The organism is Agrobacterium sp. ST15.13.013, from assembly GCF_027956525.1.
GTDB lineage: Bacteria > Pseudomonadota > Alphaproteobacteria > Rhizobiales > Rhizobiaceae > Agrobacterium > Agrobacterium salinitolerans.
Map to the genome: position 1 here is coordinate 57,672 of NZ_JAQKGP010000006.1, position 115,343 is coordinate 173,014.

Annotated in this window: 101 protein-coding genes (2 of these 101 cut by a window edge); 35 read left to right on the forward strand and 66 right to left on the reverse strand. The window is 59.7% G+C overall.

What is annotated here, in order from left to right:
* The 3 genes in view from PL597_RS08240 to cysG are tightly spaced (at most 8 nt apart) and all read right to left on the reverse strand, a layout consistent with a single transcriptional unit that may run on beyond the window.
* A protein-coding gene (locus PL597_RS08240; protein WP_271364941.1) for a nitrite/sulfite reductase crosses the window boundary here: on the reverse strand, positions 1-1,441 show its 5' portion. 230 nt of this gene lie to the left of the window's left edge; the window shows 1,441 of its 1,671 coding nt (coding positions 1-1,441); the start codon lies at positions 1,439-1,441; the stop codon falls past the left edge of the window.
* Positions 1,442-1,449: 8 nt separating this feature from the next.
* Positions 1,450-1,764 (reverse strand): DUF2849 domain-containing protein, encoded by a 315-nt coding sequence (locus tag PL597_RS08245; RefSeq protein ID WP_077982333.1) that lies wholly within the window; start codon positions 1,762-1,764, stop codon positions 1,450-1,452.
* Positions 1,757-3,220 (reverse strand): siroheme synthase CysG, encoded by a 1,464-nt coding sequence (gene cysG / locus PL597_RS08250; protein ID WP_269823966.1) that lies wholly within the window; start codon positions 3,218-3,220, stop codon positions 1,757-1,759. The genes PL597_RS08245 and cysG overlap by 8 nt, the downstream gene beginning before the upstream one ends.
* Before the next feature lie 218 nt (positions 3,221-3,438).
* Between cysG and PL597_RS08255 the strand changes: the two genes are divergently transcribed.
* Together PL597_RS08255 and mazG are read left to right on the forward strand one after the other, a co-directional pair.
* Positions 3,439-4,071 carry a deaminase gene (locus tag PL597_RS08255; RefSeq protein ID WP_373692757.1) on the forward strand — a complete coding sequence of 211 codons (633 nt, stop codon included), beginning with the start codon at positions 3,439-3,441 and terminating at the stop codon, positions 4,069-4,071.
* Between the two features lie 77 nt (positions 4,072-4,148).
* On the forward strand, positions 4,149-4,994 hold the full coding sequence (gene mazG, locus PL597_RS08260) for a nucleoside triphosphate pyrophosphohydrolase (RefSeq protein ID WP_271364942.1): 846 nt from the start codon (positions 4,149-4,151) through the stop codon (positions 4,992-4,994).
* Between the two features lie 229 nt (positions 4,995-5,223).
* Here mazG and hflX read toward each other — a convergent pair whose 3' ends face one another.
* From hflX to dusB, 8 genes are all read right to left on the reverse strand, one after another.
* Positions 5,224-6,660 carry a GTPase HflX gene (gene hflX / locus PL597_RS08265; RefSeq protein ID WP_271364943.1) on the reverse strand — a complete coding sequence of 479 codons (1,437 nt, stop codon included), beginning with the start codon at positions 6,658-6,660 and terminating at the stop codon, positions 5,224-5,226.
* 92 nt (positions 6,661-6,752) lie between these two features.
* Entirely contained in the window at positions 6,753-6,995 is a 243-nt protein-coding gene (hfq, locus tag PL597_RS08270) for an RNA chaperone Hfq (protein ID WP_003496145.1), read from the reverse strand.
* 184 nt (positions 6,996-7,179) lie between these two features.
* Positions 7,180-8,556 carry a Trk system potassium transporter TrkA gene (gene trkA / locus PL597_RS08275; RefSeq protein ID WP_077982336.1) on the reverse strand — a complete coding sequence of 459 codons (1,377 nt, stop codon included), beginning with the start codon at positions 8,554-8,556 and terminating at the stop codon, positions 7,180-7,182.
* Between the two features lie 48 nt (positions 8,557-8,604).
* Entirely contained in the window at positions 8,605-9,969 is a 1,365-nt protein-coding gene (gene ntrX / locus PL597_RS08280; protein WP_003521348.1) for a nitrogen assimilation response regulator NtrX, read from the reverse strand.
* Positions 9,959-12,220 carry a sensor histidine kinase NtrY-like gene (locus PL597_RS08285; RefSeq protein WP_271364944.1) on the reverse strand — a complete coding sequence of 754 codons (2,262 nt, stop codon included), beginning with the start codon at positions 12,218-12,220 and terminating at the stop codon, positions 9,959-9,961. The genes ntrX and PL597_RS08285 overlap by 11 nt, the downstream gene beginning before the upstream one ends.
* Before the next feature lie 150 nt (positions 12,221-12,370).
* On the reverse strand, positions 12,371-13,822 hold the full coding sequence (gene ntrC, locus PL597_RS08290; protein ID WP_077982338.1) for a nitrogen regulation protein NR(I): 1,452 nt from the start codon (positions 13,820-13,822) through the stop codon (positions 12,371-12,373).
* Positions 13,819-14,967: a two-component system sensor histidine kinase NtrB gene (locus tag PL597_RS08295; RefSeq protein ID WP_077982339.1), complete on the reverse strand. Its 1,149-nt coding sequence runs from the start codon at positions 14,965-14,967 to the stop codon at positions 13,819-13,821. The genes ntrC and PL597_RS08295 overlap by 4 nt, the downstream gene beginning before the upstream one ends.
* Positions 14,964-15,980, reverse strand: coding sequence for a tRNA dihydrouridine synthase DusB (gene dusB, locus PL597_RS08300; protein ID WP_271364945.1), 1,017 nt, complete (start codon positions 15,978-15,980; stop codon positions 14,964-14,966). The genes PL597_RS08295 and dusB overlap by 4 nt, the downstream gene beginning before the upstream one ends.
* Positions 15,981-16,256: 276 nt before the next feature.
* On the opposite strand from dusB, the gene PL597_RS08305 reads away from it, so the two are divergent.
* The gene (locus tag PL597_RS08305; protein ID WP_077982341.1) at positions 16,257-17,444 is read left to right on the forward strand and encodes a bifunctional 2-C-methyl-D-erythritol 4-phosphate cytidylyltransferase/2-C-methyl-D-erythritol 2,4-cyclodiphosphate synthase; all 1,188 of its coding nucleotides are present in this window, start codon (positions 16,257-16,259) and stop codon (positions 17,442-17,444) included.
* The gene (locus PL597_RS08310) at positions 17,441-17,950 is read left to right on the forward strand and encodes a CinA family protein (protein WP_137410266.1); all 510 of its coding nucleotides are present in this window, start codon (positions 17,441-17,443) and stop codon (positions 17,948-17,950) included. Before PL597_RS08305 ends, PL597_RS08310 begins: the two co-directional genes overlap by 4 nt.
* Here PL597_RS08310 and PL597_RS08315 read toward each other — a convergent pair.
* Both PL597_RS08315 and PL597_RS08320 read right to left on the reverse strand, forming a co-directional pair.
* Positions 17,932-18,387, reverse strand: coding sequence for a type II toxin-antitoxin system RatA family toxin (locus PL597_RS08315; RefSeq protein ID WP_137410265.1), 456 nt, complete (start codon positions 18,385-18,387; stop codon positions 17,932-17,934). The two genes, PL597_RS08310 and PL597_RS08315, sit on opposite strands and share 19 nt — an antisense overlap.
* A gap of 9 nt (positions 18,388-18,396) precedes the next feature.
* Positions 18,397-18,966 carry an AAA family ATPase gene (locus tag PL597_RS08320; RefSeq protein ID WP_137410264.1) on the reverse strand — a complete coding sequence of 190 codons (570 nt, stop codon included), beginning with the start codon at positions 18,964-18,966 and terminating at the stop codon, positions 18,397-18,399.
* 240 nt (positions 18,967-19,206) lie between these two features.
* On the opposite strand from PL597_RS08320, the gene PL597_RS08325 reads away from it, so the two are divergent.
* The 3 genes from PL597_RS08325 (at position 19,207) to PL597_RS08335 (ending at position 21,268) form a co-directional block, all read left to right on the forward strand.
* Positions 19,207-19,383 (forward strand): hypothetical protein, encoded by a 177-nt coding sequence (locus tag PL597_RS08325; RefSeq protein ID WP_003496171.1) that lies wholly within the window; start codon positions 19,207-19,209, stop codon positions 19,381-19,383.
* 126 nt (positions 19,384-19,509) lie between these two features.
* Positions 19,510-20,244: a helix-turn-helix transcriptional regulator gene (locus tag PL597_RS08330; protein WP_269825701.1), complete on the forward strand. Its 735-nt coding sequence runs from the start codon at positions 19,510-19,512 to the stop codon at positions 20,242-20,244.
* A gap of 94 nt (positions 20,245-20,338) precedes the next feature.
* The gene (locus PL597_RS08335; RefSeq protein WP_271364946.1) at positions 20,339-21,268 is read left to right on the forward strand and encodes a DMT family transporter; all 930 of its coding nucleotides are present in this window, start codon (positions 20,339-20,341) and stop codon (positions 21,266-21,268) included.
* Between the two features lie 201 nt (positions 21,269-21,469).
* Here PL597_RS08335 and lipA read toward each other — a convergent pair whose 3' ends face one another.
* The 11 genes from lipA to PL597_RS08390 all read right to left on the reverse strand — a co-directional run bounded on the left by lipA (position 21,470) and on the right by PL597_RS08390 (position 32,849).
* The gene (lipA, locus tag PL597_RS08340) at positions 21,470-22,441 is read right to left on the reverse strand and encodes a lipoyl synthase (RefSeq protein ID WP_077982345.1); all 972 of its coding nucleotides are present in this window, start codon (positions 22,439-22,441) and stop codon (positions 21,470-21,472) included.
* 102 nt (positions 22,442-22,543) lie between these two features.
* On the reverse strand, positions 22,544-22,792 hold the full coding sequence (locus PL597_RS08345; protein ID WP_063949028.1) for a GlsB/YeaQ/YmgE family stress response membrane protein: 249 nt from the start codon (positions 22,790-22,792) through the stop codon (positions 22,544-22,546).
* A gap of 95 nt (positions 22,793-22,887) precedes the next feature.
* Positions 22,888-24,333, reverse strand: a complete 1,446-nt coding sequence (lpdA, locus tag PL597_RS08350; RefSeq protein ID WP_271364947.1) for a dihydrolipoyl dehydrogenase — start codon at positions 24,331-24,333, stop codon at positions 22,888-22,890.
* A gap of 57 nt (positions 24,334-24,390) precedes the next feature.
* On the reverse strand, positions 24,391-25,035 hold the full coding sequence (locus tag PL597_RS08355) for an SGNH/GDSL hydrolase family protein (protein WP_271364948.1): 645 nt from the start codon (positions 25,033-25,035) through the stop codon (positions 24,391-24,393).
* Positions 25,036-25,047: 12 nt separating this feature from the next.
* Positions 25,048-26,406 carry a pyruvate dehydrogenase complex dihydrolipoamide acetyltransferase gene (locus PL597_RS08360; RefSeq protein ID WP_271364949.1) on the reverse strand — a complete coding sequence of 453 codons (1,359 nt, stop codon included), beginning with the start codon at positions 26,404-26,406 and terminating at the stop codon, positions 25,048-25,050.
* A gap of 14 nt (positions 26,407-26,420) precedes the next feature.
* Entirely contained in the window at positions 26,421-27,842 is a 1,422-nt protein-coding gene (locus PL597_RS08365; RefSeq protein ID WP_271364950.1) for a pyruvate dehydrogenase complex E1 component subunit beta, read from the reverse strand.
* A 17-nt stretch (positions 27,843-27,859) separates the two neighbouring features.
* On the reverse strand, positions 27,860-28,903 hold the full coding sequence (pdhA, locus tag PL597_RS08370; protein WP_077982350.1) for a pyruvate dehydrogenase (acetyl-transferring) E1 component subunit alpha: 1,044 nt from the start codon (positions 28,901-28,903) through the stop codon (positions 27,860-27,862).
* Between the two features lie 153 nt (positions 28,904-29,056).
* The gene (locus PL597_RS08375; protein ID WP_077982351.1) at positions 29,057-29,374 is read right to left on the reverse strand and encodes an FtsB family cell division protein; all 318 of its coding nucleotides are present in this window, start codon (positions 29,372-29,374) and stop codon (positions 29,057-29,059) included.
* Between the two features lie 313 nt (positions 29,375-29,687).
* Positions 29,688-30,962 carry a phosphopyruvate hydratase gene (gene eno / locus PL597_RS08380; protein WP_077982352.1) on the reverse strand — a complete coding sequence of 425 codons (1,275 nt, stop codon included), beginning with the start codon at positions 30,960-30,962 and terminating at the stop codon, positions 29,688-29,690.
* A 136-nt stretch (positions 30,963-31,098) separates the two neighbouring features.
* Positions 31,099-31,944, reverse strand: coding sequence for a 3-deoxy-8-phosphooctulonate synthase (kdsA, locus tag PL597_RS08385; RefSeq protein WP_077982936.1), 846 nt, complete (start codon positions 31,942-31,944; stop codon positions 31,099-31,101).
* On the reverse strand, positions 31,944-32,849 hold the full coding sequence (locus tag PL597_RS08390) for a VOC family protein (protein ID WP_271364951.1): 906 nt from the start codon (positions 32,847-32,849) through the stop codon (positions 31,944-31,946). The genes kdsA and PL597_RS08390 overlap by 1 nt, the downstream gene beginning before the upstream one ends.
* Before the next feature lie 242 nt (positions 32,850-33,091).
* Here PL597_RS08390 and PL597_RS08395 point away from each other — a divergent pair, with 242 nt between their 5' ends.
* Both PL597_RS08395 and PL597_RS08400 read left to right on the forward strand, forming a co-directional pair.
* Positions 33,092-33,571 (forward strand): MarR family winged helix-turn-helix transcriptional regulator, encoded by a 480-nt coding sequence (locus PL597_RS08395; protein WP_077982353.1) that lies wholly within the window; start codon positions 33,092-33,094, stop codon positions 33,569-33,571.
* Positions 33,561-34,436 (forward strand): amidohydrolase family protein, encoded by an 876-nt coding sequence (locus tag PL597_RS08400; protein WP_077982354.1) that lies wholly within the window; start codon positions 33,561-33,563, stop codon positions 34,434-34,436. The genes PL597_RS08395 and PL597_RS08400 overlap by 11 nt, the downstream gene beginning before the upstream one ends.
* A gap of 282 nt (positions 34,437-34,718) precedes the next feature.
* On the opposite strand, the gene ligM is transcribed toward PL597_RS08400, so the two are convergent.
* Positions 34,719-36,134 (reverse strand): vanillate/3-O-methylgallate O-demethylase, encoded by a 1,416-nt coding sequence (gene ligM / locus PL597_RS08405; RefSeq protein ID WP_173989023.1) that lies wholly within the window; start codon positions 36,132-36,134, stop codon positions 34,719-34,721.
* Between the two features lie 156 nt (positions 36,135-36,290).
* Positions 36,291-37,025 carry a GntR family transcriptional regulator gene (locus PL597_RS08410; RefSeq protein WP_077982356.1) on the reverse strand — a complete coding sequence of 245 codons (735 nt, stop codon included), beginning with the start codon at positions 37,023-37,025 and terminating at the stop codon, positions 36,291-36,293.
* Between the two features lie 284 nt (positions 37,026-37,309).
* On the opposite strand from PL597_RS08410, the gene PL597_RS08415 reads away from it, so the two are divergent.
* Positions 37,310-38,230, forward strand: coding sequence for a methylenetetrahydrofolate reductase (locus PL597_RS08415; protein ID WP_271364952.1), 921 nt, complete (start codon positions 37,310-37,312; stop codon positions 38,228-38,230).
* A gap of 58 nt (positions 38,231-38,288) precedes the next feature.
* Here PL597_RS08415 and PL597_RS08420 read toward each other — a convergent pair whose 3' ends face one another.
* Positions 38,289-39,086, reverse strand: coding sequence for a crotonase/enoyl-CoA hydratase family protein (locus PL597_RS08420; protein WP_077982358.1), 798 nt, complete (start codon positions 39,084-39,086; stop codon positions 38,289-38,291).
* A 143-nt stretch (positions 39,087-39,229) separates the two neighbouring features.
* Here PL597_RS08420 and PL597_RS08425 point away from each other — a divergent pair, with 143 nt between their 5' ends.
* From PL597_RS08425 to PL597_RS08465, 9 genes are all read left to right on the forward strand, one after another.
* Positions 39,230-41,065: a feruloyl-CoA synthase gene (locus PL597_RS08425; RefSeq protein WP_271364953.1), complete on the forward strand. Its 1,836-nt coding sequence runs from the start codon at positions 39,230-39,232 to the stop codon at positions 41,063-41,065.
* Positions 41,062-41,823, forward strand: a complete 762-nt coding sequence (locus PL597_RS08430; RefSeq protein WP_142912176.1) for an SDR family oxidoreductase — start codon at positions 41,062-41,064, stop codon at positions 41,821-41,823. The genes PL597_RS08425 and PL597_RS08430 overlap by 4 nt, the downstream gene beginning before the upstream one ends.
* 4 nt (positions 41,824-41,827) lie before the next feature.
* Positions 41,828-43,420 carry an acyl-CoA dehydrogenase family protein gene (locus tag PL597_RS08435; RefSeq protein ID WP_271364954.1) on the forward strand — a complete coding sequence of 531 codons (1,593 nt, stop codon included), beginning with the start codon at positions 41,828-41,830 and terminating at the stop codon, positions 43,418-43,420.
* A gap of 67 nt (positions 43,421-43,487) precedes the next feature.
* On the forward strand, positions 43,488-44,636 hold the full coding sequence (locus tag PL597_RS08440; protein ID WP_077982360.1) for an ABC transporter substrate-binding protein: 1,149 nt from the start codon (positions 43,488-43,490) through the stop codon (positions 44,634-44,636).
* A gap of 150 nt (positions 44,637-44,786) precedes the next feature.
* Positions 44,787-45,821 carry a branched-chain amino acid ABC transporter permease gene (locus PL597_RS08445; protein WP_137410249.1) on the forward strand — a complete coding sequence of 345 codons (1,035 nt, stop codon included), beginning with the start codon at positions 44,787-44,789 and terminating at the stop codon, positions 45,819-45,821.
* 1 nt (position 45,822) lies between these two features.
* Positions 45,823-47,595, forward strand: a complete 1,773-nt coding sequence (locus PL597_RS08450) for a branched-chain amino acid ABC transporter ATP-binding protein/permease (protein WP_271364955.1) — start codon at positions 45,823-45,825, stop codon at positions 47,593-47,595.
* Positions 47,592-48,314, forward strand: coding sequence for an ABC transporter ATP-binding protein (locus tag PL597_RS08455; RefSeq protein ID WP_271364956.1), 723 nt, complete (start codon positions 47,592-47,594; stop codon positions 48,312-48,314). The genes PL597_RS08450 and PL597_RS08455 overlap by 4 nt, the downstream gene beginning before the upstream one ends.
* Before the next feature lie 298 nt (positions 48,315-48,612).
* A complete protein-coding gene (lexA, locus tag PL597_RS08460; RefSeq protein WP_173989016.1) occupies positions 48,613-49,335 on the forward strand; it encodes a transcriptional repressor LexA in 723 nt (240 codons plus the stop codon).
* Between the two features lie 253 nt (positions 49,336-49,588).
* Positions 49,589-50,266 carry a glutathione S-transferase family protein gene (locus PL597_RS08465; protein WP_271364957.1) on the forward strand — a complete coding sequence of 226 codons (678 nt, stop codon included), beginning with the start codon at positions 49,589-49,591 and terminating at the stop codon, positions 50,264-50,266.
* A 19-nt stretch (positions 50,267-50,285) separates the two neighbouring features.
* On the opposite strand, the gene PL597_RS08470 is transcribed toward PL597_RS08465, so the two are convergent.
* The gene (locus PL597_RS08470) at positions 50,286-52,715 is read right to left on the reverse strand and encodes a ComEC/Rec2 family competence protein (RefSeq protein ID WP_271364991.1); all 2,430 of its coding nucleotides are present in this window, start codon (positions 52,713-52,715) and stop codon (positions 50,286-50,288) included.
* 307 nt (positions 52,716-53,022) lie between these two features.
* Between PL597_RS08470 and gltA the strand changes: the two genes are divergently transcribed.
* Positions 53,023-54,312 carry a citrate synthase gene (gltA, locus tag PL597_RS08475; RefSeq protein ID WP_003502585.1) on the forward strand — a complete coding sequence of 430 codons (1,290 nt, stop codon included), beginning with the start codon at positions 53,023-53,025 and terminating at the stop codon, positions 54,310-54,312.
* A gap of 75 nt (positions 54,313-54,387) precedes the next feature.
* Here the strand turns inward: gltA and PL597_RS08480 are convergent, their stop codons facing one another.
* The 19 genes from PL597_RS08480 to PL597_RS08570 form a co-directional block, all read right to left on the reverse strand.
* The gene (locus tag PL597_RS08480) at positions 54,388-55,122 is read right to left on the reverse strand and encodes an amino acid ABC transporter ATP-binding protein (RefSeq protein WP_142912171.1); all 735 of its coding nucleotides are present in this window, start codon (positions 55,120-55,122) and stop codon (positions 54,388-54,390) included.
* Positions 55,100-55,759 carry an amino acid ABC transporter permease gene (locus PL597_RS08485; protein WP_142912170.1) on the reverse strand — a complete coding sequence of 220 codons (660 nt, stop codon included), beginning with the start codon at positions 55,757-55,759 and terminating at the stop codon, positions 55,100-55,102. The genes PL597_RS08480 and PL597_RS08485 overlap by 23 nt, the downstream gene beginning before the upstream one ends.
* Entirely contained in the window at positions 55,756-56,427 is a 672-nt protein-coding gene (locus PL597_RS08490; RefSeq protein ID WP_077982368.1) for an amino acid ABC transporter permease, read from the reverse strand. Before PL597_RS08490 ends, PL597_RS08485 begins: the two co-directional genes overlap by 4 nt.
* A gap of 80 nt (positions 56,428-56,507) precedes the next feature.
* Positions 56,508-57,293 carry a transporter substrate-binding domain-containing protein gene (locus tag PL597_RS08495; protein WP_271364958.1) on the reverse strand — a complete coding sequence of 262 codons (786 nt, stop codon included), beginning with the start codon at positions 57,291-57,293 and terminating at the stop codon, positions 56,508-56,510.
* 6 nt (positions 57,294-57,299) lie between these two features.
* Entirely contained in the window at positions 57,300-58,010 is a 711-nt protein-coding gene (locus PL597_RS08500; RefSeq protein WP_077982370.1) for a GntR family transcriptional regulator, read from the reverse strand.
* 160 nt (positions 58,011-58,170) lie between these two features.
* The gene (gene lpxB, locus PL597_RS08505; protein ID WP_077982371.1) at positions 58,171-59,355 is read right to left on the reverse strand and encodes a lipid-A-disaccharide synthase; all 1,185 of its coding nucleotides are present in this window, start codon (positions 59,353-59,355) and stop codon (positions 58,171-58,173) included.
* A 4-nt stretch (positions 59,356-59,359) separates the two neighbouring features.
* Positions 59,360-60,232, reverse strand: coding sequence for an LpxI family protein (locus tag PL597_RS08510; RefSeq protein ID WP_271364959.1), 873 nt, complete (start codon positions 60,230-60,232; stop codon positions 59,360-59,362).
* A 3-nt stretch (positions 60,233-60,235) separates the two neighbouring features.
* Positions 60,236-61,051: an acyl-ACP--UDP-N-acetylglucosamine O-acyltransferase gene (lpxA, locus tag PL597_RS08515; protein WP_173989006.1), complete on the reverse strand. Its 816-nt coding sequence runs from the start codon at positions 61,049-61,051 to the stop codon at positions 60,236-60,238.
* Positions 61,048-61,515: a 3-hydroxyacyl-ACP dehydratase FabZ gene (gene fabZ / locus PL597_RS08520; protein ID WP_065653924.1), complete on the reverse strand. Its 468-nt coding sequence runs from the start codon at positions 61,513-61,515 to the stop codon at positions 61,048-61,050. Before fabZ ends, lpxA begins: the two co-directional genes overlap by 4 nt.
* The gene (lpxD, locus tag PL597_RS08525) at positions 61,512-62,576 is read right to left on the reverse strand and encodes a UDP-3-O-(3-hydroxymyristoyl)glucosamine N-acyltransferase (RefSeq protein ID WP_271364960.1); all 1,065 of its coding nucleotides are present in this window, start codon (positions 62,574-62,576) and stop codon (positions 61,512-61,514) included. The genes fabZ and lpxD overlap by 4 nt, the downstream gene beginning before the upstream one ends.
* A 49-nt stretch (positions 62,577-62,625) precedes the next feature.
* Positions 62,626-64,950 carry an outer membrane protein assembly factor BamA gene (gene bamA / locus PL597_RS08530; RefSeq protein WP_269823989.1) on the reverse strand — a complete coding sequence of 775 codons (2,325 nt, stop codon included), beginning with the start codon at positions 64,948-64,950 and terminating at the stop codon, positions 62,626-62,628.
* Between the two features lie 199 nt (positions 64,951-65,149).
* The gene (gene rseP, locus PL597_RS08535) at positions 65,150-66,271 is read right to left on the reverse strand and encodes an RIP metalloprotease RseP (RefSeq protein ID WP_165691200.1); all 1,122 of its coding nucleotides are present in this window, start codon (positions 66,269-66,271) and stop codon (positions 65,150-65,152) included.
* A gap of 49 nt (positions 66,272-66,320) precedes the next feature.
* Complete coding sequence (locus tag PL597_RS08540) at positions 66,321-67,154, reverse strand: phosphatidate cytidylyltransferase (RefSeq protein ID WP_077982376.1); 834 nt, start codon at positions 67,152-67,154, stop codon at positions 66,321-66,323.
* Entirely contained in the window at positions 67,154-67,897 is a 744-nt protein-coding gene (locus tag PL597_RS08545) for an isoprenyl transferase (protein ID WP_142912166.1), read from the reverse strand. Before PL597_RS08545 ends, PL597_RS08540 begins: the two co-directional genes overlap by 1 nt.
* Positions 67,898-67,962: 65 nt before the next feature.
* Positions 67,963-68,520, reverse strand: coding sequence for a ribosome recycling factor (gene frr / locus PL597_RS08550; protein WP_004441558.1), 558 nt, complete (start codon positions 68,518-68,520; stop codon positions 67,963-67,965).
* A 61-nt stretch (positions 68,521-68,581) separates the two neighbouring features.
* Positions 68,582-69,304, reverse strand: a complete 723-nt coding sequence (gene pyrH, locus PL597_RS08555; RefSeq protein ID WP_077982942.1) for a UMP kinase — start codon at positions 69,302-69,304, stop codon at positions 68,582-68,584.
* A gap of 97 nt (positions 69,305-69,401) precedes the next feature.
* The gene (tsf, locus tag PL597_RS08560; protein WP_077982378.1) at positions 69,402-70,328 is read right to left on the reverse strand and encodes a translation elongation factor Ts; all 927 of its coding nucleotides are present in this window, start codon (positions 70,326-70,328) and stop codon (positions 69,402-69,404) included.
* A 358-nt stretch (positions 70,329-70,686) separates the two neighbouring features.
* Positions 70,687-71,454 carry a 30S ribosomal protein S2 gene (rpsB, locus tag PL597_RS08565; protein WP_003496241.1) on the reverse strand — a complete coding sequence of 256 codons (768 nt, stop codon included), beginning with the start codon at positions 71,452-71,454 and terminating at the stop codon, positions 70,687-70,689.
* A gap of 194 nt (positions 71,455-71,648) precedes the next feature.
* Complete coding sequence (locus PL597_RS08570; RefSeq protein ID WP_191217625.1) at positions 71,649-72,491, reverse strand: cell envelope integrity EipB family protein; 843 nt, start codon at positions 72,489-72,491, stop codon at positions 71,649-71,651.
* Positions 72,492-72,607: 116 nt separating this feature from the next.
* Here PL597_RS08570 and PL597_RS08575 point away from each other — a divergent pair, with 116 nt between their 5' ends.
* Genes PL597_RS08575 through PL597_RS08590 form a run of 4 tightly spaced genes read left to right on the forward strand, consistent with a single transcriptional unit; the run spans position 72,608 to position 75,459 of the window.
* Positions 72,608-73,078 (forward strand): RidA family protein, encoded by a 471-nt coding sequence (locus PL597_RS08575; RefSeq protein ID WP_137410241.1) that lies wholly within the window; start codon positions 72,608-72,610, stop codon positions 73,076-73,078.
* Entirely contained in the window at positions 73,075-73,815 is a 741-nt protein-coding gene (locus PL597_RS08580) for a glycerophosphodiester phosphodiesterase (RefSeq protein WP_271364961.1), read from the forward strand. Before PL597_RS08575 ends, PL597_RS08580 begins: the two co-directional genes overlap by 4 nt.
* On the forward strand, positions 73,812-75,005 hold the full coding sequence (locus tag PL597_RS08585) for a GNAT family N-acetyltransferase (RefSeq protein WP_271364962.1): 1,194 nt from the start codon (positions 73,812-73,814) through the stop codon (positions 75,003-75,005). The genes PL597_RS08580 and PL597_RS08585 overlap by 4 nt, the downstream gene beginning before the upstream one ends.
* A gap of 22 nt (positions 75,006-75,027) precedes the next feature.
* A complete protein-coding gene (locus PL597_RS08590) occupies positions 75,028-75,459 on the forward strand; it encodes an HIT family protein (protein ID WP_271364963.1) in 432 nt (143 codons plus the stop codon).
* A 125-nt stretch (positions 75,460-75,584) separates the two neighbouring features.
* Here the strand turns inward: PL597_RS08590 and PL597_RS08595 are convergent, their stop codons facing one another.
* Positions 75,585-76,436 (reverse strand): urea carboxylase-associated family protein, encoded by an 852-nt coding sequence (locus PL597_RS08595; protein WP_271364964.1) that lies wholly within the window; start codon positions 76,434-76,436, stop codon positions 75,585-75,587.
* 110 nt (positions 76,437-76,546) lie between these two features.
* Here PL597_RS08595 and PL597_RS08600 point away from each other — a divergent pair, with 110 nt between their 5' ends.
* Entirely contained in the window at positions 76,547-77,410 is an 864-nt protein-coding gene (locus PL597_RS08600; protein WP_271364965.1) for a LysR substrate-binding domain-containing protein, read from the forward strand.
* A 12-nt stretch (positions 77,411-77,422) separates the two neighbouring features.
* On the opposite strand, the gene PL597_RS08605 is transcribed toward PL597_RS08600, so the two are convergent.
* The 6 genes from PL597_RS08605 to PL597_RS08630 all read right to left on the reverse strand — a co-directional run bounded on the left by PL597_RS08605 (position 77,423) and on the right by PL597_RS08630 (position 84,934).
* A complete protein-coding gene (locus PL597_RS08605; protein ID WP_020810566.1) occupies positions 77,423-77,767 on the reverse strand; it encodes an AzlD domain-containing protein in 345 nt (114 codons plus the stop codon).
* Positions 77,764-78,522 carry an AzlC family ABC transporter permease gene (locus tag PL597_RS08610; RefSeq protein WP_269823995.1) on the reverse strand — a complete coding sequence of 253 codons (759 nt, stop codon included), beginning with the start codon at positions 78,520-78,522 and terminating at the stop codon, positions 77,764-77,766. The genes PL597_RS08605 and PL597_RS08610 overlap by 4 nt, the downstream gene beginning before the upstream one ends.
* A 167-nt stretch (positions 78,523-78,689) precedes the next feature.
* Positions 78,690-81,203 carry an ATP-dependent Clp protease ATP-binding subunit ClpA gene (gene clpA / locus PL597_RS08615; protein ID WP_142912160.1) on the reverse strand — a complete coding sequence of 838 codons (2,514 nt, stop codon included), beginning with the start codon at positions 81,201-81,203 and terminating at the stop codon, positions 78,690-78,692.
* A gap of 10 nt (positions 81,204-81,213) precedes the next feature.
* Positions 81,214-81,570 carry an ATP-dependent Clp protease adapter ClpS gene (gene clpS / locus PL597_RS08620; protein ID WP_003502541.1) on the reverse strand — a complete coding sequence of 119 codons (357 nt, stop codon included), beginning with the start codon at positions 81,568-81,570 and terminating at the stop codon, positions 81,214-81,216.
* 283 nt (positions 81,571-81,853) lie between these two features.
* Entirely contained in the window at positions 81,854-84,442 is a 2,589-nt protein-coding gene (gene cckA, locus PL597_RS08625) for a cell cycle histidine kinase CckA (RefSeq protein WP_271364966.1), read from the reverse strand.
* Positions 84,443-84,616: 174 nt separating this feature from the next.
* Entirely contained in the window at positions 84,617-84,934 is a 318-nt protein-coding gene (locus PL597_RS08630) for a hypothetical protein (RefSeq protein WP_271364967.1), read from the reverse strand.
* A gap of 195 nt (positions 84,935-85,129) precedes the next feature.
* Here PL597_RS08630 and PL597_RS08635 point away from each other — a divergent pair, with 195 nt between their 5' ends.
* Positions 85,130-86,377 carry a flagellar biosynthetic protein FliO gene (locus tag PL597_RS08635; RefSeq protein ID WP_271364968.1) on the forward strand — a complete coding sequence of 416 codons (1,248 nt, stop codon included), beginning with the start codon at positions 85,130-85,132 and terminating at the stop codon, positions 86,375-86,377.
* 111 nt (positions 86,378-86,488) lie between these two features.
* Here PL597_RS08635 and dksA read toward each other — a convergent pair whose 3' ends face one another.
* On the reverse strand, positions 86,489-86,908 hold the full coding sequence (gene dksA, locus PL597_RS08640; RefSeq protein WP_003496274.1) for an RNA polymerase-binding protein DksA: 420 nt from the start codon (positions 86,906-86,908) through the stop codon (positions 86,489-86,491).
* Between the two features lie 302 nt (positions 86,909-87,210).
* On the opposite strand from dksA, the gene PL597_RS08645 reads away from it, so the two are divergent.
* From PL597_RS08645 to PL597_RS08660, 4 genes are all read left to right on the forward strand, one after another.
* Positions 87,211-87,687, forward strand: coding sequence for a SixA phosphatase family protein (locus PL597_RS08645; RefSeq protein WP_244614236.1), 477 nt, complete (start codon positions 87,211-87,213; stop codon positions 87,685-87,687).
* 128 nt (positions 87,688-87,815) lie between these two features.
* Positions 87,816-89,294 carry a YcjX family protein gene (locus tag PL597_RS08650; protein ID WP_271364969.1) on the forward strand — a complete coding sequence of 493 codons (1,479 nt, stop codon included), beginning with the start codon at positions 87,816-87,818 and terminating at the stop codon, positions 89,292-89,294.
* A complete protein-coding gene (locus PL597_RS08655; RefSeq protein WP_271364970.1) occupies positions 89,291-90,361 on the forward strand; it encodes a YcjF family protein in 1,071 nt (356 codons plus the stop codon). Before PL597_RS08650 ends, PL597_RS08655 begins: the two co-directional genes overlap by 4 nt.
* Before the next feature lie 139 nt (positions 90,362-90,500).
* Positions 90,501-91,061, forward strand: a complete 561-nt coding sequence (locus PL597_RS08660; protein WP_271364971.1) for a hypothetical protein — start codon at positions 90,501-90,503, stop codon at positions 91,059-91,061.
* Between the two features lie 14 nt (positions 91,062-91,075).
* On the opposite strand, the gene folK is transcribed toward PL597_RS08660, so the two are convergent.
* From folK to folP, 3 genes are all read right to left on the reverse strand, one after another.
* Positions 91,076-91,591, reverse strand: coding sequence for a 2-amino-4-hydroxy-6-hydroxymethyldihydropteridine diphosphokinase (folK, locus tag PL597_RS08665; RefSeq protein ID WP_271364992.1), 516 nt, complete (start codon positions 91,589-91,591; stop codon positions 91,076-91,078).
* Between the two features lie 4 nt (positions 91,592-91,595).
* The gene (gene folB, locus PL597_RS08670; RefSeq protein ID WP_063951134.1) at positions 91,596-91,961 is read right to left on the reverse strand and encodes a dihydroneopterin aldolase; all 366 of its coding nucleotides are present in this window, start codon (positions 91,959-91,961) and stop codon (positions 91,596-91,598) included.
* A gap of 75 nt (positions 91,962-92,036) precedes the next feature.
* A complete protein-coding gene (gene folP, locus PL597_RS08675; RefSeq protein WP_442866797.1) occupies positions 92,037-92,897 on the reverse strand; it encodes a dihydropteroate synthase in 861 nt (286 codons plus the stop codon).
* Positions 92,898-93,001: 104 nt separating this feature from the next.
* Between folP and PL597_RS08680 the strand changes: the two genes are divergently transcribed.
* On the forward strand, positions 93,002-93,628 hold the full coding sequence (locus PL597_RS08680) for a DUF922 domain-containing Zn-dependent protease (RefSeq protein ID WP_271364972.1): 627 nt from the start codon (positions 93,002-93,004) through the stop codon (positions 93,626-93,628).
* Positions 93,629-93,930: 302 nt separating this feature from the next.
* Here the strand turns inward: PL597_RS08680 and PL597_RS08685 are convergent, their stop codons facing one another.
* Together PL597_RS08685 and PL597_RS08690 are read right to left on the reverse strand one after the other, a co-directional pair.
* Complete coding sequence (locus tag PL597_RS08685; RefSeq protein ID WP_271364973.1) at positions 93,931-94,251, reverse strand: 2Fe-2S iron-sulfur cluster-binding protein; 321 nt, start codon at positions 94,249-94,251, stop codon at positions 93,931-93,933.
* A gap of 130 nt (positions 94,252-94,381) precedes the next feature.
* Positions 94,382-94,750, reverse strand: coding sequence for an Hpt domain-containing protein (locus PL597_RS08690; protein WP_142912154.1), 369 nt, complete (start codon positions 94,748-94,750; stop codon positions 94,382-94,384).
* A gap of 477 nt (positions 94,751-95,227) precedes the next feature.
* On the opposite strand from PL597_RS08690, the gene PL597_RS08695 reads away from it, so the two are divergent.
* Positions 95,228-101,560: a hypothetical protein gene (locus tag PL597_RS08695; RefSeq protein WP_271364974.1), complete on the forward strand. Its 6,333-nt coding sequence runs from the start codon at positions 95,228-95,230 to the stop codon at positions 101,558-101,560.
* 198 nt (positions 101,561-101,758) lie between these two features.
* Here PL597_RS08695 and PL597_RS08700 read toward each other — a convergent pair whose 3' ends face one another.
* Together PL597_RS08700 and PL597_RS08705 are read right to left on the reverse strand one after the other, a co-directional pair.
* The gene (locus tag PL597_RS08700; protein WP_271364975.1) at positions 101,759-103,708 is read right to left on the reverse strand and encodes an elongation factor G; all 1,950 of its coding nucleotides are present in this window, start codon (positions 103,706-103,708) and stop codon (positions 101,759-101,761) included.
* Positions 103,709-103,959: 251 nt separating this feature from the next.
* The gene (locus tag PL597_RS08705) at positions 103,960-104,877 is read right to left on the reverse strand and encodes a PhzF family phenazine biosynthesis protein (protein ID WP_077982947.1); all 918 of its coding nucleotides are present in this window, start codon (positions 104,875-104,877) and stop codon (positions 103,960-103,962) included.
* A gap of 304 nt (positions 104,878-105,181) precedes the next feature.
* On the opposite strand from PL597_RS08705, the gene PL597_RS08710 reads away from it, so the two are divergent.
* Both PL597_RS08710 and PL597_RS08715 read left to right on the forward strand, forming a co-directional pair.
* Positions 105,182-105,955, forward strand: a complete 774-nt coding sequence (locus PL597_RS08710) for an NAD kinase (protein WP_077982398.1) — start codon at positions 105,182-105,184, stop codon at positions 105,953-105,955.
* Between the two features lie 21 nt (positions 105,956-105,976).
* Positions 105,977-106,477 carry a hypothetical protein gene (locus PL597_RS08715; RefSeq protein WP_137410228.1) on the forward strand — a complete coding sequence of 167 codons (501 nt, stop codon included), beginning with the start codon at positions 105,977-105,979 and terminating at the stop codon, positions 106,475-106,477.
* Between the two features lie 27 nt (positions 106,478-106,504).
* Here PL597_RS08715 and PL597_RS08720 read toward each other — a convergent pair whose 3' ends face one another.
* The 4 genes from PL597_RS08720 to PL597_RS08735 all read right to left on the reverse strand — a co-directional run bounded on the left by PL597_RS08720 (position 106,505) and on the right by PL597_RS08735 (position 112,314).
* Positions 106,505-106,975 (reverse strand): cysteine hydrolase family protein, encoded by a 471-nt coding sequence (locus PL597_RS08720; protein ID WP_077982399.1) that lies wholly within the window; start codon positions 106,973-106,975, stop codon positions 106,505-106,507.
* Positions 106,976-107,049: 74 nt separating this feature from the next.
* Positions 107,050-108,181 (reverse strand): peptide chain release factor 2 gene (gene prfB / locus PL597_RS08725; protein ID WP_162520364.1). Its coding sequence is split into 2 segments (ribosomal slippage): positions 107,050-108,111 and positions 108,113-108,181, totalling 1,131 coding nucleotides; the frame shifts between segments, so codons are not numbered across the junction.
* 98 nt (positions 108,182-108,279) lie between these two features.
* Complete coding sequence (locus tag PL597_RS08730; protein ID WP_077982401.1) at positions 108,280-110,727, reverse strand: penicillin-binding protein 1A; 2,448 nt, start codon at positions 110,725-110,727, stop codon at positions 108,280-108,282.
* A 327-nt stretch (positions 110,728-111,054) separates the two neighbouring features.
* Positions 111,055-112,314 carry an N-acetylmuramoyl-L-alanine amidase gene (locus PL597_RS08735; protein ID WP_142912149.1) on the reverse strand — a complete coding sequence of 420 codons (1,260 nt, stop codon included), beginning with the start codon at positions 112,312-112,314 and terminating at the stop codon, positions 111,055-111,057.
* Between the two features lie 645 nt (positions 112,315-112,959).
* Here PL597_RS08735 and PL597_RS08740 point away from each other — a divergent pair.
* Positions 112,960-115,343, forward strand: partial view of an Rne/Rng family ribonuclease gene (locus PL597_RS08740; RefSeq protein WP_269833237.1) — the 5' portion only. The gene runs 496 nt beyond the window's last position; 2,384 of the gene's 2,880 nt are visible here — the first part of the coding sequence; its start codon is at positions 112,960-112,962; the stop codon falls past the right edge of the window.

Here is a 115,343-nt window from a genome sequence, read left to right on the forward strand (position 1 = left end):
CCGCACCCTTCTTCTCAACACCCAGAAGGCCGATATGGCCGACATGGTGGTGACCGCAGGCATTGATGCATCCGGAAATCTTGATCTTCAGCTCACCGATTTCCGCCTGGCGCTCCGGCGAACCGAAACGGGTGGAAATTTCCTGCGCCACCGGAATGGAGCGCGCATTGGCGAGCGCGCAATAATCCAGCCCGGGACAGGCAATGATATCGGTGATGAGCCCGGCATTGGCGGTCGCAAGGCCAGCGCCTACCAGCGCGCGATAAACCGGCTCGAGATCGGCCAGCGCCACATGCGGCAGGATGATGTTCTGCTCATGGCTGATGCGGATTTCGTCGAAGGCATATTCCGCGGCGATATCGGCGACGAGTTCCATCTGCTCGTCGGTCGCATCCCCCGGAATCCCGCCGATCGGCTTCAGTGAGATCGTCACCATGCCGTAATCGGGATGCTTGTGCGGCGCGACGTTCTGCTCGACAAAACGGGCAAAGCCTTCATCTGCCCGCTTCCAGCGCGCCAGGCTCTCCCAGCCTTCCGGCCGGTCCTTCAGTGCCGGCGGCGCGAAATAAGCGGTGATTGCCGCGATATCGGCATCCGGAAGCTTCAACTCGGTGTTCTTGAGTTCGGCGAATTCGAACTCGACCTGGCGGGCCAATTCTTCAGCACCGGTCTCGTGCACGAGGATCTTTATGCGCGCCTTGTATTTGTTGTCGCGACGGCCATGCAGGTTATAAACGCGCATGATCGCCGTGGTGTAGGACAACAGGTCCTCTTCCGGCAGGAAGTCGCGGATTTTCTTGGCGATCATCGGCGTGCGGCCCTGTCCGCCGCCGACATAGACGGCGAACCCGATCTCACCCTTGTCGTTCTTCTTGAGATGCAGGCCGATATCGTGAACCTGAATGGCCGCACGGTCGCGTTCGGCGCCGGTGACAGCGATCTTGAACTTGCGCGGCAGGAAGGAGAATTCCGGGTGCACGGAAGACCACTGACGCAGGATTTCCGCATAGGGGCGCGGATCGGCGACCTCATCGGCAGCCGCGCCAGCGAAATGATCGGCGGTGACGTTGCGAATGCAGTTGCCGGAGGTCTGGAGCGCATGCATCTCCACGCCCGCCAGTTCGGACAAGATGTCCGGCGTATCGGAAAGGCGCGGCCAGTTGTACTGGATGTTCTGACGGGTGGTGAAGTGGCCGTAACCCCGGTCATATTTGCGGGCGATATGGGCCAGCATCCGCATCTGCTTCGAATTCAGCGTGCCGTAGGGAATGGCGACGCGCAGCATATAGGCGTGCAGCTGAAGATAGACGCCGTTCATCAGGCGCAGCGGCTTGAACGCATCTTCGGCCAGTTCGCCGGACAACCGGCGTTCGACCTGGTCGCGAAACTGCGCCACGCGGCCTTCAACAAATGCGTGATCGAACTCGTCGTAACGGTACATATTCTTCCTCAGACTGCGATGAATGCTGCATCGGCCGGCTTGTAACCGGCGGCATAGTGCATGGTCGGGCCGGCGGCGCGGATGCGTTCGCGAAGACGCGTCGGCCAAAGCTTGCCATTCTCCTCGACGACGTCGATGATGGCCACATCAACGACCTTGTTGGCGGAAAAATCCCGCTTGCCGATTTCCTCGAGCGAGGCGACCGCCTCCGCATGGCGGGCAACGATTGCGCCCTGCAGGTTCTCCGTCCACTCCCCGTTGGCATCGAGCCAGACGGCGATGCCATCGCTCAGCCGGTTGGCGGTCAAAACCTTGTCAGCCATTTACATACTCCCGTTTGAAATCCGCCGGCCGCACTGACGATGCAAGCGCCTCGGACCTGTCAAAATTAGCGCCCGCCACCGCATCGCCAATGATGACCATGACCGGGCCGGTCAGTTCATCGTGATATTCGAGTTCGGGCAGATCGTTCAGTGTGCCATGCAGCAGGCGGCGATCCGCGCGGCTGGCGTTTTCGATGACGGCGACGGTGGTTTCCACACCAAGCCCTGCATCGATCAGCCGCTTCGCGACCGAAGCAGCAACGCTGCGGCCCATATAGACGGCGATGGTGGCGCCGGAAACCGCAAGCCGCGCCCAATCGGGCAGAACATCGCCCGCCAGATCGTGGCCGGTTGTGAAAATCAGAGATGAAGCGACACCGCGCAGAGTCAGCGGCAATTCGAAATCCGCAGCCGCGGCAAAGGCCGAGGTGATGCCGGGCACGATCTCATAGGCAATACCGGCCTCGCGCAGCGCCGCCATTTCTTCGCCCGCCCGGCCATAGACCAGCGGATCGCCGGATTTGAGGCGCACGACGCGCTTGCCATCTTTGCCGAGGCGCACCAGCAGGCGGTTGATCTCATCCTGCGATTTGCTGTGGCAGCCCTTGCGCTTGCCAACGGAGAGGCGCTCGGCGTCGCGGCGACCCATATCGACAATCGCCCGCGGCACAAGCGCGTCGTAAACGATCACATCGGCTTCCATCAGTACGCGCTGCGCGCGCAGCGTCAGCAGATCTTCAGCGCCCGGCCCCGCGCCGACGAGCCAGATACGGCCTTCGCTGCGTTCGGGCGATTGCAGCAGGCGGCCGACGGCCTGACGAGCGGAGAACGTGTCGCCAACAGCGACGGCATCCGCCACCTCACCTGAAAAGAACCGTCGCCAAAAATTGCGCCGCAAGGCGCCCTTCGGCACGTTCTCCTCGGCCGCATCACGATACTGCACGGCAAGGCGCGCAAGCTTGCCAAGCGAAGGCGACAGCATCTGGTCAATGCGGGCGCGGATCATCTGGGCGAGAACAGGCCCTGCCCCTTCCGTGCCGATAGCCACGGCGACGGGCGCGCGGGCGACGAGCGCGGGGGTAAAGAAATCGCAGAATTCCGGCTGATCCACCGCATTGGCAGGGATTTTCGCGGCGCGCGCGACGGTGACGATCTCACGGTCCAGCGCCTCGTCGCCGGTAGCGGCGAAGACCAGCGTGGCGCCTTCGACCAATTCGCCGGCGAAAGCCAAAGCCCGATGATCAATGCCGTTTTCGCTGATATAACGGGCAAAATCGGCTTCCGGCTGGTCGGCATAGGCAATGATATGCGCGCTGGTATTGGCGAGAAGCCTTACCTTCGCGAAGGCTTCATCGCCATTTCCGAAAACAGCGACCTGCTGCCCCTCGACCCGGAAGAAAGCGGGGAAGGTTGAAAGGCGGTCGCCAGCAGCGGAAAAATCATGTTCGTTGTGCATTGGATATATATCCCGCATTGCGGTGCAAGATTGAAGAAACAGAAATTCAAGCCTTTCCGGCACCTGGATTTTTATTTCTCGAAGACCCCGGTTTTGGAGGAAAACAAACCGGCGATGCTTTTCCACACCCGCGCTAGCCCTGAGAATCCCCTCGCAATCCCTTGACAAAGCGGGTCCCCACGCCGAACAAGGAGCGACAATCGACTGTCGATTTCCCCATGCGAAGACCGCTTTTTCTTAAAGCGGCACGAAGGAACAGACCCTTGACCAACCCCACCCTCGCCGCCCGCCTTCTCGATGTCATCGAACACGATATTCTGCCCTTGACGTCGAGGGGCGTCAGCCTTGGCAACAAGGTTTTCGGTGCGGCGATCCTGCGAAAATCGGACCTGTCGCTGGTTATCGCCGAGACCAATAACGAGCTGGAAAATCCGCTCTGGCATGGTGAAGTGCACACGCTGAAGCGGTTTTACGAGCTGGGCGAAAAGCCGAACACGAAGGAACTGATTTTTCTCTCCACCCACGAACCCTGCACCATGTGCATGTCCGCCATCACCTGGGCCGGTTTCGACAATTTCTATTCCTTCTTCAGCCACGAAGATTCCCGCGACGCTTTCGCGATCCCGCATGACCTGAAAATCCTCAAGGAGGTCTTCGGACTGGAACCGGGCGGCTATCGCCGCAACAATGCGTTCTGGAATTCGTATTTCATCGCCGATCTGGTGGAGCGTGAAGAGGACCCGCTGAAAACCGCGTTGAAAACGCAGACGGCCCGTATCAAGACCGCCTATGACGATCTTTCCACCAGCTACCAGTCGTCCAAGAGCGGCAACGATATTCCATTGAACTAAAGCATTTCCGGCGGACGTGCGTGGCGGTTTTCTGTCCGGGCGATGCGCGGAAACAAAGAACGAAGGTTTGAGACATTATGGAAGCCTCGAAGGATATTTCCCGCCTGATCGAGATCATGGAAGCGCTGCGTCAGCCGGAAACCGGCTGCCCCTGGGACGTCGTGCAGACCTTCGAGACAATCAAGCCCTATACGATCGAAGAGGCTTATGAAGTTGCCGACGCCATTGAGCGCAAGGATATGGACGATCTTTGCGAGGAGCTGGGCGACCTGCTGTTACAGGTGGTTTTCCATGCCCGTATTGCCGAAGAGCTGGGTGAATTCGCCTTCGGCGATGTGGTGCAGGCCGTCACCGCGAAGATGATCCGCCGTCATCCCCATGTCTTCGCCGTATCCGACGCCGACACGTCGGACGGCGTCAAACTGCAATGGGATCGCATCAAGGCGGAAGAGAAACGCGAGCGTGCAGAGCGACGCGCGCGACGGGGCATCACCGAGGATTTCAAGGCAGGCTTTCTGGGCGGTGTACAGCGTAGCCAGCCGGCGCTGACCGAGGCCCTGAAGCTACAGGAACAGGCAGCGCGTGCCGGTTTCGACTGGTCGAACCCCGCTCCCATTCTCGACAAGATCGAGGAGGAAATCGCGGAACTGCGTGAGGCGCTGGCGGAAGGAAAACCGGAAAAGGTCTCGGACGAGCTCGGCGATCTCATTTTTGCTCTCGTCAATATCGGCCGGCATGTCAAAGCCGATCCGGAAGATGCGCTGCGCGGTACGAATACGAAATTCCGCAGACGTTTCAATCACATCGAAACGTCGCTCACCCAAAATGGCGAAACGCTGGAAGAAGCGAGTCTCGAGAGAATGGAAGATCTCTGGCAGGCGGCGAAACGCATCGAACGTTCGCTTGATACGGTTTCATCCTGATCGCAGGGATATGTGGTGGATCCGGTAAGGCACAGCTTTTCCACTATGACTGCCGAATGCATCTGGCAGCAGCGCAGCATCCGCAACCGCCACCCCGGATTTAGAGCGAGGTCCAGCGCGACCAGGTCTTTGATCGCAAAAGACTCTTCTCACGGCGCAGACGCGATAAGGCTGTATTCCGGTTCAAGGCCGGAACGACGGAGAGAGTTTGGCACAATGCAGGGAGCGCTCAGCGCTCCCAGTCTTCCCGCTCGCGAACCGTCGCTTTTCCAAGCTTCCGTTCCAGTTCGGCCGCTTGCGCTTCCGACAAGCGCACATCGAGCGCGACCGATCCGTCCTCGTGATCTTCACGATTGTCTACGATGGAATTGCTATAGACCCAGGATATCAGCGGCAACTGCTCAACGGAAAGAACCACGGTGGTTTCCGTCAGAACACCGGAAAGACGCTTTGAAATCTCGTCCATCAGGGCATCGACGCCCTCACCCGTGATGGCCGAAACGGCGCGGATATCGGAACGACCTTCGGCGCGCTGCATGATGGCGTCATGCGCTTCCGGCTCCAGACGGTCGACCTTGTTCCAGACCTCGATGATGCGCTTTTCCGCTTCCTTCTCGTCAATGCCGAGGTCACCGAGAATACGCAACACATCCGCAGACTGGGCAGCATTGTCCGGATCGGACATATCGCGCACATGCAGAACGAGATCGGCTTCCAGCACCTCTTCCAGAGTGGCGCGGAAAGCGGCGACCAGATGCGTCGGGAGATCGGAAATGAAACCGACCGTATCGGACAGGATGACGGTGCGGCCATGCGGCAGCTTCATGCGGCGCAAGGTCGGGTCGAGCGTGGCGAACAGCATATCCTCCGCCAGAACGCCAGCGCCGGTGATGCGGTTGAACAGCGTGGATTTGCCGGCATTGGTGTAACCGACCAGCGCGACGATCGGATGCGGCACCTTGCGGCGCTTGGCGCGGTGTAGCTGCCGCGTGCGCACCACCTGCTCCAGCTCGCGCTCCAGCTTGACGATGCGTTCCTGCAAAAGCCGGCGGTCGGCCTCGATCTGGGTTTCACCCGGACCGCCCATGAAGCCCGCACCGCCGCGCTGGCGCTCAAGGTGGGTCCAGCTTCGGACGAGGCGGCCCTTCTGGTAGTTCAGATGCGCAAGATCGACCTGCAGCGTGCCTTCCTTCGTGGAGGCGCGGCGGCCGAAGATTTCAAGGATCAGACCCGTGCGGTCGATGACCTTGCAATTCCAATGCTTTTCGAGATTGCGCTGCTGCACCGGGGTCAGCGGATGATCGACGATCACCAGGCCGGAATCGGTCTCATCGAGAAGATGACCGATTTCTTCGATCTTGCCGGTTCCGAACAGCGTGGCCGGGCGCGGCTGGTTCACCGGAACGATGAGACCCTGCGTCACTTCCAGATCGATGGCGAGCGCCAGTCCCTTTGCTTCCTCAAGCTTGGCTTCGACCGAACGGCCGGGGGTAGCCGGGCCGGCAGCCGCATCGCGGGTTTCGCGCTGCTTGAGGACCGGCACGAGGACGACCGCACGCATGTCGTCACGGCGCTTTTCCTGCTCCGGAATAATCGATTCGTTCGAGGTGTCGCGCGTTGAAATGGGTTCAGCCTTGTCCAGAAAGAGGATTGCGGCCGACCGCATCGGCGCGGGCGGCCATGGGAATTAACCTGACGGCACGGGAAATGTTCCCGGTCCGGGTCAGTCTATGTCGAATATTCGTCGAGGGAGCCCGATCAGGCAGCGCCTTCTTCGCTTTCGAACATCTGCATCGGCTGGCCGGGCATGATGGTGGAGATCGCATGCTTGTAGACAAGCTGCGAATGACCGTCACGGCGCAGAAGCACGCAGAAATTGTCGAAGGAGGTGACAACGCCCGTCAGCTTGACGCCGTTGATCAGGAAAATCGTGAGCGAAATCTTTTGCTTACGAACGGTATTGAGGAAGAGATCCTGAAGGTTTTGAGAACGTTCCGCCATGGCGCCGCTTCTTTCTTTTTTGCCGGCAGGGATACCGGAAAATAATCAATCAATAATAAGCCGGCCGAGTCTTGTCCCCCGCTTGGCCGACCTCAAACTCTGGTATCAAATCGTGTTCCGTTCCGCAACGGTCAAAACAGCCGAATGAGTACGAGTATTGACCCACATTTTCAATTCGGGACAGTCAAAAATATTGTATCGACACACGGAAGAGTTGTTCAACATCGCGCACCGCATCGGCGGATGCAAACAGCACGACGCGGTCCTTCGCCTTGATTTTCGTGCTGCCATCCGGGCGGATCACCACCCCGTCGCGATAGATCGCCCCGATGCGCACACCCTCCGGCATGTCGATGTCGCGGAAGGACTGGCCGACCAGCGGCGACGTTTCCAACGCTTCCGCTTCGATCACCTCTGCCGAGCCGCGCTGGACGGCATAGACTGAGCGGATGCGCCCCTTGCGCACGTGCTGAAGCACGCGGGAGATCGTAACGGCCCGCGGGTTGATATAGGCATCGAGGCCCAGAGAGCGGGAGACATCGTGGAACGACGTACTGTTCAACAGCGCCAGATTCGATTTGCAGCCGAGTTGTTTGGCGATCACCGCAGCCAGAATATTGGTCTGGTCGTTATTGGTGAGCGTCACAATAAGATCGGCATCCTGAATATCGGCCTGCATGAGGATTTTCTGGTCAAGCGCCGAGCCATGCATGACGATGGTGTGGCTTAAGTGTTCAGATGCGGCAACCGCCCTGTCGCGGTCCGCCTCGATGATCTTCACCCGCGTTTTCGGCTGCAGTTCCTCGATCTTGCGCGCGACGAAGTGTCCGATATTGCCGGCGCCCGCAATCACGATTCGCTGCGCCTCCTGCTCCTCATGGCCGAAAAGACTTAAGGTGCGGCGGGCGTGATGGCGCTGGCAAATGACATAGGCAAGGTCGCCCACCCGCAATTGCTCGGAGGAATGCGCAACCTTGAGAACGCCGCCCCGGTAGACGCCCACTACCGTGGCGATGAGGTCGGGAAAGAGGCTGGAAAGCTGGTGCAGCGGCGTGTTGATGACCGGACAATCCTCCATGCACTCGATTGCCAGCATGGAGATCGTATCGTCTGCAAACCGAACCACATCGGTCGCGCCCGGAAAGGCGATGCGCCGCAGCACCATCTTGCCAACTTCGACTTCCGGGGAAATCGTTACATCGATGGACATGTTCTCGCGGCTGAAGAGATCGGCATATTCCGGCTTCAGATAGCTCTGGTCGCGGATGCGGGCGATTTTGGTCGGCACGCTGAACAGGGCATGCGCCACCTCGCAGGCGACGATGTTGATCTCGTCATGCAACGTCACGGCGATGATCATGTCGGCCTGATCGGCGCCGGCCTTGGCCAGCATGTCGGGATGGGCGCCATGACCGACGTAACCGCGCACATCCAGCGTCTCGGTAATGGCGGTGATGAGCGGCGCGGCGGTATCGATCACCGATACTTCGTTGTCCTCTCGAGACAATTGTTCGGCGATGCCGTAGCCCACCTGCCCTGCGCCGCAAATGATAACTTTCATGCTGTCTCTCTGACGGAATAATCGGTTACGCCGAAGCGCCTTCTTCCCTTATACGCCGAGAGATTTCAGTTTGCGATGCAATGCAGACCGTTCCATGCCGACAAATTCCGCCGTTCGCGAAATATTGCCGCCGAAGCGGTTGATCTGCGCCATCAGATAGTCACGCTCGAACATCTCACGGGCCTCGCGCAGCGGCAGGGTCATGATGTGCTGATCGCCCTGCGCCGAAATCTTCGGCAGCATGTCGCCAATATCCGAGGGGAGCATGTCGGCCGAGATCGGCGCTTCGCCGCCTTCGGGACGGGCAAGAATCATCAGCCGTTCGATATTGTTGCGCAACTGCCGGATGTTACCCGGCCAGTCATGTGTCTGGAGAACGGCCATGGCGTCGTCACCGATCTTGCGCGGGCGGATGCCGGCCTGCTCGGAAATCTGGCGCATGAACATGTCCACGAGGAAAGGAATATCCTCGCGTCGTTCGGAGAGCGCCGGGACCTTCACCGGCACGACAGCGAGTCGATGATAAAGGTCTTCGCGGAACTGGCCTTCGGCGATCAGGCTTTCGAGGTGATGGGCGGTTGAGGAAATGATGCGCACATCCACCTTCACCCGCTTGCCGCCGCCGACGCGCTCGAACTGTTGGTCGACCAGCACCCGCAGGATCTTGTTCTGCGTTTCGCGCGGCATCTCGCCGACTTCATCAAGATACAGCACGCCGCGATGGGCTTCTTCCAGAGCGCCGACCTTGCGCGGCTGCCCGGGAAGTCCTTCCGTGCCAAAAAGCGCGATTTCCATGCGGTCCGGCGTGATCGTCGCGGCGTTAAGGGCGACGAAGGGTCCGCTCGCACGCGAGGACTTCTTGTGCACCATGCGCGCCACGAGCTCTTTGCCGGAACCGGAAGGACCGAGGATCATTATGCGGCTGTTGGTGGGAGCAACCCGGTCGATAGTCTGGCGAAGCTGCGACACCGCAAGCGACGCGCCGACGAGTTCAACCGCGTCACCGGTGCGCTTCTTGAGTTCCTGAACCTCACGCTTGAGCTTGGAGTTTTCCAGCGCCCGCTCGGCGATCAGGATGAGGCGGTCGGCCTTGAAGGGCTTTTCGATGAAGTCGAAAGCGCCGCGCTTGATGGCGTTGACAGCGGTTTCGATATTGCCGTGACCGGAAATCATGACGACAGGAATTTCGGGGTGACGGCTCTTGATTTCGTCCAGCAGCGCCAGACCGTCGAGCTTCGAACCCTGCATCCAGATGTCGAGAAATATCAGGCGCGGCACCCGCTCCGAAATGGCGGCCAGCGCGCTGTCGCTGTCAAACGCCATGCGGGTCTCGTGGCCTTCGTCGGAAAGAATGCCTGCTACGATTTCGCGAATGTCCGCCTCGTCATCCACGACCAAAATATCAGACGCCATATGCTGCTTCCTTGTTATTTTCGCCGCCGACCGCCTCGATATAGGGCAGCAGCACTCTGATCATGGCGCCGTGGCCGTGATCGAACTCCGGCGGGGCATCGTGGAGTTCCAGATACCCGCCATGCTCTTCGATGATTTTCTTGACGATGGCCAGACCGAGGCCCGTGCCCTTGTCCCGCATCGTCATATAGGGCTCGAGAATGCGGTGACGGTTCTCGACGGGCAGACCACGGCCATTGTCGATGATATCCGCCACGAAACGCGAATTGGCCTCGTCGAAGGATGCGCGCACCAGGATTTTCCCCGGCCGTTTTTCGCCTTCCACCGCCTCAATCGCCTCCGTCGCATTCTTGATGAGATTGCCGAAGGCCTGACCCAGCATGCGGGCATCAAACATGCCCTCCAGCGGGACATCGCCGAGCTCGGTCGAGAACTTCGTATCGGCCGCGCTGATTTCGCGCAGGAATGCCGCATCCTTCAAAATCGCCCGCAGGTCCGATTTCTCCTTCGTCGGCTTTGGCATGCGCGCAAAGGCCGAGAATTCATCGACCATACGGCCGATATCGCCTACCTGCCTGACTATGGTGTCGGTACACTGATCGAAGATGGCGCGGTCGTTTTCATCGATCTGCTTGCCGAAACGGCGCTTAATCCGCTCTGCAGAAAGCTGGATCGGCGTCAGCGGGTTCTTGATCTCATGCGCGATGCGACGCGCCACATCCGACCATGCGGTCGAACGCTGGGCGATGACGAGATCGGTGATGTCATCAAGTGTGATGACGTAGCTGTCACGGCTGTCGCGAGCATCCTCACGGGTCACCTGCACATTCAGCGTCCGCTCCTTGCCGCGCCGCATGATATTGATCTGCTTGCGGAAGTTGCCGCGAGACCAGGTATTGGCCTCGTTGACGACCTGTTCGATTTCAGGCGCGATCTCCGACAGTTGCGCGCCGATAAGCTGTTCGGAGGTCTGCGCCAGAAACTCTTCGCCCGACGGATTGACGATGGTGATCCTGCGGCTCTCATCGACACCGATAACGGCGGCGGTGACGCCCGACAGCACGGCTTCGATGAAGCGGCGACGGTCGTCGATATCGTCCTTGGCCTCAATGATCTGTTCCTGCTGACTGCGCAGTTCAGAAACCATCTTGTTGAAGGTACGCGACAGACGCCCGACGTCGCCATCGACAGCGCGAACGGGAACCAGCACATGCATGTTGCCGGTAGCGACGCTGTCTGCAGCACTGATGAGGAGGCGGATGGGCCGCACGATACGGTCAGCCACCGCGATCGCCGTCCAGATGGCCGCCAGAAGAACGATCAGCGCAAAACCGAGATAGAGGATCGCAAAAGCGATCTGCAGCGGCGCACGGCCCGCCTCCATAGCCTTGTATTCGGCGCGGTTCTCCTCCATCAGCCGCATGGCGCCCATCACCTTGGGATCGACAGCGCGCACTGTGTAAAGGAAGGTGCCGCTGATACCTTCAAGCTTGATGATTGCGCCAACGAGGTTGGTGATACCGGGCGGGATCAGCGTCGGTTGGCCGGCGGCTGCTTTTTCAAGCGCGTCGTGCGGTATGGCGGGAAGCGGGTTTTTGGTCTTGATGTCGGCCTGGGCGACAGCATCACCGTCCTCCTGCACCAGAAACGCGCCAAGAAGACCGCGCCCCTTGGCCTGACGGGTCATCAGATCGACGAAGCCGGTGCGATCCAGATAAAAAAGCGCACGGTTGCGGTCGAGGTCGGTCGCCATCGACAGGGTCTGCCCCTGAAGATAACCGGCATTCTCCATCATATAGGCTTGGGCGATATTGCTCGATGAATCGACAATCGACTGCGTGCGCAGCGAAAACCAGCGGTCGAGGCCCACATTCAACGTCAAGCTGGCGAAGATGGCGACGAGGACCGCGGGGGTAATCGCCACGATGGAGAAAAGCACGACGATGCGGACGTGCAGGCGCGCCGCCGCCCTGCCCTTTTTGCGCGCTTTCAGCAGCCGGTTGATTTCGCGCCCGATAAGGAACATCAAGCCGATCACGAAGATCGAATTGATGACGACAGAGGCGATGACGACGTTCGATGTCGGTGCGATTGGCGTGACGCCCAGAAGCACGAACAGGGTGATGATGGCGCAAACGAGAGCGACGCCGGCGAGCACCAAACCCGGCAGAGCGAAAGACATCCTGCGATCGGCAACCACCATGCCCGCTGCTTCGTCGGCAACGGCGTTTTCGGCGGCGGGTTTCCGCATGCACTACTCCCAATCGCTGGCCAGCCAGCACCACATTTCTGAAGTCAGGCGAGACGCGCCTCAGAGCGGCGAATCTCTTCCCTTCCTAGTGTTTTTCAAGCAACACAATGTGGCGAAAGTGCAACGATAAAGGCGGCCTTGTCAACATTCTCAGGTAGGACGGGAACTACGATAAACGGAAACGCCAAGCTCGCGGATTTTCTTGCGCAGTGTATTGCGGTTCAAGCCAAGAAGATCGGCGGCCTTGATCTGGTTGCCGCGCGTCGCAGTCAAGGCGGCGAGAATCAACGGATATTCGAGTTCCCGCAGAACGCGGTCATAAAGACCGGGCGGCGGCAGGCCATCGCCGAAACTGGCGAAATAATCCCGCATATTTTCCTCCACCGCCTGTGAAATGGTGAGAGAACCTGTGCGGACCGCCATCTTGTCGAGCGGGCTGTCCGGGACATCCGACTGCAATTCCTGCTCGATGATCTCGCGGGTGATGACTTCCTGCGGATAAAGCGCCATCAGGCGGCGGATCAGGTTTTCCAGCTCGCGCACGTTGCCTGGCCAGGCATAGGCCTTCATGACCTCCAGCGCCTCGCTCTCGAAACGCTTGCCTTCCAGCCCTTCCTTCTCGCCATGCTGGATGAAATGGCGCACCAGATCGGGAATATCCTCGGCGCGGTCACGCAGCGGCGGCAGCCGCAGCGGCACGACGTTCAGGCGGTAATAGAGGTCTTCGCGGAAAAGGCCTTGATTGATCGACTGCTTCAGGTCCTTGTTGGTGGCCGCGACGATGCGGACATCGGTGCGGATCGGCGTGCGACCGCCGACCGTCGTATATTCGCCCTGTTGCAACACGCGTAGCAGCCGCGTCTGGGCGTCCATCGGCATGTCGCCGATTTCGTCGAGGAACAGCGTGCCGCCCTCGGCCTGTTCGAAACGGCCGGTCGAGCGGTTCTGCGCGCCGGTGAAGGCGCCCTTCTCATGGCCGAAGAGTTCGGATTCAATGAGGTCGCGCGGGATGGCCGCCATGTTGATCGCGACGAAGGGTCCGTTGCGACGCTTGCCGTAATCATGCAGCGCGCGAGCCACCAGTTCCTTACCCGTGCCGGATTCGCCGGTGATCATCAGCGTCAGGTCGGTCTGCATCAGGCGCGCAAGAACGCGGTAGATTTCCTGCATCGCCGCCGAGCGGCCAACGAGCGGCATGCCGTCCTGCATGTCGTCATCGAGCTTCGCCGGCTTGCGCTTCGGCTCAGACAAAGCGCGGCCGATGATGGCGATCAGTTCCGTGAGGTCGAAGGGCTTCGGCAGGTAATCGTAAGCGCCTTTTTCAGAGGCCTTGATGGCTGTCATGAAGGTGTTCTGCGCACTCATGACCAGAACGGGCAGGTCCGGGCGGGCCTTCTTGATGCGCGGCAGCAGGTCAAAGGCATTTTCATCCGGCATCACGACATCGGTTACGACAAGATCACCCTCACCCGCCGACACCCAGCGCCAGAGCGTTGCAGCATTGGAGGTGATGCGCACGTCATAACCGGCGCGGCTCAGCGCCTGATTCAAAACGGTGCGGATTGCGGCATCATCATCGGCGACGAGGATCGTAGCTGTCATCTGTCATTTCCTGTCGAGTTCGGCAAAGAGCTGTCGTCGAGCGCCACTTCCGGCGAGACGGGCATCAATACGCGGAAGGTCGTGCGGTGGTTCTGGCTGTCGCATTCGACGATGCCACCATGGGCGCCGATCAACTTCGCGACCAGCGCCAGCCCGAGGCCGGAACCATTCGTCTTGGTGGTGATGAAAGGATCGAAGAGGTGCGGCAGAAGGTCGGCCGGGACGCCGGGGCCATTGTCATGTACGCAGAATTCGAGCGGCAGCGAGATGCGTTCGCGGCTGCCGGCAACCGAAAGACGGATGCCGGGGCGATAGGCGGTCGTCAGCACGATTTCGCCATCCGGCTGATTGCCCACGGCTTCCGCCGCATTCTTCACGAGATTGAGAAAGACCTGCACCAGCTGGTCGCGATTGGCATAAACCGGCGGCAGCGACGGGTCGTAGTTCTCGGAAATCTTGATATTGCGGGCAAAGCCGGCCTTGGCGATGGCCTTCACATGATCCAGCACGGAATGGATGTTAACCGGCACGCGATCCACCGGCCGCTCGTCGGAAAACACCTCCATGCGGTCAACCAGCGAGACGATGCGGTCGGTCTCATCGCAGATCAGCCGCGTCAGCGCCCGGTCCTCATCGGCAACCGAGGTCTCCAGCAACTGGGCAGCGCCGCGAATGCCGGAGAGCGGGTTCTTGATCTCATGCGCGAGCATGGAGGCAAGGCCGGTAACGGAGCGTGCCGCAGCGCGATGCGTCAGTTGCCGGTCGATCTTGTCGGCCATCGACCTTTCCTGGAAGACGACGACCACCGATCCCGGTTCGCTGACAACAGGCGCAACGTAAAGATCGACCAGCTTGTCCTGGCCGAGACGCGGCGAACTCAGATCGACGCGATATTCGTTGACCGGCGCGCGGCGCTCGCGCACCTGATCGATCAGCGCAAGCAGCGGGCTGCCGAAGGGAATGAAGGTGGAAACACGGTAGCGCGCGAGATGGGAGGCGCTTGCCCCGAAAAAGGCTTCGGCTTCCCAATTGGCGAAGGCGATGAAACCTTCGGCATCCACGAGGATGACGGGGTTCTGCACCGCGTTCAAAACCGCCATGGCAAGCGGGTTTCCATCTGCCGGGCTATGTTTGTCAGCGCTCATGCGGCCTTCCTTGCGGCGTTTTCGCCCGCATTTGCGCAAAGGGCGGTGCGCAGCAGATCCGCCACCTCTCCCGTGTCACGCGATGTCATGATTTGAGCCTTGTCGGAGGTGGCGAACTCAGGTGCAAAACGGTCGAGATACCAGCCCAGATGTTTGCGGGCGTGCCTAAGACCGGCTTCCCTTCCGTAGAATTCCAGCATCATCTCGTAATGTTCGATGGCGATGGCGGGAATATCGTCGTGGTGCGGGGCTGAATGTCCGGCGAGCACCGCCGGCAGCCATGGCTGCCCCTGCGCGCCGCGACCGACCATGACGGCATCCGCACCCGAACGGCGCAGGATTTCGCGTGCAGCATCGGCCGTTTCCACATCGCCATTGGCGATCAGCGGTACGGAAATCACCTCGCGCACGGCGCGGATGGCATCCCAGTCTGCCCGTCCCTCGTAAAACTGCATACGGGTGCGGCCGTGAATGGTGATGAGCTGAACGCCAGCGGCTTCGGCACGGCGGGCGATCTCCGGCGCATTGATGGTGTTCTCGTCCCAGCCGAGCCGCATCTTCAGCGTCACAGGCACGTCGACTGCATTGACCGTTGCCTCGATGAGCGAGAGTGCATGATCGGGATCGCGCATCAAAGCTGAGCCGGAATAGCCACCCGTCACCTTCTTGGCAGGACAACCCATATTGATGTCGATGATTCCAGCGCCGTTATCGGCAGCGATCTTCGCCGCCTCAGCCATGAAATGCGCCTCGCGCCCGGCAAGCTGCACCATATGCGGAAACATGCCGGCGTTTTTCAGCCGCGCCCAGGATTCGCCTCTGTTAGCGACAAGCTCACGGCTTGCCACCATTTCCGTCACGACAAGGCCTGCGCCATAACGCCAGGCAAGTTGCCGAAACGGCAGATCCGTCACGCCCGACATGGGCGCCAGCACGGCACGATTACGGATCGTAACTGGGCCGATGCTGAACGGTTCTGACAACTCCGGAAGATGCAATTGATGATCTTTCATGCAGAAGGTTTATTTGCATTATTTTTAGACAGTGTTTGTGCGGTTGCCAAGCACTTTTAGAGGGTTGCACCTTTTATTTGCTGGGCGATTGCCTGCCTGTTTTGCTGTCGGCAGCAATTTGTGCAGGTTTGAACGCGCAATGGCTGCTGATCCTGCGGCATGCAGGGGCGAATGCGCGTCATATCGGGCTGGCCATCCGGGTTTTGAAACGCTAGAGCAGGACTGTCAACCGCTAAGGGTTGCGCGCAAAGCATAAGACCAATGCAGGAAAGTACTATGAAACTCGGCATCGTCATCGTCGCCGCCGGACGCGGAGAAAGAGCGGGCTCTCCCGAGGAAGGGCCGAAACAATATCGCCCGATCGGAGGCCGGGCCGTGATCGAGCATACATTGTCCACCTTCCTCGATTGGGATCATGCCTCCGCCATCGTGATCGTCAGTCATGCAGACGATGCAGCACTGCTGTCGCCAATCCTCCAGCGGCTTGATTCCGGCGGGCGGATCGTCACCGTCACGGGCGGCTCAACACGCCAGCAATCAGTGCTTGCCGGGCTGGAAGCGCTTGCCTCGGAAGAGCTGACGCATGTGATGATCCATGATGCCGTGCGGCCTTTCGTCCCCGTGGACATGCTGGAACGGATCGTCGCCCTGCACCGGGCCGGCGCCAGCAGCGTCCTGCCCGCCCTCCCCGTCACTGACACGCTGAAGCGCGGTGCGGGTAACGTTGTTGCAGAGACTGTTTCACGCCAAGGACTTTATGCTGCGCAGACGCCACAGAGTTTCACCTTCGGCGATATTCTTGGAGCACATCGCGCCGCTTCCGCATCTGGCAAAACCGATTTCACCGATGATGCATCGATTGCCGAGTGGGCAGGACTGACGGTGACGCTGACAGAAGGTTCGGTCGATAATGTAAAACTCACTCTCAAGCGGGATATCGCCATGGCCGATGAAAAGCTCTCCAACGGATTGCCGGACGTGCGCACCGGCAATGGTTACGACGTGCATCAGCTGGAGGCCGGCGATGGCGTGACGCTCTGCGGCATCTTCATCGAGCATGACCAGAGACTGAAAGGCCATTCGGATGCCGATGTGGCGCTGCATGCGCTGACGGACGCCCTGCTCGCCACCTGCGGTGCCGGCGATATCGGCGATCACTTCCCGCCTTCCGATCCTCAATGGAAGGGCGCCGCTTCGCGCATCTTCCTCGAACACGCGGCCAAAGTGGTGCGCGACAATGGCGGCACGATCATGAATGCCGATGTCTCGCTGATTGCGGAAGCACCGCGCATAGGTCCGCACCGCCAGGCGATGCGGGAAGCACTTTCGGACATGCTCGGCATTGCGCTGGAGCGCTGCTCGGTGAAAGCGACGACCAATGAGACGATCGGTTTCGTCGGCCGCCGGGAAGGCATTGCTGCAATCGCCACAGCTACGGTCGTCTACAGGGGCAGACCGTTATGAGCCTTTTTCCCGCGGACATAGAAGAGTTGGCGCGGCGGATCATTGCCGATTTCACCGCGCATGGTTTCATGGTCTCGACCGCGGAAAGCTGCACGGGCGGCCTGATTGCCGGCGCGCTGACGGAGATTGCCGGCTCCTCTGCTGTCGTGGATCGCGGTTTTGTGACCTATACCAATGAAGCCAAGATGGACATGCTGGGGGTCGGCGCCGAGACGCTGGCAACATTTGGCGCGGTTTCCCGGCAGACGGCGCTGCAGATGGCGCAGGGCGCCCTCTTCCGCTCGCGCGCGGATTTCGCCGTGGCGGTGACTGGCATTGCCGGCCCGGGCGGCGGCTCAGCCGAAAAACCGGTGGGGCTTGTGCATCTGGCCGCCAAGGCGCGCAACGGCAACCTCCTGCATCACGAGATGCGCTACGGAGATATCGGCCGAACCGAAATCCGGCTTGCGACCGTCAGGACGGCGCTTGAGATGCTGATCGCCCTCAATCAGGCGGGTTCGGTGTAAATTTTGTCGGCACGCGTTTCGAAGGCTTCCGCAAACATGCGGAAGGCCCGGTCGAACATCGACCCCATGACCGCGCCGAGCAGGCGGTTCTTGAATTCATAATCGATGAAGAAATGAATCGTCGTGCCGCCATTTTCGGCAGCTTCGAAACGCCAGCGATTGTCGAGATACCTGAAGGGGCCGTCGATATATTTCACGTCGATGGCGCGCTCGGCCGGGTTCAACAGCACCTGCGTGGTGAAGGTCTCACGAATGGCCTTGTAACCCACGGTCATATCCGCCACCAGTAGCACCTTGCCATCGCGCTCCTTGCGCGAGCGGACGGTGAGCGCCTCGCAAAGGGGCAGAAACTGCGGATATTTCTCCACATCGGCGACGAGGTCGTACATGCGGTCGGGCGAGTGTTTGACGTGGCGATGCGTTTCGAACTGTGGCATGAGCGGCAGTTAATCCTCGATACGCAGAAGATCAAGAAGGCGGCGAAACTGTTTTCGGCTTTTCAGCTGGAATACCGGCACATCAGGACCATACAACGCGAAATTCCGCTCGAAGATCGGCGTATGGCGCCGCTCGAAATTCCAGATATAGCGCAGGAATTCGACGTCTATTCTTTCAGGGCACCCCTCCGCCATTTCCGGGCGGGCCTTGCCATAACCCTTGATCGCCCGGCTGACGGCGCCCCACAGGCAGAGCCAGCGCGGCATGCGCACCCACAAAACGATATGGGATCGCGGCAGCCGCATATCGAAAGACGACGGATTGCTGCCGTCCATCAGCCAGCGCTCTTCGGTAATGATGGCGGCTATCCTTTCTCGCTGCTCTTCGCGCGGGCGCGCCCGCCAGCCGGGCAGCCAGAAAACATCCCGATCCATGGAGATGTAGCGAAGCCCGAAATTGTGCGCGAGCTTCTGCGAAAGCGTCGATTTGCCGCCGCCGGAACAGCCCACGACCATGATTCGCTGCGCCCCGGCGATGATCGCAGCAGCATCCTCCACCCTGTGAAGATAATTTGGCATTTCTGACACCTCATCTGACTGCCGAATATTTTCTGCCATCTCCTCGCAGCGATATCGTCACCGCGCATGACAGTTACGGAAAATTGACTATTGTAACCCCGTCGCAGGGATTGCTATTTATTTGCGACTAATATTACACCCATTGGATGTAACGACGCTGGAAGCTCCCGATTTCACCCAGCGTATTCATCCTTGGGTTCAGACCCGACATATAACCGCTTTGAGCCACTGAGTGAGCCGATGGACGATTTTTCCAACATCATCAACCTTCTCGAATCCGCCAAGCAACTCGCATCGATGAACGGCATGCCGGTGCTTGCCTATCTGATCGACGTCGCGAAATGCGAAGCGAGAGAGAACAAGCCGGTTCTGCGCAAGCGCAAACGCGGCGAATCGACCGCCAAGGAAGACTGTTAATCGCCGGCGCGCAGAGCCGACCGATAAAGCCGACTGGCCCATTCTTCAAGACGATGTCATAATCAAGTGATGAACTGGCCGCTTTTTCGAGGCGGCCATTTCTTTGCAAATGGAAACGACAGCGTCATGACAGCCGCATCCGCCGACATCAGAATCTACAGGGAAGAAAGACCGAAGGAACGTCATGGCTTCGTTCAGATCGTTCTTCCTGTCTCCGGGCGTCTGCTGATCGATGTGGCCGGACGGCAGGACGAATTGTCGACCGGACGCGGCGTGTTCATCCATCGCGATGCGCCGCATACGCAGGAAGCGACGGCAAGCAACCACTCGCTGGTGGTCGATATCGATGAAGGCGCCCTTCCCGAGCAAACGCTCGAGAAATTCGTCCGCTCGCCGTTTGTCGACATAGCGCAGGATACGCGGCAGTTGATCGCCTATATGCGCGGCGTCATCGGAACAGAGGGGCGACGCGACGATATCGCCGGCCTGTGGACGCCACTTCTGGTCGACAGCCTTGCCAACGAGAAAGTCGACATCCGCCAACGCCTGCACAGGCTCGTTGCACTGGTCAGGGCTGAGCCGTTCTTCCCCTGGACTATCGAGATGCTCGCCTCCTGCGTGACGATCAGCGACAGTCGCCTGCATGCGCTGTTTCTCGAGGAATTCGGCCTCCCTCCTCACCGTTGGCTGGCCGGGCTGCGCATGGACAAGGTCTGTGCATTGCTCACCAATTCCACCCTGCCTATTGCCGAGATCGCTTTGCGGGCCGGCTTTTCCGACCAGACTGCACTGACGCGGGCCATGCGCAACGCAGTGGGTGAAACGCCCGCAGCCTACCGTCGAACCTACGGGGTTCATTAAAACCGCCAGCGCATCACGTCAGGAGTTTTTGTCAAGACAGCCGCAGAGGGCTGTGGCACATCGCAGGAAAATACGAATGCGGATGTGACATGACATGAACAGAACAGGTCTCGGTGTTTTTTACGGCATGCTGGCGGGTGCGCTCTGGGGCGGTATATTCCTCGCGCCGAAACTCGTGCCGGATTTTTCCGCGCTGCAACTCTCGACGGCGCGTTATCTCACCTACGGGCTGATTTCCCTCATCATCATCGGGCCGCGACTGAAAAGGGTATCGGCCCATTTCGGTACGCGGGAATGGATCGCGCTCGGCTGGCTGAGCATGATTGGCAACATCGCCTATTATGTCTTCATATCGACGGCAGTGAAGCTGAGCGGTGTCGCCTTCACGTCGATCATTATCGGCTTCCTGCCGGTCGCCGTCACCATCATCGGCAGCCGTGATCACGGCGCGGTGTCGCTGAAGCGGCTATGGCCATCGCTCGTTTTCGGCGCAATCGGCATTGTCGGCATTTCCTGGCAGTCGCTGACGGAAAACGACGCTGGGCTGGACATGTCACGTATCATCGGCCTTGCCTGTGCGCTGGGTGCGCTGGCGTCGTGGACGGCTTTCGCTGTTGGCAATGCCCGCTGGCTCTCCCGCCTCCATGACGTCAGCGCCGACGACTGGAACATGATGACGGGTGTGGTGACCGGCGCTCTTGCGCTCGTGCTCGCCGTTCCCGCCTTTGGCTTCGGCGGCGAAAGCCATAATTTGGGCGACTGGCTGCATTTTGTGGCTGTTGCAGCCGGGCTGGGTTTCACCGCCTCCATTCTCGGCAATGCCCTATGGAACCGCATGAGCCGCCTTCTGCCGCTCACCATGGTCGGGCAGATGATCCTGTTCGAAACGCTGTTTGCGCTGCTTTACGGTTTTCTCTGGGAAGGGCGTGGCCCGACACTGATTGAGGTTGTGGCAATATGTTCGGTGGTGCTGAGTGTCGTGCTTTGCATGCGGGCGCATCGGCCGGAGAAGGTTGTGGTGTGATCGGTTGAAGGCCGCGAGCAGGCGGCAGAGCCATTTCACAAGCCTCGCCTCCTACTCACGTCATCCTCGGGCCCGTCCCGAGGATCCAATCACGTATCGTACAATCGATAGGTTGCAGATGCTCGGGACAAGCCCGAGCATGACGGTGGAGAGAGTGTATATCGCCCGATGCAGCAACCTATGTTGCCGAACCTTTGTCCCTTACTCCGCAGCAGCCAGCAGCTTTTTCTCGCGGGCCGCACGCAGGCGCTCAAAATCGTCGCCGGCATGGTGGGAAGAGCGTGTCAGCGGGCTGGAAGAGACCATCAGGAAGCCCTTGGTATAGGCCACCGTCTCGTAAGACTTGAATTCCTCCGGCGTAACATATGCCTCGACCTTGTGGTGCTTGCGGGTCGGCTGCAGATATTGACCGATGGTCAGGAAATCCACGTCGGCGCTGCGCAGGTCGTCCATCAGCTGCAGCACTTCGTTACGCTCTTCACCGAGGCCGACCATGATGCCGGACTTGGTGAACATGGTGGGGTCCAGTTCCTTGACCCGCTGCAACAGGCGCACGGAGTGGAAATAACGCGCGCCGGGGCGAACAGTAAGGTAATTGCCCGGAACGGTTTCCATATTGTGGTTGAAGACGTCAGGCTTGGCGGCGACGACACGCTCCAGCGCACCGGGCTTCTTCAGGAAGTCGGGCGTGAGGATTTCGATGGTCGTCGTCGGAGACGCGGCGCGGATCGCCCATATCACCTTTTCGAAATGTTCAGCACCGCCATCGGCGAGATCGTCACGGTCAACAGAAGTGATGACGACGTGGGACAGACCCATCTGCTTGACGGCCTTGGCGACATTTTCCGGCTCATTCATATCGAGCGGATTGGGCTTACCGGTGGCGACGTTGCAGAAGGCGCAGGCACGGGTGCAAATCTCACCCATGATCATGAAGGTTGCGTGTTTCTTGTCCCAGCATTCGCCGATATTCGGACAGCCAGCTTCCTCGCACACGGTTACCAGCTTGTGGCTACGCACCAGCTCGCGCGTCTCGTGATAGCCCTTGGAGGTCGGCGCCTTGACGCGAATCCATTCCGGCTTGCGCATGACCTCGGTATCGGGCTTGTGCGCCTTTTCCGGGTGGCGGATACGCTTTTCGTCGGACGACGTCCTGTCGAGAATAGTGACCATAAAAACCTGCTTCCATCGCCCTTGGCGATCCAGACATCTTTGGTGCGATGCTTTAGAACAATTCCAGAAAAAGCGTAAGCCCCTTCCGGTCACGAAGCTTTGTCAGCGCCGCACGAGCTTTGCCATGAACAGCAACAGGCTTGCGCCAAGGAACGACGTCACGAAATAACCGAGCCTGCTATCCTGCACGAAGACATCAAAGGTTCGCAGCACCGCAACGGCAACCACCGAACCGACAATACCAAGCACGATGTTCATGAAAATGCCGAAACGCATGTCCATGAGCTTGCCCGCAAGCCAGCCGGCGAGGCCGCCGATGATGATTGCTGCAATCCAGCCTACACTTTCCATTCCCACGCTCCCTGAAACAACAGCCCGCCTTAAGGCTGCATCGAGACATATGGGACGCCCGGCAAGGTTAGACAATGCCGGGCATCACGCGGCACTTATGCGTTGAGCACACGCCCATAGGCGTCGAGCACGCTTTCCTTCATCGACTCCGAAATGGTCGGATGCGGGAAGATCGTGTGCATCAAATCTTCTTCTGTCGTCTCCAAATTCATGGCGACGACGAAGCCCTGGATGAGTTCGGTGACTTCAGCGCCCACCATATGCGCGCCGAGCAGCTCGCCGGTCTTCTTGTCGAAAATGGTCTTGACCATGCCCTGATCTTCGCCGAGCGCGACAGCCTTGCCGTTCGCCGCAAAGGAGAAACGGCCGACGCGGACATCGCGGCCCTGTTCCTTCGCCTTGGCTTCGGTGAGACCAACCGAGGCAACCTGCGGGTTGCAATAGGTGCAGCCGGGGATCTTCAGCTTGTCCATCGGGTGTACATTCGGCAGACCGGCGATCTTTTCGACGCAGATGACAGCCTCGTGCTCCGCCTTGTGGGCGAGCAGCGGCGGGCCGGCGACGTCGCCGATGGCGTAGATGCCGGGAACATTGGTCTTGCCGTAACCATCGATGACGATGAAACCGCGATCTGTCTTCACGCCGGCGGCCTCAAGGCCGATGCCTTCGATATTGGCGACGACGCCAACGGCGGAAATCATCCGGTCGGCGGTGATCTTCTCGGAAGAGCCGTCCTTCTTCTCGAGCGTCGCGGTGACAGAGTTCGCGCCCTTCTCGACTTTGGAAACCTTGGTTTCCAGATGAATTTTCATGCCCTGCTTTTCAAGCTGCTTCTTAGCGAAGGTGGAGATTTCCGCATCTTCAACCGGCATGACCTGGCTCATGATTTCAACGACGGTCACGTCGACGCCCATGGTGCGGTAGAAGCTGGCGAACTCGATGCCGATGGCGCCCGAGCCCATGACGAGCAGCGACTTCGGCATTTCTTCCGGCTTCATCGCCTCGAAATAGGTCCAGATCAGCTTGCCATCGGGCTCGATGCCGGGCAGCGCGCGCGGGCGCGCACCTGTCGCGACGATGATGTGCTTGGCAGTGTAAGTGCCCTCGCCCAGCGTGTTCTTCGGCACGGGCCCCTGCGGCTGCACCACCGGCTTGGTGGACTTGCCGACGACGATCTCGCCCGGCTTGGTGATCTTGGCTTCACCCCAGATGATATCGACCTTGTTCTTCTTGAACAGGAAACCGACGCCGTTGTTCATGCGAGCGGCAATGCCGCGCGAGCGTGCGACGATGGCCTTCACGTCCGGCTTGATCGAGCCTTCCAGCGTCAGGCCATAATCCTTGGCATGGGTGGCGGTATGCATGACATCGGCGGTGCGCAGCAACGCCTTGGTGGGAATGCAGCCCCAGTTGGAGCAGATGCCGGCCAGATGCTCGCGCTCCACGACGGCAACCTTCATGCCGAGCTGGGCTGCGCGGATCGCGGCAATGTAACCGCCCGGTCCCGAACCGATGATGATGACGTCATATGATTGAGCCATTGAAAATCCTGCCTTGTCCTATCGGGTCGGGAGCAGCGCCACGACCGGGAATTGTTCCTAAAGTCCGAGCATCATGCGGACGACGGGCTCCAGCCCGCGCCCGATGGCCCGCGTATTTTCAGCATCGAGATGGACGCCATCCACCGGCGTCGTGTGCGCCACGGAACCCGCATCGAAAAAGCCGCAATCGAGCTCGTCGGCGAGATCACGGTAAACGGACGCGAGCATTGCTGATTCATCGATCGCATCGCGAAAGATCGCGCCCATCACGGGGTTGGCCGTCTCGCACAGTTGCGGCGGCGCGACGATCAGCACATCAGGCGCCTCCCAATCGGCCACCTGCCAGACATGGTGCCGCGTGAGCTTCACCAACCGTTCGACACCCTTCATGGCGACAATCGCCGATCCATGGATCGAAGGCTTCATGTCATTGGTGCCGAGCATGATGATGACGAGATCAAGCGGCGCATGGCTGTGCAGCAACGTCGGCAGAAGCCGCGCACCGTTGCGGTCACAATCGGCCGTCAAATCGTCATAGGCGGTGGTACGGCCGCCCAGACCCTCGTGGATCAGATGCACGTCGGAACCGAGCGCCTTCTGCAAGACGCTCGGCCAAAGATCGTCATGGCTGTGCCGGCCACCCGTTTCCGCATTTGATCCCCAGGTGAGGGAATCGCCAAAGCAGAGGACCGATTTCACCATCTTACTCTCCGATCAAACCAGCATACCCATCGGGTTTTCGATGTAGCGCTTGAACGCACCGATCAGCTCGGCTCCGAGCGCGCCATCGACGCAGCGGTGGTCGGTGGAAAGCGTGACCGTCATGACATTGGCGATCTTGATCTCGCCGTTCTTCACGACTGCCCGCTGTTCGCCCGCGCCAACCGCCAGAATGGTGGCATGCGGCGGGTTGATGACGGCGGAGAAGCTTTTCACGCCCATCATGCCCATGTTGGACACGGCGGTCGTGCCGCCCTGATACTCCTCGGGCTTCAGCTTGCGCTCCTTGGCGCGCTTGCCGTAGTCCTTCATCTCGTTGGAGATGGTGGAGAGCGACTTCTCTTCCGCCTTGCGGATGATCGGCGTGATCAGGCCACCCGGAATGGAAACGGCAACGCCGACATCCGAGTGCTTGTGCTTGACCATGGCGCTTTCGGTCCAGGAGACGTTGGCGTCAGGCACGTCACGCAGCGCCAAGGCGAGCGCCTTGATGACCATGTCGTTGACCGACAGCTTGTAGACCGGCTTGCCGTCCTTTTCAGGCGCTGCCGCGTTGAGCTGGGCGCGCAGTGCCAGAAGCGTATCCAGTTCGCAATCGACCGAAACGTAGAAATGCGGAACCGTCTGCTTGGATTCGACCAGACGCTTGGCAATGACCTTGCGCATGCCGTCATGCGGCACGAGCTCGTAGGAGCCCTCTTCGAACAGCTTGAGAACGGCTTCGTCCGACTGGCCCTTGGCGAGCGCCGGAGCCGGTGCACTTGGCGATGCTGCGGCGGCAGGAGCAGCCTTCGCACCGCCGGAAGCGGCAGCCTTTTCCACGTCGGTCTTGACGATGCGGCCATGCGGGCCGGAACCGGAGACGGCCGAAAGGTCCAGACCCGCTTCCTTGGCGAGACGGCGTGCAAGCGGCGACGCGAAGATGCGCTCGCCGGACTTGGAAACCGGGGCCGGGGTGGAAGGTGCCGCTGCCTGATCGGCCGCCGGCTTTTCAGCCTTGGCCGGTGCAGCTTCTTCTTTTGGCGCTTCGGCCTTAGCAGCTTCCTGCTTGGGAGCTTCCGTCTTGGCAGGCGCGGCATCGCCGCCCTTTGCCGCCTCGGCCACATCCTCGCCATCAGCGGCGAGGATTGCAATGAGGGCATTGACCTTGACGGCTTCGGTGCCGGCCGGAACGACCAGCTTGGCAACGGTGCCCTCGTCGACAGCTTCCACTTCCATGGTTGCCTTGTCGGTCTCGATCTCGGCGATCACGTCACCGGGAGCGACCTTGTCGCCTTCCTTGACCAGCCACTTGGCCAGATTGCCCTCTTCCATCGTCGGAGAAAGGGCAGGCATGGTGATGTTTATCGGCATCGAAACGCCTCCCCTTACTTGTAGCAGACGGTTTTGACGGCCTGAACGACTTCATCGACGTTCGGCAGAGCCAGCTTTTCGAGGTTTGCCGCGTAAGGCATCGGAACATCCTTGCCGGCGATCGTCAGGATCGGCGCATCGAGATAATCGAAAGCGGCGCGCATGACCTGGTTGGCGATGAAGTCACCGACCGATGACTGCGGGAAACCTTCCTCGACCGTGACCAGGCGACCGGTCTTCTTGACCGATTCGATGACGGTGGGCAGGTCCATCGGGCGGATGGTGCGCAGGTCGATCAGTTCGACATCGATGCCGAGCTTCTCGAGTTCCGCAACCGCCTTGATGGCATAGGTCATGCCGATGCCGAAGGAAACGATGGTCGCATCCTTGCCCTTGCGGTGAATACGCGCCTTGCCGATCGGCAGCACGAAATCATCGAGCTTCGGCACTTCGAAGCTCTGACCGTAGAGAATTTCATTCTCAAGGAAGATGACCGGGTTCGGATCGCGGATAGCCGCCTTCAGCAGACCCTTGGCGTCGGCTGCCGTGTAGGGCATGACGACCTTGAGACCCGGAATATGGCTGTACCATGCGGCGTAACATTGCGAGTGCTGCGCGCCAACGCGGGCAGCAGCACCGGACGGACCACGGAATACCATCGGCGCGCCCATCTGGCCGCCCGACATATAAAGCGTCTTCGCAGCCGAGTTGACGATCTGGTCGATCGCCTGCATGGCGAAGTTGAAGGTCATGAATTCGACGATGGGGCGCAGCCCTGTCATCGCAGCGCCGACACCGATACCGGCAAAACCGTGCTCGGTGATCGGGGTGTCGATGACGCGGCGCTCGCCGAATTCCTGCAACAGGCCTTGGGTAATCTTGTAGGCACCCTGATATTCGGCGACTTCTTCACCCATGACGAAGACTTTTTCGTCAGCGCGCATTTCTTCGGCCATGGCGTCGCGCAGCGCTTCACGCACCGTCGTCATCACCATTTCCGTACCGGCAGGAATATCCGGATCGGCAGCGACTTCGATCTTCGGGGCTGCCGGAACCTTGGCGGATTCCTTGGCAGCGCTCGGCTCTTCTGCGGCTTCGCGGGTCTTGCCGCCAGCGGCATCAGAACCGGAATTTGCAGCTTCAGCCTTCGGTTCTTCCTTCTTGGTAGAGGAAGAGATGTCGTCGGCGCTCTCGCCTTCCTGGATCAGAACGGCGATCGGCGTATTGACCTTGACGCCTTCGGTGCCGGCGTCGATCAGCAGCTTGCCGATAACGCCTTCATCGACGGCTTCCACTTCCATGGTCGCCTTATCGGTCTCGATTTCGGCAATCACGTCGCCGGAGGTGACCTTGTCGCCTTCCTTTTTAAGCCACTTGGAAAGCGTGCCTTCCTCCATGGTCGGGGAAAGGGCAGGCATAAGAATTTCTACAGGCATGGGTTTCCCTTTCCCGATCAGAGCAGAATGTCGGTGTAGAGCTCGGATACATCCGGCTCGGGGTCGTTCTGGGCGAAGTCGGCGCTGTCGGCAACGATATCACGGACATCCTTGTCGATGGCCTTCAATTCATCTTCGCTTGCCCAGCCCTGCTCCAGAAGCCGTGCCTTGACCTGCTCGATCGGGTCATGTTCGGAGCGCATCTTCTGCACTTCGTCCTTCGAACGATATTTCGCCGGGTCGGACATGGAGTGACCACGGTAACGGTAGGTCAGCATTTCCAGAATGATCGGGCCCTTGCCGGAACGGCAATGTTCCAGCGCCTGATCGGCGGCGGCCTTTACGGCACGCACATCCATGCCATCCACCTGAACGCCGGGAATGCCGAAGGACTGGCCACGCAGCGAATAGTTCGACTGGGCGGTAGCGCGGGCGGTCGAGGTGCCCATGGCGTAACGGTTGTTCTCGACGATATAGATGATCGGCAGTTTCCAGAGGGCAGCCATGTTGAAGCTTTCGTAGACCTGACCCTGGTTGGCCGCACCGTCACCGAAATAGGTCACGGAGACGTTGTCGTTGCCGCGATATTTGTTGGCAAATGCGAGACCGGTTCCAAGCGAAACCTGGGCGCCAACGATGCCATGGCCGCCGTAAAAATGCTTCTCCTTGGAGAACATGTGCATCGAGCCGCCCTTGCCCTTCGACAGGCCGCCGCGACGGCCGGTCAATTCGGCCATGACGCCACGTGCGCTCATGCCCAGAGCCAGCATGTGGCCGTGGTCACGATAAGCGGTGATGACCTGATCGCCTTCCTTCTGCGACATCTGCATGCCGACGACAACGGCTTCCTGGCCGATGTAGAGGTGACAGAAACCACCGATAAAGCCCATGCCGTAGAGCTGGCCAGCCTTTTCCTCGAAGCGGCGGATGAGCAGCATTTCACGGTAGGCGTGAAGTTCGTCTTCCTTGGAGAAGTCGGGGCTGTTCTTGCCGGTGAATTCGGTTGCAGCCTTTGCCGTGGTCTTGCGGCCGGATACGGTCGCTGGTTTTCGCGGCGCCATTCATCCCTCCCTGAGTTGCCATTTGAATGGATAGAGTGGCGCGTACCATATGCAAGAAAATGCCATGCAGCAATGCTTTAAACGCATGGCACATATTCACGCTAAGATGCTGTGAATAAATCACAAATGTTAAATTAACTCGATTTCGGTTAATCAGAAATATGCGTTCATGATGACGATTTCGTCCGTTCGGGACATATTCAGCTGGTAACGCGAAATCTCGTCGATCATATCCCGCTCCAGCGAACCGTCACTCAGCAATTCCACCTGCCGCTCCAGTGCCACACGCGCCTGCGTAAGCTTTTGAAGCTCGGCAGTACGAGTAATACGCTGCCGCTCCAGCCGCTCCGTCGCCTGCAGGCCGAAATCACCGTGGATGGAATGATATCCGAAGTAGGAAAGAAAAGCGATCGTGATGGCCGGAACGATCAAACGGCCGAATCGTCTCTTTTTATGATGTCTGGTCCACATGCCGGAGAGAAGCCTTAAAACGCATAACGTGAGTCTCAAGACTAAAGCGGATTGTTTAACTATCCGTTGACCTTAAATAGCGAACGGCACATCGGCATGAAAAAGCCCGCCGGAAGGCAGGCTTAAGAGGGAGATGAGACCGTCAAACTCTCCTTCGTCATGCTCGGGCCTGTCCCGAGCATCTGCAACGTATCGAATTGACGAGACGTTGGCAGATCCTCGGCACAAGGCCGAGGATGACGCGGAATGTGTTGCTAGGCCTGATACCAATCCCGTCGCGGGCAGTAACCACCTCCCTCAAAATGAGGGCGAATTATCCGCGCAGGATCGAACGACCGGCGTAAGCAGCCTGCGGGCCCAGCATTTCCTCGATGCGGATCAGCTGGTTGTACTTTGCAAGCCGGTCGGAACGGGCAAGCGAGCCGGTCTTGATCTGACCGCAATTGGTGGCGACCGCGAGATCGGCGATGGTGGAATCTTCGGTTTCGCCCGAACGGTGCGACATAACGGCGGTGTAACCGGCTTTGTGTGCGGTTTCGACCGCATCCAGCGTCTCGGAGAGCGAACCGATCTGGTTGACCTTGACGAGGATGGAGTTTGCAACGCCCATCTTGATACCGTCACGAAGACGCGCAGAGTTGGTGACGAAGAGATCGTCGCCGACGAGCTGGCACTTGTTGCCGATGAGATCGGTCAGCGTCTTCCAGCCTTCCCAATCGTCTTCGGCCATGCCGTCTTCAATGGAAATGATCGGATATTTGGCGACGAGTTCCGCCAGATATTCCGCCATAGCGCCCGGCTCTAGAGTGCGGCCCTCACCTTCGAGAACGTATTTTCCGTCCTTGAAGAATTCGGTCGAGGCACAGTCAAGACCGACGAACATGTCGTCGCCCGGACGGTAACCGGCCTTTTCAATCGACTTCATGATGAAATCGAGCGCGGCCGGTGCACTTTCGAGACCCGGTGCGAAACCGCCCTCGTCGCCGACATTGGTGTTGTGACCCTGGGCAGCCAATTCTTTCTTCAGCGTATGAAACACTTCAGAACCCATGCGCACGGCTTCGCGGATGTTTTCCGCGCCAACCGGCAGGATCATGAATTCCTGGAAGTCGATGGGGTTATCGGCATGGGCGCCGCCGTTGATGATGTTCATCATCGGAACCGGCAGCAGATGCGCGTTCGGGCCGCCGACATAACGATAAAGCGGCAGGCCGGAAGCTTCAGCGGCAGCCTTGGCAATGGCGAGCGAAACGCCGAGGATGGCGTTGGCGCCGATGCGCGACTTGTTCGGCGTGCCGTCAAGCGCGATCATCATCTGATCGATCTGGATCTGGTTCTCAGCATCGAAGCCGCCGATGGCGTCGAAGATTTCCGTGTTGACGGCTTCAACAGCCTTTTCCACGCCCTTGCCGAGATAACGCTTGCCGCCATCGCGCAGCTCAACCGCCTCATGCGCGCCGGTGGAGGCGCCGGAAGGAACGGCCGCACGGCCCATGGAGCCGTCTTCGAGGTAAACATCGACTTCGACGGTCGGGTTGCCGCGGCTGTCGAGAATTTCGCGCGCGATGATATCGGTAATGGCAGTCATGGTCTCTCCCTTGGGAATGGAACAGATATTTTCCGTCGCCTGTCTTAGACGATGACGAAGAAATTACAATGACGGCGGGCGGCAGAAACGGAGCGCCCGCCATTAAAATCGATTGGCACAAATCAAACGCACAATCTCAGGCTTTGGTGATGGCGTCGAAGGCGAGGAGCTTTTCAAGCAGTTTCGGCATGTCCTTCAAATGCACCATGTTGGGGCCGTCGGACGGCGCATTGTCCGGATCCTCATGGGTCTCGATGAAGAGGCCGGCTACGCCGACAGCCACCGCCGCCCGCGCCAAAGTCTCGACGAATTCGCGTTGGCCGCCCGTGGAGCCGCCCTGCCCGCCCGGCTGCTGGACCGAATGGGTTGCATCAAAGATGACAGGTGCACCGAGCGAAGCCATGATCGGCAGCGAGCGCATGTCGGAAACCAGCGTGTTGTAACCGAAGGACGCGCCGCGCTCGCACAACATCACATTCGGGTTGCCGCTTTCATTCAGCTTGGCCAGCACGTTCTTCATGTCCCAGGGGGCAAGGAACTGACCTTTCTTGACATTGATGACGCGGCCGGTCTTGGCGGCAGCGACGAGAAGATCGGTCTGGCGGCTGAGGAAGGCCGGGATCTGCAGCACATCAACCACTTCGGAAACGATGGCGCATTGCTCTTCCGTGTGGATGTCGGTCAGAACGGGAAAACCGAACTCCTTCTTGAGATCGGCGAAAACCTGCATCGCGCTATCAAGGCCGATGCCGCGCTTGCCGGAAAGCGAGGTGCGGTTCGCCTTGTCGAAGGAGGACTTGTAGACAAGGCCTATACCCAGCTTATCGCAGAGTTCCTTGAGTACACCGGCGATCATGAAGGCATGGTCGCGGCTTTCCATCTGGCAGGGGCCAGCAATCAGCGAAAAACGTTCGCTGTTGCAGAAGGAAACCTTGCTGGCGCCATCGCCGGCGGTGACTTTGAGATTGTTCGTAACGCTCATCATTTTTCCTCGAAGGCGAAGGCAACGCCCTGACCCGGTGCTACGGGTGCCACCAGACGACCGCCCGCTTCCATGCTGGAAACGCCATTAGCAGCAAGCACCGCCGCTGTCACGGCAAGATCGCGAACGGAAAAGACGATGCCCGCGCCGCGCAATCCGCCTGCGCCTTGGCTGGACGCATCTATGGATGCGTCGCCGAAGGCAGGTTTTTCCGTCAATCTTATTGCGGCATTTGCCGTCGCAAACGTTCTGTCGCCGCTGGGGGACAAGGTGGATGAAAAACCAAACACCGCCTCGGCCAGCGCCCCTGCCCTCGCATCCGCGCCTGGGATCAGGGTGATTTCTGAAAGCCCTGTGACGCCGTTGGCATGGCGCTCCAACGCTGACCGGTCACCCGGCATGGCCTTGATCCGCTGGCAACTGAACATAAAAAAATCCGCAGCAGATCCGCTTGCCGCAAACGCCAATCGAAACGAGGCTTCGCTTTTCGATCCGTCGGGCATCTGCACGGGTCGCGAAAATTCGAAAATATCGCCGGCGGATAAGTTTGCGGAGATAAACCGCTGATGATCGGCAAAGGCGTCTTTCGTTCCAGCGACAAGGGCGGAGAAACCTTCTCCGTGGCTTGCCCTGAAGTCGCGATCCCGGCGGGTGAATACATCGCCATTCCTCACGGAATCACGATACTTAGCCGGATCATGAACAGCAAGCGGTTCAAGATAGGTGCCGTCCGCGAAGAAGACGCACGCATTCATCGTGCCGAACGGATGGATCGCCTGAGGCGCAACTGTGAAACCGAGGTTTGCCAGGCGCGCCGTGGCGACATCAATGTGGGCAACGGGCAGGACAAGATGATCGACGGGATAAGGGTTCAACTGAACGGCCTCCGCAGCTGGGAAATCCATCGCGCCAGAAAAGCACGGCGAGTATGAAGAGGCAAATGGTCGGCTCGGAACAATAGACGTTATCTCGAACTCCTTCCATGTGCGCATCAGGCATAATTGTTGACTTGTAAACAATCTATATATAGATTTTATCGTCGACTTACTGGGTTTGAAGAGGCTTCATGTGGGGGATATGATGCGGGCGGCCGTGCTCCATTTGAGAGAAACGGTTTACCTCTGGCAAAGCATGAAACGGGAATAACATGGATCAACTCCCCCGCAGGGCGACTGACGTCAATATCGACCGGCTGGAGACAGCGCTTGGTTTCCTCATCCGCCTCGCCCAGCTCAAGACCTATGACGATTTCTTCACGGCGCTCGGGGATTCGGGCATGCGGCCGGGGGAATTCTCGGTGCTTTTCGTCATCATGCATAACCCCGGCATTCGTCAGACGGCGCTCGGCCAGCGACTGATGATCAAGCGCGCGCACATGACCAAACTGATCCGTGCTTTCGAAGACAGGGGCCTGGTAACCCGCCGTGTTCCCGATGACGATCGCCGGGCCATCGAACTGACGCTTTCGGCGGAAGGCGTGGCGCATGTGCGCAAGGAGAGCGAGTGGTTCTTTTCGCACGAGGCGACGCTCGGCGCGGGCCTGACCGCGGCCGAGCGCGATCAGTTCATCGCCCTGCTACATAAATTTCTGGGCATGAACTTGGGAGAAACAGGCCGTGAATATTGATGAACTCGTCGCTATAGATGTGCATACCCATGCCGAGGAGCCGTGCTGCGGCCCCCGCGACGACGGTTATGATGAATTTCAGGCGGGTATGGCGAAATATTTCAAGAACCCCGCCGGCCACAAGGGCATGTTGCCGACCGTGCAGGAAACAGCCGCCTATTATCGCGAGCGTAAAATCGGCTGCGTGATTTTTCCGGTCGATGCGGAACGGGAAACCGGTTTTCGCCGATATGAAAATGAAGAGGTGGCGAAGATCGCTGCCGACAACAGCGACATCATGATCCCTTTCGCGTCGATCGACCCCGCCAAGGGAAAGGCCGGAGCGCGCGAAGCGAGGCGTCTGGTGCGTGACTTCGGGGTGAAAGGCTTCAAGTTTCACCCGACGATGCAGGGCTTTTACCCCAACGACCGCATGGCCTACCCGCTTTATGAAGCCATCGCCGAGGAAGGCGCAATCACGCTTTTCCATACCGGGCAGACGGGCGTCGGCGCGGGCTTGCGCGGCGGCATGGCAATGCGGCTGAAGTTTTCAAATCCCATCCATCTCGATGACGTCGCGGTCGATTTCCCCGACATGCCGATCATTCTCGCACACCCCTCCTTCCCCTGGCAGGAAGAAGCGCTCTCCGTCGCCACCCATAAGCCGAATGTCTACATCGACATGTCGGGCTGGTCGCCAAAGTATTTCCCGCCGATCCTGGTGCAATATGCCAATTCGCTGCTGAAACATAAGATGCTGTTCGGATCGGACTGGCCGGCGATGACGCCGGAGCGCTGGCTCAACGATTTCGCCAATATTCCGATAAAAGACGAGGTTCGTCCGCTGATCCTCAAGGAAAACGCAAAAAGGCTGCTGAAGCTCTAGACCTTAAGGACTACTGTCATTTTATGGGCCTCGGTTTTGAACCGGGGCTATCGTTTGCACGAATAAGCGCTCGGAAGGCGTCGGCAATCATCGCCAAAAGACAAAGGCCCACCGTTTCCGGCAGGCCTTCTTCATGAGCTCAAGCGTTTCCAACGAAAAAACTGGAAGCCTCACGGCTCCATCTCTTTGTCCGCGTCCTCGGGCTGCAAAACCCACTGACGCTCGTTTACCGGCCCTTCGCCGGGTCCCGCCGCGTCATCTGCACGGCGCAACCCGAACCTGTCAGGACGCTTTTTTGGTACGCCAGCTGTCCGCGTAATTGTCACGTGCTTCGGCCGCATAAGGCGTCGGCGAGACGCGGACACGGATTTCTTTCTGCTTGTGGCGCTCCGTCGAGGTCTTGCCAGAACCACCGTTCGGCTCTCCCCAGACAAGGGTGAGAACGTCGCCGACCTGAATATCGTTATCGACGATACCAAGCGAGAGCATGCAGCGCTCATTATACGAGTAGCCGGTGAACATCGACATGCCGACCTGCTTGCCCCCCTTCAAGATGATATCTGCTCCGGTCGAAGCGTAATTGGCCTGCGGGAAGTCGATCCATTTGTAATGGTCTTCGCCCGGACGGAACGCGGATGCGATGACATCCACCACATCTTCGGCGTTCCACTCGAAGGTGACCTTCTTGCGCTGCGTCTTACCTTTCATGACCTCCAGCGCCGACTTGCCGATGAAGTCGTCTTTTTTCCAACCAATATAGAAGTCGTAACCCAGCTCGAACGGGTTAACGTAATAATCCTCGATATTATCGGAAACGAAGCTGCCGCCGATCGCACCCGTCGCCTCATAGCTGTCGGCGCCCAGCCAGTCGCGATAGTCCTTCAACATGCCGTCGCCGGTGTAGATGCCCGGCAGTGGCGACGGGATCCAGCCCGATTCAAGCGTGTTGGTGGAATAGGCGCGGCTGCCGCAACGCACGAGATTGACGCCGGCTTCGTTGGCCGCGGCCAGAATGCAGGAGAGGATGTAGCTCTTGTCCTCATAGGGTCCCCAGACCTCGAGGCCTGGCGCGCCAGACATGCCGTGGCGCAACGCCTGCACCTTCTTGGAGCCGATATTGATCCAGTCGACGTGGAAGAACTTGATGTCCGGGATAGGGCCGCGGTTCAATTTCTCGAAAACTTTCGGCGCATCGGGGCCCTGTATCTGATAGCGGTAATGGGTGCGCAGCACGCGCTCGCCTTCCGGCCGCGACGGGGACCGAGGATCGTGTTTGATGCGAACGTTCCACTTGCCATAGGCCGCGCAGAACATCAGCCAGCTGGAGGTCGGCGCACGGCCGACGAGAATGAACTTATCCTGGCGCTCACGGAAAATGATGTGGTCGCCGATGACGTGGCCATCAGGCGTGACCGGCACGAAGTGCTTGGCGCGATTGAGATCGAAATTCGAGAAAGAGTTGATGCCGTGATGGGCGAGAAATTTTTCGGCGTCGGGGCCTTCGACGATCAGCTCATCCATATGATGGGACTGGTCAAACAGGACCGCGCCATCGCGCCAGGCAGCCTGCTCGGAGCGCCAATTGCTGAACTCTCCGGCAACGACAGGGTATACATACATGCCAATTTTTGAGTTTCGAAGCATTTCAACCGGGTTCGGATATTGCTTCAAAACCTCGGTCAGACTGGAATTCGCCATTCTAATCTCCTCCCTGGAAAACGCGTCTATGTATACATAGAAACGCCGGGCATTGATAAATTGCAAGCGGAAAATTTCGTCCTTTACGAGCGCATCGGCAAAAATAAAGGCGGCTCCGCAAGGGGCCGCCCTCATAATTCCCGCGTTCTCCGGGGCTTAGTCGCTGATCAGCGCCAGACCCGGCATCTGCGCGATCAATTCAGGCGCTTCGCGGATCATGTATTCAAGATTGGTGCGCGCTGTGCGGGAATGCTCCCGCGCGATCGCCTCCGCACGTGCGCCCTCCCGCGCAGCAATGGCCGCCACGATTGCCTTGTGCTGCTCCTGCGCACCCCTTAGCGAACGGCGAAACGCGCCGATATTCGCCTTGTCGGGGAGAAAAGCGGAGGGGGAAGCAAAAGGCAGCGAACTTGCCCGTTCCACCTCACGGCGAATCATCTCGCTGCCGCAGAGCGCCGCAAGCTGATGGTGAAACACCTGATTGAGCGCGGAATAGCGATCGAAATCGACGTCATCGACACGGTCGCCGAAGCATAGATCCAGCTCGCGTATCGTGTGGCCAATCTCCTCAAGCGCCCCCCTGGAGGCGCCACGTTCCGCAGCCAGCCGGGCCGCCGTGCCCTCCATAACACCTCGAATTTCAATGGCATCCACGACGTCCGCAAAACCGAACCGACGCACGACAAACCCGCCGCCCGGCAGACGGTTGAGCAACCCTTCCTCCGTCAGGCGTGAAAGCGCTTCGCGTACGGGCGTGCGGGAAATATCCAGAAGTTCGGCGGTCGGCACCTCAAAGAGCCGCATACCTCCTGGAAGCTCGCCACTCAGAATCTTCTCCCTGAGTTCGATCACCGCCCGACCGCCATGTGTTGCCGCATCGCCCTGCTTCATGCCACCCCTCCAACCTGCCGCCATCGCGTCGCAGCACCTGTTCTGCGATGTATACACCGCCTCCCGATCGTTGCGAGACACAATCTTCGCCATGGGTCTCAATCAAACAGGACAGCACAAGGTTTTCATTAAGCGATTGGAATCCCGCTACAGACCCGATCAGTGTATTCATCTACACTAATCAACGAAGCGGAGAAGATCAATATTTTGGGTATTTGGCAAATTTTCGATTGAACCAGCGAACCTCATGTATACATAATCAGACCTCGCCAAGGGAGAAAGCGATGGGATGGTCAAGTTTCTGGGAGAATCAGGCTTCGGTGGAACACACGGTTACGGCCGGCGACATAGTGAGCGGCTGGTCAATCGAGGTCATGCCACGCACGGCTGCAAAGATCGGCAACTTCAGAGATATTTTGCCCGAGGGAACGCGGGTTTATATCGCCCACATAGAGGGCACGCCGATTGCCGACATGATATCGACCGCAAAACGCCTGCACCATGAAGGCTTTCCGGTCATACCGCACATTCCGGCCCGGGGCATCGGGGGGAAAAGCGATCTGGAGGAATGGCTGAAGCGCTATCGGGGCGAGGCCGGCGTGACGCAGGCCCTGCTGCTCGGCGGCGGCCAGAAAGAAGCGATCGGAAGCTTCTCGAGCTCGATCGACATGATCGAAACCGGCCTTTTTGACGAGATGGGCTTCACGCACCTTCATCTGGCCGGTCATCCCGAGGGCAATCGCGACATCGATCCCGACGGCTCATCCCGCGCTGTCGATCAAGCCCTGCTGTGGAAGCAGAATTTTGCCGACCGAACAGGCGCCCGGCTCGCTTTGACGACCCAGTTTGCCTTCGATGCCGATGTCGTCACGGAATGGGCGACGCGGATCCGCGCGATGGGCGTCACGATCCCGATCCATGTCGGCGTTGCCGGCCCGACCAAGCTGCAGACGTTGATCAAATTCGCCGTCGCCTGCGGTGTTGGGCCGTCCCTGAAGGTGCTGCAGAAGCGAGCGCTCGATCTTTCGAGGCTTTTCGTTCCCTATGAGCCGACCGATGTCATCGCGGGGCTCGTTGCCCATAAGGCGGCTCATCCGGACAGCCTGATCGAGCAGGTTCATATCTTCCCGCTGGGTGGCATTACACCTGCCGCTGAGTGGATGAAGAAACATACATCATCAAGGACTTTCGCCCATGTCGCCTGAGAAAACATCTCTTCAGGCGGCATTGCCCTGTTGCAACGTAATCGCCCTTTCGGACAGATCAGGCCGTCGCATCCGGCGCTTTCAGCCTCGTAGCACGCTTTTCAAGAAAGGCGCGCAGGCGCTCCTCGGCTTCGGGGCTGGCTGCCGTGAAAGAGGAAATGAAGGATTCCACGAACAATCCGTCTTCCTTGGCCATATCCTGGATACGGGGAAGCGCATTGATTACCGCATAGTTCGACAGCGGCGCATTGGACGCGGCCGCGGTGGCCAGCTGGTGCGCCCTGACTAATGCCTCACCGCGCGGCACCACATATTGCACGAGGTTCCATCGCTCGGCTTCGACAGGCGAGGCAACGCGGCCCGTCAGCATCATGTCGCTCATGCGGGCAACGCCCATCAGTCGGGCGATGCGCACCGACCCGCCGCCTCCGACGAAAATGCCGCGCTGCCCCTCTGGAAGGGCAAAAAAGGCGCTCTCATCGGCAACGCGCAGATGGGTGGAGGCCGCAAGCTCCAGTCCGCCGCCGACCACGGCGCCGTGCAGCGCCGACACCCAGGGAATGGTGCCATGTTCGATCTGCGAGAAGACGGCATGCCAGCGGCGCGAGCCGCGCACACCTTCAATCGGCGTCTTGGAAATATGCTCGCCAAGATCGAGCCCGGCGCAAAAATGATCGCCATGCCCGAAGATAACGGCAGCGCGCGCTTCATTTTCCGCCCTCGCCGCGGCACCGGCAATGGCTTCAACGAAACGGTCGCTGATGGCGTTGCGTTTTTGCGGCCGGTTCAGCCCCACAAAGGCGATGTCGCCGCGCAATTCATAGGTGACGAATTCGTCTGTCGTTTTTTCGCTCATGGCGACGTCTCCGATAGTCCAGGCAAATGTACAATTAACTTTCCGCATTTTGTTTACAAGGATATTATTTTCTTGTAATCATTTTTTTGACAAAAGATTATTTGCATGGTCGCGTGAATGACGTCTGGGAGGAGGTCGTGACGATGAAGGTGAAGCTTTGGTCGCCCGATGTCGCATGGGAGAAGCGGCCGAACGGCGAGATCATGATCTGGCGGAACGATCCGCTTGGCCCCTACCCGCGCAAACTCAATGAGCGCCTCATTCACTGGGCGATGATAACGCCTGATCGCACCTGGATGGCGGATCGACAGGGGCGTGAGCCGTGGCGCGAGGTCAGCTATGCGCAGGCCCTCGACAAGGTTCGCCGTATCGCCCAGTTCCTGCTCGACAAGGATCTCTCGGTCGAAAAGCCGCTTCTGGTGCTTTCGGAAAACTCCATCGAGCATGCGCTGATGGTGCTTGCGGCCCAGCATGTCGGCATTGCCTCGGCGGCGATCACCCCGGCCTACGCAACCTCGTCCGATCTCGGCAAGCTTCACGATATCCGCAGGCAGATCACACCCGGAATGGTTTTTGCCGAGGATGCGGCACCGTTCCACCGCGCGCTGCAAGAGGTGTTCGATGACGGCACGCCGCTCGTCGGCCTCAGCAATCTGCCGGAAGATCGTCCCAACACATTTCGGTTCGACGCGTTGCTCGAGACCGTACCCACGCAGACGGTGGATCAGGCCTTCGATTCGGTCGGCCCGGATACCGTCGCCAAATTCCTTTTCACATCAGGCACCACCGGTTCGCCCAAAGCCGTCATCCAGACACAGCGGATGCTGTGCTCCAATCAGGAGATGATTGCCGACTGTTATGCCTATTTTCGCGATGAGCCGCCCGTGGTCGTTGACTGGGCGCCGTGGAACCATACGGCGGCCGGCAACAAGGTTTTCAACCTCGTCATCTATAATGGCGGCACCTATTACATCGACCGCGGCAAGCCGAGCCCTGCCCTGATCGGCCAGACCATCGATAATCTGCGCGACGTTTCTCCTACCTGGTATTTCAACGTTCCCGCTGGCCACGAGATGCTGGTTCAGGCGATGCGTAAGGACGAGGCGCTGTGCCGCACCTTCTTTCGTGACCTGAAATTGCTGATGTATGCCGGCGCCGGCATGGCCCAGCACACCTGGGATGCGCTGATCGAGCTTTCGGTTGCGACGGTCGGCCATGCGGTTCCGATGGGTGCCGGCCTCGGCTCGACGGAAACCGCCCCCTTCTCGCTGTTCTGCACCGAACCGCAGGATAAACCCGGCAATATCGGCATCCCGGCGCAGGGCGTGACAATGAAGCTCGTGCCGGTCGATGATCGATATGAGCTGAGGCTGAAAGGCCCCAATATCACGCCGGGTTACTGGCGTAACGCCGAACTGACGGCAGCCGCTTTTGATAAGGAGGGCTTCTACCGCATCGGCGATACCGTGAAGTTCGCAGTTCCTGACGATCCGCGCCGGGGGTTTTATTTCGATGGCCGCATGGCCGAGAATTTCAAGCTACAGACAGGCACCTGGGTTGCGGTCGGGCCTTTGCGTGCTCAATTCGTCAACATGTTTTCGGGCCTCATCCGTGACGCCGTCATAACCGGCGAAAACCGCTCTGAACTGGGGGCGCTCGTCGTTCCCTTCATGCCGGCCTTGCGCGAGCTTGTTCCGGGCTCGCATCAGCTGTCCGATGCAGAGATCATCCAGCATCCCAATGTCAGGGTCCAGATTGCCGCAAGGCTTTCCGCTCACCAGAAACAGGCAAGCGGTTCGGCAAGTCGCATCATGCGCCTTCTGGTCATCGAAGACCCGCTTCGCTTCGAAAAGGGTGAGGTGACCGACAAGGGGTCGATCAACCAGCGCGCCGTGCTTCTGCATCGCAGGGATTTGGTCGACGCACTCTACGGCGATACGCCCCAGGTCATCACGGTCAGCAAAGAGGTGGCAGCATGAACATCGAAGGCGCAGGCGCTCTTGTGACAGGCGCGGCATCGGGCCTTGGCGCGGCAGTGGCCAGAATGCTCGCGGCGCGTGGGGCTGCGGTCACCATCTTTGACCGTAACGGCGAAGCCGGCCAGAAACTGGCGACGGAAATCGGCGCTACGGCCGTTCAGGGCGATGTGGCAAGCGATGCCGATGCGCAGCTCGCGATCAACGCGGCAGCCTCCGCCAAGGGCGGGCTTCGCATTCTCGTCAATTGTGCGGGGGTGGGCACGGCCGGCCGCATTCTCGGGCGCGAAGGCCCTCAGACGCTTGGTGATTTCGAAAAGGTTATCCGCGTCAACCTGATCGGTACGTTCAATATGATGCGGCTTGCCGCCGCCCGTATGGCGCAGACCGAGCCGATGGACGGCGCAGACAACGGCGTGATCGTCAATACCGCCTCGGTTGCCGCCTTCGAAGGTCAGGTGGGACAGGCAGCCTATGCGGCATCGAAAGGCGGCATCGTTTCACTGGCCTTGCCCGCGGCGCGTGAACTTGCCCGCTTCCGCATTCGGGTCAACACCGTCGCGCCGGGCATTTTTATGACGCCCCTGCTTCAGGGTTTGCCACAGGAAGTTCAGGAAAGCCTTGCGAGCCAGATACCCCATCCGTCCCGGCTCGGCGATCCCGCCGAATTCGCCGACGCGGTCCGGTTTCTTATCGAAAACGATTACATGAACGGCGAAGTCATCCGTCTGGATGGCGCGATCCGCATGCAGCCGCGGTGATGCGATGAGTTTTTCAACGCAGGCGACAAGCACATTAGAGCTTCTGAAAGCAACGCCGGGCTGGCGTCGTATCCAGTCGATTCGCGGCGATTGTGACGATGCTCTCGTAGAGGCCGTTCTCGATGAAGCGGCGCGCTTTGCTGAAACCGTTCTTGCGCCGCTGAACACAGCGGCTGATCGTCAGGGCTGTACTGTCGTCGATGGCCGCGTTCTTGTTCCCGACGGTTTCGGTGATGCTTTCAGCCAGCATGCAGGCAATGGCTGGCTCGCCATGGACGTGCCGGAACGCTTCGGTGGCCAGGGCCTGCCGATTTCGATCCAGACCGCCTGTGCACCGCTTTTCGAACGCGGCTGTGTGGCGTTGATGATGGCCTCCGGGTCTACCCGTGCGGCCTGCCATTTGATCGCCGAGGTGGCGGATTATGCCGTTGCGAAGGAATGGGTTCCGTATCTTGCACGCGGCAAATGGGCGGCGACCATCTGCATCTCCGAGCCGGATGCCGGTTCTGATCTCTCGCGGCTGCGCAGCCGCGCTGCCTTGAGAGACGGTGCGTGGCGCATCACCGGTTCGAAAATCTGGATATCTTTCGGCGATCACGACATGTCGACCCGTATCTGCCACTGTCTGCTTGCCCGTACAGGTGAGGAAACCGGGACACGCGGCCTCAGCCTGTTTCTTGTGCCCGATGAAATCGACGGGCAACGTAACGGCATCAGCGTTGACCGCATCGAGGAAAAGATGGGCCTGCACGGCTCGCCCACCTGCGCCCTGCGCTTTGAAGCTGCGCGCGGCATTTTACTCGGCGAGGAGGGACGCGGTCTTGCCCAGCTGTTTGCAATGATCGAGTTGATGCGCCTGCAAACGGGATGTCAGGGGCTGGGGCTCGCCTCCGCCGCCATCGACATTGCGGAAACCTACGCGCAGGAGCGTCACCAGGGTGGCGATCCGGCAAAACCGGCCATCCCGATCGCACACCATCCCGATGTTCGCCGCCAGCTCGAAGAAGCACGGCTGCGCACGGAAACCCTGCGTGCTGCAACGCTCGAACTTGCCACCGTCATGGACCTCGCGTGCCTTGAGCCGGACGAGAATTTGCGCGACGATTTGCAGGCGCTGTCGCGCTGGCTCTTGCCGCTCGTCAAGAATTTCGGCGCGGATGCCGGCTTCACAGTCTCCAATCAGGCCATACAGATCTTGGGCGGGGCGGGTTACACGCGGGAATGGCCACTGGAGCAATATCTGCGCGATGCGCGCGTGATGACCATTTACGAAGGCACCACCGGCATGCAGGCCATCGACCTTCTGACCCGTCGGCTGTGGCGAGAAGGCGGAAAAGGCCTCGACGTTTTTCTGAAACGCGCCCGCGAGGATCTCGCCAATTGTTCGGCTGCAACAGCAAGAGCCGCGGAGGCAACGCTTAACGCGTTCGAGGCCGAGAGCCAGCGCATGGCCGCACTCGTGGATCAGCCTGAGGCGGGCCTCTGGCAGGCCAACGCCTATCTGAACGCCGCATGGGACGCTTTCGCCGCCTGGCTGGCTGTTCGGGTGGAGGCCGTTTCAGCGCTGCAGCAACCGACGGCGGGAGAAGCGGCCTGATCTCGACGATATATTGAAATGCATTTTCCGGGCGTTCGTGAACGTCCGCTCATTGGGAGGAGAGACAATGAAAAAGCGTATAATGACATGGATGGCAACGGCTGTTGCCCTGACGATGACGGCAGGCTCGGCTTTCGCCGATATCACCATTGGTGTGACCATACCCACGACCGGACCGGGCGCTGCGCTGGGTATACCGCTCAAACAGTCGATCGAATTGTGGCCGTCCGAAATCGACGGTGAAAAGCTGAAGGTCATCCTGCTCGACGATGCCGGTGATCCCTCGGTTGCAACCACCAATGCGCGTCGCTTTGCCAGTGACGACAAGGTGGATGTCATCGTCGGTTCTGCCCTCACGCCGGCCGCGATTGCTGTCGCAGGCGTGGCGAATGAGACGGAAGTGCCGCATTTCGCGCTCTCGCCAATTCCGCCAACGGCCGCGAAAAAATGGAACTTCGTCATGCCGCAGTTCTCCACCGTCCTGGTGAAGAGCATGTTCGCCCGCATGCAGAAGGACGGTATCAAACGTGTCGCCTTTATTGGTTTTGCCGATTCCTACGGCCAGCAGTGGGTCGATGCGCTGAAGACCACGGGTAAGGACTATGGTCTCGAACTGGTTGCGGAGGAGCGTTATGCCCGCGCCGACACCTCTGTTTCCGGCCAGGTACTGAAGTCGCTTGCCGCACGTCCGGATGCCGTCTTCATCGGCGCATCGGGCACGGGTGCCGCCCTGCCCCAGATCGGCGTGCGCGAACGCGGCTTCAAGGGCAAGATTTACGTCGTTTCGGGTGCAGTCACCTTCGATTTCCTGCGGATCGCCGGCAAGGCTGTTGAGAACACCGTGTTTTCCTCTGGCCCGGTCATGGTCGCGGAAGATCAACCGGATAGCTCGCCCACCAAGGAACAGGGCCTTGCCTATCTCAAGGCTCTCGAGGCCAAGTTCGGCGCAAACGCCCGAACCCAGTTCGGCTCGCATGTCTGGGATGTGATGGTGATTCTGAAGAAGGCCGTTCCGGTTGCGCTCAAGAAGGCAAAGCCCGGCACGCCCGAATTCCGCATGGCACTGCGCGATGCCATCGAAACAAACGGGCCGTATAACGCCACGCACGGTGTCTACGAATTCACGGCCGACGATCATTATGGCCTCGACCAGCGGGGCGTCGTGCTGCTGACGGCGAAAGACGGAAAGTTCGTACTGCTGCCCGACGATAAATAATCCGCGAGACTGGAAACACCGTCGGGGAGCCTGTCTCCCCGGCCTACCCCACGAGGGAAAACGCCGCGTGCCGTGGCGAAACCGGCCCCGGATCGCCTGCACTTGAACTATTCGTCACGCCTTACCGAGAGCCAAACCAAAGGGTGCATTTTGGACGCGACTATTGCCACATTCCTGATCCAGGACGGCGTCACCAATGGCGCGATCTACGCGCTGCTGGGGCTCGCTATCGTTCTGGTCTTCGCCGTCACCCGGGTGATCTTCATTCCGCAAGGTGAGTTTGTCGCCCATGGCGCGCTGACGCTGGCGCTGCTCGATGCCGGGCGCGTGCCTGGCACGCTGAAGCTGCTGTTGTGCATGGGCGCTGTGGCCCTCGTTCTCGACCTTTGGGGAATGCGGCGGGGCATGCGCCTTTCGCCGCTGCTGCGCGCGATGGCCATCAACGTTGCGCTCCCGGGTCTGATCTATGGGCTGGTCGCCATTCTGGCACCCATGCAGCTGCCATCGTTCCTGCGCGCCCTCATCACCATCGCCATCATCGCCCCGATGGGATATTACGTCTATCGTATCGCCTACCGACCGCTTGCCGACGCCTCCGTGCTTGTGCTTCTCATCGCTTCCGTTGGCGTGCATCTGGCGCTGATGGGCCTCGGGCTTGCCTTTTTCGGCCCGGAGGGGCTGCGTGCAGCGCCATTGAGCGATGCTGGTTTCACGCTTGGACCGATGCTCGTCAGCGCGCAAAGCATCTTCATCTATCTCGCGACGATCCTCGTGATGGTCGGCCTCTACTTCTTCTTCGAAAAGACGTTGCTTGGCAAGGCCCTGAAAGCAACGGCCATCAACCGGCTCGGCGCGCGACTTGTCGGTGTTCGAACGGAACTGACCGGTGTCACCGCCTTTGTGCTTGCCGCCGCAATCGCGGCCATATCAGGCGTGCTGATCGGTCCAATCACCACCATCTTCTACGACACGGGCTTCCTGATCGGCCTCAAGGGCTTCGTTGCTGCCATTCTCGGCGGCATGGCGAGCTTTCCCGTTACTGCCATTGCCGCGATCGGTGTCGGGCTGATTGAGGCCTTCGCGTCCTTCTTCGCCAGCGATTTCAAGGAAATCATCGTGTTCGGTCTCATCGTGCCGGTGCTGATCTGGCTTTCCTTCGGCGCCAGCCACCATGAGGAAGAGTGATATGACCCTCGGCAGACACCTCTATCCCGCCATTGCCGCGCTTCTTCTCGTCGCCGCCTTCCCGCTGCTGCCGGTTCCACCATTCTGGGTGACGCTCGCCAACAATATCGGGCTTGCATCTCTGGTCGCCATCGGGCTCGTGCTGTTGACCGGCGTTGGTGGCATGACCTCCTTCGGTCAGGCGGCCTTTTGCGGTTTCGGCGCCTATACGACGGCGGTTCTGACCACGGCCTACGGCTTTTCACCCTGGCTCACGCTACCGCTGTCTCTCGTTGTCGGCGTCATCGTGGCCCTGCCGCTAGGGCTGATGACAGTCAGGCTTTCCGGACACTACCTGCCGCTCGGCACCATCGCCTGGGGGCTTGCGATCTATTACCTTTTCGGTCGCATCGAGCTCCTCGGCCGGTATGACGGGATCTCCGGCATTCCACCACTCTCGGTCGGCAACGAACCGCTGATGAGCAGCAGCTCGATCTATTACGTGATCTGGATATTCGTCGTTGCCGTGGCGATAGGCGCGCAGAACCTGCTCGACAGCCGTGTCGGGCGCGGCATTCGCGCCCTGCGTGGCGGCTCGCAGGCAGCGGAGGCGTTCGGCGTGAATATCGAGCGGGCCAAACTGACCGTCTTCGTCTTCGCAGCCGTTGTAGCAGCGCTGTCCGGCTGGCTTTACGCCCATATGCAGCGGTCGATAAACCCGACGCCTTTCGGGCTCGACATGGGCATCACCTATATGCTGATGGCCGTCGTCGGTGGTTCGGGCCGGGTTGTGGGCGCCATCTTCGGCGCAGCCGTGGTGCTGGTGTTGAAAGAGGTGCTGCAACGGGTCCTGCCCGGCCTTGTCGGCACCTCGGTGAATGTAGAAATGATCGTGTTCGGCGTGCTGCTCGTCCTGATCCTGCAGCTCTCCCGAGACGGTCTTTGGCCACTTCTGGAAAAATACCTGCCTGCCCGGCCGCCGCGCGCCATCCGCCGCGACGGCGCCAGTCTTGAAACGCGGGACATGCCTGCGCCCGGCAGTCCGCTGGTCGGGGTCGATCGGGTGCGCAAGACATTTGGCGGACTGACGGCGGTCAACGATGTCAGCTTCGATATCAAGGCCGGGCAGATCGTCGGCCTGATCGGCCCGAACGGCGCCGGCAAGAGCACGACTTTCAATCTCATCACCGGCATCCTCGGCCTTTCCGGCGGCAACGTCACCTATCAGGGACAGAAGCTCTCAGGCCTCAATCCCCGGCTGATCGCCAAACGCGGCATCGCCAGAACCTTTCAGCACGCCAAGGTCCTTCCAACCATGTCGGTGCTCGAAAATGTCGCTCTCGGCGCGCATCTGCGTGGCAATGCCGGCGTTTTCCAGAGCTTCTTCCGGCTGGAGCGAAAACAGGAGCAGGCGCTGCTTGCCGAAGCCGCCCATCAGCTCGATCGCGTCGGTCTCGGTGCTCATCGCGACCGTCCCGCCGGCGACCTCGCTCTCGGGCAGATCCGAATTCTGGAAATTGCCCGCGCGCTCTGCCTCAACCCGACGCTTCTGCTGCTCGACGAACCGGCGGCCGGTCTGCGCCACGGCGAAAAGCAGGAGCTCGCCACGTTGCTGAAAAAACTGCGGGCCGAGGGCGTGAGCGTGCTGCTCGTCGAGCATGACATGGGTTTCGTCATGGGGCTGGTCGATCACATCGTCGTCCTCGATTTCGGCACCCTGATCGCCGAAGGCAAGCCGGCTGAAATCAGGCAACATCCAGCCGTGATCGCGGCTTATCTTGGGGGTGCAGCGTGAGCGGACATCTACTCGACATCAAAGACATCCACGTTGCCTATGGCCGGGCGGAGGTGGTGCATGGCATCTCGCTTTCCATGACATCCGGCAGCATCGTCACGGTCATCGGAGCAAACGGGGCAGGCAAGACCACGCTGCTCAACGCCATCATGGGCGTCGTGCCTTCGCGCGGGACCATTCTTTACGACGGCGCGCCAGTGCCCGATACCATCGAGGCCCGGGTTGCCGCTGGCCTTTGCCTTGTGCCGGAAAGGCGCGAATTGTTCGGGTCGATGACGGTCGAGGATAATATCGAGCTCGGCGGATTCCTGCGCTCACGCCAGGAGCGCAACTCAACCCGTGAGGAAATACACGCACTCTTTCCACGCCTTCGCGAGCGCAGCAAGCAGCTTGCCGGAACGCTTTCCGGCGGCGAAAGGCAGATGCTGGCGCTCGCCCGGGCACTAATGAGCCAGCCGAGGCTTTTGCTGCTGGATGAGCCTAGTCTCGGGCTTGCGCCGTTGATCGTCGCCGAAATCCTGCGCATCGTTGCCGAACTGCGTCGTAGCGGTGTCTCCATCCTGCTGGTCGAACAGAACGCCCGCGCCGCGCTTGAAATCGCCGACGAGGCCTACCTCGTCGAACTCGGCGAGGTCCGCCGCTCAGGCCCGGCCGCCGAACTCGCCGTCGATCCGGCACTGATGGCGAGCTATCTCGGACCGGGCGAACACGCCCTCTAAGAAAATCCTCGTAACGGATATGAGCGATTTGCCGTCTTAGACGGACGGATCGTCGTACCGGATGCCTGAAACACAGAGCTGCCTTCAATTGCCCACTTCAGACAGCAGTTCCTCCGATTGTAAAAATAGTCACCAACCCTACCGGCTCTCGGCAGTTCACGCGTTCGAATATCAAATCACGATCTGAGATGCACCCTTCACGAAATTTTAGGGGATTGCGGAACACATATGGAACATATAGTGTTCGTTCTGTATTTGTTTCGCGACTTCAACGACGATTCTCAAGGGTGTTTTCCTCATGCTCACGCGCAAACAGCAGGAATTGCTTCTCTTCATTCATGAAAGAATGAAAGAGTCCGGCGTACCGCCCTCCTTCGATGAAATGAAGGACGCACTCGATCTTGCTTCCAAATCCGGCATCCACCGGCTGATTACCGCACTCGAAGAGCGCGGGTTTATTCGCCGGCTACCCAACAGGGCGCGAGCGCTGGAAGTGATAAAATTACCTGAGGCCTATACGCCGGGCGCAAGGCCGCAGCGTGGTTTCTCACCGAGCGTCATCGAAGGCAGCCTGGGCAAGCCGAAGACGCCGGAGCCGGCCGCGACCCCCAAGGCGCCTGCCAATGATCTCGGCGGTGCCGTCACCGTGCCGGTCATGGGCCGCATCGCCGCCGGTGTGCCGATTTCCGCCATCCAGAACAACACCCATGATGTGGCCGTACCTGTGGACATGCTGGGTTCGGGCGAACATTACGCTCTGGAGGTCAAGGGTGATTCTATGATCGAGGCCGGCATTTTTGATGGCGATACCGTCATCATCCGCAACGGCAATACGGCCAATCCCGGTGATATCATCGTCGCGCTGGTGGATGATGAAGAAGCGACCCTGAAGCGTTTCCGCCGCAAGGGAGCCTCCATCGCGCTGGAAGCTGCAAACCCGGCCTATGAGACCCGAATTTTCGGGCCTGATCGGGTGAAGATACAGGGCAAGCTGGTTGGGTTGATCCGCAGATATCATTGATGCCGCCGCCGGTTTGGATAAGCCGAAACGGTTGAACGGCGGCATATCTGGCCTGCAAGATGAAGGGCGCGTCATTTCGTTGAATTGATGCGCCTTTTCTTTTTTAAATGGCAAACGCGCTCGTCGTTGCGAAAATGCGGTTGTGCACGACGGCCCATCCATCAATTGGCGTTATGGGAGCCATGGATTCTTTGCGATATTCCAAGACCATTCGCAGATATAGAAATGCGCATCCTATCGGGGGAAAAACGCCATGTACGATCTTTATATTGCCAACAAGAACTATTCCTCATGGTCGCTGCGGCCCTGGGTTTTGATGCGCACGCTCGGCATCGCCTTTGATGAAAAACTCGTTCCCTTTGGCGAAGGTGTTGCCTTCTCCAGCTTTTCGCCGACGGGCAAGGTGCCGTGCCTTGTTGATGAGGGCGTGACGGTTTGGGAATCGCTGTCGATTGCCGAATATCTGGCCGAGAGACATCAGGGTGTCTGGGCAAGTGACAAGCAGGCACGGGCCTGGTCACGCTCGGCGGCAAGTGAAATGCATGCGGGCTTCTCTTCGCTGCGCAATCTCTATCCCATGTCGGTCGGTATCCGCGTAAAACCGAAGGGCGGCGATGCCGGGCTTGCGGCCGACATAAAACGCATTGATGCGCTGTGGAGCGAAGGCCTCGCAAAATTCGGCGGACCGTTTCTCGCCGGTCAAAAATTCACGGCGGTCGATGCCTTCTTCTGCCCGGTGGCGTTCCGTTTCCAGACCTATGGCGCCGATCTTTCGCCAGCGGCGAAGGCCTATTGTGACAGGCTGCTTGCCCTGCCCGCCATGCGCGAATGGTATGAAGCCGGACTGAAGGAAATCTGGCGCGATCTGCCGCATGAAGAAGAGATCGGCAGCATTGGCGAATTGACCGCGGATTTGCGCGCCACGGCCTGACAAATCATGCTGGCAGCACTCACTGCGATCCCGTCAGCAACCGGGTGACGGCTTCAGGCACCTCATGGTCAAAGCGCCCGCTCTTCCAGTCGTAGAAGCGATGTTCGCTCCACGGCCTGTCGGTGCTGGCGGTTGCCGCGCGCATCCGCCCCACCACCCCCGCCTGTTCGCTGCCGGCGAAATTTATCTCTACCGAGCCGATGCGTCTTAATGTGTCGCGATTGAGCAGCAGGGCGCCCGAGCGGCATTGCGCAAACGAGGTTCTGCGGGAGACGATGACAATATCGGCAATGTCACAGGCTTTTCCTGCAAACCGGCCGTCTTCCAGAACTATGATAAATTCGCCGCTTCTTGCACGCGCCACACACCAGATGCCTGTTCTGCAGGTGAAGACACCGGGTGCGGCATCTCTCAGCGTCGTTATCATCTCCCGCGCCACGGCCTTCATGTCCTCCGGCGCCAGCTTGGATTTGGTGGTGAGAGCAACGGTTGTTGTCGGAGCCCCCATCTTGAGAAGGACCGGTGGGAGCGGTTTGTCAGGCAACAGCAGCGCCCTCTGCCATTGCTCATAGATGAAGCCCTGCGGCCGCGTTTTTGTGGTGTAGACCCTGCCCTCGTCCAGAAGCGCCACCAGCTTGCCTTCCTCATGGACAAGCAGATCAGGCAGACCGCGTTGGGCGACGGCTCCAGAGAGGCCGAAGGCCAATATCAGAGGTGGCAAACCGAGTAGCGCCAAACGGGTGCGCAGCAATGTCAGCAGCAGAAAACCCACAGAGGCAATGCCGATGAAAGCGCCATGCGGTCTCCCGGTCGCCGCGCTGCCACCCCAGGACGCCACCTCGTCCGCAACCTCGATAACGAGCGCCATGCCGTAACCCATGACCTTCAGGAATGGCGCATCGAACCCGAAGGGCATCAACAGCATGGCGATGAGGCCGAAGGGCATGACGATCAGCGACATCAGCGGCATGGCTGCCAGATTGGCGAAAAGTCCATAGGTGGTGACACGTTGGAAATGCTCGGCGGAATAGATCGCCGTCGAGAGCCCGCCGATCAGCGATGTAGTGACGACACCGCCGATGACGGCGCCTGCCGTTCCCGCCACCGTCATCCACGCCGGTTTGCGCCCGATGAACAGACGCTCCCGGTCGGTGCGCCATCGGCTCCAGGCGGCATAGGCCGCAACGAGCGCGATCGTTGCGGCGAAGGACATCTGGAAGCTCGGCCCCATGATTTCCGAAGGAGACAGCGCGAGGATGACAAGAGCGGACAGCGCAACATTTCTGAGGCTGAGCGACGGCTGATCGAAGAGAACAGCGATCAGCATCACCGACATCATCAGCCAGGCGCGTTCGGCAGAGACGGCAAAACCTGATATCAGGTAATAGGCGAGCGTCATCAGCAGTGCCGCAAAAGCGGATATCTTCTTCACCGGCCAGCGCTGGGCAAAGGCCGGAAACAGGCTGAAGGCGAGCCGCAATCCCACGAAGAATATGCCTGACGCCAGCGCCATGTTGAGCCCGGATATGGCAACGATATGGGCGAGGCCGGAAAGCCGCAGGGCTTCCATTGTTTCCGCCGATATGGCCTGTCTCTCATCGGTGACGATGGAGGCGGCAAAAGCGCCGGCGTCACCGCCGATGGTGGTGCGGATGCGCTCGGCAATGGCGGTGCGCAGGCCGTAAAGCCGCATATCGGCCCGTTCCAGCCAATCATCCTTTGCGTCGATATCAGGGGCAGTGATCGTCTGCGGCGGCTTATAGAAAAAGCCAGTCGCGCCTATGCCCCTGAAATAGGAGGCGAAAGCGAAATCGTTGAGACCGGGCAAAGCCGGACCGGATGGCGGCGAAAGCCGCGCCTTGCCGCGAATGGTCGCACCGAGTGCCACCGGCTTTCCGCCGCCGCGGGCCAGCAGCGAAACCATTCCAGGCAGGCGTGACAACGCCGGCGCTTCTGTCGCAGCCAGCTGCACCACATAACGCCAATCGCCGCGGGCATCGACCTCTCGGCGCATCACCGTGCCGGTAATAGTGGTGGTAACGGGCGTATCCAGCACCACCGTCCCTGCCCTCCGCGTTTCAAATTCGGCGAAAAGCATGCCCAGCAACAGCAGTGCGACGAGGCTGCACGCCGTGGCCACCAGAGTCGCGTGATATCGGGTGGCGAATGCCAGGCCGGCGGCGAGGAAAAATAGAACAACAAGAAGCGGCAATGAGGGTGCTGCATCAAGGGAAAACCAGAGGATCGCCCCACAGCCGATGAAGACCGGCACGAAAAGAAAATCATGGCCGAATGCGCGTTCTTCGGCGAGGCAGTTGGTGATTTTCCGGATAATGGCCGTTTGCGGTTTCGGCCTGCTGACTAGGGCCGGCAGACCATACGTCGCGATCTCGCCGGTCCGGCGCTGCGGAGACAGCATCTCCGTCGTGCGGGGCAATCCGCCCTGCATCGTTTCGGCATATCCGAAATGCTGTTTTTCCCCTTGATCAAGCAATCTGCGCCGCGCCCCTGCCGCACCGGAAACAGGTTTGCAGGTGGACGCGCGGGATTGCAATGCTTTCCTTTAACCCTGCGTTGACCGAGATTGAGTTGCCATGATCGATAAAGCGAAAAGCAACGCAATTGCGTTTGCCGCAATGCACAATTTGACCTTTGGATAGCTTGGCATCTGCGCAAGGATCATATAGCTAATCGGTAGACGCTTAACCGCGGGGTGTGTCTCAACGCCCCCACCCGCATGTTTTCGGAGGATCAGTATGACGGAAAAAAGCGCTACAGTGACACTTGGCGAAAAGCAGGTGGAACTCCCGGTCAGGGAAGGCACGATTGGACCAAGCGTCGTCGATATCGCCACGCTCTACAAGCACACGGGCTCCTTCACCTACGACCCGGGTTTCACGTCGACGGCCTCCTGCGAATCCAAGATCACCTATATCGACGGTGACGAGGGCGTTCTCCTGCATCGTGGTTTCCCCATCGAGCAGCTCGCCGAACAGGGCGACTTCCTGGAAACCTGCTATCTGCTGCTCTACGGTGAGCTGCCAACGGCTGCGCAGAAGAAGGATTTCGACACTCGCGTCACGCGCCACACCATGGTGCATGAGCAGATGAGCCGCTTCTTCACCGGCTATCGTCGCGATGCGCATCCGATGGCCGTCATGTGCGGCACGGTCGGCGCTCTCTCGGCCTTCTACCACGACTCGACCGACATCACCGATCCGCACCAGCGCATGGTCGCTTCGCTGCGCATGATCGCGAAGATGCCGACGATCGCCGCCATGGCCTACAAGTACCATATCGGCCAGCCCTTCGTTTATCCGAAGAACGATCTGGATTACGCCTCCAACTTCCTGCACATGTGCTTTGCCGTGCCTTGCGAGGACTACAAGGTGGATCCGGTTCTGGCCCGCGCCATGGATCGCATCTTCATCCTGCATGCCGATCACGAGCAGAACGCCTCCACCTCCACGGTGCGTCTTGCCGGTTCGTCGGGTGCAAATCCGTTCGCCTGTATCGCGGCTGGTATCGCCTGCCTCTGGGGCCCGGCTCACGGCGGCGCCAACGAAGCGGCGCTCAACATGCTCAACGAAATCGGCACGGTTGACCGTATTCCGGAATATATCGCCCGCGCCAAGGACAAGAACGATCCGTTCCGCCTGATGGGCTTTGGCCACCGCGTCTACAAGAACTACGACCCGCGCGCCAAGATCATGCAGAAGACGATGTACGAAGTGCTGGAAGCCACCGGCAATTCCGACGATCCGATCATGCAGGTCGCGCTGGAACTGGAAAAGATCGCCCTCTCCGACCCGTATTTCGTCGAAAAGAAGCTGTACCCGAATGTCGACTTCTATTCGGGCATCACGCTGAAGGCGCTGGGCTTCCCCACGACCATGTTTACCGTTCTTTTCGCTCTTGCCCGCACCGTCGGCTGGATCGCACAGTGGAACGAGATGATCGAAGATCCGCAGCAGCGCATCGGCCGTCCGCGCCAGCTCTATACGGGCGCCGGCAAGCGCGACTACGTCCCGGTTTCCAAGCGCTAAGCCGCGAAACCCTGTAAGATCAAAGGCCGGCAGGTTTTCACCCGCCGGCCTTTTTGTTGAGCGTCTGAACGATTCTCATTGGCGCGCGGCAACGCCCAGGAACTGCTTGAGTTCGGGTGTCGCGGGATTGGAGAATACCTCTTCCGGCGGGCCGATTTCATGCACCCTGCCCTCATGCATGAAAACGACGCGGGAGCAGACGTCGCGCGCAAACTTCATCTCATGCGTCACCATCAGCAGCGTCATGCCTTCGCCGGCCAGTTCACGCACCACCGCCAGCACCTCCGAGACCAGCTCCGGATCGAGCGCCGAGGTGATCTCGTCGCAAAGAAGCGCAATGGGCTGCATCGCGAGTGCCCGGGCAATGGCTACGCGCTGCTGCTGACCGCCTGATAGTTCATCGGGATAGGCATCGAATTTATGAGCCAGACCCACCCGTTCCAGCATCTTGCGGGCAACGGCTTCCGCTTCCGGTTTGGGTGTCTTCTTCACTACGGTCTGCGACAGCATGACGTTGCCGCCAACGGTCTGGTGCGGAAAGAGATTGAACTGCTGGAAGATCATGCCGACCTTCAGCCGCAGGGCTTTCAGATGCAGATCATCATCGAGAAGCTGCGCGCCGGCGACCGATATGGAACCGGCAGAAATCGTCTCCAGCCCGTTGATGCAGCGAAGCAGCGTCGATTTTCCCGATCCGCTCTTGCCGATGATGGCGATGACCTCACCGGGCTCCACATCGAGATTGATGCCCTTCAGAACCTCGTTGCTGCCATAGCTTTTACGGACTTCAGTGATTTCGATGAGCGACATTGAGCTTCCTTTCGAGGATCTGGCTGCTCTTCGACAGAGGCCAGCACAGCGCGAAATAGATGAGGGCGACGAGGCCATAAACGGTGAAGGGCTGGAAGGTGGCGTTGGTGACGACCGTGCCGGCCTTGGACAGTTCTACGAAGCCGATGATTGAGGTCACCGCCGTTCCCTTGATGACCTGCACGAAGAAACCAACGGTTGGCGGAATGGCGACCCGCATGGCCTGCGGCAGGATGACGTAGCGCATCTGTTGCAGGCGTCCCATGGCAAGGCTTGCCGACGCTTCCCATTGGCCTTTCGCAACGGATTCGACGCATCCACGCCAGATTTCGGTGAGAAAGGCGGCCGCCCAGAGGATCAGCGTCAAGCCCGCCGCCAACCAGGCCGGCACATCGATGCCGACCAGGCCGAGGCCGAAAAAGGCGATGAAAAGCTGCATCAAAAGCGGCGTTCCCTGGAAAAGCTCGACATAATAGCGTGCGAAAGCCCGCATCGATTTTTTGCGGGAAATGCGCATGAACAGCAGAAGCAGCGCCACCAGACCACCGCCGGCAAAGGAGACGAGCGACAGCAGAACGGTCCAGCGCGTGGCGAGCAGCAGGTTTCTGAGAATATCCCAGGTGGAGAATTCAATCATCGGACACTCCTGCGGGGAAAGATGAGGTTGCCGCCCATGACAAGCACCTGCCTCAACAGAATGGCCAGCACGAGATAAATGACGGTGGAGACCATGTAGGCTTCAAAGGCGCGGAAGGTGCGCGACTGAATGAAGTTGGCCGCAAAAGTCAGGTCCTCGGCGGCGATCTGCGACACGACCGACGAGCCGAGCATGACGATTACCACCTGCGAAGATAGCGCTGGCCAGATGCGTTGCAGTGAGGGCACCAGCACCACATGCCGGAAGGTTTCGAAACGGGTCATGGCAAGGCTTGCCCCGGCCTCGAACTGGCCCTTGGGCGTCGCCTGAATGCCGGCACGGATGATCTCGCAGCTATAGGCTCCGAGATTGACCACCATGGCGATATTGGCCGCGCTCAATTCCGACAGTTGCAGGCCAAGCGACGGCAGGCCGAAGAAGATAAAAAACAATTGTATGAGAAATGGCGTATTGCGAATGAGCTCTACATAGGTCGCAACCGGCGGCCTCAGCCATTTGGGGCCAAGCGCGCGTACCCAGGCGCAGAATATGCCGAGCGCGATGCCAAGAACGCCGCCGACGGCGATCAATTCCAGCGTGATGGCAATGCCCTTGGCGATCTGCGGGTAATAATCGAGAAGCCACCCAAAATCGAATGTGTATTTCACCCGATATTTCCTTTCGGGGAGGACAAACCATGCGCCGGGCCGCGATCAGGCACGGCCGGCGCCTGGATTTGCCAGGTTGGTCAGAGATCCTTCGGAAGATCGGTTTTCAGCCATTTCTGCGCGATCGTGTTCAGCGAACCATCGGTCTTTGCAGTCGCAATGATGGCGTTGACCTTTTCCAGAAGCGCCGGCTGTTCCTTGTTCAGGCCGATATAGCAGGGGGAATTCTTGATCAGGAATTTCAGCTCGGGACGCTTCGGCGGGTTCTTCGCCAGAATGGCAGCGGCCACGACATTGCCCGTGGCCACGGCTTCCACCTGGCCGGCAAGGAAGGCGGAAATCGTGCCGTTATTGTCCTCGTAGCGCTTGATGGTGGTGTCGGCCGGAGCAACCTTGGTCAGTTCCAGATCCTCGACCGCGCCACGGGTAACGCCGATGGTCTTGCCGGCTAAATCTTCCGCCTTGGTGACGGCAAGCGAGTCTGGGGCAAAGACGCCATTATAAAAAGGCGCATAGGCGGTCGAGAAGTCGATGACCTTTTCACGGTCCGGGTTCTTGCCGAGGCTCGAGATGACGAGATCGACCTTGTTGGTCTGAAGATAGGGAACGCGGTTGGCACTTGTCACCGGCACGAGTTCAACCTTCACGCCGAGCTTCTCGCCGATCAGATTGGCGACATCAATATCGTAACCCTGCGGCGCCATATCCGTGCCGACGCTGCCGAAGGGCGGGAAATCCTGCGGAACCGCAACGCGGATCGTGCCCCGGGACGTGATATCACCGAGCGCATCGGCAAAGGCTGCCGGCGAAAAACCGAGTGTTGCGGAAATTGCGGCGACGGCAAGCAATGAACGTCTGGAAAACATTGGGAATTACTCCTTGAGGCTTGAGGAAAGGGGCTGCATTGAAAGGGAATTGCGAAGCTCGTAGAGCGGGTCCGGCCTGCGGGTGAGATCGAGACCCGTTTCAACTTCGTCGAGATGGCGGATGGCGAGTTCGGCGGCGCCATGAAAATCGGCCGCCTTGATCGCTTCGAAGATACGGCAATGTCCGTCATGCGATTGCTGCGCATGGAAATCGGACTGGTAGAGCATGGAGATGAGGATGGTTCTGGCGGTCAGGTCGCGCAGCGTTTCGACGATGATATCGTTTCCGGCGATTTCGGCGATACGGATGTGAAAATCACCCATCAGGCAGGTCAGGCGCTGGCGATCGCCTTTGGCAATCGCCGCCTTCTCCTCATCGAGATGATTGGCGAGGATTGCGATGCCTTGCGCGCTGACGCCGGAAAGATTGCGCAACAGTCCGTATTCTATGATTCGCCGCGCCTCATAGACCTTGATGGATTCTTCGGCAGAAGGCTCCACCACGAACCAGCCGCGGCGCGGACTGACGGTGACGATGCCACGCGTTTCCAGCCGCATCATCGCCTCGCGGATGCGCGTGCGTGACACGCCGAAAAGGCTGGCGAGCTGGTTCTCGCTGAGGCGGGTGCCCGGGCGGATGCGCGCGGAAAGAATGCCTGAGATGATGGCGTCTTCTACCGCGCTCTGGGCGCTTTCGGATGTATGGCTATCTTGCATACAAGATTGAAAGCAAGAGGTGTGCCAGATGGAAATTTATGGGCCGGGAGACCTCCGGTGGTCAGCCGTTTGCCGTCCTAACGATCAAATGCAGTAAAATCGCCCCTCTTCTGCCTGCATCGGCGGCAGGACATCAGCCGGTGGAGCGAGAGGGCTATGATTATTGTGAGGGACGAGTTTTGCTTTTCAGGACATCCAGAAGAATGCGCGCGCCGGTTTCCCCCGGCGGCACATCCGTGTGCAAGCGTTGCTGTACAAGTGCATAACCTTCGAGCATCGCCTGCCGCTCGGTGGTGTCGGAAGACAGACGCTCTGCCCAGCGCAGCATCGAACCTGCCCTTACCACCTCGTTGAAATATTCCGGCACGACGGCGTAATCGGCAATCAGGTTCGGCAGCGCGCCTGTCCACGTCTTGACACGCTTGCTCAGCATGGTGAAAATCCAATCGGTCTTGTAGACCGAGATGGTCGGCACGCCCGCGAGCGCGAGTTCCAGAATGACCGTGCCGGAAGCGGCTATGGCCGCATCGGCTTCAGCAAACGCATTCCATTTGAAGGCGGAATCGATACCGATTTCGGGCCTGATATCCTCTGGCCACGACGCTGCCAGTTCGCGAATGCGTTTTTCCTGACGCGGTACAGTGGGCAACAGGAACCGCGTCGGACCGTTGCGCTCGACAAAAGCTCTCGCCGCCGCCTGAAACGGCTCCATCAGCCGCGTCGTTTCAGTGGAACGAGACCCTGGCAGGAGAAGAATGGCCTTCGGTTCGCCATCCGCCGGCAGCGAGCGTTCCGCCCGCTTCTGTCGCACTGACAGCACATCGGGGTCGACGCTCAGTCGATGACCGACAAAACTTGTCGGCGGGCCGCCGAGACGGCGCATGGCTTCCGGCTCGAAGGGCAGAAGAGCCAGCACATGATCGACATAAGAGAGCATCGCGGTGGCGCGATATTCCTTCCAGGCCCAGACACTGGGGCAGACGTAATTGACGACCGGCAGATGCGGCAATTGTTTGCGGACTTTTTTCGCAACGCGATGGGTGAAATCCGGGCTGTCGATGATCAGCAGAATATCGGGCTTTGCGGCAGCGATTGCCTGAGCGGTCTGGTTGATCCGCGCAATGAGCTTCGGCAGTTTTTTCAGAACCTGCGTGAAGCCCATGATGGAGAGCTCGGAATAGTCGAACAGGGAAACCAGTCCCTGCGCTTCCAGCGTTTCGCCGCCCACACCCACCAGCTCGACAGGCCCCGCATATTGGGCCTTGAGCGAGCGAATCAGATCCGCGCCTAAAAGATCGCCGGATACCTCCCCGGCTATGACCGCCACTTTTAATGCCGCCGTCATCCGATCAGGCCTCCCCCATCATATCTCCGCCAAGTGACGTATCGATGCCGCAGACGAATATGCCCGCCTCATCGGCCGCTTTCAACATCGCCTCGCGATCGAGTACCAGCGCCCGCCCGGCTTCGACGGCGATACCTGCCAGCCCGGCCTTTCGCGCATTCTCAATCGTTTCCACACCGATTGTCGGCAGGTCAGCGCGCACATCCTGCTGCGGCTTGCACAGCTTTACGAGCACGCCCTTGCGGCGCGGGGATATCCGTCCCTCCGCACGCAATGCCGCGACGCGCGCCAGCATGGCATCCGTTCCCTCAACGCCTTCCAGCGCGACGATACGGCCACCGACGGCGACCGCGCCCTGCCCCACATCGAGCTTGCCAAGCGCGAGCGCAGCCTCAGCCGCCTTGCGTATATCTCGCAGATCATCCTCGGCAGGTTTTTGCGTACCGAAAGGGCCTATCGCGGCCAGCAGGCCGGGTGCGATTTCGTGGGCACCGATGACTTTTGCGCCAAGCGTGCCGATGATCTTGATAACCATCTGAAGAACGGCGTCGTCGCCGCTCGACAGCAGCGTCCTGACAATCGAAGGCAGTTTGAGCAGGATGCCGACTGTGGGTCGAATCTCCCGCCATTCCGGACGCCGCGCCACGGCGCCGGATAGCACGACACGGTCTACCCGGTTTTCACGCAGCAGACGGCCTAGCCCGGCGACATCGCCGACACTGATCACGGCATTGTCGAAACCGCTCCAGTCCAAACGGGAATCATCGCGCAGGCGCACGATGAAAGGGTTCTCGCCCATCTCACGGGCGGCGGCCGCCACATATAGCGGCAGCTGGCCGCTGCCGGCCACAATGGCGAGACGCCCGCCGCCTGTCACGGCTCACTTGCCCCGGTTGGGTGAGGATATTGCGCGGTCGCTATCCGCACCGATGAAATCGATGACTTCAAGCGCCTGCGGGCAATCCAGATAGTCGTTACGGTCAATGGCTGCGGCATTGCCGCGGATCGTGCCTTCGGCCTCGAAAATCGCCTTGTAGACGCGTCTGACTTTGTGGATATCGGCGCGCTCAATGCCGGCGCGGGTCATGCCGACGACGTTCAGACCGCCAAGGATGCCGGGATTGCCATTCAGCATGCCATAAGGAATGACATCGTAATTGACCGCCGACAGCCCACCGATGAAGGCCTGGCGGCCGATGCGCGTGAACTGGTGCACGGCGCAGCCGCCGCCCAGAATCGCGCGGTCCTCAATGGTGACATGGCCCGCCAGCATCACATTGTTCGACAAGATGATATGGCTGCCGAGGCGGCAATCATGCGCCACATGCGAATTGGCGAGGAAAAGATTATCGTCGCCGATAACGGTCTTGCCGCTGCCATCGGAACTGCCGGCGTTCATCGTCACGCCTTCACGCATGATGCAGCGCTCACCGATCTCGAGCGTCGTTTCCGAACCGTCGTGGCGAACCGCCTGCGGCGCGCCGCCGATGACCGCCATGGGATGGACAACCGAGCCACGGCCGATCACGGTCAGGCCGGAAACAACGGCGTGATTGTGCAGCTGGACATCTTCATGCAGCGTGACTTTTGCACCGACATAGCTCAGCGCACCGATGACGACGTTTTCACCGATCACCGCACCGTCTTCGATCACGGCGCTCGGATGAATTCTGGCCGAGGCGGCAATCGTGCTCATTGCTGATCCTCGGGGATCATCATGGCGCCGACATCAGCCTCCGCCACCAGCGCGCCGTCCACCTTCGCTTCGCAATGGAATTTGAAGACATTGCCGCGCTGGCGCTGCTTGACGACGTGAATTTCCAGACGATCACCGGGGACCACGGGTTTGCGGAAACGCGCATTGTCGATTGTCATGAAATAGACTAGGTGACCGCCCTCACCCTGGCTGCGAGCACAGATCGCACCCGCCGTCTGGGCCATGGCCTCAACGATCAGAACGCCGGGCATGATCGGCCGGTCCGGGAAATGACCGGTGAAATGCGGTTCGTTGACAGTGACGTTCTTGATGCCGATCGCCGAATTGTTACCATCGATCTCAATGATCTTGTCGATCAGCAGGAACGGGTAACGATGCGGCAGAAGCTTCATGACTTCCAGAATGTCAGCCGCGCCGAGCGCCGTCTTCGTTTCTTCAGTCATTTTTTTTTCTCTCCTGTTTTTTTATCACGCCCTTCAGCGCGCGCCAGAATTTCGGCCATGTCGCGCAGGAAATATTTCATCGGACGCGCAGGCGTGCCGCCATAACGGGCGCCTGCCGGCACGTCCGCCACAACACCGCTCATCGCCGCAATCTGTACGCCGTCGCCAATGTTGATATGGCCATTGATTCCGGCCGCACCGCCAATCATCACACCGTCGCCTATGCGGGTGCTGCCCGCGATGCCAACCTTGCTGACGATGCCGCAATGGCGGCCGATGCGCACGTTGTGGCCGATCTGGACCTGATTGTCGATCTTGGTGCCTTCGCCGATGACCGTGTCATCCATGGTGCCGCGATCAATCGTGGTGTTGGCGCCAATCTCGACATTGTCCTGAATGATGACCCGGCCGATCTGCACGATCTTCAGCATGCCGCGCGGACCGGGCGCATAACCGAAACCATCCTGACCGATGCGCGCGCCGTTATGGATAATCACATTATTACCGATGAGGGCCGCAAGAACGCTTGCGCCGCCGGCAATGGTGCAATCGCGCCCGATCTGCACATCCTGCCCGATGATGACCCCAGGACCGATGCGCGTACCCGCGCCAATATGGGCGCCAGCTCCAATCACGGCGAGCGACTCGACGATGACGCCCGCCTCCAGCTTCGCGGATGGATCGACATGCGCAGCATGGGAAATTTCAGCGTCCATACGCGCAATCGGACCAGGACGCATGGCGGAAGGATGCAGCAAGGCACCAACCTGCGCAAACAGCGTGTGCGGGTTTTTCGATATCAGCGCAGGGGTGTGAGACGGAAGCATATCCACAAGTGCGGCGTCACAAATGACGGCGCCAGCGTCGCAGGTCTGCAGCTCGTCGCGGTTCTTGCGCGAAAGAATATAGCAGAGCTGATCGGGTTTTGCCCGGTAGACCGGCGCGACGGAGCGAATGATCCGCTCTCCCGCTACGTCATCAGACAGTTCCGCCCCAAGACGGTCTGCGATATCTTTCAATCGCAGTCCCTCGTGGGGCGGAAAAAAGGCGTTGTATTCCATCAGCCGGAAACTCCAGAACGTTCAAAGTTGCAGTTCTGGACTGCCGATATCAGAAAGTATTGGACATGCCAAACCGGAAACGCTGTTCCTCGTCGTAGTCTTCCTTAGCGAAAGGCACGGCGTAGTCGACACGGATCGGACCGAAAGGCGATGCCCACATCACACCCACACCGGCGGATGCGCGGATGGAGTTGTCGTCCTTCACACCGGCGCTGTTGGCAACCTTGTTGCCATAGAGCGTGCCTGCATCCACGAAGCCAGCAAGGCGCAGGCCGAAATCTTCCGGAACCCCAGGCATCGGAGCCGAGACTTCAGCAGAAGCGGCGAAATAGGTCGTGCCGCCGATGGAGTCGGAACCGATGCGCGGACCGATACCATCGTTCTTGAAGCCCCGAACCTGACGACCGCCGAACTTGAACTGATCGAACACAAGCAGATTGTCGCCTGTCGGCACCACGTGACCGGCCTGGCCGGTCAGAGAGCCGATGACATCGTACTCATCGGAAAGCGTGTAGAAGAAGCGAGCCTTGGCGTAAATCTTGTAATATTCGGAATCGCCGCCGAGACCTGCAAATTCGTTCGTCAAAGCAGCCTGCCAGCCTTCGCGCGGCATGTTGCGGTCGTCGAGCGTATTGTAGTTCAGCGTGTTCGAAATAATGGACTGTGTCCAGTCACCGCCACGGATCAGGTCCTTGTAGGGTTCGGCAAGGTTGCTGCCGGTTTCCCAGTCGCCCTCACCGTCATAATTGATCTGCTTGTAGGTGTACTTGAACGTCGTTGAGAGGTCCTCGGTAATCGGCGCGGTCACGCGCAGCGAGAAGCCCTGCTCGTCGTAGTCATAATAGTCTTCGCTGCGGCTCTGGCTCTTGAACAGGTCAAAACCTGCTGCCAGACGGTAGCCGAGGAAATAAGGCTCCGTGAAGGACAGCGTATAGCTGCGTGCATCGTCTTCACCCGCACCGGCGGCGAGACGGATGTATTGGCCGCGGCCGAGGAAGTTCTTCTCTTCGATGGAGGCTTCGAGCAGCACACCGTCGTTCTGCGAGTAGCCGGCGCCGATACCGAACGAACCCGTCGACTGATCTTCAACGTCAACCACGATCACGACACGGTCAGGCGCGCTGCCGCCGGCGGTCGAAATATTGACCTTCGAGAAATAGCCGAGCGCTTCGAGACGGCGCTTTGCAGCCGTGATGACCGTCTGGTTGAACGCATCGCCTTCGGAAATATCGAATTCGCGACGGATGACATAGTCACGCGTGCGGGTGTTGCCACGGATTTCGATACGTTCGACGTAAGCGCGCTCACCCTGGTCGACGATATAGGTCACACCGATGGTGTTGCCCGCCATGTCGCGGTCACCGCGCGGGGTTACGCGGGCGAAGGGATAACCTTCGCCGGCCACGCGCTTGGAAATCGCCTCCATGCTCTGCTGAACTTCCTTGGCGCTGTAGCTTGCACCCTGGCGGGTTTCAACGAGACCCTGCAATTCCGCACCATCAACACCCGGAACGGTCGATTCGACAACGACGTTGCCGAAATCGTATTTCTTGCCTTCATCGACCGTGATCGAGATGGTGTATTCGTTCTTGGATTCGTCCAGCACCGCGTCAGACGACACAACCCGGAAGTCGGCATAACCGCGGTTATAGTAGAACTGGCGCAGCGCCTCTTCGTCGGCGCGCAGCTTGTCCTCGTTATAAACGTCCTTACGCGTCAGGAACGACAGCATGTTGGACTTCTTGGTATTGATGACGGCGGCCAGACGACCATCGCTATAGGCATTGTTGCCGACGAAATCGATGCGACCGATCTTCGTGCGCTCGCCTTCATTGATGACGAAAGCAATGTTCACCCGGCCCTGACCGACAGAAACGGTCTGCGTGGTGATTTCGACATCGCTGCGACCAATGGCTGCGTAAGCTTCCTTGATACGAGCGATATCCGCCGTCACGATTGCCTGATTGAACGGACCCATCGACTGGGTCTGCACGATGCCGGCGAGCTTGTCGTCCTTGATCTTGCGGTTGCCGTTGAAGACCACCTGATTGACCAGTTGGTTCTCGTCGACCGTCACGACCAGCGTGCTGCCGGAAACGCGCATGGAGACATTCGAGAAATAACCTGTGGCGTAAAGACGCTTCACCGATTCATCGATGTCCGAATTGGAAAAGTTCTTACCCGGCGCAATGGTGATGTTGGAACGCACGGAGTCCGCGCCCGACCTTTCGGCCCCGCGAACATCGATCCTGCTGATGACGGCTGCATGTGCAACGCCAACAGAGGCAAGCACACCAAGGCCCGCAACCGAAGAAACACCGGCAGACAGAGCAACCGCCGACACAGCGTTCAAAAATCTTGAACCAGCCTTCATTTCAATTCTTACCTTTTTACGTTGTCCCTCAGCGGGCGGAACCCGACTCCGGCCATGTGCGTCGTTTTACCTGCTTTTCCCCTACAAGCAAGCGTGAACGTTAAATTCTGTTTACTTCGTGCTTCAGAGTGGCTCATTCGCCACTTCGGCATATAAACACGGTAAACAAGTCACTAACAAAACCGTTAAAACACAATCATCAGCCGATCAAGCTGCTGATATCGTTCCATGTTGCAAAAACCATCAGGCCCAAAATCATCATCATTCCGATACGGAACGCGACTTCCTGCGCGCCCGCACCGAGCGGCCTGCCGCGAATGGCCTCGATGGCGTAGAACACAAGGTGCCCGCCGTCCAGAACCGGCACAGGCATCAGGTTCAAAAGACCGATGGAGACGGAAAGAACGGCGGCAAGCTGGATAACGGCGGAAATACCGAGTGTCGCCATCTGGCCGGACGCCTGCGCCACCCGGACCGGACCACCAAGCTGATCGGCATTCATGCGCCCAGTCACGAGATTGCCGATATAATTGAAGGTGCCGGTGATAACGTGGCCGGTTTCGCGCACACCTTCGGCCAGCGCCTCAGACGGTGAATATTCAATATGGCGAAAGTTACCGCTGGTCTGGTCGGTGACGATGCCGATAATACCCATTTCCAACTTGTTGCCGAACTGGTCCGTTGTCTCCGTGCGGGTCGGAACCATCGGCAGCTTCAGCTCCTCGCCCGCCCTTTCAACCGTTACGGTGATCGGCGTGCCCGGGCGGATGCCGACATAACGGCGGACATCCTCGAAGGTCATCACTTTTTCGCCATCGATCGCCACCAGCCTGTCACCGGGTTGAACGCCGGCTGCGGCAGCAGCACTGTTTTCGCGGACTTCCGCCACGACCGGATCGGCGATCATCCGGCCATAAATGCCAAAGAGCACCGCAAAGATGAGAATCGCGAGAATGAAATTCGCGATCGGGCCTGCGGCAACCGTGGCCGCCCTCTTCCACAGCTTAGCACCGGAAAGCGTCTGCGCCCTCTCCTCCAGCGACATATGCGACAGGCCGGAACTATCCGGCTTGCTCGCCGCATCCTCATCGCCGAAGAACTTGACGTAACCGCCGAGCGGAATCGCCGAAATTTTCCATCGCGTGCCGCGCTTGTCGGTGAAACCGATCAGCTCCGGGCCGAAACCGATGGAAAACGCGGTGGAGCGGATTCCGCACCAGCGACCAACAAGATAGTGGCCCATCTCATGCACAAAAACGAGCAGCGACAGCACCAGGATGAAGGGCACGATATAGCCGGTCAGAAAACCGGTCGCCGCCATTACTGTGTTCATGACAATCTGCCCTTTGTGTCGTGACCTTTCGCGCCGCTCAGAAACCCGGCAACAGACCGCCGCCCGATCCGGGCACGTCGCCGGTTGCCGCCGCATGCACGAAAGCTATGAGGAATACCGCAAAGCAGGCGAAAACAAGACCGTCAACTCGGTCCATGAAGCCGCCATGGCCTGGAATGAGATGGCTGGAATCCTTGACCTGGAAACGCCGTTTCACGAAGGATTCGAAGAGATCGCCTATCTGGCTGAATACCGAAAGAATAAGAGCGAGCACCAGCACCAGAACGCTGATCCTGCCGTGATAGGCCATAGACACCGCGCCGCCGCCGATCACGGCCGCCACCGCCCCGCCGATGGCGCCAGACCAGGTCTTGCCGGGCGAGATCGAAGGTGCGAGCTTCGGCCCGCCAATGGCGCGCCCTACGAAATAGGCAAGAATATCCGTCGACCAGACGACGGCGAAGATGAACAGGATGGACACGAAGCCCGTCAGCTCGTCACCACGGATAGCCGAGAGCGATATGCCGCTCAGGCCCGCATAAAAAATACCACCCACCAGCCACCAATTTTTGCCGCGCAGGATCGGAAACAGCGCAGCGGTCAGCGTGAAGCCGGATAATAGAGGCAGATCGAGCGAGGATTCGCCGAAGATCGTGTTACCGGCGATGACGGCAACCGCGAACCAGCCCCAGGCGTTGCCTGTCGGGTTCGACTCCGACAGCCGGCTAATCGTCGACCATTCATAATAGATGAGGATCGCCAGAAGGCCCGCAACGATGCGGAACAGAATGCCGCCATACCAGGTCGCGGCCAGAATGACCGCCGCCATGACGATTGCGGATACAATCCGCAGTCTGAGTTCACGGCTCATCAGGCGCCTGCCACGGCAACCTGCTCGGTGAGTGCGCCGAAGCGGCGGTCACGCGTTGCATATTGCTCGATTGCGGAGAAGAATCGCTGGCGGTCGAAGTCCGGCCAATATTCGGGAACGAACAGAAACTCGGAATAAGCAGCCTGCCAGAGCAGGAAGTTCGACAGGCGCTCTTCGCCGCTGGTGCGGATAATGAGATCCGGATCGGGCATACCGGACGTGTCTAGTCTGGCCGAAATCATCTCCGGCGTAATGGATTCGGCATTAATCCTGCCTTCGGCGACATCGCGCGCAATCGCCGCTGTCGCACGCGCAATCTCGTCGCGGCTGCCGTAATTGAAAGCGATCACTAGCGTCAGCTTGGTATTGTCCGCCGTCGTCTGCTCCGCCTCTTCGAGGAGCGCACGTATGTCCTGCTTCAGCCCTTGCCGGTCGCCGATGATCCGCACGCGGACATTTTCGCGGTGCAGTTCCGCAAGATCACGCCGGATGAAGGCTTTCAAAAGCCCCATCAGATCGCTCACCTCGGATTCGGGTCTACGCCAGTTTTCCGAGGAGAAGGCAAAGAGCGTGAGATAGTGTATTCCGCAGTCGCCGGCCGCGCGAACGGTCTCGCGCACGGCCTCCACACCGCGGCGATGCCCCATCACGCGCGGAAGACCGCGCTGCTTTGCCCAGCGTCCATTGCCATCCATGATGATGGCAACGTGCTCGGGAATGGAGGAACGTGTCGTCGTCGGCATATCGATCCAGTAACAGGGCAGCGCGGAATTAAAACGAATAAAATACAGGTCTATCGCGAACGATGTCAGACCTGCATGATTTCCTTTTCCTTCTCGGCAAGCAAGCGGTCAATTTCCGAAATCGTGTCATCGGTCATTTTCTGAACCTTTTCCGACTGTCCACGGCTTTCGTCCTGACCGATGTCACCGTCCTTTTCGGCTTTTTTCAGACCATCCATGCCATCACGACGCACATGGCGAATCGCCACCTTGGACTTTTCGGCATAATCATGGGCGACCTTCACGAGCGATTTGCGGCGCTCCTCGTTGAGTTCAGGCAGAGGAATGCGCAGGTTCTGGCCGTCGACGATGGGGTTGAGGCCGAGATTGGATTCGCGGATCGCACGGTCGACGGCGTTGACCATCGACTTGTCCCAGATGTTGACGCCGAGCATGCGCGGTTCCGGAACTGTGATGTTGGCCACCTGGTTGAGCGGCACACGCGAGCCATAGGCGTCGACGGTGACCGGATCGAGAATATTGGCCGAGGCGCGGCCGGTGCGCAGCGACGCGATATCGCTCTTGAACGCATTGATGGCGCCATCCATACGGCGCTTGATATCGTTGAGGTCAACACCACTCATCTTGATACTCCATCTTGTCGGCCAGCGGCCGTAATCGCCCCTTGAGGCGGCATCGTTTTGATTATTTGTCGTGCACGATGGTCTTGCGGCCGCCGCCGGTCAATATCTGCGCAAAACCGCCCTTCTCGTGGATTGAGAAAACAATGATCGGAATGTGGTTTTCGCGGGCCAGCGCAACGGCGGCGACGTCCATAACCGCCAGCCCCTTGCCGAGCACTTCACTGTGGGTCAGTTCGTCGAAACGGGTCGCCGTCGGGTCCTTCTTCGGATCGGCGGAATAGATGCCGTCCACCTGCGTGCCCTTGAAGATCGCTTCGGCGCCCATTTCCGCCGCGCGCAGTGCAGCAGCGGAATCAGTGGTGAAGAACGGGTTGCCCGTACCGCCGGCGAAAATCACCACGCGCCCCTGCGCGAGATGATGGAGCGCCGCACGTTGCGAGAAGCTTTCACAGATTTCAGGCATGGCGATTGCGGAAAGAACGACGGTATCGATGCTGAGCTTGCGTAGCGAGGTTGCGAGCGCCAGCGCGTTGATGACGGTCGCCAGCATGCCCATATGGTCGCCGGTAACGCGGTCGCCGCCCTTGGAGGCCACGGCGACACCGCGGAAAATATTGCCGCCGCCGACGACAACACCGACTTCGACGCCCATCGCCCTCGCCTGCGCGATATCGGAAGCGATGCGGTCAGCCACCGCCACATCGATACCGAAACCCTGATCACCCATAAGGGCTTCACCGGAAGCCTTGAGAAGAACACGTTTGTAGATCGGCTTGGAAGACATCATGACTCCTCGGAAATGTAACCGAAACGCGGATACACGAAGGGCACCGCGTTGTCACGCGATGCCCTCCCGTTTTCCCAAGATTGGGTAAATATAATCAGCCCTTGGCGACGGCTGCGACTTCCGCTGCGAAATCGCTTTCTTCCTTTTCGACGCCTTCGCCGAGCAGCAGGCGAACCATGCCCGTCACTTCGATGGAAGCGCCGGCTTCCTTTTCGGCTGCCTTGACGGCGTCGCCGACGGTCAGGTCAGGGTTGATAACGAAAGCCTGCGACAGAAGGGCGACTTCTTCGAAGAACTTGCGCATGCGGCCATCAACCATCTTTTCGATGATGGCTTCCGGCTTGCCGGATTCGCGGGCCTGTTCGATGAAGACGTTGCGCTCGCGCTCGGCAACAGCGGCGTCAACTTCTTCAGCGCGGATGGCGAGCGGGTTGGTCGCAGCGATGTGCATGGCAACCTGACGGCCGATGGAGTTCAGAACGGCCTTGTCGCCTTCCGACTTCAGGGCAACGAGAACGCCGAGCTTGCCGATGCCGTCGCCGGCAGCGTTGTGAATGTAGGTCGCAACAACGCCGTGCGGCACTTCGAGTGCAGCCGAGCGGCGCAGCGTCATGTTCTCACCGATGGTGGCGATTGCGTCCTTGATGCTGTCGGCAACGGACTTGCCGGTTGCCGGGTAGGTGGCGGCGGAAACGGCGTCAACGGTGCCATCGGTGGTGAGGGCGACCTGGGCGATACCGCGGATGAGGTCCTGAAACGCATCGTTGCGGGCAACGAAGTCGGTTTCGGAGTTCAGCTCAACGACAACAGCCTTGTGACCCATGGTGGCGACACCGACCAGACCTTCGGCAGCCGTGCGGCCGGACTTCTTGTCGGCCTTTGCGATGCCCTTGGCGCGCAGCCAGTCGATTGCCGCTTCCATGTCGCCATTGGTCTCAGCAAGAGCCTTCTTGCAGTCCATCATGCCTGCGCCAGACTTTTCGCGCAGTTCCTTCACCATTGCGGCTGTGATTTCGGTCATTGTGTGCCTCTTATCGGTTCGATCGGTCAGCCGGCTGAATTCGCCGTGCCGAAGTTCTGGGTGATGACTGTACCCGGCCGCACACCCTTTGAAACCCGGAAGTCCGGCAAGGGGCATGCGCATTCCCAAGTGCTGCGGCGTCGCCAAACATCGAAATGATGGGTGCCGCTCTAGTGTGACAGCGTTATGAAGACTGCCTACCGTTCCAACCACATCGGACGCCTGCGGTTTTTAAAAAAACATGGCGGAGCGGTTAGAAACGAACAAGGCCGTCAACCCATTGAAGGTCTTTGACGGCCTTGTCATATCCTGGTCGAGGAGACGGCGATTAAGAAATCGCCGCCAGACAGGGCCTAGATCAGGCGCCAGCCTCGTCTTCGAGAGCGGGCTCGATCGGAGCTTCTTCGGAAGCGCCGATGTCGCGGCCGGAAGCGCCCTGCTGACGTGCGATACCATCGATGGCGGCGCGGGCGATCAGGTCGCAGTAAAGCGAGATGGCGCGCGAAGCATCGTCGTTACCCGGGATCGGGTAGTCGATATGGTCAGGGTCGCAGTTGCTGTCGATGATCGCAACGACCGGAATGCCAAGACGCTTGGCTTCTTCGATTGCGATCTTTTCCTTGTTGGTGTCGATGATGAACATCAGGTCAGGTACGCCGCCCATATCGCGGATACCGCCGAGAGCCTTTTCGAGCTTTTCGCGCTCGCGCTCAAGGTTCAGGCGTTCCTTCTTGGAGTAGCCGGAAGCTTCCGAGTTCAGGATCTCGTCGACCTTGCGCAGGCGCTGGATCGAGTTGGAGATGGTCTTCCAGTTGGTCATCATGCCGCCGAGCCAGCGGGAGTTGACGTAGTACTGGGCCGAACGCTTTGCGCTGTCGGCAATGATTTCGGACGCCTGACGCTTGGTGCCGACGAACAGAACGCGGCCGCCACGAGCGACGGTGTCGGACACGACCTGAAGGGCGCGCGACAGCATCGGAACGGTCTGAGCCAGGTCGATGATGTGGATGTTGTTACGGTCGCCGAAGATGTACGGCTTCATCTTCGGGTTCCAGCGGTGCGTCTGGTGGCCGAAGTGAACACCAGCTTCCAGAAGCTGGCGCATAGAAAAATCGGGCAATGCCATGCCTTGTTACTCCTTTTCCGGTTTAACCCCCGCGAAGCGAACAGCGCCGACTTTTCATCGACACCACCGGGCGGAACGAACCGGATTTCTCCCGGAACATCCCAAGCTTCGCGTGTGGAATGGTGAGCCGCATACAGTCGCCCGCATGAAAATGCAAGCATTTATGCAAAAAAACCGCGAGAACGGCCCGCGTTTCAGCGAACCGGCTTGTTTTCGCAGGTTTCTGGCTTGAGAATATCGAGCTTGGCGAGCTTTCCCGTCAGAACGAAATCGCCGTAATCCATCGTCAGATCACGGGTGATTCCGTTTTCGTAAAGCTTGAACGACATGCGGTAAATCGGCAGGGCGTCGGTGCCGGTCTTGTCGTTATAATAGGCGATGGTCACCGGCCAGAATGCCGCTTTGGCGAATTCGCCAGCCTTGCCGGCATCGGCATCGCCATCCTTCGGCATCTGCGACTTGCCGACCAGGGTGGACGTGATCAGGCTTTCATCGCCATCATCGGAACCGTCGAAAATGCGGGATTCGAAGATGCGTTTTCCCTGCTTTGCATGTTCGATCACCTGAAACATATGCTGCGTCGGGAATTCGCTGGCGACGAGGCTGACCTGGCGGGCATCCGGCCGGGTCAGATCGACCTTCACGCCGTCAGTGCCGTCGATCGCCGCCCCCTGCACTTCCTTGTCCAGCTTGTCGTCGGTGTAGGACTTGGTCTCGAAGGTAAATTTCTTGGCCGCGAGATCTTCGAAGGTGGTGGTCTGCTGGTCGGTCATGCGCACGGCGTCGCCAGTGTTGATCTGCGTCACGAAACGGAAATCCGTCTTGTAACCCTGACAGGCAGAGCCGGTGAATTCATAGACCATGCGGCCGGTCATGCCCTCGATGCCGGAACGGTCAGACGCATCCTTGAGTTCGAGATCGTAGACGGCGCGGTGCGATACGAGATCAGGAACCGCGACGGGCAAGGCATTGGCAGCGTTTGACAGGCCGGTCATAAGCCCTGTTGCGGCAACGAAACCCAGCGTCCTGACAAACATGCAATATCTCCTGTTGGACTCGCTGCTCATATTGTACAAGCAACCACCCGGCTTTTGGATCAACATCTTCTGAATGCCGGATTCTTGAAGGATTTACAACAAAACCGGAGACGAAAATGTCTGACGTCATCGAAGGCCGCCTCAAGGAACTCGGCTTTACGCTTCCTGTCGCCGCAGCACCAGCCGCAAACTACGTTCCGTTCACCATCAGCGGCAATCTTCTTTATGTATCAGGTCAACTGCCGATGGAATCGGGCAAGATTGCGGTGACGGGCCTTGTTGGCCGTGATGTCGACGTTGCCAGCGCCCAGCGCGCGGCAGAATTATGCGCCGTCAACATTCTCGCACAGGTCAAGGCCGCTTTGAATGGCGATCTCTCGAAAATCCGTCGTGTCATCAAGCTGAATGGCTTTGTCGCGTCGGTTCCGGAGTTCGTGGAGCAGCACCTTGTCATCAACGGCGCTTCCAATCTCATTGCCAATGTTCTCGGTGAGCCCGGCAAACACGCCCGCGCCGCCGTCGGCATGGCTTGCCTGCCCTTCAATGCCGCTGTCGAAATCGACGCCATCGTGGAAATCGACGTATGACGCTGAAACTCTCCTGGTTGACGGCTCAGCCCGTCGCCCATCGCGGTTATCATGATCTCAACAAGGCGGTCTGGGAAAACACGCTTTCCGCGTTTTCCCGCGCCGTCGAAGCCGGTTTCGCCATCGAATGCGACGTTCAGCTGGCAGCGGACAGCGTGCCGGTGGTTTTCCACGACCACGACCTGGAGAGGCTGACCGGCATCAAAGGCGATGTGCGTGAACGCACCTCGGCGGAGCTGGCGATGCTTTCCGTTGGGCAAACCAAAGATCGCGTCCCTACCCTCAAGCAACTTCTGGTGCTCTGCGCCGGCAAGGTGCCGCTCGTCATCGAGCTGAAGGGCCGCGAAGGCGAAGGCGTCGACGACGGTTTTGCCGAGGCGGTGCTGGAAGACCTCGAGGGCTATAAGGGCCACGTCGCGCTGATGAGCTTCGACCACCATCTGCTGAGAGATCTGAAGGCGGCCGGCTCGCCCTGGCCGCTCGGGCTCACGGCCGAAGGCGACAAGCCGGAGGACTTCTTTAAACATGACGAAGCGATGCAGATGGGGCTCGATTTCATTTCCTATCATTGGGGTCATCTGCCCAACAGCTTCATCGAAGCGCAAAGAAAACTCGGGGTTCCGGTGATTACCTGGACGGTCAGGGATGAAAATGCGCGCGCGACTACTTATAAATATGCGGACCAGATGACATTCGAAGGTTTCGACCCGAGAGAGAACCCATCCGCTACGGCATGACAGAAGACTATTCCATCAGCATTGCGCAATCCTTCAGGGATATCGATCCGGAAAGCTGGAAACGGCTTTCCGGAACCTCGCGCAATACGTCAGGAAAAATCTACAACCCCTTTATTTCCCATGAATTTTTATCATCCATGGAAGAATCTGGGTCGGCGACTGCCAAAACCGGCTGGCTCGGGCATCATCTGCTTCTCGAAAACGCCTCCGGTGTTCTCGTCGGCGCGGTGCCGGCCTATCTGAAGAACCACAGCAAGGGCGAATATGTCTTTGACCACGGCTGGGCGGATGCTTTCGAACGCGCGGGCGGGCATTATTACCCTAAACTGCAATGTTCAGTGCCCTTCACACCCGCAACCGGGCCACGTCTGCTCGTTTCAGAAATCGAGGACGAGACCCGATTCAAGACGTTACTGGCCTCCGGTCTTGCCCAGGTGACGGAGAAGATCGGCGTCTCCTCGGCACATGTGACATTTCTGGAAGAGGGCGATCTGTCCGCCCTTCTGCCCCGCGATTTCCTGCACAGGACTGACCAGCAGTTCCACTTCATTAATGACGGTTATCGCGACCACGATGATTTTCTTGGCGCCCTTTCCTCGCGCAAGCGCAAGGGCCTGAAAAAGGAACGCCGCGCCGCACTCGAAAAAGGCATCGAGATCGACTGGCTGACGGGAAGCGACCTGACCGAGGATATCTGGGACCAGTTCTTCGCCTTCTATATGGATACCGGCAGTCGCAAATGGGGCCGGCCATATCTGACCCGGGAGTTTTATTCGCTGATCGGCGAACGCATGGCCGATGATGTGCTGCTGGTGATGGCGAAACGCGAGGGACGTTATATTGCCGGTGCGATCAATTTCATCGGCTCGGACGCGCTTTACGGCCGCCACTGGGGCTGCATCGAGGATCATCCCTTCCTGCATTTCGAGGTCTGTTATCATCAGGCAATCGATTTCGCGCTTTCCAGAGGATTGAAACGCGTGGAGGCCGGCGCCCAGGGCGAACACAAGTTGGCGCGCGGTTACATGCCGGTCACCACCCACTCGGCGCATTTCATTGTCCATCCGGGCCTGCGCCGCGCCATTGCCGATTATCTTCAGCGTGAGCGTGAGGAAGTCGAGCATATCGGCGATTATCTTGATGAACACACGCCCTTCCGCAGGGGCGAGAGACAGGAACCGGACGTATAGTCCGCCATGAGGAGAGATCACGATGACGGCCAGCGCCTATGACGACAACAATATCTTCGCAAAAATCCTGCGCGGCGAAATTCCGAGCCACAAGCTTTACGAGGACGAGCACACGCTTGCTTTCATGGATGTGATGCCGCAGGCCCCCGGCCATCTGCTGGTGGTTCCCAAAACCGGCTCCCGCAACCTGCTCGATGCCGACCCGGAAGTGCTGGCGAGAACCATTCCCGTCGTGCAGAAACTGGCGGTGGCGGCAAAGGAAGCCTTCGATGCCGATGGCGTCTTCATCGCGCAGTTCAACGAGCCGGCGGCTGGCCAGACCGTTTTCCATCTGCATTTCCACGTCATTCCGCGCAAGGAAGGCGAGCCGCTGAAGCCGCATTCCGGCGTGATGGCCGATGGCGACATATTGAGGGCCCACGCGGAGAAGATAAAGGCCGCGCTTGCTTCGTGATGGTTGCCTGGTATGCGACTTTATCCTCGGCCTTGCGCCGAGGACCCAACCTCGTATCGGAAATCAATCGGTTGCAAATGCTCGGGACAGGCCCGAGCATGACGCAGGAGCGGTTTTCGGACTGATCATTCCGGAGAGCGGTAAGCATTCCTCTCCGGCCACGGCCAGCCTTCAAGCGCCGTCATATCGGGCCGGAATATTTCCACCTTCAGCGGATAACAGGCCGCCGTATCGCTTGAATGCGTGGCGCTGCAATCACCGCCCGGACAGGCGGAAAGCGCGCCGATAAGATCGATCTCGGCGAAAAGCTCCAGATAATCACCCGGACGCACCGGGCTCGCCTTCATGAAATATTGGCGTGTGTCGCGGGTGAAACCCGTGCACATGAAGACATTGAGGACGTCATGCACATGCGGTTCCGCCTGCCGGAATGACAGGCCCCTCGCGGAGGCCAGCGCATTGGTCAGATTGGAATGGCAGCAATGGTGGTAATCGCCGCCGCTCAGGAGCTTGTTGGTATAGGGATCGCAGCGTGTGCCGATTACGTCATGCACACCGCCGCCGTCTTCATCGAAACCGTACCACGATAGCGTGTCATGGGTGATCGTCGCCATCGGCCGCAGGGACGGCAGGTTGCTCCACAGCCGGTTGCCGACCGAAACATGGGTGGCGTGCAGGGCGCGGGTCTTGCCGCTGAAAAACCGCTCGGTCAGATCATGGGCGTTCCAGAGGTTCAGGTCTCCGACCTGCGGACCTTCAACGCTTACGATGCGAAAGAAATGCCCCTTCGGCACGTTGAAGGTGCGGCCGTCACGCGGCGGCACGATGACCTCATCGATCTTTTCCATGCTTCGTTTGGCTTCTTCCAGACGTGCAAGGTCCGGCATTTCAAGCGTCCCGTTCGGATAAACGACAACAGGACGGACGGCGCGGCGTTCAGCGGCGTCGACGGGTTCGGTGGCGGTCAAGGGGGTCATGAAATCCTCGAGCAATCAAAATCTCGAGGCGAAATTGCGCCATGTGTGCGCGCCTGACAAGACGGGTTTTTCTTGCGCTCAGGCCAAGTCTTACTTACCCTTGAGACACCATGAAATTACCGCCGCTCACCACCCTCCGGGCATTCGAAGCCGCAGCCAGAAGAACGAGTTTTTCTCTGGCTGCGCAGGAACTCGGCATGACGGCAACTGCCGTCAGCCAGCATGTGCGCAATCTGGAGGCATGGCTCGGTGTAGCGCTGTTCGAGCGGCATGCGAGGGGTGTGAGGCTTACCCCGGCCGGAAAGGAATTCGGCACGACGGTTTCGACTGCCCTACGCCAGATTGCCTCTGGCGCCGCCCGGATCCGTCAGGGCCGTGACCGCATGACCGTTCGCCTTGCCAGCCTGCCCTCGGTCGTCGCGCATTTTCTGACGCCCCGCCTGCCTCGCTTTCGGGCGCTTTACCCCGATATACAGGTATCCATCAGCTATTCCGGTGCGCATCAAGCAATACCGGCCGATCTCACCATAGGGCATGGCGTCGCGTCCGGGGAAAATGCGGTCGCGCTTTTCAGCGCAGAGACGCGACCGACATGCGCGCCGGGCTATGTCGCTAAATTCGGTCCTTTCGACAATATTGACAGCCTCTTAGGAGCGGAATTGCTGCATGACGACACCGAGGCGGCTTGGCAGAACTGGTTCGCAGCCGGGGGAATATCCCTGCCCGATAACGCCGGTCCGGTTTTTGCGGATTTCAATCTGCTCGTGACCGCGCTCAAAGCCGGTCAAGGCATTGGCCTCTGCCCGACGGCGCTGTTTCACAAAGAGATCGCCGAAGGTCAACTGATCGTGCTCTTCGATCGGGCGACGGATACGGAGAAATATTACTGGCTGATGGAAGCAGACGAGATGACCGCACCGGCTAGACTTCTTGCGGATTGGCTTGTTGCGGAAGCCCAACGGAGCGGTCTCTGACGTAAACCAATCTCAGAAACCGAGCGCGAACAACCCACCCGCCAGAAGCAGGATCGGCACCGCCACACCGACGATGACCCGCTGGCCTGCCATCAGAAATGCGATGAAACCGAGTGCGGCAGCGCCGATGCGCAGCCACAGGGGGGATGCTTCCAGCGTTCCGGTTGGAAAGACGATCAGCTTGGCGGTGACGGCCATGACGAGCGCCGTGGCGACCGCCCTCACCCAGTGCAGCGCTTCGGAATCCTCCTTCAGGCGGTTACCGGCGAGAACGCCGAGCCACCGCCAGAGATCGGTCGCCAGCCAGCCGGCAATCGCGATGAAGAGATAGGGCGCCCACCAATGTTCGGTCATCATGGTTCGCTCTCCGGTGAGACGGGTTTTATCCGGCGGCGGAACACGAGGCGGTCGATCAGATAGGCAGCCGTGCCCCCGCCTATCCCGGCATAGAGAATATCGAATTCCGGTGCGATGACCGCGAAGGCGGGCCCGGCGATGACGCCGATGACGAAGGCGACCTTGACGACGGAATGACGGGCCGAAGCCCAGATCGATGCCACGAAATAGACCGGTGTGAGAAAAAACAGCACGCCGGCGACGAGTGGTGGAAAGGCGGCGACGACGCCGTAACACAGGCCGACGATGATGGCATTGACCACGGTGAGCGTCATGCCAAAACCAGCGAACCAGGCGGCGCGGGCTTCACGCGGCACCCTGGAGAGGTTCTGCGTAGCAAAGACCCAGGCCGTGATCGCAACGAAATGCGACAGAAACAGCAAAATCCATGTCGGCGTCTTCGCACCGCGCATTTCCGGAACGATGGAGGCGACCATCGGCATCATCCGGACCGACGACAGCGTCACCGCCAGAAAGCAGGCAGCAAGATTGGCGCCGCCGACCATGGAGCCGATCAGGATCATCTTGGCCGGCAGGGCCCAGATCATCAGCGTCATGAAGACGGCTTCGCCGCGCGCGACACCGGATTCCAGCGCGAAGGCGCTGAAACCGACAAAAGATGTCATCAGAATGAGCGAGGGCAGCGAAAATATGCCCCGCATTCCCCGGAAAAACCAGCCACTCATGGGGATGGTATCGCTGTCGGCAGTCTGCATTGCTGACCCACTTGTGCATATCACCCGAAACTGTGCCGCAGCTTCGGGGTAACGTCATGCATAAAATAAAAAAGAGCGTCGCAGGCATCAGGGAAAAACGCGACGCGCTTAATACATGAAAATGCCGGGCTTTCGCCCGGCATCGGTTTATCGGTCGAAGACCTCGATCATTTCTTCTTCGGCACTTTCGGCACCGCATTGGTCTTGCGCCGCGGCTTGCTGTCATCGTCCGACTTGTCGGCCTCGGCAACAAGAACATCCGCCTCTTCATTGGCCTTAGCCGCCTTGGAAGCAGGTTTCGTCTTGGCCTTTGCCTTGCCGGGCGATTTGGCCGCCTTCAACTCGGCCTCCGGCTGCGGCTTCACGGGTGCGGTCTCCGGCAGAACCTCGAGTATGAGACCTTCGGAGCCGTCATCCTTCTTACCGACGGTGACGCTGACGACGCCGCCCTTCTTGAGCTTGCCGAAGAGGATTTCATTGGCAAGCGGCTTCTTGATGTTTTCCTGGATCACACGCGACAGAGGGCGGGCGCCCATCTTCTCGTCGTAACCCTTCTCCGCCAGCCAGGAGATCGCATCTTCATGCAGATCGAAGGTGACGTTGCGCTCAGACAGCTGGGTTTCCAGCTGCATGACGAACTTCTGCACGACCTTGTGGATAACGGCGGTCGGCAGCGGCGAGAACGGAATGATCGCATCCAGACGGTTGCGGAACTCCGGCGTGAACAGGCGGTTGATCGCCTCTTCGTCCTCTCCCGTGCGGCGCGAAGAGCCGAAACCGATCGCCGATTTCGCCATCTCGGATGCACCCGCATTGGTCGTCATGATCAGGATGACGTTGCGGAAGTCGATCTTCTTGCCGTTATGGTCGGTCAGCGAGCCATGGTCCATCACCTGCAACAGGATGTTGTAGATATCAGGGTGCGCCTTTTCGATTTCGTCCAGCAGTACCACGGAATGTGGATGCTGATCGACGCCATCGGTCAGGAGACCGCCCTGATCGAAGCCGACATAACCGGGAGGCGCACCGAGCAGGCGCGAAACGGTATGACGCTCCATATACTCCGACATATCGAAGCGCAGCATCTCGACGCCGAGCGAAGCGGCAAGCTGCTTGGCCACTTCCGTCTTGCCCACGCCCGTCGGGCCGGAAAAGACATAGGAGCCGATTGGCTTGTTCGGTTCTCGCAGGCCCGCACGCGCCAGCTTGATGGCCGTGGCGAGCGCCTCAATGGCGATGTCCTGACCATAAACGACCGAGCGCAGTTCTTTTTCAAGATTGGCGAGGACCATCTCGTCATCCTTGGAAACCGTCTTCGCGGGAATACGGGCCATCGTCGCGATGGTGGCCTCGATTTCACGTTCGGTGATCAGCTTGCGGCGCTTGGAAACAGGCAGCAACATCTGTGCGGCACCGGTCTCGTCGATCACGTCAATCGCCTTGTCCGGCAGCTTGCGGTCCGAAATATAGCGGGCCGACAATTCGACGGCAGCCTTGATCGCCTCGTTGGAATATCTGAGGTGGTGGTAGTCCTCGAAATAGGGTTTCAGGCCCTTCATGATGGCGATTGCGTCATCGATCGACGGCTCGTTGACGTCGATTTTCTGAAAACGACGAACGAGCGCACGGTCCTTTTCGAAGAACTGGCGATATTCCTTATAAGTGGTCGAACCGATGCAGCGGATCGCGCCAGAAGACAAGGCAGGCTTCAAGAGGTTCGATGCATCCATCGCGCCGCCGGAAGTGGCGCCGGCACCGATGACGGTGTGGATTTCATCGATGAACAGAACCGCGCCCGGAAACTCCTCGAGTTCCTTGACGACCTGCTTCAGCCGCTCCTCGAAATCACCGCGATAGCGGGTGCCGGCCAGCAGCGTGCCCATGTCGAGAGAGAAGATGGTGTCATTGGCAAGCGCTTCCGGCACCTTGCCTTCGACGATACGCTTGGCCAAGCCTTCGGCAATCGCCGTCTTGCCCACGCCCGGATCACCCACATAAAGCGGGTTGTTCTTGGAGCGGCGGCAGAGGATCTGGATCGTGCGGTTGACCTCGTCGTGTCGGCCGATCAACGGGTCGATCTTGCCGTTCTTGGCCTTCTCGTTGAGATTGACGCAATAAGCCTTCAGAGCATCCTGCTGCTTTTTGGCGGACGAACCGTCCTCTTCCGGATTGCTTCGGTTCGGCTTGTTCTCGCTTTCCGGCTCATCGGCGCCGCGCGGCGGGCGCGTCTGCGACGTGCCGGGGCGCTTACCAATGCCGTGGGAGATGTAGTTGACCGCGTCGTAACGGGTCATTTCCTGTTCCTGCAGGAAATAGGCGGCATGGCTTTCGCGCTCGGCAAAAATGGCCACAAGCACGTTCGCGCCCGTCACTTCCTCGCGGCCGGACGATTGAACATGGATGACGGCCCGCTGGATGACACGCTGGAAGCCGGATGTGGGCTTGGAATCCTCGTCATAACCGGTGACGAGGTTGGTCAATTCATTGTCGACGTAATCGCTGACAGTCTTGCGAAGAGCATCCAGATCGACATTGCAGGCGCCCATGACGGCTGCGGCATCCGCGTCGTCGATCAGCGCCAGAAGGAGATGTTCGAGCGTCGCATATTCGTGGTGACGCTCATTTGCAAAGGTCAGTGCCTGGTGCAGCGCCTTCTCGAGACTCGGGGAAAAAGTTGGCACGTTGCGATCCTCATTTCTTTTCCATGACGCACTGCAGCGGGTGCTGGTGCTGTCGGGCGAAATCCATGACCTGGCTTACTTTCGTCTCTGCGACCTCATATGTAAACACCCCACATTCGCCCACGCCGTGCTGGTGCACGTGCAGCATGATGCGGGTTGCCGCCTCGCGATCCTTCTGGAAAAACCGTTCCAGAATATGGATGACGAATTCCATGGGAGTGTAATCGTCATTCAGTAAAAGAACACGGTACAAATTCGGTCTTTTCGTTTTCGGCTTGACGCGGGTGATAACAGACGTTCCGCGGTTGGTGCCGCCGCCGTCTTCCCCTTCGCCCTCGCCCTGCATGTAGATCGGCTTAGCGATCATCTTTCATCATTCTCCAAACTGTTCTCAAACCGACAGCTGATTGCCAGGAGGGAGAACTTCGCCTCTCCATATCTAGGTCGTTGAGATGCGATTTTAAGCCCCTTGCGCAACGGTGCAATCACTATTGCGTTTGCGAAGAGGCAAACCTCGGGAAAAGTGCGAATATGGGGGCAGCGAGGACGCAGGAAAAAACGAACCTGTCGTCCAGGTGCATTTTTCAAGCCCGATGCCAATGGATGCGACAGGTCGCGGCGCAGCCGAATCCGGTTCGCCGCCGCGGACCTTATTCCTTTTCGTCGAGCATTTCTCGAACGGCGATGGCCAGCTGCTTGAGCGAGAAGGGCTTCGGCAGGAAACCGAACTTGGCGTCGGCAGGCAGGTTCTTTGCGAAGGCATCTTCGGCATAACCCGAAACAAAGATGAATTTCAGGTCCGGGTAGGATTTGCGCAGTTCTCGCAACAGCGACGGACCGTCCATTTCCGGCATCACGACGTCGGAAACGACGATATCGACCTTGCCTTCCAACTCCTCCATCACCTCCAGAGCTTCGGTGCCGGAACCGGCCTCGTGCACGGTATAGCCGCGGGTTTCCAGCATGCGCTTGCCGCCGCGCCGCACCGCTTCCTCATCCTCCACCAGAAGCACGACGGCGGATTTGCCAGTGAGGTCCAGCGGCTCTTCCTTCACCGGCTCGGCTGCGATGGCCGGAGCAAGCGCCGCTGCGCCGGGCTGCTGCCCGTTGTTCTGAACGGCCTCCACCACATGGCGCGGCAGGTAGATGCGGAAGGCGGTGCCCTTGCCCACCTCCGATTCGGGATAGATGTAACCGCCCGACTGTTTGACGATGCCATAGACCATGGACAGGCCAAGGCCGGTGCCTTTGCCGACTTCCTTGGTGGTGAAGAAGGGCTCGAAAATCTTGTCCATGATCTCCGGCGGAATGCCCGTACCGTTATCGGCGACTTCCACCATCACCATGTCCTCGGCCGGGAATTCCGGACGGCCAAGCGCTGCTATTTCCTTCGCGTCGACGTTACGCGTCCGGATGGTGATCTTGCCGCCGTCGGGCATGGCGTCGCGCGCATTGACGCAGAGATTGATGAGCACCTGCTCAAATTGCGAGAGATCCGTCTTCACGGGCCAGAGATCGCGGCCATAATCGACCTCCAGCTTGACATTCGTGCCGGAAATAAGCCTGTCCACCAGCATGCGCAGATCGCCGATCACATCCGTCAGGTTGAGGATGGCCGGACGCATGGTCTGCTTGCGTGAGAACGCCAGAAGCTGGCGCACCAGCACGGCCGCGCGGTTGGCGTTGCGCTTGATCTCCATGAGGTCGGCGAAGCTCGGATCGGCAGGTCGCGCCTGTAGCAGAAGATGGTCCGACGACAGCAGGATGGCGGTCAACACGTTGTTGAAATCGTGGGCGATACCGCCGGCGAGTGTGCCAACGGCATTCATCTTCTGCGTCTGCGCCATCTGTGTCTCGAGCGCCTTCTGCTCCGTCACCTCGATGGCATAGACGATCGCCACTTCTTCCGGCGCTTCATCGTCCTGATCGATGACAGCGTTGACGTAGAATCGGAAATGCCGGCCTTCGTCGCTCGGGTGACGGGAATCGAAGGGGGCAATATCGCCCTGGCGGTCCTTTGCCTCGGCCAGCGCCTGCTCGAGCCTCGGCTTCTCATTGTCGTGAAGAATGGTCTCAAGCGCCACGCCGCGGTCGATATCATCGCGTCCGACGACGCCGGAAAACAATTTCAGGAAGGGCGCGTTGATCCGCAGGATACGGCCTTCGCCGTCGAGCGAGGCGATCGCCATCGGCGTATTGTTGAAAAAGCGGGTGAAACGCATGGCGGAGGAGGATTCCGTATCCTCCTGCCCCTTGGGGCGCTTCAGGACGATGGTGCGGCTCTCACCGGGCGCGCCATCCTTCGAGGTCACCTGATGCACGAGGCGAGCCGGCATGCTCTGCCCGTTCACCCGTCGCATGTCGAGGTCGAGGATTTCAGTGCGCTTCGCCGTGCCCTGCGGATGCACCGATTCGATAAGCGCCATGCCCTCGCCGGCGACGATATCGGAAACGGTCATCGAACCGGGCGAAAACTGCGCCAGATCGATGCCGAGCCATTCCGACAGGGTGGCGTTCAGATAAACGATCTCGCCCTTGCGCCCGGCGGAAAAGAAACCGGCCGGGGCGTGATCGAGGTAATCGATGGCGTTCTGCAATTCGCGGAAAAAGCGCTCCTGATCCTCGCGCTCCGGCGTGATATCGGCGATCTGGAAGACGTGCAGCCCCTCGCCGCTCGCATCCTTCAGCACCCGGCCCTTCAGCCTGTACCAGTGCGGGCCCGCATTGGAATCCTCACCCAGCGGCTTCAGCAGCCGGAACTCTTCGTAACCGTCGCGGCCTTCGCGCAGCACGTTGATGAGCCGGTAAAGCGCTTCGGTCGATTCCCGGCTGCGCGACAGGAGCGTTTCGAGACTCTGGATATCGCTCGCCTTGGTGGTGCCGCTCATCCGGCAATAGGTGGCGTTGGCGTAGACCATATGCCCCTTGGCGTCGGTGATGAGCGTGCCTTCCGGGTGCGCCGAGAGAAACCGGCGGGCAAGGCCGTCCGATTGCGACTGCGGCATGACCTCGATGAAACCGATGATTGACGAGACCAGAAAGAAAATGCCCATCATGGCCAGCACGCCGAGTATGCCGAGCACGATTTCGTTTTCCAGCTGATCCCTGAAATAGACGAAGGCGGCGGCGGCGGCGATCAGAACCAGCGCCAGAAGCAGAATGCGCAAGACGGTGCCGGAACGGGCGCGCCTGTCCACCAGCGGAAGGTCGTTGTCGCTTGTATCGCGCACCCGTGTCATCTTGGCCTCGCAGTCGTGCAGGTCGTCATTCGGTCAGCCCTATTCCCTTGACGGAATCGGACACTAAAATTTCTTGTAGCAACTCGCTTGACCGGCAAAAAGCTCCGGCAGGACACAAAGGCTTAAAAACGCACAGCGAAAACGGCCTGAAAGGTGTATAAAAGCCTTAAAAGACTACGGCCTGGTACAGGTCAACGCCTTTACCTGACATTGAATGCGTGGCGCGGAACAGACGATCTTGCCATCGGTGACGGTGCAAACCGAGCATCCGTCCGTGAAGTCGACACAGGAAGGATTGTCGCGCACGAACTCCGCCATGGTCGCTGCGCTATCCGGCGCCTTGTTTTCGGCCCACGCCATCGAAGATAGAAACGCGTAAAACGATGGCAACAGAAAAACAATACGCATCAAACGCAGCGCTAGGGAGCTATCGATGCGTAATGACTGGGACATCCCGGAACGCTCCTTCGGCAAAAGAATTGCAACTTTCACTGTCTTTCAGCATTGAAGGAAGAGATCTGGCGCGTTGGTGGCGTCGTTACGGTTGAGGCGGCAATCCTGTGGGCGAAATCAATAAACCTTGTATCGCGCCTAAAAAAATCGTCTTTTCCTGCTTGATGTTCACATTATAAGAACCACGGCAATATTAATTGCCCAAGAAACGAAAAAGCCAAAAAATCTGAAGGGATGATCTCCATGATGGAAGATTTTATCGGCGCTTATGGAAACCGTCTCATCGTCGCCGTTGTTGGAGTGGGTGTGGCCCTGCTCATTCTGGCGATTGCGCTGTGGCTTCTGCGCAGACGCAGCGGTTCGGCCCCTTTCATTCGAGGCGGCCGCAACCGGCAGCCGCGCCTGCAGGTCCTCGATGCGACAGCCGTGGACGCACGCCGCCGTCTGGTGCTGGTGCGCCGTGACAATGTCGAGCATCTCGTCATGATCGGCGGCCCGACAGATATCGTCATCGAGAGCGGTATAGGCGCGATCCCCATTGTCAGGGACGTGCAGGAGCCGGAATTGAAGGCGCTCCCGCGCCAGGAAAGCGAGCAGAAGAGAGCCGAGCCGGCGATCCAGCAGGAACGTCGCCCCGCCCTGCCGCAACAGCAGCCCGTTGCGGCTGCGGCTCCCGTTTCCGTGCCTGAGGAACCCGTGAAGCAAGCACAGCGGCCGGAGCCGTTGGCACCTGCGCCGTCCCCGCGTCCGGCACCCGTTGCGGCGGCCGCCGCTCAGCTTCCTCCACGCCCATCGACCCAGCCGCAGCCCGTACGCACGCCTGCACCGGCGCGCGAAACCGCGCCGCCGGCACGACAGGCGGCACCCGAGCGGGAGACCGCGCGCGCCACACCGCCGCCGATACCGGTTGCAACGGCTCCGGTCGCTGCCGTCTTGCCGATGGCGGCGGCATCGCTCGACATGGCGGCGGCCCGAACGGAACCAAGGCGAGCCGAGCCCGTCGTGCAGGCTCCGGCGCCGGTCGCACCGCCGATACCTGCACCGGCGCCCGTCGAGGCAAAGGCGGAAGAACGGACTGCGGAACTCGCCCCGCCGGTCTTTGCCGCGCGAGAGCCGGTGATCGACCAGTCCATCGCCGCCGATTTTCTCGACGCTGCGCGGGAGCGCGTCCTTCCAGACCTGAAGCCGGGACAGACGACGCCGCCCGCACCTTTCCCGCCCAAGCCTGAAAATCCGGCAGTGGCTTCGAACGACGCCGAGCCGAAATTTTCCGATGAGCTCGCCAGCGATTTCGAAAGCTTCCTTGAGGCGGAGATCGCCAAGAGCAAGGCGGATAACGAACCGTCCATCGCCCCTGTCGGGGAAAAGCAGATCAAGCCGCAGCCAGCTTCCCCGCCTGTCACCGGCGCTTCACCGGATGGAGACATGCAGAAGGAAATGGCGCGTATCTTCGGGGAACTTTCCGTGACCCGCGACCGCTGACGGGCGCAGGTCTTCCGGTCAGAAATTTGAAATAGAAAAAGGGCACGGAAGCGATTTCCGTGCCCTTAATTTATTTGTCATGCGATTCGCCCACCTGCCGGCCGCAGCGCCTTATTCGTCGCGATAGACTTTTTCGCGACGCTCGTGACGCTCCTGCGCCTCGATGGAAAGCGTTGCAATCGGGCGGGCGTCCAGACGCTTGAGGCCGATAGGCTCACCCGTTTCCTCGCAGTAACCGTAAGTGCCGTCTTCGATCCGCTGAAGAGCCGCATCGATCTTGGAAATCAGCTTGCGCTGACGGTCACGGGCGCGAAGTTCAATCGCACGGTCCGTTTCGGAAGAAGCCCGATCGGCGAGATCAGGGTGGTTGGCGCTTTCTTCGGCGAGATGTCCGAGGGTCTCGCGCGCTTCTCTCAGGATGTCATTTTTCCAGGCGACCAGCTTCGCGCGGAAGTAAGCCCGCTGGCTGGCATTCATGAACTCATCGTCTTCCGAGAGCACATATTTGCTAAGATCGATCTTCTCACTCAACGCGATTCTCCTCGAAGAACATCTCAATGCGGCGGTGTATACTCCAATGATAGTCAACGATTCAAGTCTGCAGATCAGTTTTCAGGCATTTTTAAAACTGACACAAAAATCATCTAAATGACTATTTTTTATCCTTTATTCGTATTGAAGCGAACTCTTCTTCAATCACTTCAACGCGACTTACCAACAGGAAAGAGGACTTGCGGTCCTGCAACCCTATCCTGTAGCATTCAACCCGTGCCCTGACATTCGAACGCCGGTCCCCGCCCTTGACAGCATCTTCCCCGAGCCGAGTTTACCTTCTGCGTCACGCCAAGGCCGCTTGGGCGGCGCCGGGAGAGCGGGATTTCGACCGGGGATTGAACGAAGCGGGTTTTGCCGAGGCGGAGGTCATCGCCGACCTTGCCGCCGACCGGCGCTACCGTCCCGATCTGCTTTTGTCATCCACCGCCGCGCGCTGCCGGCAGACTACGCAGGCCTGGCAGCGTGCCTTCAACGAAGCCGTAAACATCTTCTACGTCGATGAGATGTATAATGCCCGCAGCGAGACCTATCTGTCGCTCATCGCCGCGCAGACGGAGGTGCAGTCGGTGATGCTGGTGGGGCACAACCCCACCATGGAAGCAACGCTGGAAGCCATGATCGGCGAGGATCTGCTGCATGCCGCCCTGCCCTCGGGTTTTCCCACATCGGGTCTTGCGGTTCTGGATCAGGACGACAGCGCCGCAAGCGGTAAAAATCGCTGGCGGCTGATCGATTTCCTCGCACCGGGTAAATAGCTGCCGCCGCGGGCAACAGCGGCGCCGGCAGGCATCACTGCCGAAAACCCGCTGGAGCGCTTCTTTTTTGGCCAGCCGCAACTTCCTATATGAAGCCGTGACCGTGAAAAACAGCCAGGAAACTGCCATTGCCGCCCTCCCTTACGTCCCTGACAGACAGCGCGTTGATCGCTCTCGACAATCTGGCCGACCGTGCGAGCAACCTCACCCATCCGACATTGCGGCTTGGTGTCACCGGCCTTTCGCGGGCGGGCAAGACGGTTTTCATATCCTCCCTCGTCCATAACCTCCTGAATGGCGGCCGGTTGCCGCTGTTCGAGGCCATGCGATCCGGGCGCGTCTCGAATGTTCGCCTCGAGCCGCAACCGGACGACGCCATACCCCGCTTCCAGTATGAAGACCACATCCAGGCGCTGGTACGCGACAGGCTCTGGCCGGATTCGACACGGGCGATCTCGGAATTGCGGATAACGCTGGATTATCAGAGCGCCAGCGGTTGGGGCCGATGGTTTTCGGCCGGCAAGCTCTCCATCGATATCGTCGATTATCCCGGCGAATGGCTGCTCGATCTACCGCTTCTGTCGCAGGACTATAAACAGTTCAGCGACGCGACGGTCGCCCTTGCCGGGAGCGGCATCCGCGCCGAACTGGCGCAAGAATGGCTGGCTATCGCCTCCTCGCTCGACATCAACGCGCCCGCCGATGAAATGACGGCCCGTCGTCTGGCCGAAAGCTTCGCGGCCTATCTGAAGGCCTGCAAATCCGACGAGAGGTCGCTTTCCACCTTGCCGCCCGGCCGTTTCCTGATGCCCGGCGACCTGGAGGGATCGCCGGCGCTGACCTTCGCACCGCTTCCGGGCCTGACAGACGAAAAGGCACCCAAGGGCTCGCTGCGCGCCATGATGGAACGGCGCTACGATGCCTATAAGTCGATTGTGGTCAACCCCTTTTTCCGCGAGCATTCCGCCCGCCTCGACCGTCAGATCGTGTTGATCGACACGCTGCAGGCCGTCAATCGCGGACCGGAAGCTGTTCAGGATCTGGAACGGGCGCTCGGCGATGTTCTTGCCTGTTTCCGCCCCGGCACCAACAGCCTGCTGTCATCGCTGATCGGCCGACGCATCGACAAGGTGCTGATCGCCGCCACCAAAGCCGATCACCTGCATCACGAAAGCCATGACCGGTTGGAGCGCCTGACCCGACGTCTGGTGGACCGCGCCATCACCACTATAGGAATGAATGGCGCCGGCATCGAGGTCATGGCGCTTGCCTCCGTGCGCGCCACCCGTGAGGCAAGCGTGCGGCAGGACGGCCACGAGCTTCCCGTCATCGTCGGCACGCCGATGGCGGGTGAAACCATCAATGGCGAGACGTTCGACGGCAATCGCAAGACGGCGATCTTCCCGGGTGACCTGCCCGACGATCCGGAACCGCTGTTCCGCAGCATCGATCAGGATGGCGACAAGGCGACACTGCCTGACGTCAATGTCGTGCGTTTTCGCCCGCCCAACATTGACGAGCCGGGCAGTGGCGGCATCCGGCTTTCCGTTCCCCATATCAGGCTCGACCGCGCCATGCAGTTCCTGTTCGGAGACAAGCTCGCATGAAGGTTCCCACACCAAACGATCCGCAGACACGCCGTCCCACCGCTTTCTCGCTCGAGACCGAGGAGACGGCACGGCCGGCCGCCACACAAAAACGCGCGCCGCGCAGCTTCGACACCGAAATTTCGCTGACGCCCGACGAGGACGATCCGTTTCTGGCGCCTGAGGAGATTGATGCGGCCACGCTGCCGGTGGCGTCTCCGAAGAAAAGCCGATTCTCCTTCGGCAAGCTTGCGCTCGGCGCGCTTGGCGTCCTGTTCTCGCTCGCCTTCGGGCTTTGGGCGGATCAACTCATCCGCAACCTGTTCTCCCGTTCCGACTGGCTGGGTTACACAGCCACTATCGCTCTTATTGTGGCGCTTTTCGCCGTTCTCGCCCTTGTCGGCCGCGAGGTCTTCGGCATCATGCGGCTCAACGCCGTGCAATCCTTGAAGGCCGATGCCGAGACGGCGACACTCGACAAGAGCCCGAAACCCGCACGCGCCATCGTCACCCGCCTGAATGCCGTCCTCTCCCACCGGGCTGAAACGGCAAAGGGACGTGCGGCGCTGAAGGAAACGGAAAACGACGTGATCGACGGCCCGCATCTGATCGAGCTTGCCGAACGTGAATTGCTCGTTCCGCTCGACCGGCAGGCCCGCGCCCTCATTCTCAATTCGTCCAAGCGCGTCTCCGTCGTCACCGCCGTCAGCCCGCGCGCGGTGGTCGATCTCGCTTATGTGCTGTTTGAAGTGACGCGGCTGGTGCGCGCCATGGCGGAGCTTTATGGCGGCCGTCCCGGCACGCTCGGCATGTTGAAGCTCCTGCGCGATGTCGTCGCCCATCTTGCCGTCACCGGCTCGATCGCCGTTGGCGACGGGCTTGCCCAGCAGGTTCTCGGCCATGGCCTTGCCTCGAAACTCTCCGCCCGCCTCGGCGAAGGCGTCATCAATGGTCTGATGACGGCGCGAATCGGTATTGCCGCCATGGACCTTTGCCGTCCGCTTCCGTTCAGGGCGGTGAAGCGGCCGGGCATCGGCGATTTCATGTCCGACCTTACACCTGATTTAAGCGGTGGAAAAAAACACTGAAAGAGCCTGATCCGCCGGGCATTCGCGGTTCAAAAGGTTACGGATGAAGCCGTAAATGAGAGCGAAATAAACCAAGCATTAACCATTCCACCGGTAGATTGCAGCCTATCGAACAGGCTTCTTCGCCGGGGAAAGTATCATGTATTCGCGCTTCTTTTCGCTTGTGGGCGGGCTTGCCGCCATTTTGTCCGTCAGCGGCGGTTTCGGCATGTCTGATGTGCAGGCAGCATCGCGCGATCGCGACGACGTGTTCTTCCGCTCGGTCGCCGGTGTCTGGAAAGGCCCGGGCGAAATCGTCGCCGGCAAATACAAGGGGACGAAGTTCACCTGCGATCTGACGGGCGAACCGCTCAACGACAAGCAGACCGGCATCAAGCTCGGCGGCACCTGCCGCGTCGGCGTCTTCAGCCAGCCCATGTCGGCCGTCATCAGCCAGAAGGGCAATTCTTACGAGGGCAAGTTCCTCGACGGCGCCGAAGGCAAGGGACTGGACATCACCTCAGGACAGGTCAGCGGCGACAAGGTCGTCGTCGGCATCAATCGCGCCAAGCTGAATGGCGCGATGGTCGCACGCGTCTCCAAAGACAATTCGATGAATATCACAATTTCCGTCAAGGTCGCCGATCAGATGATCCCGGTCATCGGTGTGACGCTGGCGCGCGATATAGACCAGCTCGCCGTCGGTTCGATCAAGCCGTAAAAGCCCTACTCTTCTCAGCCATCGCCAAGCGGGAGTGTCCACCACTCCCGTTTTTCGTTTGCGCTGACAATGCCGGTCTTGTCCGCCTGCTGAAGCCATTCCCGCACGGGCTTACCTTTTACCTCGAGGTCGGGCGCGATATCGGCAAGCGGCATCAGCACGAAAGCGCGCTCCGCCATGCGCGGATGCGGCACTTCGATGCTCTCTGTAACGATAGTATCATTCCCATAGGTCAACACATCGATATCGATGATGCGCGGACCCCAGCGCTCCGTGCGCACCCGCTTCATGCCCCTTTCGATATCGAGGCAGAGTTGCAGCAGAGCGGGCGCAGTAAGCGCGGTTTCAACGAGAGCGCAGCAATTGAAGAAATCGGCCTGATCGGTCTTTCCCCAGGGCGGCGTGCGGTAGAGGCCGGAAACAGCTTGTACCCGGCATCCATCATGTGCGTCAAGTTCGCGCAGCGCGCGCGCCATGGCAGCGGCTGGATCACCGATATTGCCGCCGAGGCCCAGTGCGGCGACGGTCATCTTTTCAGGCACGGTGTTCAACGCTCACCTGCGCATAGTCGAGAATGCCGGGAACCGGCGCCGAGGGTTTACGCACCGTGATCTTGAGCCAGACGATCTGCGGATAACGCGCCCGCAGCGCCTTGGCGATGTCGTTCGCCAAAGCCTCGATGAGATAACGACGCTGCCCGACGACGATCTTTTCGATGACGGCAAAGGCTACGCCGTAGTCGACGGTATTTTCGATGTCGTCAGTTTCCAGCGCGTCACCTGCTTCGACTTCCATCTCGGCATCGACGAAAAAGCGCTGGCCCAGCACCTCCTCCTGCTCGAGAAGGCCATGACGGGCGAAAAAGGAACAGTTTTTCAGGATGATGGTATAGCGGCTCATCGCATCGCCTCCATGGCAGGATTGTTCACCTGAAAGCCGCGCATCTTCGGACACGGCATTCCGGCACTCATTAATCTACGCATCGACCTTTGCCGACGATTTGGCAAGAACCGCATCGGCAATAGCCAGTGCATCGCGGGTCGCGGCGACATTATGCACGCGAAAAATCGAAGCACCCGCAAGCCTCAGGATTGCGGTGGTCGCTGCCGTTCCGATATCGCGTTCCTCCGCCACATCCCTGCCCGTCAGCGACCCGATGAAACGCTTGCGCGACGTGCCGGCAAGAACCGGCAGGCCAAAAGCGGCAAGTTCCGCGAAACGGGCCATCAGCGCGACATTTTCGCTTTCATCCTTGGCAAACCCGAAACCGGGATCGAGCACTACGGCATCGCGGGCAATTCCCGCAGCCTCGGCGATATCAAGCGAGCGATTGAGGAATTCAAACTGATCGTCGATAACGTCGGCAAGCTTCTGCCGGTTGCGGCCGGTATGCATGATGCAGATGCCGGCGCGGGTGGAGGCAACCACACCCGCCATGTCAGGATCCTTCTGCAGGCCGAAAACGTCATTGACGATATGCGCGCCAGCGCCAATTGCCAGCCTTGCCGTCGAGGCACGATAGGTATCGACGGATATCAGTACATCGGTCTCGCGGCGCAATTTCTCGATAACCGGCAGCACCCGGTCCTGTTCCTCTGCCTCCGTGACAGCGGCAGCACCCGGCCGCGTGGATTCGCCGCCGATATCGATGATGTCAGCCCCCTCTTCCACGCAGGTCAGCGCATGGGAAAAAGCCGCATCGACGGCGAGATAACGGCCACCATCGGAAAAGGAATCAGGCGTTGCGTTGACGATGGCCATAATACGGCCACGCCCATCAAGTTTCAGGGAGCGGCCATGGGCCGCTTGCCACGCGTTGCTGCCGACTGTTATCACGTAACACGCGCCTTTCGGGAATAACGGAGTGTTATGTCAATTCTTATAAGTTCCGCTCCGCCTATGCAGCAAACCTTTTTCGAGTTCAACCGGAAGGCCGGGTCATGACCAAATCATCACGTGCTCTTTGCGCCGCTTTAGCGGCCGCATTGGCGCTTTCCCTGCCCGGATCGGCTTCTTCCGAAACAATCGTCCGCAAGACCTATTCCTATTTTTCGATCAGCGGCAAAACCGCCGCCGATCTCGACCAGCAGCTTTCCAGACATGGTCCGCTGACGCGCAATACCGGCGCGCGCCATCCTGGCGCCACCGAAATCAAATTCGGCGGCGAGCTCACTTATGTGGAAAAAAACGGCCTTTGCAGCGTCGGAATCGCCAAAGTAGTGTTGAACACTCGCATTCTCCTGCCGAAATGGAAAAACCGCCGCCGCACCACGGCGGAACTGGCCTTCATCTGGGATACGCTGCTTGCCGATATCAAGCGCCACGAGGAGCGCCACGCGGAAATCGCCCGCACCCATGCCCGCTCGCTTGAAAGGCAGCTGACGGGGCTTCGGCCGCAGAAAAGCTGCGAGACGCTGCAGAAAATGGTCGGTAAGATCACCCAGACGGTGATGGACGAACATGACCGCGATCAGTTGCGCTTCGATGTGGTGGAATCGAAAAATTTCGATGCCCGCATGACCCGGCTTTTGAAGAACCGGCTCGAACAGGGTCAGAACCGCCGCTGATCGGTCTCACACCCTATGCCATTCGCTTCACATCGAGCACGGACATGACGTTACGTCATGTCCGATATCACCCGTGAATTCTCGTCATGGTGCCGTCGCCAAGACTCATTGTACGTTCTTCGTACGGTATGGGATCATTCGGCCAAGCGGCTTGAGGCTCCAGCCGTCTCCGGTTCTCCCGGTGCGCACTTGAGGGCTCGCAGGTGTTTCCTCCCTCGCCTGCATGCTGCGTACCCGCCTCGCCCCGCTCCCCGCTACCAGGTGAGCGGGGCTTTTTCTGCGTTTAGCAATGACGAAAGATTTCAGCCCTGACGTTCGGGAACATGGACGACGAGACCATCAAGCTCGTCGTTCATCTTGATCTGACAGGAAAGGCGCGAGGTTGGGCGCACGTCGAAAGCAAAGTCCAGCATGTCCTCTTCCATCGGTTCCGGTCCGCCGACGCGCTCAGCCCAGGCGTCGTCGACATAGACATGACAGGTCGCACAAGCGCAGGCGCCGCCGCATTCCGCATCGATGCCGGGAATGGAGTTGCGCACCGCATTCTCCATGACGGTGGAGCCGTTGCTCACGTCGAGTTCATTGGGCGTGCCGTCAAAGGCAACGATGGTCAGTTTTGTCATGCCGGAAATCCAAAATGTGATCTAAGAACTGTTCTAAACACATAGAAAGGCCGGTCCGCCTTGGCAACCCGCTTCAAGGGCGCGCAGACGCAACCGGCCTTGCAAAATGGCAAATTTGATGTGTTACGCCTCAGCGGCAAAGCTTGAGGATGAAATTTTCAGCTTCGACAATGGCCGCCGCAAGTTTTGCAATCGCCGCGCTGTCATTGCCCTTGTCCTCCACCACGGCCGCGGCCGCGGAAACGGCGGAAGCGCCGACGGCCTGGGCCGACCCTTTAAGACGGTGCGCTGTTGCCATGACGGCCTTGTCATCGGCGTCCGCCATGTCATGCAGGGCGGCGCGGGCGTTGCGGCTGAAAAGTTGCAGCACCTCGATCTCCAGATCCTTGTCGCCCATTGTCTGGCGGGCAAGATGATCGAAATCGATAGGTTTTTTACCGGCGGCGGGTGCGCCGCCGCAATTGTCGGGAGCTTCGAAAGCAATACTGACCGCTGCCATGAATGAAATTCCTGTCTCGCCGTTTCCTGTTTCGTGTCACATCTGTGTCGTATTCACGCATCCGGACCGCTGCTATCGGCTTAAATTACGGCGTGACGCAGGCGAAAATCTTCTGCTATGGTTAATTTATGTTAAACTTATGCGAAACAAGGCGTTCAGCGTGAAACCCAGGTTTAAAAACTGTTAAAAAGCCGACACTTCGCCGCCGCCGCAAATCCGCATTAATTGTTTCGAACACCTAAATGTGTCACTACGGTACTGCCGTTCTCGCAGGGCTTAAGCTCAAGCTTTGTTATTACGGCACAGTGATGTAATTTCGCCCGAAAGCTGGGCCACCAGCAATTCGGGATTTGGTAAATGGCGAGACTCTCCTCTTTTGAGGGAAAGTTTCGTTGGCATGATGGCGGCAGTCCGCTTGCTGATCGCAAGCGGGTCAACGGCATGAAGCCGGGCGTATGTGTAACGAGGCGTAACCGCATGGCGAATAACAAGATCAGCGACTCTGTCGACGAGACTGCATTTCAGGCATTGGAAGATGCCTTGCAGCTTGGCGCTTTCGAAGAAAAGCCGGAGACGCGGAAAACTGCAAAGCCGAAGCAGCCGGAGGCCAGAGTGAAGGAAGCAAGCAGACAGACCCCTGCTCCCGAGGCCGCCCGCGCGCCTGCCGAACAGACGCCCAGATCCCCCAATCTCGAAGCCGCCAATGACGGCTCCAAGCGCAGCCCGGCGATGATCCTGAAATCGCTGGAAGGCGGCTCCGTCGGCGGCGCATTGCGCAACGCCACGATCATGTCGGTCATCTGGGCGCTTGGCGGCCTTGGCATCGCCCATCTTCTTTACGGCAATGCGCTTTGGAACATCGGATCGGTCGCCGATCTCACCGCGATCCCCGGACTGATGGCGATCGTCGTCGGCATTCTCGTTCCCGTCATGCTGTTCTTTGCCTTTGCGATCATGATGGCGCGCGCCCGCGATCTGCGAAATGCCGCCCGATCCATGGCCGAAGTCGCCCTCCGCCTCGCGGAACCGGAAACGGTCGCGTCCGACCGCATCATGTCCGTCGGCCAGGCGGTTCGCCGCGAAGTTTCGGCCATGAATGACGGTATCGAGCGCACCATTGCGCGAGCGACGGAACTCGAAACCCTCGTTCATTCCGAAGTCAATGCGCTTGAGCGCAGCTACGCCGACAACGAACTGCGCGTGCGCAGCCTCGTCCAGGAACTGACCGCCGAGCGCGACGCTATCGTCAACCATGCCGAGCGCATCCGCTCCTCCATCGTCGGCGCGCAGGAACAGATCAAGGAAGAACTGTCCATCGTCGGCGAAGAGCTTTCGATGCGGATCGCCACGACCGGCGAGGCCTTTGCCTCGATGATCGACACGCGCTCGGCCGCGCTGCTCGAAAAATCACGCGCTTCGACCGAAGCGATGGGCAGTCTGATCGCCGCCAAGACCGAAAATCTGTTGCAGGCGTTGAACTCCTCCGGCTCGACGATATCAAACGAATTCGACATGCGTCTTCATAACCTCACCTCGACGCTGGACGAGCGCGGTGAAGTGCTGCTGGAGCGTTTCGCGATCCATGCATCGACGCTGGATAGCGGCGTGGAAAGCCTCAACAGCGCGCTTGAGGAGCGCACCCGTCAGCTCAACGAGACGTTGTCGACGCGCACGCTGGAACTCAACCGCAATATCGAACGCGGCCAGCAGGTCATCGGCGGTTCGCTGGATACGGTTCTCGACAAGCTGTCCACGACGCTTGAGGAAAAGGGCCTGTCCTTCCGCCAGAGCCTGCAGAGCACCGCCGACGATGCGATCATGGATCTCGATCTTCGTTCCGGCCTCTATGAAGAGCGCATGCAGGCGACGGTCGGCCAGGTCAATTCGGCCTTCGACGAGCATGTGGCGCAGTTCGCCAGCGCCTTCGACCAGCGCGCCGGCAGCCTCGACAGCAAGTTGATGGAAAGCCTCGCCCGCATCAACGAAACCGTTGCCGGCGGCTCCGAAGCGCTTGACACCATGCTGAATGTCGGTCTTGAGCGGATCGGCACCACGATGACCGACCAGTCGCTGGCGCTCGCAACCGCGCTCGGCACGGGTCAGGAAATGCTGGAAAGCGCGCTTGACAGCCGGACCCAGGCCTTCAGCGATGCCATCGGCCAGCGCACCGCCGAAATCACCGATGCCTTCGCCAATTCGCATGCGAAGATCGACACCGTTCTGGCGGAACGCAGCAACGCCCTGTTCGGCGCGCTTTCGGCCAGCCAGGACCGTTTCGACGAAGCGCTCGCCAGCCGCTCCCTCGCCATTACCGGCGCGGTTTCCGGCACGGCCGAACACCTCGCCGCGATGCTCGACGAACGCGCCGCTGCGATCAACAGCGTTGTTGCCGATGTGGAACGCCGTCTTGCCGAAACGCTCGAAACCCGGGCAGCAGCCATCACCGGCGCGGTTTCCGGTATAGAAGACCGCATCTCCGACACGCTCGAAAGCCGCACAGCTGCGCTGCATGACGTCGTCTCCGGTGCGGAGAGCCGTATCGCCGAGACGCTCGACGGCCGCACTGCCGCGCTTTCCAGTACCATTTCCGGCGTCGAGGAGCGCATCGCCGACACCATAGACAGCCGCACGCTGTCTCTCGACATGACCTTCGCCAATGTCGAGGAACGGCTTTCGGAAACGCTCGACAACCGCACGTCCGCCCTCACCGGCATTGTTGCCAGCGCCGAAGAAAAAATTGCCGGCGCGCTCGACAGCCGCACGGCCACCTTCGGAGACGTGGTAGCGGGTGCGGAAACCCGTATCGCGGAAACGCTGGACGGTCGCACAGCCGCTCTCAACGCCGTTGTTTCGGGTGCCGAGGAACGCATCGCCGATGCACTCGACAGCCGTACCATGGCTCTTGACATGACATTCTCCGGCGCGGAAGAAAAAATCACGGAAGCGCTCGACACGCGCACTGCGGCCCTTGGCGAACTCGTGGCCGGTGCCGAGATCCGGATTGCCGGCGCGCTCGACAGCCGCACAGAGTCGCTGAAGACTGTCGTGTCCGGCGCCGAAGAGCGGATCACAGATGTGCTCGACAGCCGCACCATGGCGCTCGATATGAGCTTCTCCGGTGTCGAAGAAAAGATCGCCGATATTCTCGACGGTCGCACAGCCGCTCTCAATAACGCCGTTGCCGGTGTTGAGGACCGCATCGCCGGCGCTCTGGACACGCGTACTGCTGCACTTTCCGGCATTGTTTCCGGTGCCGAGGAACGCATCGCCGATGCGCTCGACAGCCGTACCATGGCGCTCGACATGACGATTTCCGGTGTCGAAGAGCGGATCGCCGAAGCCATGGATGCGAGAGCGTCGTCGCTCTCGCTTGCGGCGGCCGGCGTCGGCCAGCGTCTGGAAGCCACCGCATTCACGCTTGAAAACGCGCTGGCCAGCGGCCACGATCGCCTGGAAACCATGCTCGGCTCGCAGGCCGAGCGCATTGCCGGTTCGCTGGAGCGCAATAGCGGCCTGATCGAACAGAGCGTCTCGGGCGCGGCCGACCGCATCGAAAGTGTCGTCGAAGACGGCAGCAGCCGCTTTGCCCAGACGGTGGAAGAAGGCGTCTCGCGTCTGGAAAGCAATCTGTCGCAATCGCATGAGAATATTCGCACCGCGCTCGACCAGCGTCAGGCAGACCTTGCCGCGACGCTCAACTCCGCCACGGCCCAGATGGGCGACATGCTTTCCGAGCAGGCGATGATGATCGGCACCACTGTCGCCTCCAGCGCCAGCATGCTGGAACTGTCGCTTGAAACCCAGCAGGAAGCGCTGCAGAAGACGATTGACGGCAGTGCTGCGACGCTGGAAGAACGTCTTCGCAACAGCGCCGGCGATATCGCCGTCAAGATCGGCGAAGCAGCCCGCGAAATCGGCGGGGCCACCGACGCCCTCTCCAACCGCATCGAAACCTCAATCGGCAATGTCAACACCCGTCTCGACGAGACCGGCGCACGCATCGAGACCTCGCTCGATACGTTGCAGGCACGCGTCGGTGGCGATCTGGCCAATGTGAACACCTCAATCGAGGATGCCGGCCGCCGCTTTGCCGAAGCGCTGGAAGACAAGACGGCCGTGTTCGCCCGCACCAGCGACGAGGCAGCCGAGCGCATCACCGGCATTCTGGACGAGCAGACCACGCGCGTCGCAGACACGTTCGAAAGCCGCACCAGCCGTCTGGTGGAAACCTTCGATAGCGGCACGGCCCGCATCGATGAGCGCCTCGGCACCATGGACCGGGCGCTGACCATCGGTCTCGAAAATGTCAACCGCACCATTGAAGGCAAGGCGACTGATCTAGCGCTGAGCCTGCGCGGCGCGGTCACCTCGGCCACCCAAAGCATCGGCGACGAAGCGGCCCGCTCCTCCGCCCTGCTCTCGAAATCCGGCTCGGAGTTTGCAGAACAGGTGCAGGCGCAGAACGAAGCCTTCACCAAGGCCATCGAAGAGCGCTCCGGGGAGATCGTCAACCGCATTTCCGATGCGCAGACCCGTCTCTCCGGCCAGGCCGCCGCCGTCGCCCAGACCTTCTCCGAAGCGGGCAACATCATCGTCAACAAGGTTGCCGAGGCTGAAGCCGTCGTCCGCTCTCAGGTCGGCGTCATCTCCGAAACGCTGACGGGCGTCGAATCCGCCCTCGACGCGCGTGGCGAATCCATTCGCTCGGCGCTTGATAACCGCACCCGCGAGCTCAACTCGATGCTGGCCAGCCGCTCCGCCGAACTTTCGCGCCTGATCGAAGAGAAGGCCAAGCCTGTCGTCGACGAATATGCCACCATCGGTCGCGAAGCCGCCGAGAAGATCGTTTCCGCCGCCCAGCAGAGTGCAGACCTTCTGTCGCAGAGCAATAGCGGTATGGTCGGTATGGTGGAACAGGCGATCAGCGATTACGCCGCTGCCGGAACGGATGCGGCCAGCAAGCTGGTCGCCGCCACCCGCCAGAGCACCGACATGCTGTCGGAAACCCATACGGCCATGGCGGACGCCGTCGAACAGGGCATCGACAAATATGCCCGCGCCGGCAGCGATGCGGCCAACAAGCTGGTTGCCGCCACCCGCCAGAGCACGGATATGCTGTCGCAGACCCATAACAGCATGGCGGAAATCGTCGAACAGTCGGCAAGCAACTTCAACTCCGCTGTCGAGCGCGCCGCACAGGGCTTCGGCGCGGCAGATGAAGCGCTGAACGCCTCGGCGACCCGCTTCTCTGAATCCGCCTCGCAGGCCGCCGACATGGTGTCCAGCTCCAGCCGTCTGCTCGAAGGAAAAATCGACCGCCTGTCGAATATTTCCGGCCAGACACTGGCGCAAGTCGCCGGCATCGTCGGCCGCTTCGAGGAACATTCGAAGGTGCTGAGCCAGGCTTCCGAGCTTCTCAATGCGGCACAGTCGAGCCTCGTCGGCACGCTGGAAGAACGTCAGGATGCGCTTCGCAGCCTGTCCGTCGGCCTCGTCAAGCGCTCCGAGGAAATCGAAAGCGCCATGCGTAACGTCGTCGGCGTGGTGGAAAACACCCTCAACGAGGCCGAGGAGCGTTCGCAGAACGTCGCCGGCAATCTGCGTGACAATCTGCAGGCGTCCTTCTCCGATATCGGCCGTTCGCTTGATGAAACGGAACAGCGCGCCCGTTCGGCGGCCCAGACAATGCGGGGCGCCCTGCTGTCGGCCGGTCAGGATGCCAGCCGTTCGATCGAAAGCACGCTCTCCGACGCGCAGAAATATTCCGACGAGCTGGTCAACCGCCTGCGTGGCGGTGTCGAATCCTCGCTGTCGGAAGTCGACAATCTTCTGGGCACCGCTTCGGAAAAATCGAATGCCGCCGCAGCCAACCTCAAGGAAACATTGCGTCAGGCCGTCGAGGACGCTGTCAGCCGCTTTGCCGGCGCGACGGACGAAATCCGCCGCTCCAGCCACGATATCCGCCGCGAGCTGGATGCGACCCGCGCCGAACTGAAGCGTGGCGCTTTCGACCTGCCGGAAGAAGCCAAGGAAAGTGCGGCCGCCATGCGCCGCGCGGTTTCCGAACAGATCAAGGCGCTTCAGGATATTTCGCAGCTCGTCGGTCGTTCGACCCACCAGATGGAAGTCTCCGAACCGGTCGCCCGCGCCATTGCTGCGACCCAGCCGGCAACCGAGCGCCGTGTCGAGACGCGTCCGCAACCGGCAGCCCCGGCTCCGGTTCAGCAGCGCCCGGCCCAGCCGCAACCGGCCCCCACCTTGCGTGGCGCGCTGCCGCTCGAGAACCGCCAGGCGCCTGCACCGGCGCAGCCGGTCGCAACTAACCCTGCCGGACGCCGTGAAGAAGGCGGCGGCTGGATCAGCGATTTGTTGCGCGGCGCATCACAGGAAACGCCAGCGGCGTCCGCACCTCGCGCCGGCGCGGAACAGCAGCCCACCCGTGCGGCCGACACCCGCAATCCGCGCCACATGGTGGAATCGCTGAACTCGCTCTCGGTCGACATCGCCCGCGCCATCGATCACGACGCCTCCGTGGAGCTGTGGCGTCGCTACCAGCGCGGCGAGCGTGACGTCTTCACCCGTCGCCTCTACACGCTGAAGGGTCAGACGACCTTCGACGAAATCAAGCGCAAATATGAGCGGGAAGCGGAATTCCGCACCGCCGTGGACCGCTACATTACCGATTTCGAGAAGCTGCTCGCCGACGTGGCTCGCACAGACCGCGACCGTACAGTCACGCAGTCCTACCTCACCTCCGATACCGGCAAGGTCTATACGATGCTTGCCCACGCGGCGGGCCGGTTCAATTGACGAAGGGGAACGCGGAGATGGATACCTCTCCGCGTGCCTATACAGCCTTACTAAAGCGTGGCGCGTTTAATCCGATTCATGCGACACGCTTTGGATTTTTGTTTTTAAGCATGTCTTGCTCCCGAAAACGCTGCACGCTTTTGGGAGACATGCTTTAACACATGCTTTAACAAATGACCGTCGCGGACTACGCGGCGGTCATTCTGCATTTCGGCCTATGCGCAGTAGATAGTCCCGCTCGTTGAACGGATCGGAACCTGAGCGCCGGCGCGGAGGTGGGGGATTGTCAGTTCGCGCATAGTGGTCGAACGATGTTTCCATCACGCCCATGCCGCTGGTCAGTTCCGGCAGCCGCTGTTGGATACCCCGAACCGCCGCAGACGCAATTGTCCCCTCAAGCCTTGCCACGCCCCCGGAGATAACAGAGTTTCCAGGGGCCGCCCCTGCCTTGGCAAGCAGGGCGATCAACCGCGTCATGGCTGCGGCGGGTGCTTCGAGATGAAAGTGGTCGAACGGCTCGCAAACGAAGGTTTGCGCTTCCTTGAGCGCCGTTGCCAACACCCACGGCGTCAGTTGCCGGAAATCCGCAGCAGTGCTCGATGGAGAGGTATGCCGCGCAGCCGTCATTGCGACGTGACAATCCTGCACCTGCCAGCCGAAGACACCCTGTTTCAGCGTTTCGAATACGGTTTCCTCCACCGCACGATAGAAGCTTGCCGGCATCTGGCCGATTTCCACCTCCAATGCAAAGCTGTTGCCGGTGCCAGCCGCGCGGGGCTCGACGCGAAGCCCCACGGTTGCGAGAAACGGGTTGGGTTCCTTAAACAGGATTTGAAGCCCCTGCCCGATGCCGGAAAGCCTTTCCACGCAGATAACCGTGCTGTCTTCAAAATCGGCCTTGATACCGAAACCTGTCGACAACTCAGACTGAATGATCTCCTTTTGCACCTCACCGTAGAGCGATACGAAAACATCGTTTATCTCATCGTTCCTTCGCAAACCTATCAGCGGATCCTGCTCGGCCAATTGGTTGAGCGCCAGCCACAGGGCCGCGTGTCCGGACGGCTGCCGAGAAACGACGCGCGTCTCGAGTGTAGGCGGCGCAAAATGAAATGCGCCACCGGCAACGACGTTCACACCCACCCGGTCGCCAACCCTCGCTCCGGCAAGACCGGTGACGCGGGCAATTCGCCCAGCGCAGAGACTTGTCGTATTTTGAACGCGACCGTCCTTGAAGAGTTGTATTCCCGTGATCCTCGCCAACCCCCGCGGCATAGGCAGATAATGCCGAAGCCGGATCGTTCCCGATTCAAGGTACAGATAGGACAGTTTTTCACCGCCCCATCCGCGCTCGATCTTGAAGATTTTTCCTACGCCCTCACCGTCGGGATCGGGGTTACGAGCGGGCAGCATGTCGGTAATAGCCGAAATCAAAGCCGGCAAACCGGCCCCCGTCATTGCCGCACCGGCAAAAGCCGGATGCACCAACCCGCGGGCAGTCTGCTGCCTGAGCGATCGCGAAAGTTTTTCGAGGTCCGCCCAGTCTGGCGTCAAAAGATAGTCATGCAGCAACTCCTCATCGTTGTCCGCAAGCGTTTCACAGAGACCGGTGAAAAATGGTTCGCTCCCCATATCGGTTGCCGCCACCCGCGCGCGCTTTCCGCCCGCATCGGTGACTGTCGACATAGCGACCGGGCGCACCCGCAACTGACTGGCGAGGTCGTTCACAACCTCGTCATAACGCGCACCGACTCGGTCGACCTTGTTGATGAAGAACAGGAATGGCAGGCCAAGACGTTGCAGCGCCCGCACCAATACACGCGTCTGGGCCTGCACGCCCTCCACGGCGGAAACGACGACCACGGCTGCATCGAGCAGACCCAGCACCCGCTCCACCTCCGCGATAAAGTCGGGGTGGCCGGGCGTATCAATGAGATTGACGTTAGTATCGCCGATCAGGAAAGAGACGACGGCGGCCCTAATCGTGATGCCGCGTTGCCGTTCCAGTTCGAGACTGTCTGTCTGCGTATTGCCGGTATCGACGCTGCCCAGCTTGTCGATCACACCGGCGTCAAAAAGGAGACGCTCCGTAAGGCTAGTCTTACCTGCGTCCACATGGGCGAGGATGCCCAGATTCAAAGTGCGCATGAACCCTCAACTTCTCAAAAACTCCAAGGTGATTTTTTTGAGAAGGGACTCGGCGCATTGGGACCTCTATGTGCGGAAACCGTGAGTTATTAAGCGCATCTCCAACAGTTTGCGGAGAGGCTGAGGAATTTAGAACCTGGGTCGCGATAGATGTCAAGCATGACAGGATCGGCACCTCTACCGGCGCAAACAGGGTGAGGCCACCGTAAAATTCCGCGCCCCCCCCGGAATGCTGCGCCATTATGCCGATGTCAAATCTCGAACGTGCCCGATGCCACCCGCACCGCGTGGCCGCCGATACGGGCGCGGGCGATTTCGCCGTCCTTGATGTCCATACGCAAATGGATATGAGACGGTCGTTCCATCTCCACGCCTTGTTCGATGAGCAGCGGATAATGGCCGTCGGTCAGGCCGTCGAAATGGTGGATGGCGCCGGAGAGAGCGGCCGCGGCTGAACCGGTGGCAGGGTCTTCCGAAATTCCCATATCCGGAGAGAACATGCGGGCGTGGAACTTTGCCGCGTGATTGACGCCGCCGCGACAGTAGATATAGGCCGCCGTCAGGCGTCCTTCCACCAGCGGCGCGGTGCGCAACCACAGATTAGCATCGAAATCCATCTCCCTGATGGCGGCGATATTGTGCAGGGGTACGAGCAGGAACGGCACACCGGCGGTCCAGATCGACGGCACGTGATTCTCAAAGCCGAGATGTCCTTCGCTAACGCCCAACGCATCGGCAAGCGCCGTGTGATCGAGCGGCAACTCGACGCGGGACGATTTGCGCGGCAGGTCGAATTCGGCGAAGCTGACCGCACCGGGGCGCATCTTCACCGCACAACGCACCGGACCCACCTGCTCTTCCAGTACGCAGACCATATCGATGTCGTCATCGCCCTCGCCGCGATTTCGCTCGGCGATGGCCACCGCCGCGCCGACTGTCGGATGGCCGGCAAAGGGTAACTCGCCCGAGGGCGTGAAGATGCGCAGCGAGGCCGCATGGGCCGGATTGCTGGACCGGTTGACGAAAACCGTTTCGGAAAGGTTCATTTCCCGCGCGATCGCCTGCATCGTGGCCTGGGGAAGATCATCGGCGTCATACATGACCGCCAGCGGGTTCCCCGCCATTTTCGTTTCGGTAAAGACATCGTAGATATCGTAGTTCAGCGCCACATCCATCTCCTGCCACTCGTCATTCCGACTGCCTTAGGCAAACTGCATCAGGCCGCCCCGCATCGCAACCCTTGTCCGTGAGTGGAAATCAAGAAGCTGTGGACCGGATCGGTGCGGTCCGCCGTCCGGGAACGCCTGCGCCTGTGAAAGGCCTTGTCGCCAGCCGCCGTCTTCATGTACCAAGGGTGCGTCTGGCGGTTTGTCATCGACCTCCCTGTCGAGGTTTCAAGATTTCGAGCCGCTTCAACGGTTTACAGCGCCTTGCGTGGACGGTTTCCGGTCTGCGCCTTGTCGAGGGAAGCGGATGTCGCATTCTACCTATTCACTGTCCTTCGTCGCCTCCGCAACCGAAGAGGCGCAGGCCGCGCTGAAAGAGCTGAAAGGCATTTACGGCGATACACCTTTCGAAGAGGCTGAAGTGATCGTCGCGCTCGGCGGCGACGGCTTCATGCTGCAAATTCTCAACGAGACGATGAATTCGGGCAAGCGGGTCTATGGCATGAACCGGGGGTCCGTCGGTTTCCTGATGAATGACTACCGGGTGGACGGCCTGCTGGAGCGTATCGCGGTGGCGAGCGGCAATGATTTCCATCCCCTGCGCATGACGACGACAGATTCCGACGGCGACGAGTTTACGGCGCTTGCCATGAACGAGGTCAGCCTGTTTCGCCAGTCCCACCAGGCCGCCAAGCTGCGTGTGGAGGTGGACGGCAAGGTGCGGTTGGAAGAATTGATCTGCGACGGCATGATGGTTGCGACGCCGGCAGGCTCCACAGCCTACAATTTCTCCGCCCATGGACCGATACTGCCGCTGGAATCGCCGCTGCTGGCGCTCACACCCGTCAGTGCTTTCCGCCCACGGCGCTGGCGCGGCGCGCTTTTGCCGAATAAAGTGACGGTCGATATTCATGTTCTGGAACGCGACAAGCGCCCGGTGAACGCGGTGGCCGACCACACCGAGGTGAAATCCGTTCGTCATGTTCGGATTGCACAATCGCAGGACCGGACGGCAAGGATTCTCTCGGATCCGGACCGTTCATGGTCGGACCGCGTTCTCGCGGAACAGTTCAACAATTGACGCTCGCAATCGACAATAGCCATGCAACTGACAAGACCAATCCTCGCTGCCCTCCTTTTCGCCGCCGCCGTGCTTCCCGCGCGCGCGCAGACGGAAGCGATCGACGCGCTGCCGGTTTCGGCAATCTTCGTCGTCAGCAGCGGCATGTGGGAAGACCGGAATCTTGAGCCGGTGAAAGGCCCCGACGGGCAATTGCGGCCGCCGCCTGCCTCGCCCACGCGCGGCTACTACAAGGTCATCGCCATCCGCCAGGGCGACGGCACGGCAAAAATCTACCTGCAGCGAATCGTCTTTACCGCAGAAGGGCCGAATCTTCTGGAAAATATCGAACTGGAAGAATTCAGCCAGATGAAATCCTATGTCACGGATATTCGTCCCGAAAGTTCGAATGGCGCGCCCGCCTCGCCCGGCTTGTTCGTGACTGTCTACCTGAAAACGGACCCGATGAGCAAGGAAGCTGAAAGCTGGACGATCCTGATCGACGAGCTGGGCGAGATGAAGGTCGAGAAAGCGTCAAACTGATCGGCCCGATGCGCGGGCCGGGAAAGATTACGCTTGCAGCGCCTCCGGGCCGCCAAGAACCGCACCGAAATGATGTTTCCATAATCTCGCCCCGAGTTCACCGCTGCGGTCGAGACTGGAGCCCACCGTAAGCCACGGCAACAGCGTGGGATGCAGCCCCGCATCGAAGAGGGCAAAACCGGCGGCCAGCACGCAGGTATCGGCCTGAATGCCGCAGACCAGCACCCTGTCGAGTTTCAGCGACAGAAGATGGTCGATGACCTCCCGGGGTGGCGCATAACCGTGTTTGATGAATATGCGATCTGCCGCAACAAGCGACTCGTCGTCCCTGCCCGGTTTCCAGCCGAGTTGCCGCTCAAAGGGTGTTACGCTTTCGTCATGGCGCTCGACGGTGGCGATACTGGGCATTGTCAGGGCGAGAGCGGATATTTCCGCCACCAGCGCAGCCGGCGGATTGAAGCTCGACTGGACGTCGACGATATAGAGCGCCTGTTTCATGCTTGTTCTCCAACGAAAAAACCCTCGCAATGGGTTTGCGAGGGTAATCTTCTTCAATCGACGCACTTGAAGCGTCAGTCGATATCCGCGACTTCCACATCCGCGCCGCCGCTGATGCGGTGCGCGAGAGCGGCTTCCATGAACTCGTTCAGATCGCCGTCCAGCACGTTGCCGGGTGCAGTGCTTTCCACACCAGTGCGCAGATCCTTGACCAGCTGGTAAGGCTGCAGAACATAGGAACGGATCTGGTGGCCCCAGCCGATATCGGTCTTGGAAGCGGCCTGCGCATTGGCTGCCTCTTCCCGCTTCTGCAACTCCACCTCGTAGAGGCGGGCGCGCAGCATGTCCCACGCCTTGGCGCGGTTCTTGTGCTGAGAGCGCTCCTGCTGGCAGGCAACGGCAATACCGGTCGGAATGTGCGTGATCCGCACGGCCGAGTCGGTGGTGTTGACGTGCTGGCCGCCTGCGCCGGATGAACGATAGGTATCGATGCGGCAATCGCTTTCGTTGACGTCGATCTGGATCGAATCGTCGACCACCGGGTAAACCCAGACGGAAGAGAACGACGTATGGCGACGCGCATTGCTGTCATAGGGCGAAATACGAACGAGACGATGCACGCCCGATTCCGTCTTCAGCCAGCCGAAGGCATTGTGGCCCTTGACGAGGATCGTCGCGGACTTGATGCCGGCTTCTTCGCCGTCGTGAACTTCGAGCACCTCGACCTTGAAACCTTCACGGTCGGCCCAGCGGGTATACATGCGCAGCAGCATGTTGGCCCAATCCTGGCTTTCGGTACCACCGGCGCCGGAATGCACTTCGAGATAGGTATCGTTGGCATCGGCTTCGCCTGACAGCATGGCTTCCACCTGACGGCGGTTCGCTTCGCTTCTCAGTGCCTTCAACGCGTCTTCGGCATCCTTGACGATCTCGTCGTCGCCTTCCATCTCGCCGAGTTCGATCAGCTCGATATTGTCCTTGAGCTGCTGCTCGAGCGCCCTGACGCCATTGATGCTGTCATCCAGCTGCTGGCGCTCGCGCATCAGCTTCTGAGCCTCAGCGGCATCGTTCCAGAGGGTCGGGTCCTCTGCCTTGTTATTCAACCAGTCCAGTCGTCTTATCGCCTGGTCCCAGTCAAAGATGCCTCCTCAGCAGGCTTATGGCCTGCTTGATTTCGTCGACTACGTTCACGATTTCATTGCGCATTTCGCTGGTTCTTCACCTTCATTGAAACTCGTTGCTCAAATAAATGCGGGGGGCGCGGATGTAAAGACCCGCGCCCCCGCCAAACGTCAGGAGTGATATCAATAAAGACCGCCGCCACCGCCGGTGATGGCCTGCTGCGCCTGCGGCGAGGTCTTCAGAATGTCTTCCTGCGACATGTATCCGTCATCGCCGATGACAGAGAAGGTGGAAGCGGGACCGGTGCCGGGCTTGAAGGCTTCCATGATGGTGTCCGGCTCGCCCTCGACCGCCGCCATGCCGGTCTTGCGGTTAACGGCGACGAAGTTCATGCCAGCAGGCACGATGAACTTGCTCGGCTCCATGTGCTTGGCCGCATCGGCGATGAATTCGCCGAAGATCGGCGCCGACAACGAGCCGCCCGTGCCACCGCGGCCGAGAGGCGCCGGCGAATCGAAGCCGATATAGAGGCCGGCGACCATGTCCGGCGTATAACCGACGAACCAGGCGTCCTTTTCATCGTTTGTCGTGCCCGTCTTGCCGGCAACCGGCAGATCGACCTTGATCTTGCCGGCCGCCGTGCCGCGCTGCACGACGCCTTCCAGCATCGACGTCGTCTGATAGGCGGTCATCGGGTCGAGAACCTGTTCGCGATTGTCGACGATCACAGGCTCGTCCTGGTTCTGCCAGCTTGTCGCGTTGCAGCCTTCGCAGGCGCGTTCCTCATGCCGGAAGATCGTCTTGCCGTAGCGGTCCTGAATACGGTCGATCAGCGTCGGTTTGATCTGCTTGCCGCCATTGGCGAGAACCGAATAGGCAGAGACCATACGCATGACGGTCGTTTCACCGGAACCGAGCGACATGGCCAGAAGCGGCGGCATCTTGTCGTAGATGCCGAAACGTTCCGCATATTCCGCGACCAGATTCATGCCCATGTCCTGCGCCAGACGCACGGTCATGAGATTGCGGGATTTCTCGATGCCGAGACGCAGGGTCGACGGACCCGCAGATCCTCCGCCGTAATTCTGCGGCTTCCAGACCTGACCGCCGGAAACGACCTCAATCGGTGCATCGAGTATGACCGATGCCGGCGTATAACCATTGTCGAGCGCCGCCGCATAGATGAACGGCTTGAAGGAGGAACCCGGCTGGCGCATCGCCTGCGTCGAGCGGTTAAATTCCGACTGCGCATAGGAGAAGCCGCCGACCATGGCCAGAACACGTCCGGTATGCGGATCCATCACCACCATGCCGCCCTGCACTTTCGGCGGTTGGCGCAGGCGATATTCATTACCGGACTTGGCAAGCGGCTGCGCATAAATCACGTCGCCGACGGCCAGAACGCCGACCGGGGACTTGGTGGTCGCCTTTTTACCCGTCGCGTCGCGAAAGGCCCAGCGCATATTTTCTGCGGCGATATGGCCACGCGTACGCTTGTCGCCCTCTTCCGTTTCCGCATCCGCCTGCACGCCTATATCGACTCCATCGGCCGCAACAGCGAGGACCACGGCGATTTTCCACTCCGGAACGTCGCGCAAACCCTTGACCTTGGCGAGCGCCGCCGTCCAGTCGCCCGTTGTATCGATCTGCTCTACGGGGCCGCGAAAACCGCGACGCTCGTCATATTGAACCAAACCGTCCTGGAGAGCCTTGCGCGCCTCCATCTGGATCTGCGGATCGAAAGAGGTACGGACCGATAGCCCGCCTTCGAGAAGCGCTTCCTCGCCGTATTTCTCGACGATCTGGCGCCGGACTTCCTCGGCAAAATAATCGGATGCGAAAATATGGGCGCCGCCGCGACGCAGATTGACGCCAAGCGGCTGCTTTTTGGCGTCCGTCGCGTCGTCCACAGTGATATAGCCATTCTCGGCCATACGGTCGATCACCCAGTTACGACGCTCGAGAGCAGCCTTTTCGCGACGGATCGGGTGGTAGTTGGCCGGGCCCTTCGGCAGCGACGCGAGATAGGCGGTTTCCGCAATCGTCAGTTCCGTCACCGACTTGTTGAAATAGGTGAGCGCCGCACCGGCAATGCCGTAGGAGTTCAGGCCGAAGAAAATCTCGTTGAGATAAAGCTCGAGAATCTTGTCCTTGGAATAGGTCTGCTCGATGCGGAAGGACAGAATGGCTTCCTTGAGCTTGCGGTCGATGGTCTGGTCGTTGGTCAGAAGGAAGTTCTTCGCCACCTGTTGGGTGATGGTGGAGGCGCCGACCGGACGGCGGCCGGAGCCGAGATTCTGGATGTTGACGAGAATGGCGCGGCCGAGGCCGAAGACATCCACACCCGGATGATTGTAGAAATTCTTGTCTTCCGCCGAAAGGAAAGCGGCCTTCACGCGGTCGGGAATGGCTTGAATCGGCAGGAAAAGGCGTTTTTCATGCGCATATTCCGCCATCAGCGCGCCGTTGCCGGCATGCACGCGGGTCGTCACCGGCGGCTCATAGGTGCTCAGAACTGCGTAATCCGGCAAGTCCTTTGTCACGCCGTGCAAATAAATTGCACCGGCGGCGGCTGCGCACAGAAAAAGCACGCTGGCCAAGCCGAAAAAATATCCAATCAGTCTGATCATACTAAGCTACCGATAATTCGAATCGTAACCATCAACGCCCGACGATATACGGGCGCATCCTTGCATATCGCGTGCCGTTTTGCACACCATACCTTCTATGACAAGCCGGATACGGCAGCATTCGCTGATATGTTACCGGGCGGCAGTCCGCAATCGCGCTCAGGACGCTTTGCCGATTGCCACCGAATCCGCATTCCGAGTAACGCGGCGAATGTGAGTAAAATAGGGCTTCGCCTTCGCAATCGTCCGCAAGACCCAAGAATTGAACAGGTTTTCAGCGGTCAATGGCAGGTCTGCAACAGCATTGCCGCTTCGCAGGCAGCCCTCTCAGCCGCCATTTGCCATGGCCTTGGCGCGGTATCGCCCAATGGCGGTTGCGAGCGTATCGGCCACCTTCTTGCGCCACTCCCCATCGAGAAGCAGCTTTTCGTCTTCCGGATTGGAGAGGAAACCGAGTTCCAGCAGCACCGACGGCACATCATGGGCGCGCAACACCATGAAACCGGCGTAGCGGTGCGGGTTGTTGATGAGCCCCACCTGCCCCTCGAAGGAGGAGACGATGTTTTCGGCCAGCGTCACAGAAAAGGCCTGGGTTTCGCGGCGGGTGAAATCGAGAAGAATATCGGCCACCTCAGGCGGCTCGCTGGAGGCGGCAACACCCGCGATCTGGTCGGACTTGTTTTCGCGCTCCGCCAGTTCCTGCGCCTGCCGGTCCGACGCCCGGTCCGACAACGTATAGACCGTCGCGCCACGGATGCCCTTTTGTCTCAACGTATCCGCATGAAGGGAAATAAAGAGATTGGCGTTGTTCTGGCGGGCGATGGTCACCCGTTCGGACAAGGCGAGAAAAGTATCGGAATCGCGCGTGAGGAACGCCTTTATACCAGGTTCGCGGTTCAACCGCTCGGCAAGTTCCTTGGCGAAAGTCAGCGTGATGACCTTTTCCTCGGTGCCGGTAGTGCCGCCGCTGGCGCCGGCATCGATGCCGCCATGGCCGGCATCGACCGCGATGACGAATTCCGCCGGCCGCGACGTCTTGCCGTCGGGCGCGATCGCTGCAGTCGTCACCGGCGCTGGTGTCCGCCACTGCTGATGCTTCACCAGCTCCGCGAACTTGCCCTTGGTGGTGATTTCCGTATCGAGCACGAAATGGAAAGATTGGCCGCCATCAGCTTTCTTGGTTTCGGCAACCGCCACCTGAACCGGCTTTTTCGCCGTCAGCACGATCCGGGCGCTGTTCTGCCCCATGGTGCCGAAACGGATATCTGAAAAAAGACCGGTCGGCTTCAGCTCGGATGCGGGGAAGCTGAAATTCACCGCCGGAAAGTCGACAACGATGCGGGCGGGCGAATCGAGATAGTGAACATCGAATTCCGGCTCCTCGGCGAAGTCTAGAACGATGCGCGTGCGCGCCTCATCGCCGATGATCCGCGCCTGATGGACAACGAGCGGCTCCACGGCATGGGCCGACGGCGCGACGGAGAAAGAAGCGGCGACGGAAAATGCCAGAGCCGACGCAAGCCGCGCGATTCGCGCGCCAAGCCGCCCTCTCCCACCGAATATCGCTGCGTTGCGCGTGAAATTCATGGCCTTCAAGAAATTCCGTATTTCAGTCATTTTCGATAAACAGCGAGGAAAAACGCCGGTAACAGCGCCATTTCAACCACGCCGTACGATAGTTTGCGCGTTTGCGCCCCACAATCGCAGGCCTTGGTGAACCAATTGTTAACCCGGAAATTCCACCAATAATATGGCATATTTAGCCAGCCTATTGCTATTGTGACAGAGAAAACATACAACACGGATGAGGGTTAAAAGTGTTGACGGGATAGATGCCCGCCGGCTGCCAATCGAAAAAGACGCTGGCGCTGCAAATCGGGCAATCATCTGCCGTCGTTACATTTATCCTGAAACTCGATCAATTCCGGCCGTGGCCGGAGACCTACCCGGTGGCGCTGCCACCGCCGCTCTGAGGAGAGCAAATTCATCGGATCCCAAGGGGTCTATATATTATTGTCGTTCCGCCTGGCCAATGATGTCGCAGCAGTTTTCACATGAACCGGATACCAGGAGCAGGCCAAGCGCCTCGCCGTCGGTCCGGATGCTGCCAGTTTACAGACGCCCGGCAGGAGACTTCATTTCCGGCACATCCTTGCACTCATATGAAAGGCTCGTCCGTGTGGCGGGCCTGTTCTCGTATAAAACAAGGCTGCGCCGAGGAGCACAGCTTACATGGCAGACAAAATGCTTATCGACGCCTCCCACGAAGAGGAGACACGCGTAGTCGTTGTCCGTGGGAACCGGATCGAGGAATTCGATTTCGAATCGGAGCACAAGAAACAGATCCGCGGCAATATCTATCTTGCCAAGGTCACCCGCGTTGAGCCCTCGCTTCAGGCGGCTTTTGTCGATTACGGTGGAAATCGCCACGGCTTTCTCGCCTTTGCGGAAATACACCCGGATTATTACCAGATCCCGCTCGCTGACCGACAGGCCCTGCTGAAAGCAGAAGCCGAGGATCATCGCCGCAGCGACGATTTCGAATCTGCAGACGCCCCCGAGCCCGGTGCGCCCATGATCGACCTTTCGCAGGTGGATCAGCCGGATGTCGGCATTGTTTCCGCAAGCGAAACCACCGAGACCGTTGTCACGGAAGAAGCTGCACCCGTTGTGGAAGCGGTTACCGAAGAAGCAGCCGTCGAGGTCGTCGCGGAAGAAACACCCGCTGAGGAAGAAAAGCCGAAAAAACGCACCCGCCGCCCCCGCGCCAAGAAGAAGACGGCGGAAGAAGAAGCCGCTGCGGCCGAGGCCGCCGAAGCGTCTTCCGAAGACGAGGGCAGCACCGGCGGCGAAATGGCCGCCATGGTCGATACCGACACGATTTCCGAGGAAGTCGAGGGTCTTCGCCGCGGCAATGACGACGATGACGACGACGATGACGATCATCACGAGAAGGAAGTGATCGAATCCGTCGGCGCCGAAGACGCCATGGAAGAGGTTCCGGACCGCGTCGCCCGCAAGCCGCGCAAGCAGTATCGCATCCAGGAAGTCATCAAGCGCCGTCAGATTCTTCTTGTGCAGGTTGCCAAGGAAGAACGCGGCAACAAGGGTGCGGCGCTGACCACTTACCTGTCGCTTGCCGGCCGTTACTCCGTTCTGATGCCGAATACGGCGCGTGGCGGCGGTATTTCCCGCAAGATCACCCAGCCGGCCGACCGCAAGCGCCTGAAGGAAATCGCGCGCGATCTGGACGTGCCGCAGGGCATGGGCGTCATCCTGCGCACCGCCGGCGCCAACCGCACCCGCGTCGAAATCAAGCGCGACTTCGAATATCTGATGCGTCTGTGGGAAAATGTCCGCACGCTGACGCTGAACTCCACGGCCCCCTGCCTCGTTTACGAGGAAGGCTCGCTGATCAAGCGTTCGATCCGCGATCTCTACAACAAGGATATCGGCGAGATCATCGTTTCGGGCGAAGAAGGCTATCGTGAAGCGAAAGACTTCATGAAGATGCTGATGCCGAGCCACGCCAAGGTGGTTCAGCCTTACCGCGACATTCACCCGATCTTCTCGCGCTCCGGTATCGAGGCCCAGCTCGACCGCATGCTGCAGCCGCAGGTGACGCTGAAGTCGGGCGGTTACCTCATCATCAACCAGACGGAAGCGCTGGTTTCCATCGACGTCAACTCAGGCCGTTCGACCCGCGAGCATTCCATCGAGGAAACCGCGCTGACGACGAACCTCGAGGCGGCGGAAGAAGTGGCGCGCCAGCTTCGCCTGCGCGACCTTGCCGGTCTTGTCGTCATCGACTTCATCGACATGGAAGAAAAGCGCAACAACCGCGCTGTCGAGAAGAAGCTCAAGGATTGCCTGAAGAACGACCGGGCACGCATCCAGGTCGGCCGCATCTCGCATTTCGGCCTTCTGGAAATGTCGCGCCAGCGCATCCGCGCTTCGGTGCTGGAATCGACCACGCAGGTCTGCCAGCATTGCGGCGGCACGGGCCATGTGCGCTCCGAATCTTCCATCGCCCTGCATGTTCTGCGTGGCGTCGAGGAATATCTGCTGCGCAACACCACCCACAACATCACCGTGCGCTGCACGCCGGAAACGGCGCTTTACCTGCTCAACCACAAGCGTGGCACGATCGTCGATTATGAAGGCCGCTTCGGTGTGTCCATCATCATCGCTGCCGACGCCGGTGTCGGTGCGCAGCATTTCGCCATCGATCGCGGTGAAGCCGTCGAAAATCCGGTGAAGATCGAAAGCCTCATCCAGATGCTGCCGAACTTCGTGGAAGAGGAAGACGATTTCGTCGCAGAGGTGGAAGAGGACGAAGACGAGGAAGAAATCGTCAAGGCCCAGCCCTCCGAGCCGCGCCAGCAGCAGGGCGACAATGGCGAGGAAGGCAAGCGCAAGCGCAAGCGCCGCCGCCGTCGTCGCGGTAAGGGCGGTCAGAACGACCAGAACGGCGCGCTTGACGCCCAGTCCGAAGGCGACGATGCCGAAGGTGACGACGACGGCGTCGAAACCGATGAGGCCGATGCTGAAAACGAAAATGGTACAGCGGAAGCACTGACGTCCGATGAGGATGGCAAGCGCAAGCGCCGCCGTCG

Bases quoted from the DNA above. Each gene is read 5' to 3' on its own strand.
- PL597_RS08310 (WP_137410266.1), top strand. From the start codon at position 17,441: ATGAGCCTTTTTCCCGCGGACATAGAAGAGTTGGCGCGGCGGATCATT.
- cckA (WP_271364966.1), bottom strand. From the start codon at position 84,442: ATGACACGGGTGCGCGATACAAGCGACAACGACCTTCCGCTGGTGGAC.
- PL597_RS08610 (WP_269823995.1), bottom strand. From the start codon at position 78,522: ATGCAGACTGCCGACAGCGATACCATCCCCATGAGTGGCTGGTTTTTC.
- PL597_RS08600 (WP_271364965.1), top strand. From the start codon at position 76,547: ATGAAATTACCGCCGCTCACCACCCTCCGGGCATTCGAAGCCGCAGCC.
- PL597_RS08410 (WP_077982356.1), bottom strand. From the start codon at position 37,025: ATGAAGCAGGGCGATGCGGCAACACATGGCGGTCGGGCGGTGATCGAA.
- lpxB (WP_077982371.1), bottom strand. From the start codon at position 59,355: ATGACGGCGGCATTAAAAGTGGCGGTCATAGCCGGGGAGGTATCCGGC.
- PL597_RS08735 (WP_142912149.1), bottom strand. From the start codon at position 112,314: ATGAATTTCACGCGCAACGCAGCGATATTCGGTGGGAGAGGGCGGCTT.
- PL597_RS08590 (WP_271364963.1), top strand. From the start codon at position 75,028: ATGACGGCCAGCGCCTATGACGACAACAATATCTTCGCAAAAATCCTG.
- lpxA (WP_173989006.1), bottom strand. From the start codon at position 61,051: ATGAGCACGATTGCCGCCTCGGCCAGAATTCATCCGAGCGCCGTGATC.
- rpsB (WP_003496241.1), bottom strand. From the start codon at position 71,454: ATGGCATTGCCCGATTTTTCTATGCGCCAGCTTCTGGAAGCTGGTGTT.
- PL597_RS08480 (WP_142912171.1), bottom strand. From the start codon at position 55,122: ATGTCGCTCATCGAAATCACTGAAGTCCGTAAAAGCTATGGCAGCAAC.
- hflX (WP_271364943.1), bottom strand. From the start codon at position 6,660: ATGCGGTCGGCCGCAATCCTCTTTCTGGACAAGGCTGAACCCATTTCA.
- lpdA (WP_271364947.1), bottom strand. From the start codon at position 24,333: ATGGCTCAATCATATGACGTCATCATCATCGGTTCGGGACCGGGCGGT.
- PL597_RS08575 (WP_137410241.1), top strand. From the start codon at position 72,608: ATGTCTGACGTCATCGAAGGCCGCCTCAAGGAACTCGGCTTTACGCTT.
- PL597_RS08375 (WP_077982351.1), bottom strand. From the start codon at position 29,374: ATGTGGACCAGACATCATAAAAAGAGACGATTCGGCCGTTTGATCGTT.
- PL597_RS08360 (WP_271364949.1), bottom strand. From the start codon at position 26,406: ATGCCGATAAACATCACCATGCCTGCCCTTTCTCCGACGATGGAAGAG.
- PL597_RS08580 (WP_271364961.1), top strand. From the start codon at position 73,075: ATGACGCTGAAACTCTCCTGGTTGACGGCTCAGCCCGTCGCCCATCGC.
- PL597_RS08255 (WP_373692757.1), top strand. From the start codon at position 3,439: ATGCGAAGACCGCTTTTTCTTAAAGCGGCACGAAGGAACAGACCCTTG.
- PL597_RS08730 (WP_077982401.1), bottom strand. From the start codon at position 110,727: ATGATCAGACTGATTGGATATTTTTTCGGCTTGGCCAGCGTGCTTTTT.
- frr (WP_004441558.1), bottom strand. From the start codon at position 68,520: ATGAGTGGTGTTGACCTCAACGATATCAAGCGCCGTATGGATGGCGCC.
- PL597_RS08315 (WP_137410265.1), bottom strand. From the start codon at position 18,387: ATGCCACAGTTCGAAACGCATCGCCACGTCAAACACTCGCCCGACCGC.
- PL597_RS08320 (WP_137410264.1), bottom strand. From the start codon at position 18,966: ATGCCAAATTATCTTCACAGGGTGGAGGATGCTGCTGCGATCATCGCC.
- fabZ (WP_065653924.1), bottom strand. From the start codon at position 61,515: ATGACTGAAGAAACGAAGACGGCGCTCGGCGCGGCTGACATTCTGGAA.
- PL597_RS08715 (WP_137410228.1), top strand. From the start codon at position 105,977: ATGCAACTGACAAGACCAATCCTCGCTGCCCTCCTTTTCGCCGCCGCC.
- PL597_RS08485 (WP_142912170.1), bottom strand. From the start codon at position 55,759: ATGATTGAATTCTCCACCTGGGATATTCTCAGAAACCTGCTGCTCGCC.
- PL597_RS08420 (WP_077982358.1), bottom strand. From the start codon at position 39,086: ATGAGCGAAAAAACGACAGACGAATTCGTCACCTATGAATTGCGCGGC.
- trkA (WP_077982336.1), bottom strand. From the start codon at position 8,556: ATGAAAGTTATCATTTGCGGCGCAGGGCAGGTGGGCTACGGCATCGCC.
- PL597_RS08440 (WP_077982360.1), top strand. From the start codon at position 43,488: ATGAAAAAGCGTATAATGACATGGATGGCAACGGCTGTTGCCCTGACG.
- dusB (WP_271364945.1), bottom strand. From the start codon at position 15,980: ATGAAAGATCATCAATTGCATCTTCCGGAGTTGTCAGAACCGTTCAGC.
- PL597_RS08710 (WP_077982398.1), top strand. From the start codon at position 105,182: ATGTCGCATTCTACCTATTCACTGTCCTTCGTCGCCTCCGCAACCGAA.
- PL597_RS08680 (WP_271364972.1), top strand. From the start codon at position 93,002: ATGACCAAATCATCACGTGCTCTTTGCGCCGCTTTAGCGGCCGCATTG.
- PL597_RS08690 (WP_142912154.1), bottom strand. From the start codon at position 94,750: ATGGCAGCGGTCAGTATTGCTTTCGAAGCTCCCGACAATTGCGGCGGC.
- ntrC (WP_077982338.1), bottom strand. From the start codon at position 13,822: ATGACAGCTACGATCCTCGTCGCCGATGATGATGCCGCAATCCGCACC.
- PL597_RS08655 (WP_271364970.1), top strand. From the start codon at position 89,291: ATGAAGGTTCCCACACCAAACGATCCGCAGACACGCCGTCCCACCGCT.
- lipA (WP_077982345.1), bottom strand. From the start codon at position 22,441: ATGGTCACTATTCTCGACAGGACGTCGTCCGACGAAAAGCGTATCCGC.
- PL597_RS08365 (WP_271364950.1), bottom strand. From the start codon at position 27,842: ATGCCTGTAGAAATTCTTATGCCTGCCCTTTCCCCGACCATGGAGGAA.
- hfq (WP_003496145.1), bottom strand. From the start codon at position 6,995: ATGGCGGAACGTTCTCAAAACCTTCAGGATCTCTTCCTCAATACCGTT.
- PL597_RS08695 (WP_271364974.1), top strand. From the start codon at position 95,228: ATGGCGAATAACAAGATCAGCGACTCTGTCGACGAGACTGCATTTCAG.
- PL597_RS08305 (WP_077982341.1), top strand. From the start codon at position 16,257: ATGAAACTCGGCATCGTCATCGTCGCCGCCGGACGCGGAGAAAGAGCG.
- clpS (WP_003502541.1), bottom strand. From the start codon at position 81,570: ATGATCGCTAAGCCGATCTACATGCAGGGCGAGGGCGAAGGGGAAGAC.
- mazG (WP_271364942.1), top strand. From the start codon at position 4,149: ATGGAAGCCTCGAAGGATATTTCCCGCCTGATCGAGATCATGGAAGCG.
- ntrX (WP_003521348.1), bottom strand. From the start codon at position 9,969: ATGGCGTCTGATATTTTGGTCGTGGATGACGAGGCGGACATTCGCGAA.
- PL597_RS08390 (WP_271364951.1), bottom strand. From the start codon at position 32,849: ATGGATTTCCCAGCTGCGGAGGCCGTTCAGTTGAACCCTTATCCCGTC.
- PL597_RS08335 (WP_271364946.1), top strand. From the start codon at position 20,339: ATGAACAGAACAGGTCTCGGTGTTTTTTACGGCATGCTGGCGGGTGCG.
- PL597_RS08465 (WP_271364957.1), top strand. From the start codon at position 49,589: ATGTACGATCTTTATATTGCCAACAAGAACTATTCCTCATGGTCGCTG.
- PL597_RS08330 (WP_269825701.1), top strand. From the start codon at position 19,510: ATGACAGCCGCATCCGCCGACATCAGAATCTACAGGGAAGAAAGACCG.
- cysG (WP_269823966.1), bottom strand. From the start codon at position 3,220: ATGCACAACGAACATGATTTTTCCGCTGCTGGCGACCGCCTTTCAACC.
- lexA (WP_173989016.1), top strand. From the start codon at position 48,613: ATGCTCACGCGCAAACAGCAGGAATTGCTTCTCTTCATTCATGAAAGA.
- PL597_RS08635 (WP_271364968.1), top strand. From the start codon at position 85,130: ATGATCTCCATGATGGAAGATTTTATCGGCGCTTATGGAAACCGTCTC.
- PL597_RS08430 (WP_142912176.1), top strand. From the start codon at position 41,062: ATGAACATCGAAGGCGCAGGCGCTCTTGTGACAGGCGCGGCATCGGGC.
- PL597_RS08425 (WP_271364953.1), top strand. From the start codon at position 39,230: ATGAAGGTGAAGCTTTGGTCGCCCGATGTCGCATGGGAGAAGCGGCCG.
- PL597_RS08700 (WP_271364975.1), bottom strand. From the start codon at position 103,708: ATGCGCACTTTGAATCTGGGCATCCTCGCCCATGTGGACGCAGGTAAG.
- folK (WP_271364992.1), bottom strand. From the start codon at position 91,591: ATGACCGTCGCCGCACTGGGCCTCGGCGGCAATATCGGTGATCCAGCC.
- PL597_RS08245 (WP_077982333.1), bottom strand. From the start codon at position 1,764: ATGGCTGACAAGGTTTTGACCGCCAACCGGCTGAGCGATGGCATCGCC.
- tsf (WP_077982378.1), bottom strand. From the start codon at position 70,328: ATGACCGAAATCACAGCCGCAATGGTGAAGGAACTGCGCGAAAAGTCT.
- pdhA (WP_077982350.1), bottom strand. From the start codon at position 28,903: ATGGCGCCGCGAAAACCAGCGACCGTATCCGGCCGCAAGACCACGGCA.
- PL597_RS08570 (WP_191217625.1), bottom strand. From the start codon at position 72,491: ATGTTTGTCAGGACGCTGGGTTTCGTTGCCGCAACAGGGCTTATGACC.
- kdsA (WP_077982936.1), bottom strand. From the start codon at position 31,944: ATGAGCGTTACGAACAATCTCAAAGTCACCGCCGGCGATGGCGCCAGC.
- PL597_RS08595 (WP_271364964.1), bottom strand. From the start codon at position 76,436: ATGACCCCCTTGACCGCCACCGAACCCGTCGACGCCGCTGAACGCCGC.
- PL597_RS08450 (WP_271364955.1), top strand. From the start codon at position 45,823: ATGACCCTCGGCAGACACCTCTATCCCGCCATTGCCGCGCTTCTTCTC.
- lpxD (WP_271364960.1), bottom strand. From the start codon at position 62,576: ATGGAATACAACGCCTTTTTTCCGCCCCACGAGGGACTGCGATTGAAA.
- PL597_RS08470 (WP_271364991.1), bottom strand. From the start codon at position 52,715: ATGCAGGGCGGATTGCCCCGCACGACGGAGATGCTGTCTCCGCAGCGC.
- PL597_RS08605 (WP_020810566.1), bottom strand. From the start codon at position 77,767: ATGATGACCGAACATTGGTGGGCGCCCTATCTCTTCATCGCGATTGCC.
- PL597_RS08285 (WP_271364944.1), bottom strand. From the start codon at position 12,220: ATGCGGAAACCCGCCGCCGAAAACGCCGTTGCCGACGAAGCAGCGGGC.
- PL597_RS08500 (WP_077982370.1), bottom strand. From the start codon at position 58,010: ATGCAAGATAGCCATACATCCGAAAGCGCCCAGAGCGCGGTAGAAGAC.
- folB (WP_063951134.1), bottom strand. From the start codon at position 91,961: ATGAGCCGCTATACCATCATCCTGAAAAACTGTTCCTTTTTCGCCCGT.
- eno (WP_077982352.1), bottom strand. From the start codon at position 30,962: ATGACTGCCATTACCGATATCATCGCGCGCGAAATTCTCGACAGCCGC.
- gltA (WP_003502585.1), top strand. From the start codon at position 53,023: ATGACGGAAAAAAGCGCTACAGTGACACTTGGCGAAAAGCAGGTGGAA.
- PL597_RS08295 (WP_077982339.1), bottom strand. From the start codon at position 14,967: ATGAGCGCTGACAAACATAGCCCGGCAGATGGAAACCCGCTTGCCATG.
- PL597_RS08540 (WP_077982376.1), bottom strand. From the start codon at position 67,154: ATGAGCCGTGAACTCAGACTGCGGATTGTATCCGCAATCGTCATGGCG.
- PL597_RS08685 (WP_271364973.1), bottom strand. From the start codon at position 94,251: ATGACAAAACTGACCATCGTTGCCTTTGACGGCACGCCCAATGAACTC.
- ligM (WP_173989023.1), bottom strand. From the start codon at position 36,134: ATGGCGAATTCCAGTCTGACCGAGGTTTTGAAGCAATATCCGAACCCG.
- PL597_RS08355 (WP_271364948.1), bottom strand. From the start codon at position 25,035: ATGGTGAAATCGGTCCTCTGCTTTGGCGATTCCCTCACCTGGGGATCA.
- PL597_RS08585 (WP_271364962.1), top strand. From the start codon at position 73,812: ATGACAGAAGACTATTCCATCAGCATTGCGCAATCCTTCAGGGATATC.
- PL597_RS08325 (WP_003496171.1), top strand. From the start codon at position 19,207: ATGGACGATTTTTCCAACATCATCAACCTTCTCGAATCCGCCAAGCAA.
- bamA (WP_269823989.1), bottom strand. From the start codon at position 64,950: ATGAAGGCTGGTTCAAGATTTTTGAACGCTGTGTCGGCGGTTGCTCTG.
- PL597_RS08660 (WP_271364971.1), top strand. From the start codon at position 90,501: ATGTATTCGCGCTTCTTTTCGCTTGTGGGCGGGCTTGCCGCCATTTTG.
- PL597_RS08720 (WP_077982399.1), bottom strand. From the start codon at position 106,975: ATGAAACAGGCGCTCTATATCGTCGACGTCCAGTCGAGCTTCAATCCG.
- PL597_RS08435 (WP_271364954.1), top strand. From the start codon at position 41,828: ATGAGTTTTTCAACGCAGGCGACAAGCACATTAGAGCTTCTGAAAGCA.
- PL597_RS08415 (WP_271364952.1), top strand. From the start codon at position 37,310: ATGGGATGGTCAAGTTTCTGGGAGAATCAGGCTTCGGTGGAACACACG.
- PL597_RS08395 (WP_077982353.1), top strand. From the start codon at position 33,092: ATGGATCAACTCCCCCGCAGGGCGACTGACGTCAATATCGACCGGCTG.
- PL597_RS08495 (WP_271364958.1), bottom strand. From the start codon at position 57,293: ATGTTTTCCAGACGTTCATTGCTTGCCGTCGCCGCAATTTCCGCAACA.
- PL597_RS08345 (WP_063949028.1), bottom strand. From the start codon at position 22,792: ATGGAAAGTGTAGGCTGGATTGCAGCAATCATCATCGGCGGCCTCGCC.
- pyrH (WP_077982942.1), bottom strand. From the start codon at position 69,304: ATGTCTTCCAAGCCGATCTACAAACGTGTTCTTCTCAAGGCTTCCGGT.
- rseP (WP_165691200.1), bottom strand. From the start codon at position 66,271: ATGGCGGCGACCGGTTTTCTGACCGGCTATATCGTGCCCTTCATCCTG.
- PL597_RS08545 (WP_142912166.1), bottom strand. From the start codon at position 67,897: ATGCCGACGACGACACGTTCCTCCATTCCCGAGCACGTTGCCATCATC.